Here is a 115,343-nt window from a genome sequence, read left to right as displayed (position 1 = left end):
CGCAAGCTGCCTATGGAAGGGATTGCGACGGCAGAAGGGATTCAAGCGCTTGCCAATAGTATGACGGATATGAAGAAAGCGGTCGCGGCAGTCAAACTTGATGAACGCAAGTGGAAGGAAGGCGCGGCGCGTCTTCGCCTCGCAGCGGACGCGCTTGCTCATCCGGACCGTCCGCTGTGGGTGTCATACCGGAAAGTACTCATTAATGACTTGAAGCAGCTTGAAGCTGCGTTGCCGAATAAATCGCCTTCGTCGGGCGTTTCGGCGGCAAGCGACGCGGCGAAAGCGGCCTTCGGACAACTGTCGGTCCATTATTCGGTCATCCGTACGGCGGCAGCCTTGCGGGCGGAACCTTCGACGATCGAGCGGGCCGATTCCGCGTTCCGTTATGCAGCAAGGCTGCTCGGCTCGCCATCGACGCAGACGATGTTGCTGCTAAGCGTCGCTCCCCAATTGAGGGATGCTTTGGACGCAATGTTCCCGCAGGAAGCGCCAGCGGCATTTGTCCCTCCGCTCGGCCCTGTTCCCCCGTCATGGGGATGGTCGGCGACGATCGGTTCATTTATCGTGACAGTTCTGTCGTGGGTCGGATGGAGGCGCTACAAAGACGACCGATTCGTCGACCGCCCGGTTTCCCGTTACCAGGATAAGTTCAGGGAAGACGCAGCAGAGAAATGGATCGAACGTTGGAGAAAGAAAAAGTAAACGGAGATGGCTTATTCTTCGCGGAAGCCCTCTCCCAGCACGTCATGCACTTCGCTGATGACGATAAAAGCCCGCCGGTCATGCCCCCGGACGAGGCTTTTTAATTTGCCGATTTCGAATCTGCTAACGACGCAATAGACGGCCATTTTTTGCTCACCGGAGTAAGCGCCAACGGCGGGCATCAGCGTTACGCCGCGATCGAGCTCTTTCGTGATGTTTTTGGCGAGTATTTCCGGCTGTTGACACAATATCGTGAATGCCTTGGCTGCATAAGCGCCTTCTTGAATGTAGTCGATAATCTTGGAAGCGATAAACACGCTGACGAGCGTGTACAGCACTTTCTCTTTCGGGATAAAAAGCAGCGAGATGCCGAGAATGAGCACGTCCAGCGACAAAATGATTTGGCCCATACTCCAGCCGCGTAGTCGATGTAAAATCCGTGCTATAATGTCGACGCCGCCTGTTGTCCCGCCAGCCCGGAAGACGAGTCCGAGCCCAATGCCGAGCGTTACACCTGCATAAAGTACGACAAGAATGAAATCTTGATCGGTACGAAACGGCGTCAATACACCGCTTACGACGAGTCGCTCCGCGATCCAGAGGAACAGCGAAAGCATAAGTGTTCCGCCGAGCGTATAGACCATCGCACTTTTGCCGAGCTGACGCCAGCCAAGGGCGAACAATGGTAAGTTGATGAGCAGGGAAGACAGCCATACGGGCAGTTCTAACGCGTAGTTGAGCAATACGGCTACGCCGGTTACGCCGCCTTCCATCAGCATGTTCGGAATAATGAAGTATTGTAGTCCGAACGCGTAGAGCGCGGTGCCGGCGGCGAGCAGGCTCCACGTTCTGACTTCGTTCCATATGCGCGAATGGTTCATGCGAGAAGAGTCCTCCCAAAAATGCATTTGTTTTCGATTACGTCTTACGCTAACATAGGATAGAAACCTTCATGAAAGGATACGGAAGATGGGACAATCGCGTATTGCCGACAAAGTATTAACGGAGCGGACGCTCGCTGACATTCAGCGCGACGTCGACGCCTACATCTCGCAATTTAAGGAAGGCTATTTCTCCCCGCTCGCGATGCTTGCCCGTATGTCCGAGGAAGTCGGCGAGTTGGCGCGTGAAGTGAACCATGCGTACGGGGAAAAGCCGAAAAAGAAAGATGAAGCCGACAATTCCATCGAGCTGGAGCTTGGCGATATTTTATTTATTGTGACCTGTTTCGCCAACTCTCTAGGCATCGATTTGACGGAAGCGCACCGCAAGGTGATGGATAAATTCAATACCCGTGACGCAAATCGGTGGACGAGGAAGAACACCGATAACGCCTGACCGTCATATGCTGAACCATCCCCGAATGAAGGGAGGAGGTCGGCATGGACGGGGAAACGTGCCTCCGGGAAGCATACGACGCGATCTTCCGGGGGGATTTCGAAACAGCGATGCGCTCGTTCGACCAGGCGATCTTACTGGAACCGAACAATGCCGTCTATTTACACAGCGGTTCGATCACTTGTGCAAGAAACGGAAGATTGCCGCAGGCGTTAGCCTATGCAAGGCGATCGGCAGAGCTGCAACCGGACAATCCGTCGTATTTACTGCACTTGCATATGCTATTATCCAGGCAACGCGTGAACGAAGCCCGAGTATTGCTGGAACTGCCGGTGCCGAATTTGGAAGAAGCCGCGAAGCTGCTGAAGGAGGCGGCACAATTCGACCCGTTGTCCTCAGAAGCGAGGCTGATGCTCGGTATTCTATACCGGATGCAGCGTAATTACAAGCTTTCCCTCGATAGCTTGCGCGATGCGCTTCAGCTCGATCCGCTAAATGAAGAAACGAAACGTCATCTGCGCGAAGTGCGCGCCGAAAGACGAAGAGCGATCAAACAGCAATATTCACACTACAATTCGCAAAGGAACTGGTGAACATGTCGCAAATCATTAAAGTCGCCGTCGCGGGCGCAACGGGGAGAATGGGGCGCGAAGTCGTCAAAATGGTGCTGGAGGATCCCGAGCTTCGCCTCGTCGCGGCCGTCGCGTCGACGTCGGAGCCCGTTGACGCCGGGACGCTTGTCGGTAAGCCCGACACCGGCGTCATCGTCTCTCGCATATTGGCGGATGCGCTCGAAGCGACCCGACCGGACGTACTCGTCGACTTCACGAATCCGAAATCCGCGATGCCGAATACGGAAACTGCGCTTGCCTATGGCGTCAGGCCGATTATGGGCACAACAGGGTTCACGCCGGAACAGATCGCATCGTTGGACAAGCAGTGTCGCGACCTGGGCATTGGCGGCTTGATCGCACCGAATTTCTCGATCGGGGCAATTCTGATGATGAAATTTTCGGCTATGGCCGCCAAATATTTTCCTCATGTCGAAATTATCGAGTACCATGGCGATCAGAAGCTGGATGCGCCTTCCGGCACCTCGATCAAAACCGCGGAATGGATCTCGCAGGCGCGGCAGGAGTTGCGGCAAGGCAACCCGAACGAGGAAGAAGTGCTCGAAGGCGCACGCGGCGGCTATTACGACGGTTTTCGCATACATAGCGTAAGGTTGCCGGGCGTATTCGCTCAGCAAGAGGTCGTGTTCGGCGCATTCGGGCAAACGCTGAAAATCCGTCATGATTCCTACGATCGGGCCGGCTACATGCCGGGCGTGAATACGGCAATCAAGAAGGTTATGAGCGCGACCGGCATGGTATACGGTTTCGAACATTTCCTAGACTAACGGAGGAGTTGCACTCATGATCGATATTGCGCTTATCGCACACGACCGCAAGAAAGACGAGATGGTCAATTTCGCCATCGCATACGAACACGTCTTGAAACACCATCGGTTATACGCCACGGGCACGACAGGCTCGCGGATTATGGAAAGTACGTCGTTGACTATCCATCGGTTCATGTCAGGGCCGCTTGGAGGAGACCAGCAGATCGGTGCTCGCGTCGCGGAAAATACGATGGACTTAATTATTTTCCTCCGCGATCCTCTCATGGCTCAGCCGCACGAACCAGATATCATTGCACTGCTTCGCTTGTGCGATGTACAAGGTATCCCGGTTGCGACGAATGTCGCTACGGGAGAACTGCTTATCAAAGCGGTCGAACGCGGCGATTTCGCTTGGCGTGAGCTTGTCCATAAGTATAAGCCGGGGCTTGACACGAATGAGTGACGCCTTGGATTTGCTCGTTTTTGCTGCGCACCCGGACGATGCGGAGATCGGCATGGGCGGCACGATTGCCAAACATACGAAAGCCGGGGCGAAGGTCGGCATCGTCGACTTGACGTATGCGGAGATGTCGTCCAACGGCAATGTCGAGACACGTCAGAGAGAAGCGACCGAGGCATCGAAAATTCTTGGTCTTGCCGTTCGCGACAATCTCGGATTGCCGGATCGCCGTTTGTCCGTCACCGCTCAGCACACCGATTTGATGGTCGCCGCTATTCGTAAATACCGTCCGCGGTTCGTTTTCGCGCCGTATATGATCGACCGGCACCCGGATCACGTCACGTGCAGCCGCATGGCGGAGGAAGCGACTTTTAACGCCAAGCTGAGAAAATATATGCCCGATATTCCTTCATGGACGGTCGAGCAATTGTATTTTTACTTTATTAACGATACGCAAGCGCCTCAATTACTTATAGATGTCAGCGATGCTCATGAAGTCAAGATGGACGCGCTGAAAGCTTATCGTTCGCAATTTATGCCGTCCGGCAGCGAAGCGGATTGGGTCGACACGCCTTTGACCGGCGCTTATTTGGACAATATAGAGGCGCGCGACAGGCTGCTTGCGCAGCAGCGGAAGTGGAAGTACGCGGAAGGATTTATCGCCAAGGGACCGGTCGCGATTGAAAGCTTCTAATGTCGAACGATCAGGGAATATACATGAAAGTCACTATAGATTCGAACCAGGGAAGGAGGCCTGACGATGTCATTAAACCGTCCGTTAAAAATCGGGATTACCTGTTATCCTTCGCTAGGCGGATCCGGCGTCGTCGCGACGGAACTGGGCAAGCTGCTCGCGGAAAAAGGGCACGAGATCCATTTTATTACGCACAGCATGCCGTTTCGGTTAGGGAAATTTCACCGTAATATCTACTACCATGAAGTCGAAGTGTCGGATTATTATGTGTTTCGGTATCCGCCGTATGATTTGTCTCTCGCGAGTAAAATGAATCAAGTTGCCCGGCTGCAGAAGCTGGACCTGCTCCACGTCCACTACGCGGTTCCTCATGCGATATGCGCCATTCTGGCGAAGCAGATGGCCGGCGACGATCTGAAAGTCGTCACGACGCTGCACGGGACCGATATTACGGTCCTTGCGCAAGACGAGACGTTAAAGGACATTATCCGTCTAGGCATCCGACAGAGCGATGCGGTCACGGCTGTGAGCCGCGACTTGATCCGTGAAACTCGGGAATTGCTTGACATTCATGAAGAGCAAATCGACTTGACCTATAACTTCGTCGACAAGCGGATTTATTATCCGCGCGAGTGTACCGACTTGAGAAATGACTATGCGGAACCGCATGAGAAGATATTGATGCATATTTCGAATTTCCGCCCGGTCAAACGTACGCAAGACGTCGTTGATGTGTTCGCCAAGGTAAATGCGCAGATGCCGACAAAACTCGTTCTCGTAGGGGAAGGTCCCGATCTGCCGAAAATTCAAACGAAAATTCAAGCGATGGGTTTGTCTCACCGCGTTCATTTTCTCGGCAAGCAGGACGATGTCGCACAGGTCATATCGATAGCGGATTTGCTTCTGCTCCCTTCCGAGAAAGAAAGCTTCGGACTTGTGGCGCTCGAAGCGATGGCGTGCGGCGTTCCGACGATTGGATCGATGGCCGGAGGTATTCCCGAGTTGGTTCAGCACGGGCAATCCGGATTTCTGTCGCCGATCGGGAATACCGATGACATGGCGGCTAACGCGATTCGGCTATTAAGCGACGAGAAGCTATATGCGGATTTCCGGGAAGCTTGCTTGCACAGAGCCCGTCACGATTTCTGCAACGAAGCGATTACCGCGCAGTACGAGGATATTTATTACCGCGTGCTTGGCATGCCTGCAAACGTGCGCGCTGCGGTTCATTGCGGCGAATGAGCGAGGAGATCGGCATGAATTTCGAATTCGATTTTGGAGGAGCGGCGGTAGATCCGTTGTGGGAAGCAGGATTGGATGTCGTTCGCACACTGGAAGCTCGCGGATATCAAGCGTACTTGGTCGGCGGTTGCGTCAGAGATCGCCTTATGGGGCGTAAGCTGAACGATATCGACATCGCTACGTCAGCGAAGCCGGACGAAGTCATGCGGACGTTCCCGCGTACGATCCCGACCGGTATTAAACACGGGACAATTACGGTGATGGAGAACGGTATTCCGTTCGAAGTGACGACGTTCCGCCGCGAAAGCGACTACTCTGACGGCCGGCGGCCGGACGAAGTCGCTTTCGTCGATGACTTGCAGGAGGATTTAGCAAGGCGAGATTTCACGTTTAACGCGATGGCATTCGGCTCGGACGGCGAGATCGTCGACCCTTTCGGCGGACAGGACGCTTTGCGTGCGGGCGTTGTGCAATGCGTCGGCGACGCGGAGGAGCGATTCGGCGAAGATGCGCTGCGCATGCTGAGGGCGGTACGTTTCGCTGCGGAATTTGGCTTCGAGCCCCTTCCAGACGTATGGGAGGCGATCTTACGCCATCGTGCCAAGCTGAGTCAAGTAGCCGTCGAGAGAGTATGCGCGGAGTGGGACAAGCTGATGGCGGGCTCCGGGCCGGAGCAAGGTTGCCACTACTTGTTCAAGAGCGGACTGCTCGGTTACGTGAAAGAATCTCTGCCTGCAGGCGTTTTGCACGCCGCTGAAAGATATCGGTTGAACGGAACCGGGTGGGAGTGGGATGCCTGGGGGAGCGGGGAGGCGGTTGGAGGTCAAGGCGCTTCGTTGCCGCCGCTGCCGCTCTACGCGGACGTCGACGTTCGCTGGACAGCATTGCTGTGCGGAATCGGCGTCTCGTCCGCAGACGCCGCCGAACTGTTCCGGACATTGCGAATGAGTGGCAAAAGAACGGATCGCGTATGTTCTGCCGTCGGCTTGCATGAAAGAATGGCGGGCTGTCCGGAAGATGAACGTTATGAGCAATGGGTGCTCGGCGTGCTCGATTTCGGTACTGCCGCGGCCGAAGATTGGTTGACGGCAACAGAGTCGGTCGACATCGAACTGACGGACCTATGCCGAGGCTGGTTACAGAACATCCCCATAACGGAAGTGTCCGCATTGGATGTTAGAGGAGACGAGCTGGTGAAGGAGCTTGGTCGCTCGCCCGGTCCATGGATTGCGGAAATGCTTCGGGGGCTGCTTGAAGCTGTTGCGTTCGGTGTGATCGCGAATATAAAGGCAGAACTGCTTGATGCGGCGAAACAATGGCTGGCAGACGCGGACGGTCGCAAGGCATAGGAGGGGAAAAAATGAGTGGAGTTAGCTTGCTAGGTTTGTTGGAAGCGGAAGCTGGACGATACGTTTCCGGCGAAGAGATCAGCCGGAAGCTGAACGTGAGTCGGACGGCCATCTGGAAGCAAGTCCGCAAGCTGGAAGCGGACGGCTACGAGATCGAAGCTGTGCCCCGGCTCGGCTATAGGTTGCTCGGCAAGCCGTCCCGGCTGACGGTACAGGATTTGCTTCCGAAGCTGCATACGAAGCGATTCGGCAAGCAGCTGAGGCTGCTGGACGTCGTACCGTCGACGCAGGATGAGCTCCGCAAGCTGGCGGAAAACGGAGCGGAGGAAGGCACGCTCGTTATCGCCGAGCAGCAGACGAAAGGACGCGGACGCATGGGACGATACTGGGTATCGCCTTCCGGCAAAGGCGTCTGGATGAGTTTGTTGCTTCGTCCGCCCGTGCCGCTGCCGCACACGCCGCAGCTTACGCTGCTTGCAGCGGTCGCGTTGAGTCGAGCCATTTCCCGTTTGGTAAAAATCGAGATCGGCATTAAATGGCCGAACGACTTGCTAGTCGGCGGAAAAAAAATTAGCGGAATCTTGCTCGAATCCGCCGCTGAAGATGAAAGGCTTCGTTACATTGTCGTCGGACTCGGCATTAGCGCCAATCTCGACCCCGAAGACTATCCGGAAGAGCTGCTGGCCAAAGCAATCTCGCTCAAGATGGCGTCGGGATCCGCCGTCGATCGGGGCGAACTGATCGCATCGATTTTATCCGAATTCGAAAATTTATACGATTTATATTTGGAACAAGGCTTTGAGCCAATCCGCTCCTTATGGGAAGCGCACGCCGTCACGCTTGGTAGAATGACATCTCTATATACGCCGCAAGGCGTAATAGAAGGTATTCCCCGTGAGTTGGATGCCATGGGCGGGTTAAAGGTAGAACTCGCCGACGGCACGTATCGCACTGTATATTCGGCAGAAATCGGCAACAGCAATTCGGAGGGTGTCGGTTCGTAGACGACACCTTCGATTTCTGTTATACTCTTCCTGCAAGGTGGTATCGCCGTTGAGCGAACTGCACTTGCGGCGCGATCTTCCAGTATGAAAGGCGACGTTAATCGCAACAGTAACCGAATACCGTCTGATTCGCGGCGGATTCTGCTCTGAGCCGAAAGGACCGAGACAGAAGGACGTGATATCGTTCTATGTTGAATGGGAACCTTTTTGCTTATCGGCGAAATGGTTTTTTTGTTGTCTGCGGACGCGGCTGCCCTGGAACGCGCCAAAACATTCCTAGGAGGCAATCCCATGAAACAAGCATTGACTGTCCCGAAGTTGAAAGCGATGAAAAGCCAGAAGAAGCCGATCACGATGTTGACGGCATACGATTATCCTTCTGCCATGCTGTCAGAAGAAGCTGGCGTCGACGTCATACTCGTCGGCGATTCGCTCGGCAATGTCGTGCTTGGTTACGATACGACCGTACCGGTCAAACTCGAAGATATGATTTATCACACAAGGGCCGTCGTTCGGGGCGCACCCAGCACGATGGTCGTAACAGATATGCCGTTCGCGACCTACCGGCTCGGCCCGGAAGCGACATTCCGTAATGCGGCCAGAATTATGCAGGAGGGCGGCGCCCACGCCGTGAAGCTCGAAGGCGGAGCGGAACTGGCGGATGAAATTCGGTTGCTCACGTCCGCAGGCATTCCCGTGCTTGGCCATATCGGATTGACGCCGCAGTCGGTGCTTCAGATCGGCGGCTATAAGGTGCAAGGCAAAAACAGCGATGAAGCCGAGAAAATGCTAAAAGATGCAAAAGCATTGGAAGAAGCGGGTGCATTCGGCATCGTGCTCGAGCTGGTTACCGAGGAACTGGCAGCGGCAGTATCGCACTCCATCGGCATTCCGACGATCGGCATTGGCGCGGGACGCGGCTGCGATGGCCAAGTACTCGTCTATCACGACGTACTGCGCTACGGTTCCAATATTCGCGATAAGAAAATGGTCAAAAGCTACGCGAATATAGGGGATACGATCCGAACCGCGTTGACCGAATATGTAGAAGAAGTCAGAGGAAAGCAATTTCCGGAGGAGAAACACGCCTTCCTGCTCGACCCATCGGCAACGTCAGCACCGAGCTTGGGAGGAAAGTTATACGGAGGCGATCCCAAATGACGAATTCCGATCCTTCGCATAAAGAACCGCAAATTATTCGTACGATCGGGGAATTGCGAGCAGCTGTTTCCACTTATAGGAAGAGTGATTTAACCGGCAAAATCGGCTTTGTGCCGACGATGGGGTATTTGCACGAAGGCCATGCGAGTTTGATCCGCCGGTCAGCCGCCGAGAATGGATTGACCGTGCTAAGCATATTCGTAAATCCAATCCAATTCGGTCCCAACGAAGATTTGGACAAATATCCTCGCGATGAAGCCAGGGATCTGAAAGTGGCAGCGGCTTCGGGCGCTTCGATCATCTTCCTGCCGACTGTAGCCGAGATGTATCCGACGAAAAGAGTGACGACAGTGTCGGTAAACGAAGTAAGCGATTTTCTATGCGGCGCTAGTCGTCCGGGGCATTTCGACGGAGTTGCGACGGTTGTCGCGAAGCTGTTCAATATCGTGCAGCCCGACAGAGCGTATTTCGGTATGAAAGACGCGCAACAAGTGGCAGTTATTACACGGATGGTTCAGGATCTCAACATGCCGGTTGAAGTCGTTCCGTGCCCGATTGTTCGGGAAGCCGATGGCCTCGCCTTAAGTTCGCGCAATGTGTACTTAGATACGAAATCGCGCTCGGAAGCGACCATTTTGTCGAAGGCGTTGGCCAAATCCGAGTCGTGGATATCGGAAGGTACGACAGCAGCCGATTTGATTTCCCGGATTAGCAGCGCGATCAAAGGACAGTCGGCAATCGCCGATATCGATTACGTTGACGTGCTCGCATACCCGGGTTTAACGCATCTTGAACAAGGCAAACCGCTTGCGAGCATCGACGCCGACGTACTCATCGCCGTCGCCGTTCGTTTCGGCCAAACCCGGCTCATCGACAATAAATTGCTGAATCCAGCGAAAGCAGGTGCGATTCCATGTTCCGCCAAATGATGAAAGCCAAAATACACCGCGCCACCGTTACGGAAGCGAATTTGAACTATGTCGGCAGCGTGACGATCGATCAAGATTTGCTTGAACTGGTCGACATCCTGCCTGACGAGAAAGTTCAGATCGTCAACAATAACAACGGCGCACGCTTCGAGACTTACGCGATACCGGGGCCAAGAGGCTCAGGCGTCGTATGCCTTAACGGAGCTGCCGCACGTCTTGTTCAGCCGGGTGACACCGTCATTATCATCAGCTACGGGTTCATGACAGACGAGGAAGCACGGCGTCATCATCCGCGGGTAGCTATTATGGGCGAAGGCAACAAAGTCGTCAAATTACTGGCGGAGGAGCCGCATTCGACCGTCATGTAACGCGTATGAAACACCTTCCCGCAACACAGAATGACAGTACGGTTTCGCTCCGAAGCTGATGCTGTCAAGGCGATTGCCCGTCAATCGCGCACAGGAGGGTACGCTCATGATTCGGCAATGGTTCGCGACAATGAACGAGGTGCTCGACGATCTCATTATCCGTTATCCTCAAGCTGCGGGAGAAGAAAAAAACGAACTGCAGCAGCAATGGGACATGCTGAAATCGTTAAGTGATGATATTATTGAATCATGGTTGCAGTTCGAGGACAAAATGGGCGTTTTTCGCGATTTGAGGCAGCAGCAACCACAGCCTTCACCAGAGCTGGAGAAGCAGCTCGGCCCCTTTGTCAAAGGGCAGGGGTACTTTAAGCTCCATATGTTCGAGCATGCCTCGGATCAACTGGAGCAAGCGGTGGCACTGTATCCCGATCTCGTCTGCGCTCGCCTTTACCTGGCAATGTCAAAGATGCATCTGAAACATTGGAACGAAGCGCAGCGGCATTTTCAGCTTGTCGCGGCCATCGCGGAAGAGAGCAGGCTGAGAGCTATCGCCTACAATGCGCTCGGCTGCATTCAAGCGATTAACGCGCATCTGGAGCAAGCCCAGCAATATTTCCGCATCGCACTCGAAACCGATCCTGCCTTCTCCGATCCGAGGACGAACCTCGAATCGATGTTGAAGGGAAACGGACATATTCAACTGCAGTTCGGAAGCGCCGAGCTTCAAACGTTAGTTCAAGCCTGAAGGCTCGAAAGGAAGACTGGAATGAAATTTGCCGTGCTCGATTTCGAAACGACGGGCATGTCGTCCGATAAAGACGAAATTATACAAACGGGACTCGCTGTCATCGATGAAGCGGGTACCGTTTGTTCCACGTATGCGAGCTTCGTCCGGCCTTCGAGGCCGATTCCGCAGGACATCTCCCGGCTGACGGGCATTACCGATGCGGATGTGGCCGAGTCGCCCGACACCGAAGATATGATCGCCGAGCTAGTGCCCTTGTTGCAGGATGCTGTTTTGGTTGCGCACAACGCCAGTTTCGACGTGCAGTTCCTGCAAGCCGCTTTGGAGAAAAGCGGTTATTTGCCATTCGGCGGCAGAGTACTCGATACAGTGGAACTCGCCAGACTCGTTTTTCCGACGCAATCTTCGTTCTCGCTGTCTTCGCTCACTCATGCGTTTGGCATCGCGCACGACCGACCGCATCAAGCGGACAGCGACGCGCTTGCGACGTCGGAACTCTTTATGCTTTGCTTGAACAAGCTGCAGCACCTTCCGTTACTTACCCTCCAAAGGCTTGGCATGCTGTTCAGCCCGGACAATAGCGATCTTGGGTGGCTGATCGCCCACGTCGCCGCATGGCGGGAAACTCAGCCGTTTATTCCAGAGGAAGGGCTGCACTACTTCCGACAATTCGCGATGAACGTTGGCGATTGGAGCGAAGACAATGCGAATCGCGAGTCCGACGGCATTCCCGAAGCGTTGCGGGAGATGGACTTCGAACAATATATGGCCGCCGTGCAAAATAACCTGAAGACGCTTTTCCCTTCGTACGAGGCGAGGGAAGGTCAGGATATTATGTTTAAGGAAGTTTTCGACGCGTTGGAAGCTGATTCTCATCTGCTGGTCGAAGCAGGGACAGGCACGGGTAAGTCGCTCGGTTATTTGTTGCCCTCTCTCTATTATGGACTGAAGGAAGAGAAAAAAGTCGTCGTCAGCACCCATACGATCCAATTGCAGGAACAACTGCGAGAAAGAGATTTGCCGCTGCTGCAGCAAGCGCTGCCGATGCCGTTCCGCGCAACCGTGTTCAAAGGCCGCAGCAATTATTTGTGCCTTCGCAAGTTCGAGAACCGGCAGCAGCTTCCCGAGCATGCATTCGGTAGGGAAGAAGCGATTATTCGCGGAGGCATGACTGTCTGGCTAAGCGAAACGGCCAGAGGCGAATCAGAGGAACTTAATGTAGGCGGGCGGCATAGAGAAGAATGGGATGCAGTGGCCAGCGATACTGCTTCATGCCTCAACCGGGCATGCCCTTGGTTTAAGCGCTGTTTCTATCACCGCGCGAGGCAGGAAGCTAGCAAAGCCGATTTGATTATTACGAACCATGCGCTGTTATTTACGGATTTGCGCGCCGAGCACCGTTTGCTCCCGGCTTATGATAAACTGGTTATCGACGAGGCTCATCATCTGGAAGAAGTGGCGAGCCAGCATCTCGGGCAGAAAACGAGTCATGGCACGCTCCTGTTGCCGTTGCTGCGCGTATGGAAGGACGCTAAGACCGGTTTGCTTCCGCAATTGATTACCGAAGCTACATCCATGGGATCGTCGCAAGCGAACGTCTGGGCCGAAAAGCTTGAAGAGCTAGCGCCAAAGCTAACCGAGATACGGGAAGCGTGGGAACGATGGATGGACGCCTGCTTCGGCATGCTTGCTTCTCACGCCGCCGCCGACGAGACGGGCAACATGACCTATAGGTTGAAAGCGGATCAACTGCCTCCGCAATGGGAAGCGTTAACGGTGGACGGCAATAATGTAATCCAACTGCTGTCCGACTTCATTCGCCCGATGGAGAAAATCGTTGCCGACATGCGAGACGAAGCGGACGAGCTTGGTTTGCAAGGGCTGCTGACAGACATGGGCGGCGTGCTGAAAGATTTGGCGAATACGAGAGCGGACACGCAGTCGTTCGTAACGCTCGGTCGACCGGAATACGTTTACTGGATTGAAGGGCATTCCCAATACCGGAGCAGGTCTGTATCGATATATGGGGTTCCGGCCGATGTGAGCGGATTGTTGAAGGAAGGCGTGTTTGACAAAAAAGCGAGTGTCGTTATGACATCGGCTACGCTGACGATCGGCAAGTCGTTTGGTTTTGTGACCGAGCAACTCGGCTTAAACGAAGCGGACAAAGTCGGCAGACTCAAGACAGCGATGCTGCCTTCTCCATTCAAATATCGAGAACAGGCGCTCGTGCTCATTCCTCGCGATTTCCCGGGCATCAAAGGCAGGGAAGGAGAAGCCGCGTTTGTTGCGGCGCTGACAGCCTCGTTAGAGGAGATGGCGCGAACGGCGGGCGGGAGAATGCTCGTACTGTTCACGTCGCATCGAATGTTAAAAACGGTATACGGTCCTCTGAAAGATAAGCTGGAGCCTGCCGGTATTCAAGTGCTCGGCCAAGGGCTCGACGGAGGAAGTCGTAGTAGGTTGACGCAGCAATTCATCAAACAGCCGGCAACGGTGTTGCTTGGTACGAGCAGCTTCTGGGAAGGCATCGACTTGCCGGGGGATGCGCTTACGTGCCTCGCGATCGTCAGATTGCCTTTCCAGCCGCCTAACCATCCCGTCGCGGAAGCGAAAGCCGAGAAACTGCAGGCGGAAAACCAAAATCCATTCATGAAGCTGTCGCTTCCCCAAGCGGTTATCCGCTTTAAGCAAGGGTTTGGACGGCTCGTGCGAACGGCGACAGATCGCGGGATCGTGTTGCTTTACGATACGAGGGTTATCGAAACGTATTATGGGAAACATTTTCTGTACTCGCTGCCTGGGCCTAAAATGGAGCATTTACCGACGGCTTCACTCGCCGGTAGAGCGCGCGAGTGGCTGTTTCCCGAACAAGGAATAGAAAGAAGGGAACCAGAATGAAACCGATCAAAATTTCCGAGGCGGTCGTTCGGCGGCTGCCGATATACTTGCGTTTCCTTAATGAACTGAGCGTGAGCAATATTCACACGGTTTCCTCGCAGGAACTCGGAGAGAAGCTGGACTTGAATCCGGCGCAGATTCGTAAAGACCTCGCTTATTTCGGGGAGTTCGGCCGCAAGGGCGTCGGCTATAACGTCGATTACTTGATCGAGAAAATCCGCCAAATTTTGAAGCTGGACAAGACGCTGAACGTCGCCCTTGTCGGTACGGGCAACTTGGGACGGGCGTTGTGCAATTATAATACGTATATTAAAGACAATATGAAAATTGTCGCTGTATTCGACGCGGATGAGAGCAAAAAAGGGTCGATGATTAATCGGTTGACCGTTCAGCCGATGAACGAATTAAAAGAAACGGTGCAGCAACTGGACATCTCGGTAGGCATTATTACAGTGCCGGCAGCCGAAGCGCAAAATGTCGCAGACCAGTTCATCGCTTCCGGCGTCCGGGGCATTCTGAATTTCGCGCCGGTCGTCCTGAAAGCCGCGCCTGGCGTTCGCATTCATCATGCAGACTTTACAGCAGAGCTGCTTAGCCTTGCTTATTATATGGACTCGATCAACGGATCGAATGAAGGAGACGAATTTTGATGACGCGATTATTGATCGAGAACGGGTATTTCGTCACAATGAATGAGACGCTTCCGCAGTTTCAAGGCTGGATGGCAGTAGAAGGCGAGCGGATCGCCGCCATGGGAGAAGGAGAAGCGCCAGAGGAAGAGAAACGTCTTGCATCCGAGAAGCTGAATGGCAAAGGCTATTTGTTTATGCCGGGACTCGTGAACACCCATGGTCACGCGGCGATGTCTCTGCTTCGTGGGCTGGCAGACGATCTGGCATTGCAGGAGTGGCTGCAAAATCATATGTGGCCGACGGAAGCGAAGTTTACCGGGGATGACGTATATTGGGGGTCTGCGCTAGCCGCGGCCGAAATGATTAAGTCCGGAACGACGACGTTCGTCGATATGTATGATCATATGCACCGGGTTGCCGAAGTCGTCGAGCGTTCCGGCATGAGAGCGAGCTTGACGCGCGGCGCTATTGGACTGTGTCCGGAGGACGTCCAGAAGGCGAAGCTTGCGGATGCCATTCAATTCGCCAAAGACTGGCACGGCAAGGCAAACGGGCGTATTAACGTTATGATTTCGCCTCATGCGCCTTATACTTGCCCGCCAGATTTCATTTTGAAATTCGTAGAGGCGGCACACGATCTCGACTTGCCGATGCATACCCATATGTCGGAGACGATCGCCGAAGTCGAGCAGAATGTGCGCGATTATGGTTGCCGTCCGGTCGAACATCTCGATCGACTAGGCATGTTCGGGAGGCCGACGCTTGTCGCGCATGCCGTACATCTGAACGACGACGAAATTGCTTTGCTCGCTGAACGCGGCGTCGCCGTCTCTCATAATCCGGTCAGCAATTTGAAGCTGGCAAGCGGTGTCGCGCGCGTACCGGACTTGCTTAAAGCGGGTGTTAAGGTTTCGCTCGGAACAGACAGCGCTGCGAGCAATAATAATTTGGATTTGTTCCAGGAAATCTCGATGGCGGCGCTGCTTCATAAAGGCGTGTCCGGCGATCCGACCGTCATTCCAGCAGTGGAAGCGATCCGTATGGGCACGTTGTATGGCGCGAATTCGATCGGTCTGGAAGGCGTAACAGGCCAATTAAAAGTCGGACTGAAAGCGGACTTCATCGCTCTGAACATTGATCGGCCTCATTTTGTTCCGCATACCGATTATGTTTCGCACCTGGCGTACTCGGCCCGTGGTTCCGACGTCGCGCACGTCTGGGTCGACGGCAAGCAATTGCTGAGAAATGGCCAGCTGCTTACGCTTGACGAAGAGAGAATCAAAGCCGAGGCGGAATTGTGCTTCCGGAGACTGCGCGGATGAGCTTAAGCCGCACGGAAGAACATCGCAAATCGCCTACGTTGTCTGTGGCCAAGTGGTGCTTTCTCGTCGCAGGATTTATCGTGTTCGTGCTTGTCTGCTTCTATTTGTATGTGCGCTCTTCGGATAAAGATTACCGCGACTTGGAAAATCGCGCCGTGCGAATTGCCAAGCAGCAAGCGGGTCTGAAGGAAGTGACGGACGCAGCTTCCCATACTTGGGACGAGACAGTATGGATCGTCTCCGGCAAAGACGCAGACGGAGAGTCATGGGTCGTATTCGAGAAGTCCGACGGTATCGTAAAGGAGAAAGCGGCGAACAACTTGACGAAGAAGCAAATGCTTGAGAAGTTCGAAGTCGAGCACGTAGGCGTCTCGGCGCCGATCCGGATGATCCCGGGATGGTTCAAGGGACAGCCGGCATGGGAAATTCGCTACTGGAACGATGCCGAGCATCAGCATCAGTCGCTCGGGTTTTACTCTTTCAAAGACGGTTCGATGTTGAAAACTTACGTACTGTCGAGCTAACATAGTTTGACGCGATGAGAACGCCCATTTCTGGGCGTTTTCTGCGTTGACATCGTATTGTCTGGATCACTATTCCGCAGCTCATTGGCACGGCTTCCAACGTTTTAATAACGAAAATACTGACCAAAACTGATATACTCATGGATGTACGAAACGTACGGATAATTGTTCATTATGAGGAGTCGACATACGTCCCTGTTCCGATTACACATCTTAGGCCAAGCTTACTTTTAGGAGGGGAATAGCTATATGAATAAAATTAGACTGTTACCGATCGTCATCACGGCGGCACTCACTGCAACTGTACTGTTCGGTGGCTGGTTCGGCTACCGGCACTACGGCGTTGAACGACCGCTCGACAAGGTCGCGAATGCGATCTCCGGCGTCGAGAACGCCAAAGTCGAAATGGGCGCCGGAACGGTGAAAATAGATGTGAAGCTCTCGCCTGATGCGAATATCGCGCAAGTATATCGCAAGATCAAGCAAGATGGAGCTGGCGAAATCGGCGGCAAACAATTGGAGCTGACTGCCGACGCCTCCAGCAGCGAACGGCTGGATAAAGCGTGGAGTTACACGTTGTTCGACGTCGCCGAAGCGATGGAGACGCACAAATATACAGGCATTCGCGAAGCGATGGACAACTTGTCCGCGCATTTTCCCGGCGTGACGGCAACAACGGATATGGACGAAGACAACGTCTATATTTCGATGCGCGACGGCAATGCGGCGAAATTCGTCGTGCTGCCCCGCGAACCCGCAACGTTAGGAGCGTGGTCCAATGCGTAAGTTAAACGATTACGGCAAAGAAATAGGCATCGGCGCGGCGATCGTCGCACTTGTCTTTCTAGTATACGTCGGATTGCCGCCGGCTATTATCGTCATGGGGCTGCTTATGTTCGGAGCGATTTTCCTGTTTACGAAAGGACGCGGCGGGCTGGCGATGGGAACGGCCGGAAAACGTACGGTCTCGCGGAAGCCGGAATTTCTAACGTTCGAAGATATCGGCGGACAAGAGCAGCCGAAGCGGGAATTGACGGAAGCGCTCGATTTCCTCGTCTATCGGGACAAAATCGAGAAGCTCGGCATTCGTCCGCTGAAAGGTATTTTGCTAACGGGCCCTCCGGGAACCGGTAAAACGCTGCTTGCCAAAGCAGCGGCCCAATACACGAATTCGGCATTCGTCGCCGCATCGGGCAGCGAATTCGTTGAGATGTACGTCGGCGTTGGGGCTGGCCGCATTCGCGACTTGTTTAAGGAAGCGCGTCTACAAGCGGTAAAGCTGAAACGGGATAATGCAATTATCTTCATCGACGAAATTGACGGCATCGGCGGCAAAAGAGACGGAGGACAGCATCGCGAATACGATCAAACACTAAATCAACTGCTGACCGAGATGGACGGTGTGCAAGGCGATGAGAGCATCCGCATTCTGCTCATTGCTGCGACGAACCGCAAGGAATTGCTTGATCCGGCTCTTCTTCGTCCGGGGCGCTTCGACCGTCACATCCAAGTCGATCTGCCTGACAAGTCGGCCCGCGAACATATTCTGCAATTGCATGCGCGCAACAAGCCGTTGTCGCAAGACGCTTCTCTTGGGAAAGTAGCGGAAGAGACGTTCGGTTTCTCGGGCGCTCAGCTTGAAAGTGTCATGAACGAAGCGGCTATTTACGCGATGAGAGAAAATTCGGAGACGTTAAACAACGCGCATCTATCGCAGGCGATCGATAAAGTCATGATGGGCGAACGGATGGACCGCGAGACGACGCGCGAAGAACGCGAACGTGTCGCGATTCACGAGCTCGGTCACGCGATCGTCGCCGAAAGCGTCCGCCCCGAGAGCGTGGCGCAAGTGTCGTTGACGCCTCGCGGGCAAGCGCTAGGTTACGTTCGGCATCATCCGCGGCAGGATAGCTATTTGTATTCGCTCGATGTACTCGAGCAGCAAATTATGATCGCTCTCGGCGGCGCAGTCGCTGAAGAAATCTTCTATGGCGGCCGCAGCACCGGTTCGCGCGGGGACTTTGATCAAGCTACAAGCATCGTTCGCACGATGATTGAATCGGGCATGTCGGACCTTGGCATCGTCCATCCGGAAGCGATCACGCAAGAGCAATGGTCAGGCGAGAATGCGAAAATTCTCGACGGCTTGACTGGAAAGACACGCGAATTGCTCGGCAAGCATAAACCGACGTTCGAACGGCTGCTGTCCATTCTCATTCGCGAGGAGACGCTGTCAGGTGAGCAACTGCGGGAACAAATCCAACAAGCCGCATAAATACCGCCTATCGCTCCGTCGGAAGTTCCGGCGGAGCTTATTTTTGCCTAAAGACGAAGAAAAACACGAAAAAATATGCTAGCATTGAACCTGATGCTTATTGGAATCGTTCTATAGAATAGAGGTGGCAAGGTTGGACTCGCAACGGAATTTCGATTTTCTCAAATATATGGTCGAGAGCGATGACGACCGCGGGCTACTTAACGAATTAATGAATGCGTACGGCAAAGACGTGTGGAATTACGCGTACAGCATTACGCGCAAATGGGACATGGCGGACGACATTTCGCAAGAGGTGTTCATTAAGGTGTTCCGCAATATGCACGCTTTTCGCAGAGATGCGTCTGTCAAAACATGGCTTCTAACTATTACCCGCAATACCGCGATCGATTTTCAGCGCTCGGCGTTTTTCCGTAAAGTAACGTTGTCGGACACGATGGAAGAGCGCGGAGAAAGCGAATCCGTTGAACACGACGTGCTGGCAAAGGCGACGGTGAACGACATGTGGCGAATGGTGTTGGAATTGCCGAAGAAGTATCGTGAAGTTATCATCTTATACGCTCATCATCAGTTATCGTTAAAGGAAATCGCACAAGTACTTGAGGTTACGGAGGGGACGGTCAAATCCCGAATGTTCCACGCAAGGCAGAAACTTTCGAAAATGAAGGAGGCGAGCCGCAATGGACGATAAGGAATTGTTTGAACAGCTTGCGCGCGGCCCGCTGAATCGCAACGGCTTCGATGAATCGATGAAGCGTCGAATTAACGACAGCCTCGATCGGCCCGCAGGGGCACGCAGAGGCGCTCGTTTTTGGCCGCTGCGCTGGCCGGCTCTTGGCTTCTCGTTGCTTCTTGCTCTCGTCATCGGCGCGGGTGTATGGGGCTTAAACGCGGGAATCGGACAGCGGGACAATCTGTCGGAGTCAACGCCTGAGCCCGTCGAGACATCGGCAGCCAGTTCGGCTCAACCGGTGGATCCTACCCCGCACTCTGCGGTTGCTATTGGGCTTAGACAGGACGGGAATGCTCCTGATTCGCCCAGCACATATCGCACGATCGTTGTCGCGCCGGAGAACGGCAAGCTGACTTATGTTAGAAGCGGTGAAGGCATCTGGATGCCTTACAAAACGACTTTCTGGAAAATCGAATCCCGCACCGTCTCCGCTCCGAGTAGCCAGTTGCTGGTGGCGCTGAAGTCGGGCATCTCGGACGCCAAGGCGGCGAACACCTCTGTCGCCGGCCGCTCGGAGAAGCTGTTGTACGCGGGCAGCCGATTCGTCTCGATCATGCAAACCTCTGCAGACGGTACGAGCCGGGCATTCGTGAATCAAGTGACCGATCTTGATCCGAAAGTCAGAGAGACCGATCCGGAGACGCTGGCGAACACGGAATATTCTTTCGCTGCGGCGCTTGGCGATGCTGCTAACGGGCAAGACGCCGAGGAATGGGCGATCGCTCGGGAAGAGAAGAAATGGGTCGCCAAGAAGCCAGCTGGCGATAGGGCTGCTGCGGTGTCCGATTGGACAACGATCAGCGTAGAGTTAAACAGCGACTTCGCGAAAGATCTTCCGCTCGCGGTGAGCGGGCTTCAATTGGATCGGAATGCAGCGGATGCCTACATTTCGAAGGATGGAGACACTGCGGTCATCGTATCCAACAATCGTATCCAAGTCGTTCCGTATCGTCTGTCCTTGGCAGAACAACAGCCGGCCGAGCTGACATTGCGGCCGAACGAGTCGGTTGTCATGGTACAATGGGCTACGCAAGCGAAATATGTGGACAATTGGAAACAAATGTTCGACAAATGGTTCGCGGCTTCGGCAAGATAGAACTGTTTATGATAAGATGAAAGTACCCAAGCGATTCGCGCGCGGGCACTCTCATCTTATTGTTTTATGGAGGCTTGTCTATGTTCAGAGTCGTCGGCGTCGTCGGCGCGGGCACGATGGGGCGAAGCATTGCCGAAATGCTCGCGGTTAAAGGTTTGGACGTGTTTCTCGTGGAGAAGACACCCGAGAAGCTTCAGGAAGCGATTGATTTAATTGAGGCCAGTCTCGATCGTCAAATGGAAAGGTGGGCGATTACTGCCGCCGAGAAGAAACTGACATTAAATCGAATACATGCGGCAACGTCCTTGCAACATCTTGCGGACTGCGAGCTCATTATCGAGACGATTAGCGAAGAGATTGACGAGAAGAAGGAAATTTTCCGCCAGTTGGACGCGATCGTCGCAACGGATGCCGTCCTGGCCAGCAATACGTCAACGCTCAGTTTGACGGAACTTGCAGGCGCAAGCAGCCGCCCCGAGCGGGTAATCGGCATGCATTTCGTCTATCCGGCGTTTAGAATCGACGTTGTAGAAATCATTCGAGGCTTACATACTTCGGATGATACATTCTCCCGAACAAAGACATTCATCGAGGACGCGCTTTCGAAGAAAGGCGTCATGGTATACGAATCCCCGGGTTTCGTAACGACCCGACTGATCTGTCTTCTCATTAACGAAGCGCTTCATCTGCTGGAAGAAGGCGTAGCATCGCCGGAGGATATTGACTCCGCGATGAGCATCGGTTTTCAATTCGAATACGGTCCGCTGGAGATGGCAGATCGGTTCGGGCTCGATTCGGTGCTGGCGGCGCTCGAGCGGATGTTCCGCGAATTCGGCGAGTTGAAATATAGGCCGTCTTTCTTGCTCAAGAAAAAAGTACGGGCCGGTCAGCTCGGGGTGAAAACCGGCATCGGATTTTTCAAATACGGCAAGGACGGTGAGCGCCTGTGAACATTCTCGTCATCAATGCGGGAAGCTCCTCGGTCAAATACCAGTTATACGATATGAAGACGGAATTCGTGCTGGCGAAAGGCCGAGTCGAGCGGATCGGCATGGATTCGTCGATCTTGACGCACGAAGTGGACCATCAGCCGGAAGTGCGCGAAGTGAGCGAAATTCTCGACCATACGACCGCAATCAAAAAAGTGCTCGACATGCTGACGCACCGGAAGTTCGGCGTTCTTCGCAACATTGCGGACATTCAGGCGGTCGGCCACCGCGTCGTGCACGGAGGCGAGACATTCAGCCGCTCCGTGCTCGTCGATGCGCAAGTGAAACTGGAAATCCGTAAGTTGTTTGATCTTGCGCCGTTGCATAATCCCGCTCATATGATGGGCATCGCAGCTGTGGAGGCGAATTTGCCGGAAGTGCCGCAAGCGGTCGTGTTCGATACGGCGTTCCACCAATCGATGCCTGCAAGCTCGTTTTTGTACGCGATTCCGACTGTTCTGTACCGTAAACATCAAATTCGCCGTTACGGCTTTCACGGTACTTCCCACGACTACGTCAGCAAGAAGTCGGCGGAATTTCTCGGTCGACCGATCGAAACGCTGAAACTCATCACTTGCCATATCGGCAACGGCGCGAGCTGTGCTGCGATTCTTCACGGCAAATCGTTCGATACCAGCATGGGGATGACGCCGCTTGAAGGGCTGATGATGGGGACGCGCAGCGGGGACCTTGATCCGGCTATCGTACCGTTTACGATCAACAAAGAAGATTTGACGTTAAACGAAGTCAACTCGATGCTGAACAAGCATAGCGGATTGCTGGCCATCTCCGGTGTCAGCAGCGATATGCGGGAAGTCGTCGACGCAATGAACGAAGGCAACGCGAATGCGAAACTTGCTTTTGAAATGTACGCGTACCGGATACGCAAATATATCGGCGCATACGCTGCCGCAATGGACGGCGTCGACGCGATTGTGTTCACCGCAGGTGTCGGCGAGAACTCGGCGGCGCTGCGCACGGAAGTGTGCAAAAGCTTATCTTTTCTTGGAGTCCATTTGGACGAAACGCGCAATGCAGGCCGTTCTCCCGAGCCACGACGGATCACGACCGAACAATCTCGGGTCGATGTGCTTGTCGTACCGACGAACGAAGAGCTGTTGATCGCGAGGGACACGTATGAGCTAGTCAAAGGCTTGGAGGCGAATACCCGATGAACGACCGTAACGCGCTTGCTAGAGGGATGGCGGAAGCGTACATGGACGGAGCCGTAAGTGTCCCGTACGCGTTGCTGCGTACGTATCGCGCACTGAGGCTAAGCGACACGGATGTTATGCTAGTGTTGCAACTGATTGCTTTCCGTCAGCTCGAGCAGAACGATTTTCCGACGATCGAGCAATTGCAAGAGAGGCTGGGCTGTTCGCCGTCGACCGTCGGACAAGCGGTACAGAAACTGCTAAAGCTAGGTTTCGTCACCATCGACGAGCAATTCGATCCGACTACCGGCATTCAGTCAGAGAAATATAATTTGACCGGCTTGTTTCGGACGATCGGCGAATTGCTCGCGGAGGGTGAGCTTCCGATACGGGCAGGGCGGACGGACACGGGATACGCGACGGTTTCTGCAGAGGACAGTGCCGTCACTAACCTACCGCGCAGCTTATTTGCCCAGTTCGAGCAAGAGTTCGGCCGCCCGCTGACGCCGATGGAGTACGAGACGATCACAAGCTGGCTCGACCAAGATCAGTATGCAGACGAATTGATCAAGTTCGCGTTGAAGGAAGCGGTATTTGCAGGCAAGCTGCATTTCCGCTACATCGACCGTATTTTGCTGGATTGGAGCCGCAACCGCGTAACGAACGTGGACGAAGCTCGTTTGCACGCCCAGAAGTTTCGAACCGGACGATAACCCCACAGATGAACGCCCCGCGTACAAACGAACATTTATGATGTGAATAGGCATCGTCATTAGAACCGGATCGACCCCCTGCACATAAACATGCAGTATAGACAACCTCTCGTGATACGTGCTCCTGTGAGTTGCGAGTTCGATTACGAGCGTTGTCGTTAACAGAAATGCATCTAGAGCCGTTGGAGCTAAAAGTTGAGTTTTGGTCGATGTAATTGCAAAAACCACTCGTCGAACCGCTGTGGGGGCGGAGGAGCGAGTGGTTTTTTGTGTGTAGCGGTAACGCGCAATCGGTTTATTTGCCTTGCTTCAACAATTGCCAACGAAAGACGTATTCGAACAGAAATTCGAACGCTTCGAGATGTTTTTTGGCTTCTGAGGCGTCTTTGCCCCATGCGCATACGCCGTGTTTGCGGATGAGCAGGCCAGGAACTCGCGGATTCAGGACGGGCTCGATCTCGGGAACGATTTGCGGAACATTGGCGTAATTCGGCACGATCGGCACGTTGATGACCGCGTCTTCGTCCCAGATGTTAAACGCCTTAATCAGCTCGACGCCTTCGATCGGCACCGAACGCTGTTCCCAGAATAGCTCGGAGACAAGGTTGTTAAATACGGAATGAATATGGAAAATAGCTCCGGCGCCTGTCAGGCGGTAAATTTCCCGGTGGAGAGACGTTTCGGCGGACGGCCTCAGCGAGGTTGTCTCGCAGGCGTTGCCGTCCTGATCGACGAAGAGGAAATCTTCCGGCGTCGATTTTGTTTTGTCTTTGCCGCTTGCCGTGACAGCGAAGTAGAAGGCGCTCGGCTCGTAGGGGCCGATGCGCATGCTCAAGTTGCCGCTCGTTCCCGGAAACCAGTGACGGGAGGCGAAGTCCGCTTTGACGGCGGAAAATTCGCTGAGTACACGTTGCTTCTCTTCGAGGGTGATGTCGGCGAAACTCATGACTGACGGCCTCCTTGGTCCAAGTAACTGACGATGTCGTGAAATGTTTCGAACGGAACATGAGGCAAACCAAGCTGCACGCAGCGGTCTGTCAAGTGCGAGCGGGAGAAGACGAGATCAACGATTTTCGCGCCCGGGAAGTCCGTTATACTGTCGCCGATCAAGATACGATAATAGTCGTCTCGCGCAAATCTCCGGATGACGGCCGTCTTGCACATGCCGCAGGCGCCGTGATCGCATTCGGCGTCGCAGTCGTGCGGCCACGTAATGCGGATCGTATCACCGGTGAAATCGCTGCCGTTACAGTAAACATGGTCTTGCGGAATACCGAATGGTTCGAGCAGCGGGTATACGAAAAAATCGATGCCGCCGCTCGTTACGTAGAACGGCACTTCGTGCGCTTTGCACCAATCGAGCAACTGTTGGAAGCCAGGACGGATGCCGGCTGTCGTCAATATATAGTCGCGAACTTCGTTCTGCATCGACGAAGGGATAAGAGCGAACATTTCGCCGACGCCTTCCTTGACGGATTTGCGCTCAGCGATAATGTCCTTGACGATCTCATCCCAGCCGGGAGGATTGAAATGCTTCATGACCGCCACGATGTTGTCGTTTAACGTGATGGTGCCGTCGAAGTCGCAGAACAGAACCGGTTTGCGCGGGAACAACGATGTCGGCGTACTCATGATGTGCGCACCCCCCAAAGTTCAATCGCCTGCCTTAATGGTTCGTGTGATTGTGCGTAATGTTCCAGCGACTGACCGGAGATGACGGCGTCGACCGCTTGACGAAATGCTTGTCCGCCGGCAGCTGGACCGCCGGGATGGCCGTGGACGCCTCCGCCGGCATTCACGACGACTTCAGGTCCGAAGTCGTTCATGATGAGCGGGACAAGTCCCGGGTGGATGCCTGCCGACGGAACCGGCATAGCTGCTTTCTGCGGCAACGGAGCATCGAGCAACGCTTCCTTAACGGCGAGATTTTCCGCTTTCGGCATGACGACCGAGCCGTAAGGGGACGGGAAGAGCGACAAGTCCGCGCCTGCGATTCGCATCAGCTTCCCGAGCAGCACTGGCGCGGAGATGCCATAATGCGGCGATGGGTAGAAAGCGCCGGCCATTGCCGGATGCGCCGCGATCGGCACGGAGATGTCCGGATCGGCGGCAAGTTCGGCCAAAGCGTCAAAACCATAGGCGAGCACGTTAAAGAGTAGGCCGTTAGCACCGGCTTGGATCGCTCGCTTGGCGTTATCTTTGAGCGAGAAAGTCGGGCCGGTCAAGTTAGTGAAATAGATCAGTTTTTGGCCAGTTGCCTGTTCTGCTTCCTTCATGGCGCCGACGCAAGCTTCGACCCGCTTGACGAGCGGGGACAATGGATTCTCGAACAAAATTTCGTCGTCCTTGATCAAGTCGACGCCCCCGAGCGCCTGTTGCAGAAATTGCTCCCGCAAGTTGGCGAGGTCTTGACCGATGACGGATTTGAAAATACTCATGACAAGCGGACGATCGTGCACACCGAGTAAGTCGCGCAACCCTTGCGCGCCGAATTTCGGACCGGGGAATGCGGAGAGGAAATCGGCGGACGGTTCGATATCGATCAGCTTGATTCGACCGTCCATCGAGAGTTTGCCGAATGCGGTCACGAGGAATGCCGGGATATCGCGGCTGAAGTTGACGTCAGGGTATGCGATCGTAATGTCCGCGTACCGTTCGCCGGGTATATCGCTTTCGTGCGCAGAGACGGAGACGACTTGGCCGAGGTGCTGTTGCATTTGCGCTTTGGCCGCTTCCGGCAAATCGGTCCAACTGCCGACGGTCAAGCCGACGGCGATGCCGGTCGCTTTTTTATGAAAATCAGCTTTATCGTCGTACAGTCGGTAAGTCGCTTTGCTGTAACTGTTGTTGTTCATCGGATTTGAAACCTTCTTTCTATGGTTAGGCGAGAGTTGAACGCTGATGCGTGTGGCGCCCTTATAGTGCTTCTGCGCGAATCGCGTCGCCCATCTCGCGGGCACGTTCGGCGCAGCGATGAATCGCTTTGTTGATCGCCTCCTGGAAAGCGAAGCGGTCGAGCGTCTCGAGGGCGGCTTGCGTTGTGCCGTTCGGAGACGTCACTTTGCGGCGAAGCTCCCCGGGATTCTCGCCGGTGGAAATGACCATCTCGGCCGCCCCTTTCACCGTCTGTGCCGTGAGCTGCGTCGCGACTTCGGGCGTCAGGCCGAGTTCAACACCCGCCTGAATCATCGCTTCCATCACGTAATAAATATAAGCGGGACCGCTGCCGGATACGCCATTTACAGCTTCAATCATCGGTTCTTCAACGACGGAGGTCAGTCCGACGGCTTCGAACATGGCGATGGCGAAAGCACGCTGATTTTCGTTGACCGCTTCCGAGAAGCTGATGCCGGTCGCGCCGAGGCCAATTGTACTCGATGTGTTGGGCATCGTGCGGACGACCGGCTGTGCGTTGCCTAGCAATTGATGAATCGTATCGATTGACAAACCCGCAATGACCGAGACAAGGAGCTGGTCCGGGTGAAGAAGCGGTTTTAGCGACCGGATCGCTACCGCTGCATCTTTCGGTTTCATGCTCAGAAGGATGATGTCCGCGGAACGAAGAGCATTGCTTTTGTCAGTGTCGGTCGAAGCGGGCATGATTTTATATTTTTGTTGAAGTTCTTGCAGTCGTTCCGCATTTTGGCGGTTCATCACGACGATGTTGGAAGGAGGAAGAAGCTCGGCTGCGGTAATGCCGCGAAGCAGCGCTTCCGCCATCGAACCGGCTCCGAAAAAAGTCAGCTTCGGATGTTGTAATTTATCGTTCATCGATTCGTTGCTCCTATCCTCTAATTTGACCGTTACCGACGACTTTGAACTTCGTCGAGGTGAGTGCAGGCAAACCCATCGGTCCGCGAGCATGCAGCTTCTGCGTGCTGATGCCGATTTCCGCGCCGAAACCGAACTCGAACCCATCTGTAAAGCGGGTGGAGGCATTATGGTAGACGGCAGCCGCGTCGACTTCCTGCAGGAAGCGTTCGGCAATCGCATCGTTGGCGGTGACGATACATTCCGAATGTTTCGTGCCAAAGCGGGCGATGTGGGCGAGCGCATCGTCTACATCTTTTACCACTTTCACGTTCAAAATGTAGTCATTGTATTCCGTCGCGAAATCTTGCTCCGTCGCCAGCGTCGCCCACGGCACAAAGGCAATCGTCGTTTCGCAGCCTCTCAGTTCGACGTTCGCATTGCGGAAAGCTTCCGCCAGTTCGGCAAGATAACGTCCAGCGAACCGGTCGTGCACGAGTAATGTCTCCATCGAATTGCACACCGACGGACGTTGAACTTTAGCATTCAGGGCGATCGCTTCTGCCATCCCGTAGTCAGCCGACTCATCAATGAACGTATGGCAGACGCCAGCCCCTGTCTCGATGACGGGAACAGTCGCATTCTGAACGACGTTCTGAATAAGGGACGCGCCGCCGCGCGGAATGATGACGTCGAGCAAGCCGTTTAGCTTCAGCATTTCGTCGACGGAAGCGCGGCTTGAATCTTCGATCAGTTGCACGGCATCGGAAGGAACTGCCGAACGTGAAAGCGCGTCGCGAATGACGGCGATGATTTGTTTATTGGAAGACAGTGCGGCGGAACCGCCGCGCAGAACGACCGCGTTGCCGGATTTCAGGCACAATGTGGCAGCATCTACGGTAACGTTCGGACGCGCCTCATAGACGATGCCGATAACGCCAAGCGGTACTCGGCGCTTCTCGATGCGAAGACCATTCGGGCGTTCGAACGAATCGAGCAGGTCACCGACTGGATCTGGCAACTCGACGATTTGCCGCACAGCATCGGAGATGTCTTTCAAGCGGGCGGGCGTCAGCTTGAGACGGTCGAGCAGGGCAGGCGACGTGCCGTTGTCGCGACCGCGAGCGAGATCTTCCTCGTTTGCGGCGATAATTGGTGCTTGTTCTGCAACGAGGGCGTCGGCAATGAGAACGAGCGCTTCGTTTTTCTGCGATGTCGTTAACCGATTCATAACAGTTGCCGCGCGCTGGGCGGCGGTTGACTTGGAGATGACTTCACTCATGGGAGGATGCCTCCTTGGCTAATGATGTCGCGACCCATTCGTCGCGGTGAATGACTTCCGGTTTCTGAACGTCGAGCCGTTTTAACGTTTCTTCGCTGGAAAGGCCGGCGACAGCCGTCACTTGCCATGCGGAGAAGCGGGTGACGCCGCGTCCAAGTACGTGGCCGCCGGTATTGACCACTTCGACGACATCCCCCGGGTGGAAGTCGCCATCCGCCTGCCGAACGCCGGCTGGAAGTAAGCTCCGCCCGCGGCTCAGCAGTGCTTCTTCCGCGCCTTTGTCGACGATAAGCCGACCTTGCGGCACCGAAAGGAAACCGACCCAATGTTTCTTCGCTGATAATGCGGATGGGGAGGAGGAAAAGTAAGTGCCTTTTCCTGTTCCCGCGACAGCTGCTGACAGATCACCCGGCTCGGCGACGCGCCCCACGAACAGTGGGACGCCGCCACGCATCGCGATTCGGGCGGCTTCGATTTTGGATCTCATGCCGCCGGTGCCAACGGCCGACCCAGCGCCGCCCGCCATTTGGTACAATTCGTCGGATAATATTTCGACACGTTCGATACGGACGGCGTCCGGCATCTTGCGCGGATCACCGGTGTAGACACCATCCATGTCCGTCAAAATGTATAGACCGTCCGCCTTCACGAGCGTTGCGACGAGCGCGGACAAACCGTCATTCTCGCCAAACTTGATTTCGTCTACGGCAACGGTATCATTCTCGTTAATGATTGGAACGGCACGCTGTTTCAGCAATTCCTCGATCGTGCGCGTCGCGTTCTGAGACCGCCCGCGATTGCTGAAATCCGGCCTGGTCAGCAAAATTTGCGCGGCGATAATGCCGCTCGCATTAAAAGCTTCCTGGTATGCTTGCATAAGCAACGCCTGACCGACGGCCGCAGCCGCTTGCTTCTCATGGACAAGCTTCGGCCTTGCAGCATAGCCGAGCTGGCGGAAACCGGCCGCGATCGCCCCGGATGTGACGAGCAGCACCTGATGGCCGGCCGCATGCAGAGCCGCGATCTCATCAGCGAAAAAGCGGACTTGCGTTCGATTTAAGCCGCCTTCTTCGGCCGTTAGAGAGCTGCTGCCGATTTTAATGACGATACGTTTCCCCATAACGCTCCATCCTTTCTGAATCCATAAAAAAAACTCCCGTCCTCTTGTAAAGGACGAAAGTCTGATCTTCCGCGGTGCCACCTTCATTGACGGTGCAGCATCAAATAATGCCGGCATCCGTCCGCTCATGGTCCTGATAACAGCAGGAACTGTCCGGCTCTTCGCCGTCCGCTCGGGGATGGGGGAGGCAGGGGACAAGACGAATTCTCGCAGCCAAGGAATTCGTTCTCTGTGTTCGTCCGGGTCCGCATCGTTTCCCGTCATAGCATTGCCATATGTGTGGTTCTTGTTCCATAAAGAATACCACGCAGCACAAGGGTTGTAAAGAAATTAACGCCCTTGTCAGCGCGAGTTACTTAAACAAATTGAGCCGTCCGATTCTGGCCGCAACTTCGCGGAGCCGTTCCTCGGTCGTGAGCAAACCAAGACGAACGTATCCTTCGCCATTTGCTCCGAATCCTGTCCCAGGGGCGACGACGACATCCGCTTCTTCCAGTAAAAGATTCGCGAACGACATCGAGGTGAATCCTTCGGGTACCGGAAGCCAGCAGAAGAACGAACCGGCAGGTTTATCGGCTTTCCAGCCAATTTCCTCGAGGGCGGCGTAAAGCGCGTTTCTGCGGCTTTCGTACGTGGCGACGAGGTCGCGCACCGATTGCTGGGAGCCGGAAAGCGCCTCTGCGGCCGCTTCTTGAATGCCCCCGAACAAGCTGCAATACATATGGTCTTGAATGAGGTTGATCAGCTCAATGATTTGTGCGTTGCCGATCGCGAATCCGACGCGCCAACCGGCCATGTTGTACGTCTTTGACAGCGTGTAAAATTCGACCCCAACTTCCTTTGCTCCAGGCGTCTCCAGGAAACTGACAGGGCGTTGCCCGTCAAAACCAATCGCGCCGTAGGCAAAATCGCTAGCGACAACGATGTTGTGTTGACGCGCGAAAGCAACCGTTTCTTCATAGAATGCCGGCGTCGCGACGGCCGACGTCGGGTTGTTCGGATAGTTGAGGAACATTAGCTTCGCTTTGTCCACCACTTCCGGAGATAAAGAACCGTAGTTGGGCAGGAATGCGTTGTCCGCCTTAAGCGGCATAAACGCCATTTCCGCTCCTGCGAGCGCGACACCGGACCAGTAGTCAGGATAGCCAGGGTCCGGTACGAGGCACAAGTCGCCCGGATTCAGCAAAATTTGGCTGATCTCGATCAAGCCGGCTTTGCCGCCGAACAGAACGGCCACTTCAGTCGCTGGATCGAGGTCGACGTCGTAATCTTCCTTGTATCGCTTGGCGACAGCTTCTTTCAAGAAGGTAAACCCTCTAAACGGCGGGTATTTGTGGTATTGCGGTTTGTCAGCCGCGGTCTTCAGGCTTTCGACGATGTTAACTGGCGTTGGCAAATCGGGATTGCCTTGGCCGAGGTTGATGACGTCGCGGCCGGTTGCTGCGCGCGCGTTCGCCTTGGCGACGAGCGCCGCGAAAAATTGTTCGGGCAAATCTTGCAACCGCTGGGCGGGAGTAATAGGGATGGACATGCGAATCGGTCACGCTCCGTATAGCTTGATTTAGGATAGGATGAATGTAGCATAATGAGCTTGTTACGGCAACGGCTTCAGACGTTAAATATAGTATTCGGGGAAAATGACTCGGATATATCAACTGGCTGTTGCCGACGACGGGACGATGCAGTACGATGGAGAGCAAAGAGCATCGACTTCTTAGGAGTGATTCGACATGACAACACCGCTGCGTCTCGCATTGGTGCAAATGAATATTATTGCCGGAGATCCGGAGGCCAATTTCGCCGCCGTACAGTCGCGTTTGGAGGAAGCGGCAGCCCTTCAGCCGAAGCCTGATATCATCGTTCTGCCGGAAATGTGGAATACCGGCTACGCGATGAACCAGATTCGAGATCTTGCCGACGAGAACGGCGAGCGGACGAAAGCCGTCATATCCGCTTTTGCTCGCAAGCATGGCATATACGTATTGGCCGGATCAGTTGCGCAGGCTCGTGGCGACGGCGTGACAAACACGATTCATGTGTTCGGCCGCGATGGCGAGACGGCTGGCGAATACAGCAAAATCCATCTGTTCCAGCTCATGAACGAGCATTTGCATCTGGAAGCGGGGCAAGTCGCCGGGCGGTTCGAACTTGACGGTGTGCCGGCAGGCATGATGATTTGCTACGATATCCGTTTTCCGGAGCTGGCCCGTAGGCTTGCGCTCGGAGGCTCACGCATCGTATTTGTGCCCGCGGAATGGCCACACCCGCGCCTTCACCACTGGCGAACGTTGCTTCAGGCCCGCGCCATCGAAAATCAAATGTACGTCGTATCGTGCAACACGGTCGGTGAAAGCGGAGGCACGACATTCTTCGGCCATTCGATGGTCATTGATCCATGGGGCGAAGTGATCGCGGAAGCTCCGGAAGAAGAGATGATTCTCGTAGCGGATATTGACCTTGGGCTGGTGGACGAAGTAAGGAGTCGCATTCCCGTCTTCGCGGACCGTCGTCCGGAATTATATTCTTAAACATTGCTGCCAATGCAGCCCGACTTCGGGGGCATTGGCTTTATTTATTTGGCGAGACGCTGCAGCGTCTGGCGGAAAGTCTCAATGAAAGCTTCCGCCGCATTGGACAAGTAGCGGCCTTTGCGGTAGGCGATGACAAGCGTACGGGTCGGTCGGCCCTCGAGCGTCAAGTAAGTCGGGGCGGGGCCTTGCCAGTCGCTTCGGGTCATCATTTTCGGCAGGAAGGCGATGCCCATGCCAGCGGCGACAAGCGATTGCACCGTCTCGATATTGCCGCTTTCGAAGACGACGCGCGGATCGAAACCGGCGGCTTGGCAAATATCATGGGCGATTGCTCGGAAGCCTTGTCCTTTTTTCAATAAAATGAACGGTTCATCGCGCAGACCGGCTACCGGAATATCGCCGCTGCCCCGTTTGTTCGAAAGAGGATGTTCAGACGGCACAGCGAGAACGACTTCTTCCTCCATTAACGGAATGTGCGCCAGCGTCGGTTCGATCAGCGGCAGCGTAAGAAGACTGACGTCCGTGCCGCCGCTTGCCGTCAACTGTTCGAGTTGCCGCGTCGTTTCCTCGACGAGCACGATCTCGATGTCCGGGTAAGCGTGACGGAAGGCGGGAAGCACATGCGGCAATATGTGGGCTCCGGTCATCGGCAAACTGCCGACGACGAGCCGTCCTTTGCGCATGTCGGCGATGTCCTCCATCTCGCGACGCAACTGGTCGGCCATGTCGACGATCTGCTGCGCTTTCTCTACGAACACCGAGCCGGCGTACGTCAATTCGACGGAGTTCGTACTGCGCTTGAACAAAAGCACGCCGAGCTCTTTCTCGAGCTTGGATAACTGCTGGCTGAGCGACGGCTGGGCGATATGGAGTTTCTCCGCGGCGCGGGAAAAGTTTCTTTCGGTGGCGATCTGGATCGCATATAACAACTGGCGAATTTCCATGTCGATGCACGTCCTTGTCATAGTCTAAAGCTATCAACCTTATAGATATTATATCTTGGAACAATGAAAGATGAAATGTTATGATAGGGTAAAGTTAGAGAAGACCTTACAGAGGTGAACTGAAACATGAGTAAATTGACAATGTTCGAGAAAATTTGGAACAACCACGAAATCGTATCCGAGCAAGGCAAACCTAGCATTTTGTACATCGACCTGCACCTCGTTCACGAGGTCACGTCCCCGCAAGCGTTCGAAGGTTTGCGTCTGTCCGGCCGCAAAGTTCGCCGTCCGGAGCTGACTTTCGCGACGATGGACCACAACGTTCCGACGAAAGACCGTTTTAACATCGCCGATCCGATCTCCAAGCAGCAAGTGGATACGTTGACGGACAACTGCAAAGAATTCGGCGTTAAATTGTACGACCTCAACACGATCGACCAAGGTGTCGTTCACGTCATGGGTCCGGAGCTTGGCCTTACTCATCCGGGTAAAACGATCGTTTGCGGCGATAGCCACACGTCCACGCACGGTGCATTCGGCGCTCTTGCGTTCGGGATCGGCACAAGCGAAGTCGAGCATGTGCTCGCAACGCAATGTTTGCAGCAAGCGAAAGCGAAGACGATGGTTATTCGCTTTAACGGCAAACGCAAGCCAGGCATTACGGCGAAGGATATGATCCTCGGCTTGATCGCCAAGTACGGCACCGATTTCGGCACCGGCTACGTTATGGAATATACGGGCGAAGCGATCCGTGACTTGTCGATGGAAGAGCGCATGACCGTCTGCAACATGTCGATCGAAGCGGGCGCGCGCGCCGGTCTCATTGCACCGGACGAAACGACGTTCGAATACCTTCGCGGACGCGAATACGCGCCGCAGGGCGAAGCGTTCGACAAAGCGGTTGAGCAATGGAAGGCGCTGTGCACGGATGAAGGCGCGACTTATGATACGGAAGTCGACTTTGACGTGGATAGCCTCATTCCGCAAGTCACGTGGGGCACGAGCCCAGGCATGGGCACTGGCATTACTTCCACCGTTCCGGTTCCGGAAGAACTGCCAACGGAGAACGAACGCAAAGCGGCGACAAGCGCGCTTGAGTATATGGCTCTGAAGCCGGGCACGCCGATGACCGATATCGAGATCGATTACGTCTTTATCGGCTCTTGCACGAACGGTCGGATCGAAGATTTGCGCGCAGCGGCGAAAGTCGCCCAAGGCCACCAAGTAAGCCCTAAAGTAACGGCGATCGTCGTGCCGGGCTCCGGCCGCGTCAAACTTCAAGCAGAGAAGGAAGGCTTGGACAAAATCTTCACCGCAGCGGGATTCGAATGGCGCGAAGCTGGATGCAGCATGTGCCTCGCGATGAATCCGGACGTTCTGAAACCTGGCCAACGCTGTGCCTCGACGTCCAACCGTAACTTCGAAGGTCGTCAAGGACGCGGCGGACGCACGCACCTGGTGTCGCCGGAGATGGCGGCGGCAGCGGCGGTACAAGGCCGTTTCGTCGACGTACGTTCGTGGGATTTCAAAGCCGAAGTAACGGCGTAACAGGGAGGATCAACCAATATGCAAGCATTCACGACGCTGAACGGATTAACCGTCCCGGTCGACCGGGTTAACGTAGATACCGATGCTATTATTCCTAAGCAATTTCTGAAAAGAATCGAAAGAAGCGGCTTCGGCCAGTTCCTGTTTTTCGAATGGAGATGGGATGAGCAAGGAAACGTCATTCCAGAGTTTAACTTGAACAAGCCGCGTTACCAAGGCGCTTCCATCTTGCTTTCCCGCGCCAACTTCGGCTGCGGCTCGTCCCGCGAGCACGCGCCTTGGGCGATAATGGACTACGGTTTCCGCTGTGTTATCGCGCCGTCGTTCGCCGATATTTTCTACAATAACTGCTTCAAGAACGGTATCCTGCCAATCAAGCTAAGCGAAGAGCAAGTCGACGACCTGTTCAAACGCACAGAAGCGCAAGAAGGCTACAAGCTGAATATCGATCTGGAAAATAAAGTGATCACTAGCGAAGACGGTCTGAACATTCCGTTTGATCTGGACGAGCACCGTCGGCAATTCCTGCTTCAAGGGCTTGACGATATCGGCCTGACGCTGAAACATGAAGCAGCGATCAGCGAATACGAAGCGAAGCGCGCGGCAGCGGCGATCGCCTAATTACTCCGAAAACGACTGTTTTTAACGACTCTTTGCCCCCGATTCGGCAATTTTCGGGGCAAAGGGTCTTTTTTTCCTCTGTTACGCAACTTTTCATGCTCTTTTACGTCTAATGATTCGTGGACAAGCCGACGTCAATCTACATAACCCGGCAACGTTTGCAAATCTAATAACATCGAGGTGAAGCATGAGAAAGTGGATTGTCTTGTTGTTCGTTGCCACAGGCATGCTGCTCCTGAGCGCGGGAATAGCGAGTGCCGCGAAAGCGGATACAAAAGTGGTTCCTCAGCTTGTTCTGGACGGCATTGCTTTGCAGCCGCCGATGCCACCGATTTTGATCGATAACAGGACGCTGATTCCGGCACGCGTTGCGATCGAAAGTCTCGGCTACAAAGTGGATTACAACAATGAGAAAAGACAAGTCACGGTATCGGGCGGCTCGCAGAAGTTGATCATGACGATCGACAACAAAACGGCCTATTTCAATGACAAACCGATCGTGATGGACGTTGCGCCGATGCTGATGAAGCAAAATACCAATACGTACACGTTTATCCCGCTTAATTTATTGAAGATAAGCTTCGGATTGGAAGTTACTTGGGATAACGATATCAAAGCGGCATTCATATATACGGATGGCGGCACGGGCGGGAAGCCGGGTAACGGAAATTCCGGCAATGGCAACACAGGCAACAACGGCAATGGCAACAACGGCAATGGTAACACAGGCAATAACGGGAATTCGGGCACCGATGATCCCGGCACCACTCCTGACCCTAAGCCTACTGACCCTGCAGAAGGGACGGAAGGCGGGGAAGTGGTCAAGCCGCCAGTTATTATCGGAAATCTGCATTCTATCGCGTACGAGCCTGACATCATCACAGTGAGCTACGACGGATTTGTAGCCCCTACGGTCTCTACACTCGACAACCCGAAACGACTTGTATTTGACCTTCCGAGCGTGCAATACGCGTCAGATTTTACGCCAACGGTCGATTTCATCGGCGGATTTCCGGGCAAGATCGACGTTCCGGATCACCTAGCGTTGACGAGCGTTCGCTTCTCCCTGTTCGGGGACAAGGTCAAGGCACCGCGTATCGTGCTGGACTTGAAGCAAACATGGGGTTACGAGATTGTAAACGATCCGTCTGCCGGTCTAATGCGCATTCTCTTAAAGCAGCCGACGCCTGACAAATCCAAGTTCACCGTCGTTCTCGACGCAGGTCATGGCGGCAGCGATCCGGGCGCTTCAAGTTTAAGCAAGCGGCCGGAGAAAGAATTTAATTTGTCCGTCATCTTGAAAGTGCAAGCGATTCTTGTTGCGGATCAGCGACTTAATATCGTCATGACCCGTTCTGGCGATACATACCCGTCGCTGGCAGATCGCTATAATCTGGCGAACTCGATCAAAGCGGACTTGTTCGTGTCCGTACACGGGAACAGCTACACGGCCGCGACGAACGGAACCGAAACGTATTACACCCGTGAAGAGAGTCGCGCTTTCGCTGATCTGATGCATTCCGTATTTGCACCGGCAACTGGCCTGAAAAACAACGGCGTGCGTCAGAAGAGCCTTGCTGTAACGCGGGAGACGAAGATGCCGGCCATTCTGCTCGAAGTCGGTTATCTGTCTAGCAAGATCGACGAGCCGCAAATGTGGAACGATGAGTTCCAGAATCGGGTTGCGGCGGCGATTGCTCAAGGCATCAAAATGCAATTGAAACTGATTTGATGATGAACTAGCGATCCGGCCCCTTTAGGGGCCGGTATGCTTGTATAAGGGAGAGGGGATCAGTCGCAATGAATAATAAACGCGCTTCGAAATGGGCGGCGGGAGCATTAGCCGCCACGATCGTCACTTCTGGACTCGGGTTAGCGGCGCCATACGCGAACGCGGCTTCGCCGTTTAAAGATGTCGTCGTCGGTCACTGGGCAGAGAAACATATTACGAAGTTGGCCATGCAAAATATTTTGAAAGGCGTGGCGCCGGGACAGTTCAACCCGAATAACTCCGTCAGCCGTCAAGAGGCGGTCATTATCGCGCTCAGGTTCATGGGCATCGAGGATGAGGTTAATAAGTCAGGCGCCATCATATTGCCGAGTGCGCTTATCGTGAAAGATGATTATAAAGCTTACATACAACTGGCTATGCAGAAAGGGATTTTGAACAGAGACGAGGAAATCGCGCTCGCGACGAAGGAGAAGGGCAAGGAATGGGGGAAAAGCGCGGCTACTCGCGAATGGTTCACACGTCTGCTCGTCCGTTCGATCGGCAAAGACGCAGATGCGAGAGCGGCTGCCAACCGGGCGACATCTTTCCCCGACGATTCCTCTATCGATCCGTTGATGAGAGGATATGTCAACGTCGGAGTCGGCTCCGAATTGATCAATGGCGTGCCTGCCGTTAATAGTTCGGGTGCGAAGATAACGAAATTCGATCCGACCGCCGCCCTCACTCGCGCAACAGCTTCCACGCTGTTCAGCCGCGCGGAAGCGAAACTTGCCGTCGCGTACTCCGGTCAAGTCACGGGCACGCTCATGTTCGCTTCTGCCGATAAGCTGACGCTGCTGTTCCAGGACGGCACTTCCAAAGATTACGCAATCAACTCTTCGACACCGATATATCGTTTCGACGATAATCCATCGTCATTCTCGGCACTGAAGCTTTACGGTGAGGTGACCGTAATCACTTCGGCGGATAATAGAGTCGGTTACGTCGAGCAGACGAGCGATACGGCCAAGGTGGAGACACACGAAGGCACGTTTAAACTGCTTTCGTCGAAGCAGAAACGGATCACACTGCTGGAAGGGACGGAAACCGTCGATTATTTCTACGATGATACGAACAAGCCAAAAGTGACGGATGCGAACGGACAAGCTATGGCGCTTGAAGCGATTCCGACTGACGTACCGGTCAAGTTGATCGTAGATGCGTTCAGAGCGCCTGCAGATCGGAAAATTTTGTCGATCACAGTGAAGCAATCGGTTTCGAACAAAAGCGGAAACGGCACTGTCGTCTCCTGGGATGCGACCGCTCGTACCCTTCAACTGAAAGATAGCGCGACTTCCGCGACCGACAGTTACACGCTCAGCACTAACGCAACGATCAAGAAGGATGGCATTAACGTTTCGCTAGAAGATTTGAAGACAGGCGATACCATTTCGTTCGAAGTGAAAAATGGTGCGATCTCAAGCATCGTTATCGTGAAGTCGCAGTTCGCGACGAAGTCGGGTGTGTTCTCGTCGCTCGACAAGACGACTAAGACGATCCAGTACACGATTGCGGGTAAGCTGAACGCGGAATATTTGGCCGACAACGTTGTCGCCAAAATCGAAGGTTATGCCGACGCAACGCTGGACGATCTGCTTAAAGACGATGCGATTACGCTGACGTTTAACGATGCGGGCAAAGTGTCCGTCATCGCCGTCACCGGACGTTCCGTTCAACCGCTTAACGGCGCTACGATCCTCGATTATTCGGTCAACGCCAAAACGTTGATCGTCAACGACGCACTCGGCAACAAATATAACTTGGACGTCACCGCGACGACGCGAATCGATCTGAACGGCACAAAGCTGACGATTGATCAGGCTTTGCCGTATTTGACGGCCAAAGGCAAGAAAATCAATATCGGCAAAAGCGGCACGAACGCGGTGTATGTCTCGATCGTCGCGAAATACGCTGGCACGGTGACGGAGAACAACACGGCGGCGAAGACGTTGAAGCTGACCCTCGACAACAACAGCTCGATTACGATTTCTTACAACTCGCCGATTGTTGATATTTACGGCGTGAACGGTAAGACGATGGCAGACGTCAAAGTTGGCGATATTGTCACCGTATTGCTGAACGGCACGCAGGACCAAGTATCGTCGGTGCTTGTGCAGAAAAATGTCCAGTTTGAATTTGTGTCTGTGGATACGACGACAAACAAACTTCGGGCCAAAAGAACGGATGGTACCGTTGAAGATTGGACGATCGGTACGGGCATCGTACTGCAGGACGAGAACGGCGCGGCAACGACGCTTGCCGGATTGAATTCTGCGAATTTGCTGAACGTGACGATGTCCGGAAGTACGCCTATTAAAGTGAAAGCCGTGACGGTCGCTTATGGTCGCGTCGCTTCGGTCAACACTGCTGGCGCAACGATCGATCTCGTTCTTCCATCCGGAACAACGGTTACGAAATCGGTCGGCGCAACGCCGCTAGTCTTGAAAAATAATGTCCCCCAAGGCTCGCTCGTGGCCATAGCGCCGGACGATCGGGTCGAAATCCGCAAAGACGAGAGCGATCGCGTAGTCATCGAGATCATCACTCCGTTGCGCAAATCGTTCTGGTATTACGAGAGCGCGTCCCGGACGCTGAACGTGCTTAAAAAAGATCTGTCGGATACGGACTATTCCTACACGCTCCATCCGCAAGTGTACATTCATCAAGGCACGACGGTGCTGACGATGGCAGATTTCAAAAATCCAGACGCAATCTCGCTGTACTTGCTTCGCGGTAAGGTCGTCGAAGTAGTAAAATAAGAAAGCTGTTTAGAGGCAGCCGGGCGGATCTCCGCCCCGGCTGCCTTTTGCGCGTTCGCGCGCTTATTGCCGCCATACGGAACTTCCGGTAAACTTGTAAGAAGAGTATCGGTTAACGAAGGAGACCACCATGAACGCCGCAACGTTAAGGTTAGTGCTCGACCAAATCGCCGAAATGTTTCCTGACGCGAGATGCGAGCTGAATCACCGCAATCCGTTCGAGTTGACGATAGCGGTGTTGCTGTCCGCGCAGTGCACGGACGAGACCGTCAACAAAGTGACGGCCACGCTGTTCGACAAGTATCGGGAACCCCAAGATTATTTGAACGTTCCATTGGAAGAACTCGAGAACGATATTCGCAGAATCGGCCTGTTCCGCAATAAAGCGGCGAACATTCAGAAGCTGTGCCGGCTTGTCATCGATAAGTATGGCGGAGAAATTCCTCGCAAGCACGAGCAATTGACCGAATTGCCCGGTGTCGGCCGGAAGACGGCCAATGTCGTCGTCTCCAACGCGTTCGACGTGCCTGCAATTGCCGTCGATACGCATGTTGAGCGCGTATCCAAGCGGCTCGGCGTCTGCAAGCCCGACGATTCTGTGCTTGAGGTCGAGAAGAAGCTGATGAAGAAAGTGCCAAGAGACGAATGGACGATCACCCATCATCGGCTGATCTTCTTCGGGCGGTATCATTGCAAAGCGCAAAATCCGCGCTGTGAAGTGTGTCCGATCATCGAGCATTGCAAGGAAGGCAAATCCCGCATGAAGGCGGCATTGAAGAAAAGGAGCAACACGAAGTGAGCCATACCGAGTCTCTCGCACCAGAAGCGAAATTGCCATTATCCAATGAACTTGTTTCTTGCATGAACGCGTTAACCACCATGTCCGCCCGAACGCTAGAGCACGGGGACCCCATACAGGCGGACAAATTTGCCGAGCTGTCCGCGAAGCTTGCAGGAGGGAAGCTGACCGTCGCGTTCTGCGGACACTTCTCTGCCGGTAAGTCAACGCTCGTCAACGCGATATGCGGCGCACAACTGCTGCCGTCGTCGCCTATCCCGACCAGTGCGAACGTTGTGACCGTATCGAACGGAGAACCATCGGCCAGCACCGTATTTAAAGACGCCGCAGGCCATATAGGCGATCCGCGCGACATCGCCGTCGAAGATTTGCACCGGTACGCAGCTGACGGGGAAGGCGTTACATCGATCCGAGTAACGTATCCGATTCCGCTGCTGGGAGACCGGATGGCGATCGTCGATACGCCGGGAGTCGACTCGACGGACGGCGCGCATCGCGCCGCGACGGAATCGGCGCTTCACCTGGCGGATGTTGTTTTTTTCGTTACGGACTACAACCACGTGCAATCCGAAGTGAACTTCCGCTTCATGCGCAGCCTGGCACGGTGGGGCAAACCGACGTATTTGATCGTGAACATGATCGATAAGCACCAGGAAGAGCAATTGTCTTTCGCGGCGTTCCGCGACAGCTTAAGCCAGGCGCTAGCCAATTGGGACATCGCGCCTGCAGGTACGTTATTCCTCTCGCTCAGGGAGCCGAGCCATCCGCTATCCCAGTGGGATGAGCTGCTGCGTCTGATGAAGGATCTGCAGCCGCTCGCGACTCCGCTTATGCTTGCAAGCGCGACTCGATCGGCGAGACATCTGGCCGAGCAATTCCGGGAGACGCTCCATGAGCAGCATTCGGGCGAGCGAGACCGCTGGTTGGAGCTGCTCGGGGACGACGGAGAGCTTGAAGCGCGAGCTGCGCTTCGTGTGAAGCTGGAGGGCGAGCTGTCGGAGACGGTCGAAGCGGAAGATATGCGCCGTAACCGGCTGCGTACAGAGCTTGATAAGCTGCTAGGCAGCGCGAATTTGACACCGGCGGAGACGCGCGAGAAAGCTCGGGAAACACTCGCCGCGATGCAGCCGGGCTTTAAGGTCGGCTGGCTGGGAGGCGCTGCGAAGACGGAAGCGGAGCGGACGGCCAGACTGGAGCGACTCGCCGACGATTTCAACCGTCAGGTAGAAGCGAACGTGACGGGTCATGTGAAGGAACTGCTCCGGAAAGCGGCTGTCGACGGAGGAAGCGTCTTGGCGGGCGAAGAACTGGAAGCTTCGCTGGACGCTTTATTCCGGCCTGTCACGGCGGAATGGCTGAAGGCGCTCGTGAAACCGGGCGCGAGCGCCGACGGGCAAGTGACGTTGAACTATTCGGCGGAAATCAGCGCCGAGTTGAAGGCGATCTATCGCAAAGCAGCCGTCTCATGGGCGGAAGAAGCGGCGAAGGGCGATGAGGCCGAACGGACAGCAAATGCTGAGAGACTGAAAGGCGAGCTTGCTAAGCTTACCGAGCGGGATCGTGCGGCGGATGAGCTGGAGAAGCTTGAAGCGGAGGAGCGCGGCGAAGAAAGCCGGCTTCTCGCGTTGCTGCCAGGCGCAGCCGAAGCAGGTGGCCTCTTGGCGCTGCCGAAGGTAGGCGCGGTAACGTCGGAGGCGCTTGCGGCAGCTGAAGCGACGGCCTCTGCCTTGGCCGGGCATGAGAGCGGTGACACGGCACGCACGACGAAGGCCGTAGATACTGCGCCAAGCGAAGACCATGAAATGTCTGCAGGTGAGAATTCGGAGTCTCCGGCGAAAGCGGCTGGCGCTCCGGCAGGAGCGGCAGAGAAGCTGGCGCAAGCAGCGGAACTGTTGACTGGCGTTCCTGCACTGCGCACGATCGCGGACGGTTTGCGGGCGAAAGCGGAGCGCTTTCGCAATCGGAGCTTTACGATCGCGCTTTTTGGCGCCTTTAGCGCAGGGAAGTCGTCGTTCGCCAATGCGCTCGTCGGAGCGCCGGCGCTGCCTGTGTCGCCGAATCCAACGACGGCGACGATCAATCGGATCGTTGCGCCGACGACCGATTATCCAGACGGAACTGCAATCGTGACGATGAAGACGCCGGAGGCGTTCGCGGACGACGTCCGCCACTCTCTGAAGCGGATCGGCATCGGCAAGGAAAAGCTCGAAGCGGCTGGCGACGATGTGAAGCGGCTGCTCGCGCTGAAGAACGCCGTCTCCGCAGGCGATCTGCACCCTAGGGGCAGACCGCATCTGGCGTTCCTGCACGCGGCGGAAGAAGGCTGGGCCGCCTACGGCTCGAAGCTCGGCGAGAAGCTTGTCGTCGGACGCGATGATTACCGTCGCTTCGCGGCGGAAGAACAAGCCTCTTGTTTCGTCGCAGACATTGACCTGCACGTCGATTCACCGTTGACGCGAAGCGGAGCCGTTCTCGTAGATACGCCGGGGGCGGATTCGATCAACGCCCGTCATACCGGCGTTGCATTCCAGTACATTAAGAACGCGGACGCCGTTCTGTTCGTGACGTATTACAACCATGCGTTCACTGAGGCGGACAGGGAGTTTCTGAACCAGCTCGGCAGCGTCAAAGACGTGTTCGAGCTTGATAAAATGTTTTTCGTCATTAATGCAGCGGACTTGGCGACTTCGGAAGCTGAGTTAAACGATGTGAAAGATCATGTGTCCGGCCAGTTGCTCAAGCACGGTATCCGCAAGCCGAGATTGTTCGCCGTATCGAGCCGCGACGGCTTGACTGCTAAGCTGGCGCGCAGCTCTGAGCAACTCGAATCTTCTGGCATTGCGGCGTTCGAGGCGGCATTTAAGTCGTTCTCCCATTTGGAGCTTGGCGGGTTGGCGCTTGCTTCGGCAAATAAAGAGCTGGAACGCGTCGACAAGCTGCTCGAAGGCTGGCTGCAGTCTGCGAACGAGGATGCGGCGACGCGGGAAGCGAAAGCCCGCAAGTTGGCGCAACAGGCGGAGAAGTGGCGCGTAGAAGGGGTCAAAGCAGTGCCTCCTGCCGCCGCTCAGCCGCTTGAACAAGAGATCGGCGAGCAGCTTTATCATTTGCGCCAGCGGTTGAAGTTCCGGTTTAAGGAGCATTTCCAGCTCGCGTTCCATCCGTCCGTGCTGCAAGACGATGGCAGGGACCTGAAAAAGCTGCTACAAGCGTGCGGAGACGATCTGAAGCGCTCGCTTGGAGAAGATTTACTGCAGGAGCTGAGAGCGGCAGGATTGCGTCTGGAAGGCACGACACATAAGCTTGCGGTGCAAGCACTCGACGCGTTACCGGGGTTAGCCGACATGGCCGGAGAGGGCTTCCAGCCGGAGACGCCGGAGAAAGCGTCGCTCGAGCTTCCGTTGCCGGAGCCGTTCTCGCGCGGTCCATCGCTGGATGCGAAGATGCTGTGGGCGTCGTTCCGCTCTCCGAAACATTTCTTCGAGAAAGAGGGAGCGACGGCGCTTCGCGAACAACTGAACGGCATGCTGTTCGACGCGCTGGACGAACAACTTGACACCCTCCGCGAAAGCTGGAACGCGGAAGCGGGCCAAGCGCTTCGTCAAGCGGTCGAATCGACGGCGGCTGCCTGGTCTGACCAGTTATCGGCGTTTGCGCTCAGCGTGAGTGAGTCGCTGCTTCGACCAGGCGAAGAAACAATATTGTCGAATTTGCGAGACCGTTGGCGGAACATTATCCAATAAGCAACGAAATCGGCTTTCTCCCTTCGTTCCGGCGATAGGAGGAGGCCTTTTCTTGCGTTGGCTTTCTTTTCCTTGGTTTTCCGGCTCAATAGCGGCATATTTGGTATGATTTGCGACGATTTACGAGAATACGGGTGCATGACGCCGCTGAATGGCAACGTTCCCGTACGAAGCGCAAATACCAACGTATACCGTTGTTGAAGGTCCCATGGGATTAAGCTACACTGCCCGAAGATAGATGAGAGGAGAGAGCCATACTTGCACATCTTCAAAGAGTTAAAAGGCTATTATTGGCAAGACAAAGGATTTCTTTGGGGCTCAGTCGGAGGGCTGGCGATCGCGACGGCATTAGGACTCGTGTATCCGCTTCTGCTCAAGACGCTCATCGACGACGTCATCGTTCCGGGCGAATATTCGGGCGTGCTCCGATTGTCGCTCATGGCTGTCGGCATCATTATTCTGAAAGCAGGTTTCCAGTACGTGCATGGCTTTAGCGGAGGAAGGCTCGGCAACCGGATGGCGTATAGACTGAGAAACGGATGTTACGAGAAGCTCCAGCAATTATCTTTCTCGTACTACGACAAAGCGCGGACGGGCGATCTCATGTCCCGTTTGACGGCGGACATCGAAGGTATCCGGATGTTTATCGGCTTCGGCGTCGCGCAGTTGTTGAACACAGGGTTGCTGCTTGTTTTCGGTTTCTCTATGATGTTCGCGATCGATTGGAAGCTGACGCTGCTGGCGTTCGCGATGCTGCCGGTTCTCGGATTCGTAGCGATCCGCTTCGAACAAAGCATTCATCCGGTATTCCGATCGATCCGCTCTGCTGTCGGCCGGCTGACCGTACGGGTGCAAGAGAACGTGACGGGCGTGCGCACGGTCAAGTCGTTCGCAAGAGAACCGTTCGAGATCGACCGCTTTGTTAAAGAGAACGTTGACTACCGCGACAACCACGTGGAATTGGCCGGTGTCTGGGCGAAATACTTCCCGATGATGGAATTTATCGCGAACCTAAGCGTGGCGGCATTGCTGCTCGTCGGAGGCTGGCGAGTCATTAACGGCACTTTATCGCTCGGCGATTTGATTGCGCTTTCGGGCATGCTCGGCATGATCGTCGCGCCGCTCTGGACGCTCGGATTCCAGATCAACGGTTACACGCAGTCCAAAGCATCGGGAGAAAGGCTGCTCGAGCTTTTGAATCAACCCATTGCGGTAAAAAATGCAGGCCACTCACTCGTCCTGGATGACGAAGTCGTGAAAGGCCATGTGAGATACGAAGACGTCAGCTTCCGTTATGCGAACCGCGACGATCTGCCTTCCGCGCTGCTCGGCTTTGAGCTTGATGCTCCGGCTGGATCCGTTATCGGTCTTCTCGGCGGAACGGGGTCCGGCAAAACGTCGACGGTCGGCTTGCTGCTGCGGGCTTACGATGTCGGCGAAGGGGCGATTAGGCTTGATGGCGTCGATATTCGGCACATCGAGCTGGAAAGTTTGCGCCGCCAGATCGGCGTCGTTTTCCAGGAATCGTTCCTATTCTCGACGACGATCCGGGAAAACATTTGTTATGGATTTCCGGATGCGACAGAAGAACAAATCTACGAGGCAGCTCGGCTTGCCCAAGCGGACGGTTTCATTCGCGAGTTTCCGCTCGGTTACGAGACGATCGTCGGGGAACGGGGCATGGGCCTGTCGGGCGGTCAGAAGCAACGGATCGCCATCGCCCGTGCGCTGCTCGCAAAACCGAAAATTCTTATTCTCGACGACGCGACAAGCGCGCTCGACATGGAGACGGAACAGGAAATTCAGTCTGCGATTCGCAAAGTGATGGAAGGGCGAACCGTATTCATTATCGCGCATCGGATCTCGACGCTGCGTCATGCGGATGAAATCATCGTGCTCGACAAAGGACGCACGATCCAACGAGGCACACATGACAAACTCGTTCGTCAGCCTGGCCTGTATCGGGAAACGTATCGCATTCAGTTCGCGGATCGTCCGGAGGAGCTGGATCAGGAAACCGCGGCGGGCGATGAAAGGCGGGTGACGGGATGAGCCGCAAATTCGTTTATCAGGACGACGAACTGATCGAGAAGCCGTTTAACTGGAAACAAGTCGGCAGATTGTTTTCTTTCGTCGCCCCTTATAAGGCTTCCGTCGTACGAGTCGTCTCCATTATGCTCGTATTCGGCATGCTGTCGCGTCTGGCAATCCCTTACCTGATGAGCGTCGCGATCGATAAGGCGATTTTCCCGAAAGATGGCAACGGAAACTTCAGCATGCTAGCGTGGCTCGTCGTCGCGATGCTTGTACTGTATGGCACAAGATGGTGGGCGCAAAGATATACGATTGCAGAGACGAACGTTATCGGGCAGAAAGTCATTTTCGATCTAAGGGCAGCGCTGTTTAAGCACATTCAATCGCTATCGTTCCGCTTCTTCGACAAGCGTCCAGCCGGTTCGGTGCTTGTCCGGGTTACGAACGACGTCAACTCCTTGCAAGATTTGTTCACGAACGGCGTCGTCAACTCCGCCATCGATATCGTGCAACTGATTGGGATAACCATTATTCTGATCGTGCTCCAACCGAGTCTGGGGCTTGCCATAATAATTACTGTGCCGCTTATGTTTATCGTGTCAACGTCGCTTCGCAAAAAAATCCGGATGGCCTGGCAAGTCGTACGGATCAAGCAGTCGCGCATTAACGCACACTTGAATGAAAGCATTCAAGGGATTCGCGTGACGCAGGCGTTCGCCCAGGAAAAAGAAAATATCGGTTTCTTCGATCGGATGAACGCAAGTAACATCCGCTCGTGGAACACCGCATCGGCACTAAACCAACTGTTCGGTCCGGTCATCGAAGTAACGTCGGCCATCGGCACGATGATTCTGCTTCTATACGGCACCCATTTGATCCAGAGCGGAGCGATGACGGTCGGCGTCTTGTTCGCCTTTATCACTTATGTCGGCAGTTTCTGGGAGCCGATTACGCGTCTAGGCAACATGTATTCGCAACTGCTCATCTCCATGTCTTCTGCGGAGCGTATTTTCGAGTTTATCGACGAGAAGCCTGCTGTGCCGGAGAAAGAAAACCCGGTCGCATTAACGCAGCTCAGAGGGGATGTTCGACTCGATAGCGTGTCGTTCGGTTATGAGAAAGATCGCCTTGCGCTGAAAGGCATCGATCTCGACATCAAGGCAGGGACGTCGGTTGCGCTTGTCGGCCATACCGGCTCGGGCAAGAGTACGATCGTTAACTTGATCTGCCGATTCTACGATACGACGGAAGGGCGCGTATTACTGGACGGTATAGACGTCAAGGACGTTTCGATCGCAGCCTTGCGTTCGCAGATCGGCATTGTGCTGCAAGATACGTTTATTTTCTCCGGAACGATCCGCGATAACATTCGTTACGGCCGTCCGGATGCAAGCAACGCGGAAGTGGAAGCGGCAGCGCGCTCCGTCCGGGCGCACGATTTCATCGTCGACTTGCCGAACGGTTACGATACGGAAGTCGAGGAGCGAGGCAACGCGCTTTCCGTCGGGCAGCGACAACTGATCAGCTTCGCGCGTGCACTGCTTGCCGATCCGCGGATCCTCGTGCTTGACGAAGCGACAGCGAGCATTGATACGGAGACAGAGCTTCGCATCCAAGACGCATTGGCGACGTTGCTTCACGGACGAACATCGTTTATCGTAGCCCACCGATTGTCGACCATTCGCCATGCCGATATGATCGTCGTGCTCGATCACGGCGAGATCGTCGAGATCGGCAACCATGAGCAATTGATGAAACGTCCCGGCCACTATCGGAATTTGGTCGATGCGCAATATCGCTTTTTATCCGCCTAAATCCGACTTTACTGCAACCGCCCTTATCGGCCATTCGCCGGGGGGCGGTTTTTGCTTGAGGACGGATTTGTAAAATGTCGCCGGAACCGTTATCGTGGATAGAAATAGCAAAATGCGGCGAACGAATGTTTTCGTCGCGGCAACGCATAGGGGAGGCTGAAGATGAGACGATCCAAATGGCTTTGGCCGGCGCTTGGCTGGTCGACGCTCGCGTGTTTGTTGCTTATGTTGACCGGTTTCGGCTGGGCTCTTAAAGACTCATGGATGCCGAACGGCGGAATTGCTCTTCCGGAGGCGTCGGAGCCTGAGAAGGCGACCGGGGGCGATTGGGGCGGCAAAAAGGAATTGTTCGTGACCGCGCTCGGCGACTCTCTGACGAAAGGAACGGGAGACGCAACGGGAGCGGGTTATGTCGATCGTGTCATCGAACGGCTGGCTAAAGCGATGGACAAGCCCGTTTATCTCGTCAACAACTTGGCGATCAACGGCTTGCGTGCAGACCAGATGACGGATAGATTGGCGGAAAAAGGTTTTGCGACTGCTGTCGGAAAGGCGGACATCGTGCTGCTGACCATCGGCGGCAACGACTTATTCCAGGTAGCGCAAGCCGGCGGTTCGCTCGTAGAAGGCGGCGATCTGTCCCCGCAATTGCTGCTGGATCGGCTGCCGGGCTTAGAGCCCCGTCTAAAAGCGGTCATCCGTAAAATTCGCGAGTTGAACCCGAATGCGCGAATCGTCTATGTCGGGCTTTATAATGCGTTTTACGACTTGCCGCAAATGCGCGGAGCGAACGGCGTCGTGGCTGAGTGGAACGACTATGCGTTCGAATTGGCGAAGACGGACGGAAACGCGACGGTGGTGCCTACATACGATATGTTCGAGTTCGACGTCAAGAAGTATTTGTCTTCCGATCATTTTCACCCGAACGAACTCGGTTATTCGCGCATTGCGGACCGTGTCGTTCAGGCGTTGCAATAACTGCGGGAGGGGCGACGTATATGACAACGACAAAACAAGATGAAGTCGTGCTCTCGGTGCGCGGGCTGAAGAAAACGATCGGACGCAAGCCGATTATTCATGGGGTTTCTTTCGACGTGAAAGCGGGAGAAATTTTCGGTTTCCTTGGGCCGAACGGATCGGGAAAAACGACGACAATCCGTATGCTTGCGGGCCTCATCAAGCCGACGGAAGGCGAAGTGCTCGTCTGCGGCGATAACGTCGGCAAGCACCCGGAGAAGGCGCTTGCCCATGTCGGTTGTATCGTTGAAAATCCGGAAATGTATGGATTTATGACCGGATGGGAGAATCTCGAACATTTTGCGCGTATGCAGAGCGGCATCACGGCCGACCGGATCACCGAAGTCGTCGACATCGTCGGCATGGACAAGCGCATTCACGACAAAGTGAAGACCTACTCTCTTGGCATGCGGCAACGGCTCGGCATCGCGCAAGCGCTGCTCGGCAAGCCGAAGCTGCTTATTCTCGACGAACCGACGAACGGGCTCGATCCGCTCGGTATTAAGGAGCTTCGCGAATTTATACGTAATCTTGCCGACGGCGGAATGAGCCTGTTTATCTCGAGCCATTTGCTAAGCGAAATTCAGCTGATGTGCGATCGGGTGGCGATCATTGCCAGAGGCTCTGTCATCGCGGTCGGCGACGTGGACGAGCTCGTCTCGCAGGCGGGAACGTATACGGTGTGGCAAGTCGACCGTCCGGATGAAGCGAGAGCGATGTTGGCAACGGCTGACGCTAACGCATCGCCGGTCACTGTCGTCCCGGATGAGGGGCATCGCATCGACGAATCGATTTTGTCCACGTTGCATCGTCCGATTGTGACCATCATGGATGATGATAGGGTGCCCGGTTGGGTGAACCGTTTCGTGTCGGCAGGTATCGCCGTCCGGTCCGTTCAGCGTGTTGCACCGTCTCTGGAAGAACTATTTTTGAAGCTGACGGAGGGGGAGCGCATTGGCTAATCTGCTTGCGTTAATCGAGAACGAAACGATTAAAGTGTGGAAGAAGAAAAGGTTCGCTGTTGTGGTACTGATCCTGCTCATTCTTATCCCCGTATTCGTCTACGCGCAGATGAAGATCGCGCAGAATACGGCCAAGAAGTATAATACAGACTGGCGGGCCGAACTGCAAAGCCGAATTACGGACAACACGAACGCGCTCAGCAGCGAACGCATTCCTGAAGAGTGGAAAAAATGGCGCAAGGCGCTCGTCCAGCAACTGCAATATTATCTCGATCACGATATTAATCCACAAACACCGAACGCAGTCACTTTCACCCGATCGTTCATGGATAACGCGGTTTCGTTGTTTATTCCGCTGATGGTGCTTGCCGTTGCGTCGGACCTTGTATCGTCGGAGCGCTCGACGGGGACGATCAAAATGTTGCTCACGCGCCCTGTTCGGCGATGGCGCATTTTATTTTCCAAGCTGGCTACCCTGATGTTATATGTGTCATTGATCGTTATTGCGACGGTCGCCCTTAGTTACTTGATCTCGGGGATGGCGTTTGGTTACCGTGGCTGGGGAGAACCGGTGTTTGTCGGATTCCGGGTCAACGGCGCGGATGTCGATACGGCGAACGTTCATGCGGTCAGTCAAGGCGTCTACTTGCTCATGCAGGCGGGACTAGTCTGGTTCTCGGCCATCGTCGTCGCGATCATTGCTCTTATGGTAAGCGTATTAGTGCGCAGCACGGCGGCTAGCTTCGTGACAATGATGGCCACCATTATAGCGGGCACGATTCTTGCAAACATGGCTTCATCGTGGAAGACAGCCAAATATTTATTTAACGTCAACCTCGAAATTTCATCTTATTTGCGAGGCACGCCGCCCCCGGTGGAAGGAATGACACTCGGATTTTCTCTTGCTGTTCTAGGGATTTGGGGCATTGCTTCGCTAGTTGTGTCGTTCGCTGTCTTTACGAAGCAAGACATCTTGAATTAGAATAACGGAAGTGCGTTCGATTCGACGGGCGCGAGAGAAGAGCAAGGAGGTCCACAGGTGACCGATCAAATCGATCTGTTTACGGAAAGCGCGGCAACGGTCGGCAGCGAATATAGCGCTGACGATATTCAAATACTCGAAGGCTTGACCGCCGTGCGCAAAAGACCGGGCATGTACATCGGCAGTACGACGACGGCGGGTTTACACCATTTGCTGTGGGAAATCGTCGATAACGCGGTCGATGAGCATCTGGCGAAATATTGCTCCCGCATCGATGTAACCATCAACAAGGATAATTCGGTGACGGTTACCGACAACGGACGGGGCATTCCGACCGGCATGCACAAGAGCGGAATCCCGACGCCTCAGGTCGTGTATACGATCTTGCATGCGGGCGGCAAATTCGGCGGCGGCGGATACAAGAAATCCGGCGGCTTGCACGGCGTAGGCGCATCGGTTACGAATGCGCTGTCCGAGTGGCTGGAAGTTGAAATCTACCGCGACGGCAAAATACATAAGATGAGATTCGAGACCTGGGTTGACGGCGCGGGTGTCGAACGTGTCGGCGAACCGGTTACCGGCCTTGAAGTGACGGGTACGACTAACCGAACAGGAACGAAGGTGACGTTTAAGCCGGATCCGAAAGTATTTCACGGCAACGTCAGCATGAACTACGATACTGTCTCCGAGCGTCTACAGGAAATTGCGTTCCTGAACTCCGGCCTCAAAGTAAACGTCAAGGACGAGCGCAGCGGTAAAGCCGAAACTTTTCATTACGAAGGCGGCGCGAGCCAGTTCGTGCAGTTTTTGAACGAGGAGAAATCCGTGTTACACGACGTCATTCATTTTGCGGCGGAGAAAGACGAGATTGAAGTTGAAGTGGCGCTGCAATATAACGACGGTTATACGGAAACGCTTGCGTCGTTCGTCAACTCCATTCCGACGCGGGGCGGCGGTACGCACGAGACGGGCTTTAAGACGGCATATACGCGGGTCATGAACGAATACGCTCGCAAGACGGGCCAGCTCAAGGAAAAAGAAAAGAACCTCGAAGGCAACGACCTGCGCGAGGGAATGATGGCCGTCATCAACATCAAGATGGCGGAAGTGGAATTCGTCGGGCAGACGAAAGACCAACTCGGCAGCGCTTCGGCACGCAGTGCGGTAGATGCGGTTGTGACGGACAAAATGACCGTTTTCCTCGAAGAAAACCCGCAAGTCGGCCAGTTGCTCATTAAGAAGTCGATCCAGGCGTCCAAAGCCCGCGAAGCGGCGCGCAAGGCTCGTGAAGAAATTCGCAGCGGCAAGAAACGGAGCGAAAGTCCGAGTCTTGGCGGCAAACTGACGCCAGCGCAGTCGAAGGACAGTTCGCGTAACGAATTGTTTATCGTGGAAGGCGATTCCGCGGGCGGTTCGGCTAAGCAAGGGCGCGATTCCAAGTATCAGGCGATCTTGCCTTTGAAGGGCAAGCCGATGAATCCGGAGAAGGCGAAACTTGCCGATATTCTGAAGAATGAGGAGTACAAGGCGATTGTAAGCGCGATCGGAGCCGGTATCGGCTCGGAATTCGAAGTCGAGGAATGCAATTATTCCAAAATCGTCATCATGACCGATGCAGATACGGACGGTGCGCACATACAAGTGCTTCTGCTGACGTTTTTCTATCGGTATATGAAGCCGCTCATCGACGCGGGCAAAGTGTTCATCGCCCAGCCTCCGCTTTACAAGTTAACGCGAAAGTCCGGCAAGCTCGAGACGGTGCGTTACGCGTGGACGGACGATCAGCTCGCCGCTTACATGAAGGAGTTCGGCAAAAACGCCGAGCTGCAGCGTTACAAAGGGCTTGGAGAGATGAATCCTGAGCAATTGTGGGAGACGACGATGAATTACGAGACGCGCACGTTCCTGCAAGTGCAGATTGAAGACGCCGCGAAGGCGGAGCGCCGCGTGTCGACGCTGATGGGCGACAAAATCGACCCGCGCAAGCGCTGGATTATCGAGAACGTCGATTTTACGGAGATCGAAGAGTAAGCGCGGCGCCGTCCGGGTCAGTTGACCGGATGGTTAGGCGCATGTTGATAGGAGGCTAGGCGCTTGAGCCTACTGGAACAGTTTCTACCCGCATTCCTCGAAGAGGTCGTTGGCGACCGTTTCGGGCGTTATTCCAAATACATCATTCAAGACCGTGCCATCCCCGACGTTCGCGACGGCTTAAAGCCGGTGCAGCGGCGTATTCTGTATGCAATGTACGATTCCAGCAACACGCCGGACAAGCCGTACCGCAAGTCGGCGAAGACGGTCGGCGACGTTATGGGCAACTACCATCCGCACGGCGATTCGTCGATCTACGAAGGTATGGTCCGTATGGCACAGCCATGGAAAATGGCGCATCCGCTCGTTGATGGCCACGGCAACTGGGGTTCGATGGATGACGATCCGCCGGCGGCCATGCGTTACACGGAAGCTCGTTTATCGACGATCGCCATGGAACTGCTGCGCGATATCGAGAAACGGACTGTACAGTTTAAAGATAATTTCGACAATACCGCGAAGGAGCCAGTCGTGCTTCCGGCGCGGTATCCGAATCTGCTTGTGAACGGTGTATCGGGCATTTCGGCCGGTTTTGCGACGGAAATTCCGACGCATAACTTGCGCGAGATCATCGATGCTTGTATCGCGTTGATGAGCAAACCGGAGCTTACCGTCCCCGAATTGATGGAAATCGTTCGCGGACCCGATTTTCCGACCGGCGGCACCATTATGGGCGGAGACGGCATCCGGGAAGCTTACGAGACCGGTAAAGGCAAAATCTATGTCCGTTCCAAAACGGCGATCGAGGATTTGAAGGGCGGCAAGCAGCAAATCGTCATTACCGAAATCCCGTACCAGGTCGTAAAGGCCAAACTCGTGAATGCAATCGACAATCTTCGGATGGAGAAAAAAGTCGAGGGTATCGCCGAGGTAAGAGACGAGAGCGGACGTAACGGCTTGCGCATCGTCGTAGAGCTCAAGAAGGAAGCGGACGCTGAAGGTATTTTGGCCTTTTTGCTGAAAAAAACCGACCTGCAAACCGCATACAACTTCAACATGGTCGCGATCGTCAACAAGGCGCCGCGCCAGCTTGGCATCAAATCGATTCTCGAAGCGTACGTCGACCATCAGAAGGAAGTTGTCACGAATCGTACGCAGTACGATCTCGAGAAGGCGGAAGATCGCGCTCATGTGCTAGAAGGACTTGTCAAAGCGCTTAATCTGCTTGACCAAGTCATAGAGACGATCAAGGCATCCAAAAACCGCCAAGACGCACAAAACAATCTCGTGGCGAAGTTTGGGTTTTCCGAAAGACAGGCCGACGCGATTTTGACATTGCAATTGTACAGGCTGACGAACCTTGAGATTACGTCGCTCGAGAAGGAGCACGCAGACGCGCTGAAGAAAATCGCGCTATATCGTTCGATTCTCGATAATCCGAAGAAACTGCTCGGTGTAATCAAGGACGAATTGACGGAGATTCGCGACAAATACGGCATCGACCGCCGCTCAGTTATTCAAGGCGAAGTCGAAGAAATTAAAGTGAATCTTGAAGTAACCGTTCCGGCCGAAGACGTGCTTGTGACGTTAAGCCGCGAAGGTTACGTGAAGCGGACGAGTTTGCTGTCGTTCACGCGCTCCGGCGGGGAGTTGGGAAGTGCTGGCGTGAAAGAGGGCGATGTCATTCGGTGGAGCATGGGGCTGAATACGCTTGAGTCATTGCTACTGTTCACGCAGAAAGGCTATTATTACATGCTGCCGGTACACCAGATTCCGGAGTTTAAGTGGAAGGATACCGGAACGGCTATCGTAAATGTGTTGCCTCTCGCCAAGGAAGATCGTCTTGTCGGCATTGTACCAGTTAAAGGCGCAGATTTTACGGCGCCGGAAGGCGGTAGTTCGGTCGAGGGAGATGGCGGGACGACACTCGTATTCGTTACCCGGCGTGGTCAAGTGAAGCGTACGTCTCTTGTCGATTATGCGACGAACCGAAGCACGGCGATCGCCGCTTGCAAAGTTGCAGACGGAGACGAGATCGTCTCTGTGTTCCGCAGCGAGACGCCGGAGGATTTATTGCTTGTTACGGAGCAAGGGATGAGCATTCGCTTTAATCTTGGCGAAGTGAGCCTGCAAGGGCGTGTCGCCGGCGGCGTTCGGGGTATCACATTAAAAGACGGCGATTTGGTTGCCGGGGCGATGCCGGTCGCGGGAGACGAAGGGGAAGTGCTCGTCTTGTCCGATTACGGTTACGCCAAACGCTCCTTGTTGCTCGATTATCCGCAGCAAGGACGCGGAGGTAAAGGTATCCAGACGTTCGAATTCAAAGAAGGCAAATGGGTGCGTCCGAATGGTACACGCCTAATCGCCGCTTTCCACGTGAAAGAGGCTGCGACATTGCTGACTCTTACGACGAGCGGCGCCGTGTCGGAGTTCGTCTCCGAACAAGCGCCCGTAGACGATCGTAGATCGCCGGGCAAACTGATGACGGTCGTCGATCGCAGCGATTTGCTGTCGGAAGCTTTCCGCAAGCCGTTGCTGCAACAATAGCGTTAAGTACAGTTGTCCTAAATGCGCGAGAAGCGCCCTCGGTTGCCGCAAGTTCGGCTCTCGGGGGGCGCTTCTTTTTTGCCAATATCCCGTTCGTTCAGGAGGGGGGGGGCGTCATCGGCATCTCGTTCGTTTTGAAGGGGAAGTGACCCTCTTTTGTCGATATCCCATTTACTCAGGAGACATACTTCCCTTTAATCGTAAGGCCCGCTACTCGGGTCCGTTCGATCGATCCATCTAAGCAAAATATCCAACACGACCCACAGAGGCACCGGTTCGGTAAGTCGGTCCAGCAACTGAGGATCTTCTATTAATCCGGCGTCTTGCGCCATTTGGCCGATCACTTTAATTTTTTGATCTGCTTGGGACATGAGCAATTCCCTCCCGGCTGCGCGCGATTCTCCGCGATCGCCCATCTTTCGTGACCATTATATGTCGGGCGTTGTCGGCACGTTCATCATCGTGCAGATTCATGTCGCAAATCTTTAATTGCATTAAACTATCTTTCGACATAGGGCCTGAGTATAATAAAAGAGAAGGCAATGTTCGGGAGGAAAGGGGCGTTCCTAGTGGATAACGCTGCGGAATTTGTGAAAAGCTGGACGAAGCTCACGAAAGAGTTGAACGAGCGGATGGAGGCGGAATTGGCCCCCCAGTTAACGGTAGGCCAACTGGAAGTACTCGAGTTGCTGCAAATTCACGAGCCGATGAAACCTTCCGATTTGCTCCCGCATCTAGAGACGTCTCCTGCGGCGATTACGACTCTGCTTGACCGTATGGAGCGGGCGGGGCTCGTGGAGAGAAATCGCGACGAAGCCGATCGCCGCATCGTCTGGGTAACGATGACACCGCTCGGGCGCTCGGAAGTCGAACGCGGCGTTGCGGTAAGAAGCGCCATTGTGAACAGATCGCTGGAGCAAATCTCAAGTCACAATAGACAATTGCTTGTCTATCTGCTCAGCAAAGTAGCAGGGACGAGGGAGCAGCCTGCTGTGTTGGCAGGAGACAAAAAAGCTGCAGCATCCGGCGCCGAACAAGATGGCGCAGACATTGCGGAACAAAACGCCCAATCTACCGCAAGCTAAATATACATAAAGAACGCCCCGTCAGGTCAAATCTGATGGGGCGTTGCTAATTCTGGCGGGGTTCTCCGCCCAATCACCCTGCTTTTGGTCGAAGCTTGAGCAGGTGAGCGTTAATGCCGCTGAGCATTTTCTTCATGTTGATATAGTCGGCGTTCGTCAGCGTCGGGTCGCTCCGGCTTGCAAGGGCGCGGGCCAGAGGGACGATGGTGTAATAGCGCTTTTTGTTTTTCGAAATGATGTGCACCCATGTCGGTTCGGTCGTGACGTTTTTCCATGATGTCTCATATGTGCCGTCCGGATGAAGAGTTTTGACGAACGTGACGCCGAAAATTAAGCCGACGTCTTTCCAACTGCCTGTCTGATTCGAAATGAAGTTGCCCATGGAGTAGATCACGAGTCCGTGATGAGGCATGCCGTCAATGCTTTTCTCGACGGGAATGTCGATGATATCGTAAGGCTGGACAACGTGCGGGTGCGAGCCAAGAATAAGATCGGCTCCCGCCGCAACCAGTTCGCGGACGAGCGTCGTTTGTGCTTCGTTTGGAAGCCGTTGATATTCTATGCCGAAATGCAGGCTGACGGCGACGACGTCGGCTCCGGCTTCCTTCAGTTCGGCGATATCAGCTTTGATGTGGCTTAGCTCGATCAAATTGACGGCGAACTTTTTGTCCTGAGGGACAGGGATACCGTTCGTACCGTACGTGTAAGCGGCAAAACCTAGCCGAATACCGTTGCGTTCCTCAATGACGAGGCGTTGCTGATCTTCCGCAGTAGCGGAAGTACCAAACGGCACAAGGCCAGTTTTGCGGACGTTGGCGAGCGTACGCGTCACGCCGGGAAAGCCGCGGTCCATCGCATGATTGTTGGCGGTGGACACGAGTTGTACGCCGGCGCCCTTCAGCGCGGCTGCAAGTTCGTAAGGCGCGTTAAACCGGGGATAGCCGGTGTATTTGAGATCTTTGCCCGCAATCGGCGTCTCGAGATTGGCGACGACCCAGTCGCCCCCCGCGAAAATCGGTTTCACTTGCGTGAACCAAGCGGAGAAATCGTATTTACCGGTTTTCGCATGATAATAACCCGGCAATTGCGGGGAATGCGCCATGACGTCGCCGATCGCGATAAGCCTGGCTTCCATAACGGATGGTCCATCATGAGATGGCGGCGGAGTCATCGACGCCGTCTCTGCATTGTCTGCAGGCGTAGTGGACGTGCCTCCAGCGGAACTTGTTGCGGACGGGTGGGAGGCAGCGGGCGAACGAACGCCTTCGCCGGAACAGGCCGTCAGCGCGCACGCCGACAGCCCGATTGCAATAGCCAATACCGAACTTCTGATCAATACATTCCTCTCCTCGGAACGAACGGGTTTAATTGCCGCTTTCCCAACGACCGTAGATGCCGCAAGGAAGCGTCATGCCGCTTCTCGTTATCGGCAGCCCGATTTCGCCGCAATCGAGGGTGCCGCCGAATTTTCTGCGGAACGACAGGTTAAGCAAGTTGCTCAACACGGTAGGCGATAAACCGGTCGTATAAGAGTTGACGAGAACGAAAAGCGGTTTATCCGACAATATCGCCATACACGATTCGAGGAACGGGAACAAATTTTCTTCGAGTTTCCACATTTCTCCGTTAGGGCCGCGGCCGTAAGACGGAGGATCCATAATGATCGCTTCGTATTGGCGCCCTCTGCGTTCTTCGCGCTGAACGAACTTGAATACGTCGTCGGTAATGTAACGAATCGGGGCGGAACTAAGGCCGGACAGCTCCGCGTTCTCTTTCGCCCATTGTACCATCCCTTTCGCGGCGTCGACGTGGCACACTTCCGCTCCGGCCGATGCTGAGGCGACGGTCGCGCCGCCTGTATATGCGAACAGATTCAGGACACGGATCGGACGGTTCGCTTCACGGATTTTGTTCATCATCCAGCTCCAGTTTACCGCTTGCTCCGGGAATAGCCCAGTATGTTTGAAATTAGTCGGTTTAATATGGAATTTAAGCGGACCGTAAGAGATATTCCACCGCTCGGGCAGCGCGCGTTTGTACGTCCATTGGCCGCCGCCGCTGCTGCTTCTGTAATAATGTCCGTCGGCTTGCTTCCACTCTGCATTCTCATTGCGAAGAGGCCATATGATTTGCGGATCGGGCCTGCGCAAAATAACGTCGCCCCAGCGTTCCAGTTTCTCGCCGTTACCGGTGTCAATCAATTCGTAGTCTTGCCAGTCTTTTGCCATCTGCATTGTCGTCTATACTTCCTTTGTCTGTAGTCTGTCAGCTGCTGTTTGTTCAGCCCGAAACTGGCGTCGCAGCTTCCTCGCAGCCGTTGTTCGGGCAAAACCGGTATCCGAACCCTCGAACCGTCTGCACCCATTGGGGCCGAGCAGGGTCGGCCTCCAGTTTTTTGCGTAAATTACTGATATGAACCATAAGCGTGCGAGTATCGCCCATACTGTCGGATTGCCATACTCGGCGGTATAGTTCCTCCAGCGGAAACACGCGGAAAGGCTGGCGCGCTAACACGCACAGCAGTTCGAATTCTTTGGCGGACAACGGTACGACGCCGCTGTCGAGCCTCACTTCGAGCCTACGGAGATCGATCTCGAGCCCCGGAAACTGCAAGGAGCCCGCAGCGTCTTCGGCCGAACGCTCACGCGTTCTCCGCCGGCGTAAATGCGCCTGAATTCTCGCCACGAGCTGGCTCGGGCTGAAAGGCTTCGTAATGTAATCGTCGCCGCCTTCGGACAAGCCGCGAATAATGTCGCGGTCTTCCGACTTGCAGCTAAGGAAGACGATCGGAACGTCGGCGCAAGCGCCTTGCCTGAGTGTGCGGCACAACTCGATGCCGTCCATTTTGCCGATCGATACGTCAAGGACGATCAGGTCGGGGATGAGGGTGTCGGCGATTCGCAACGCCTCGACCCCATTATCGGAAGTGTAGACGGCGAAACCTTCTTTTTCTAAGTAAAGGGAAATGAGCTCTGTAATCTCTCGTTCATCGTCGACGACGAGAATAGAAGCTTCGGGACTCTTCATTGTAATCCTCCCGCTCGGAAGTTGTCGATGCCTTATTATAACGAAAGCGTTGACGTGTAAGCAATGCGCCGTTACAATGACGTTCGAATACTATCGCCCGGCAGAGGTCGCGCGATGGAGCATATGTACGGGGAGGGGCGCTTGTGGGCCCTGTTGGCGAGGCTTTTCACAGTGATCGGAAATCTTACTTTCGCAATCGAATACGAGCATTGATCGGACTGGCGGCTGTCGCGATGTTGTTGCTATTCTTATCCGGCTGCGCGGTCTCGCAAGAGTCCGACAAGGCGATCCCTGAAGCGTCGAACGGCGTCATCGACTTGACGGGATGGTCATGGGAGAAAGACGGCATCGTGCCGCTTGACGGAGTTTGGCGCTTCCAATGGACGCCGGGGCGGTCTGGGTCGAGCGGAACCGGCGTCAAGAATGCCATGGTCGAGACGACGATTCGCGTACCGGGAACATGGGGGACATCTGAGACCGGAAACGGTGTAAGAATTGAAGACCAAGGCTACGGCATTTATCAATTAACGATCAAACACGCGCCGCATATCGGCCTGCTAGCGCTTCGCGTACCGAACGTCTCAACCGCTTACGAACTTCGTGTTGATGGCAAGGTCGTCGCGACGCGAGGAGTGACGGGGATGTCGGCGGCGGACAGTGTTCCGTACCAGCAGCCTGCGATCGTTTTCTTCGATGGCGACGATGACACGACGGAGTTGACGTTAAGCGTCGCCAACTACGATCATAGGCGCGGCGGTATTCGGACGGCGATTGTGGTTGGCGACTACGCGCACATTGAGAAGCAGAGAACAATGCAGGCGGCTCAGGAACTGATCGTGCTTGGGTGCTTACTGATGATCGGTTTTTATCATTTCGGTCTGTTCGTCATGCGGCGCAAAGAAAAAGCGAATCTCATGTTTGCGCTGTTGTGCTTATTCGTTAGCTTGAGGATGGGAGTCATTGGGGAAGGCTATCTTGTGCAATGGATCGATCCGCTTGATTGGGCGGGCGCTATTCGTGTTGAATACGTAGCGTTCGTTATGGCGGGGTGGTCGGGTTTCGGTTTCTTCAGGACGGTGTACCCGTACGAGATCAAAAGATACGGGCATACATTGTCGACAGGCATAGCGACTGTACTTATCGCGGTGTTGTTCGTCGTCAAACCGTTAACTTTCACCTCTTGGATACTCGTCTACCAATTGTACATTTTGTTTTTCAGCAGTATCGTACTGGTCGCGCTCGTATTCTCGGCAAGGAAATGCAGGGAAGGTGCCTGGCTGTCGCTTGTCGGCGTCGCGGGTCTTGTGCTGACGATCGTCAACGATATGCTGTTCTACAGCGGCTGGTGGCGTTCCGTCGACCTGCTGCCGTTCGGTTTGCTGTTTCTGATCATTCTGAATTCGTTTATCATGTCCAAACGGTCTTCATCGACTTTCGAGGAGGCGGAACGGATGTCCAGGCAGTTGAAGGAATGGAACAATTCGCTGGAGGAGAAAATCGAAGGAAGAACAGCGGAGCTGCAACGTTCTTACGCGACGCTGGAGGAAGCGAAACGGGAACTGGAGCGGGTGGAACAATCACGTACGCAGCTTGTCAGCAACATTTCACATGATTTACGCACTCCGATAACGCTGCTCAGAGGTTATCTCGAGGCGCTCAAAGACAATGTTATATCCGACCCGGTCAAAAGAGACCATACGATCCGTTCGATGCTGGCAAAAGTGGAAGGGCTGAACGCGCTCATTCAGGACTTATTCGACTTGTCAGTGCTAGAAGCCCGTAAAGTGGAGCTGACACTCGAATATATCCCGTTGTCAGAGTGGATGCAGCGATTAACGGAGCAGTACAGCTTGGAGATGCAGGAAAAAGGGATCGGCTTCGCAAGTGTGATTGACGTCCAGGGTTGCCCCGGAGCAAAAGTGCTTGTCGACATCCGACGGATGGATCGCGTGTTCGCCAATATCGTGTACAATGCCATTCGCCATACACCGCAAGGGGGCCTTATCCGCGTTGCCATGCAGACGTTTGCGGACCGTTCTGAGATGGAAGTGTCCGTATCCGACAGCGGCGGCGGTATTGATCCTGACGATTTGCCTTTTATTTTCGACCGATTCTACAAGAAAGACAAGTCGCGCCATTCTTCTTCCGGTGGCAGCGGACTAGGCTTGTCCATCGCGAAAGAAATCGTGGAATTGCACGGCGGAAGCATTTCTGCTTGCAATTTGCCGGGAGGAGGCAGCGAGTTCCGGATCGTCATGCCGCTATCCGCTTGATCGATAGACAGCGGCGACGAACGGGAGACACTAGGGCGTGTCTGTATACGCCGAGGGGAGCAAATTTACCCAAAACGAGTATTCAGACACGCCCTAACCGCGGGAGCCGGCGCGGTGCTGTTCCTGGCGAATGAGATCGCTGATGAGATGCAGTGATTTCTTTCTTTGGTCCTGGCTCATGTGTTGAATGAGCGAGAGAATTTCGTTCGACTCCGCAGAGGCGTCGTTGTCCGGTTTCGGCTTCGACGCGGCGCCCCCGATCATGTAATCGAGCGAAACGTCAAAGAACGATGCGAGTTTGATCAACGTCTCGTACACGGGTTGTCGATTGTTGATTTCGTAATGGCTGTACGCAGAACGCGTAATGCCGATATGCTTGGCGACTTCTTCTTGCGATATTTTGCGTCTTAGTCGAAGTTCGCGCAACCGTTCACCCATGCTCATAGAGATTAACTCCTTGACACTAGATAGAGGTTCCATACTTAATTTATGATACAATATGTATCGTGTCAAGTGGTTAAGGAAACGTTTTCTCAAGATTTCTTGAATTTGGAAACAAGTATTGCAAATGTTTGATACATAATGTATCTTTTTCTGGGGAGGTGATCGAATGAATGTCAATATTATGCGCGCGCAAATGACCCAGGACGAAGAGTCGGGTTATGTCGGCATCATCCTGTTCGAGGTGGAGGGCCATAAACAGCCTTATGAGGTCACGATCCAAAGCGACAATGGCCGCAACAATTGGAGTTATGCGCTGAACTTCGGGGCACAATCCGGCAGCGAGGAAGAAATTCAAGCGGTGGACGAGCAGTTGGAAGAAGACGATTCGTTTTTCGAGCAATTTGTCGTCGCTGCGAAAGCGGCAATGGCGTAAGCGTCAACGATCTTCGACAAGCTGAACGATATATAAGCAAAAGCCGTGCGGGCTGATGACTAAGAATCGACCGGCACGGCTTTTTTGGCATGTTACGAACGAGCACGATTGGTAACATTTTACTTACCCGTTTCGTCTTAGGGGGAAAGTGAAAAAAATGGGGGGAAATCGATGAAGGTTAAAGTGTTAATATCGGTTGCTTGCGCGGTGATTGCTCTGGTCGGGTCAGCCGGGTGCGGCCGGGGAGGGGGAGAAGTTTTGGAGGAGAAAGAAGTGCGCCATCATGCGGCAAGCGAGCTTGATCCAGCCATCGTCGAGGCGGCGAATCGATTCGGCCTTGCGCTTTACGGCCGGATGGCGGGGGCGAGTCCATCGGAAAACAACTTGCTCCTGTCGCCTTTGAGCGTGTCCGCGGCACTGGCGCTCGTCGCAAGCGGCGCGAAGAACGAGACAGAAGATGAGATGAAGAGGATGCTCGGGCTTGAACATTACTCGTCCGAATCGATTGGAAGCGGGTATCGGGTATTTCTCGATTTGTTGAACCACCCTCAAGACGACGGCATTGGCCTGACCTTTGCAAGTTCGCTTTGGTTGTCGGAGAAAAGGAAGTTTAACTCAAAATTTATAGATGACAGCATGTCAAACTTCGCTGCGGAAACGTTCCCATACGATGCGTTATCTAGTTCCGCGGCGAAGAGAATGAATGACTGGGCGGCTAAAAAGACGAATGGCGCTATCAAGAAAGTGATCGATCAAGTCGATCAGAACTCGGTGATGTACGTGCTGAACGCGATTGACTTTGACGGAGCATGGACAACTCCGTTTCGACCCGAGGCGACAAGCAGAGCGAAATTTTACCCGACTGGATTTCCGTCGGAAGGGGATTATTTCGTTCGAATGATGTCGCAGGGCGGTATGTACGAATATGGAAGCATGGACGGGTACGAGATCATTCGTTTGCCGATCGGCCGGCACGGCAGCGCCTACATGGCCGTCATCTTGCCGGCCAAAGTGGAAGGCGCACTCGCTAAGTTGCAGGCGAACATCGTGTCCGATTTGTCCCTATTGACCGGGAAGCTGGACATTCGGCAAGGAACGATCGAACTGCCGAAGACGAAATTCGACTATGCAACAAACATAAACGACTCTTTAAAAGCGTTAGGAATGAACGCGGCTTTTGACTCGTTAAAAGCAAGCTTCCCAGGGATCGCCGAACCTCTTCCGGATATGAATGTATTCATCGGGAGAGTTAATCATAGTACTTCATTTGACATGAATGAAGATGGAGTCAGCGCTAGTGCTGTGACGATGATCGAGGCAATGGCGGGTGCGGCTCCCCCTTCGCCGGAGGGACCGTTCCGAATGACCGTGGATCGGCCGTTCATCGTCAGCATCATAGATCGAGAAACAGGCTCGATTTTGTTTGTCGGAACGGTCGCACATCCGAACGCAGATTAGACAAACCGGCTTTGCTTATCGCTTGCCGAGTCTACTTGATAATAGAGGACGTTTCAATCGAGGAGAATCGGAGCGTTTGCATGAGTCATTTGCCGAACCGGAGATCAGATAAACGCAACTAAAAAAAGCACCTTACCAACGGAAACGAGAGCATGTCCCGATTGCATGGTAAAGGTGCTTTTTGTCGTATATGGCGGAAAATTAAGCTTCTACAGGTACGAGATTGAATTGCCACAGGATGCCGAACTTGTCCGCAATCTGGCCGTAACTCTTGCTCCAATCGGTTGCTTGCAGTTCCATGACGACGTTTCCGCCTTCTTTTAACTTGTGGAATACCGTTTTGAGCTTCTCTTCGTCATCAGTTCCGTAAGAGAGGGAAATGTTATTGCCCGGATTGTAGGGCATGCCCGGGAATACGTCGGAGAACATCAAAGGACTGCCCTCGATGTCTAGACGCGCGTGCATGATCCAATTCTCCGCTCCAGGCGGTAGCGGGTAATCCGGATGCGCAGGCATCGATCCGAACGTAATCATTTGCGGTTCTTCGAGACCAAATGCTTGGGCATAGAACTGCACGACCTCGCGCGTATTGCCTTCAAAATTCAAATAAGCGTTAATCGGCATAAAATTCGCTCCTCGGATACGATTTTGCAATCGGAATGAGTGTAGCATAACACCAACGGGAAAGCAAACGTACGTTCCTGTTATTTATTGAGGAATTTAATCTGCGGCTGGAAAAAATTAATCAGCGGCCAATATCCTTGTTTTTCCATAACAAGGAACTTTTCTAATAGTTTTTTCCGAATCTCGCTCCTATTATAAGTTGTAGATTGTGCATTTTACTACCACAGCGCGTCAGGGGGATTAACATGAATTCGGTAAAAAACAAATTGCTAGGCTCTTTTCTTATCGTCCTCGTTTTCGTCTTCGCGCTCGGGTATAACGGGTTGGTCCAAATCAAGAAAACGAGCGACTTCTCGGAGGAAATCGCGGGTTATTGGATGTCCGGCCTCGAGAATATCGACGACGTGAACCTTAACGTCGAGAAGTTCCTTGGCAACTACTATCAGCAGATGGTCACCAAAGATGCCGGGCAGTTAAAGGCGCTGAAGGAGGCGAGCGCGACTTATGTCGCAGCCATCGACGCGGATATAAAGAAATATGAGCAAACGATCAGTGCGGAAGATGATCGCAAGCTCTACGATGATTTGGTTTCCCAATGGGACAAGTTCAGCAAGGTGCTCGCGGTGACGAGCTCCGGAAGCGCTTCCAAGGAAGAAGTCGAGAAAGCGACTAAGGATGCGGGAGCCATCTTCCCCGAATTTACGAAAGCTGCCGTGGCGCTCAAAGCTTATAATCATGAAGGAGCCGTGAAGAGCACGACGCAAGTCGACGAAATTTATAAAAACGCGTCATCTTGGCTATTTTTCTTCGGCATCGCGATTTTGATCGTTGTCGTCGCGCTCGCATGGTTGTTGACCGTAAATTTGACTCGTCCGCTGCGCGCGACGACAGAAGTCATGAACCGGGTGGCTGCGGGGGACTTGACCGTTTCCCTGCTTCAAGCCGATCGCAAGGACGAGTTCGGCGTCATGATGAATGCGGTGAATCGCACGCTCGAATCGCTCCGCAGAGCGGTCAAGCATATGCACGAGTCGTCCGCCGCCGTCTTCACGGCCTCGACCCAGTTGTACGCGAGCTCGGACCAAAATTCCGAAGCCGCGCGCCACGTGTCGGAATCGATCAGCCAGGTAGCGGCAGGCTCAGAAGAGCAGGCGGTAACCGCCACGGAGTGCGGGCGTGTCATTGATGAGATGGCGGATGGCGTTCAACGTATCGCGGAGACGACAGGCGCCGTATCCGAGTTAAGCCAAAGGACGGCAAGCAAGGCAAACGAAGGATCGGGCAAAATCGTCGACGTATCCGGCCAAATGCAGTCGCTGTACGCTTCCGTCGATAATACGAGCAAAGCGATTCATCGGCTGCGAGAGCTTTCTGCCCAAATCGGCGAAATTACAACTTTCATCGGGGATATCGCTGCGCGGACAAACTTGCTTGCACTGAACGCGGGCATCGAAGCGGCCAGAGCTGGCGAACATGGCAAAGGCTTTGCGGTCGTAGCCGGCGAAGTCCGCAAGTTGGCGACGCAAAGCACGGAATCCTCTCAAGGAATTACGGAATTGATCGAGAGCATCCGTAAGGAAACGGAATATGCGGTAACGACAATGGACTCAAGTCTAAAAGCCGTTACCGAAGGCGTAGCAGCGGTCGGTTTCGCGGAAGAAGCGTTTAAGGAAATCGTCATTTCAACGCAAGAGGTGTCCGGCCGCGTGCAAGAAACGGCTGCTGCCGCTGAACAGCTTGCAGCGAGCTCAGAGGAAGTGGCTGCGTCGATATCGAACATGGGTCACATCGCCCGCCAGACGGCAGGCATGACGCAGCAAGTGGCGGCAACAACGGAAGAACAGCTCGCCTCCAGCGAAGAGATGACTCGCTCGTCTCAGACGTTGTCAGGCATCGCCAAAGATTTGCAAGAGATCGTCCGAACGTTTAAAATTTAAATGGAGTTCGATTAGTCCGCTCTACTTGAGCGGACTTTTATTAATGACCTTATATAGGGAGCGTGGACTCTTTGAAATTTACTTCTTTAGGCAAGTCGGGCATGCAAGTCAGTAAGCTATGTTTGGGTACGATGAATTTCGGCGTCGATACGGACGAGAAAGAGTCGTTCAGGATCATGGACGCCGCGCTGGACGCGGGCATCAATTTCTTCGACACGGCCAATATTTACGGTTGGGGAGCCAACGCGGGCAAAACAGAGGAGATCATCGGCAAGTGGTTCGCGCAAGGCGGCGGACGCAGGGAGAAGGTCGTTCTTGCGACGAAGTTCTACGGCGACATGAGCGATCCCCTCGACGGGCCGAATTCGCCGGCTGGGCTGTCCGCGTATAAGCTTCGCCGGCACTTGGAAGGGTCGCTTCGACGCCTTCGCACTGAACACATCGAGCTGTACCAGATGCACCACGTCGATCGCGGCGTCTCGTGGGACGAGCTTTGGGAAGCGTTTCGCGTGGCGCTGCATCAAGGCAAAATCGGTTACGTCGGATCCAGCAACTTCGCCGGACACGACTTGGTCATGGCCCAGTACGAGGCGAAAGCTAGAGGCATGCTCGGTCTCGTCAGCGAGCAGCACAAAGTCAGCCTGCTTACCCGTCAACCAGAGCTCGAGGTATTGCCGGCCTCCGAGAAGCACGGCATTGGCGTCATCGCCTGGAGTCCGTTGGAAGGCGGCTTGCTGAGCGGCAACGCGCTACGTCCCGTCGCCGGCTCGAAGCGCGCGAGCAACCAGGAGCGTGTCCAGAAGCATCGCGCGCAGCTGGTCGCGTTCGAAGCGCTCTGCAAGGAGCTCGGGGAAACCGAAGCGAATGTCGCGCTCGCTTGGACGCTGACGCGGCCAGCGATGACAGCACCGATCATCGGGCCGAGAACGCTCGAGCAACTTGAGGGAGCGCTCCGCGTCGTCGACATCGAGCTTTACGGAGAGATACTCTCGAGGCTGGACGAAATCTTCCCAGGTCCGGGCGGCGCCGCTCCGAACGCCTACGCTTGGTAACCGAAATTTTAAACAATTGGCATCTATAAATAGCGACGCAGGATGAAGCATCCTGCGTCGCTATTTTTTTTCCTTCCTCATTTTCGAATCTATCGGTCGGCGGAGTGAACGTTTCTAAGCATTCGTTAAGGTTGATCCGTTAGAATGGGACTGCGCCAACCTGAAGATTGGCTGAATATGAACCGCTACTGTCGGATGAAAGGGAAGAAGCCGATGCGAATATTGGTGGTCGAAGACGATCGACCGTTGCTCGACGCGATTGTCGCCGTGTTGAAGGAAGAGGCGTATCAGGTCGACGAAGCAGACAACGGACCGGATGGACTATACATAGCTGAGCAAGACGTTCACGATATGATCGTGTTGGACGTTAATCTTCCGGGCATGAACGGCTTGTCCGTTCTTTCGGAATTGAGATCGGGCGGCAGCATGAAACCTGTGTTGTTACTAACGGCTCGAGACAGCGTGGAGGATCGGGTGAGAGGACTGGATTTGGGAGCCGACGATTACTTGGTCAAGCCCTTTGCGACGCCGGAACTGCTCGCCCGCATTCGCGTGTTGCTGAGGAGACTTTCGCAGGGAGCTCCGGACGGCGAACTCAATTATGGCAGGCTGGCCGTCAAATGCCAGTTGATGGAAGGATACGCAAATGGCAAGTCGCTGAAGTTGACGCTGAAAGAATTCGAGTTGATGGAGTGCCTGATCCTGAACCGGGAGCAAATTTTGACGAAAGAGCAATTGCTGGACCGCGTATGGGGCATCGATTCGGAGGCTGGCCTCGGCGTTGTCGACGTTTATGTCCATTATCTGCGAAAGAAGCTTGCACCGCATGACTGCGACCGGTATATCCATACTGTTCGCGGAGTCGGGTATATGTTGAAGGAGAAGAGCCGATGTTCAATCGAAGCCGTACGCAGCTGACGATTCGCAACGCTGCTGTCTTATCCGTCATTCTCGTGGCCTTGAACGTGTTCGTGTACGTCGTCATGAGGCAAATGTTGTACGCGCAGGTCGACAAATCTATTCTGAATCTGACGGACAAGACGTCCTCGTTGACTGTTCCGAAGTTATCTGCCGTGGAAGGAGTGGCTGGAACGATGGCTCTTCCAGCGAAATCCGCCGTCGTCTTTAATGTTGGACAAATGGATCGCCCGATTATTCAAATTTATTGGACAAAAGAAAACTTGCCGGTTCCGATGATGGGAAGCACGGAGTTTAGCGAAGATCATTTGAAACAGCTGCTTCCGACTCATTTCGGGAAAAAGCCGGAAACGGTCAAAGTAGGTGAGCAATATTATCGCGTGTTGAACCGGGCAATGACGACGAACGCATTCACGTTGTCCAGCTCGGACGGTTCGAGTTACGAGATCGCGACCGAGCAGTTACTGACGAATGTCTCCCCGGAGATCGAGATGCTGCAACGATTATTTAATATTTTGCTGTTCGGTGGCTTGATCGGACTCGTCGTCGCTGTGGCGGCCGGCTATTATTTGGCGAACCGGGCGCTCGTTCCGATTCGGTTGTCCTTGGAAAAGCAGCAACAGTTCGTATCCGATGCATCTCATGAGCTTAGAACGCCGTTGTCGGTCATTCAGGTTCATTCGGAGCTGCTGCTCCGTCACCCCGACCATACGATCGAGCAAGACAGTAAGCTGATCTCCAACGTTCTTCAAGAAGCCAAGCGAATGAGCAAACTCGTTAGCGGATTGCTGACGCTGGCAAGGTCCGACTCCAACCAACTCGAACTGGAGCGCAAGCCGGTCCAATTTGATCGAATCGTCCAGGAGTGCGTCGGCAAAATGCAAATGCTGGCCGAGATCAAAGGAATACTCATGCATGCCGAAGTAGAGTCTCCCATTCCGATGGTCGCGGACGAGGAACGTCTGCAGCAGCTCCTCGTCACCGTGCTCGACAACGCGATCAAATACACGCCTGATGATGGCGTCGTACGCGTCGTCTGCCGCAAATTCGCCCACTCCGCCCAGCTCGAAATCGAAGATACCGGCATAGGCATCTCGCCTGAGGATCTGCCGCGCGTATTCGACCGGTTTTACCGAGGAGACAAATCGCGTACGAGGCAAGAAGGCGGCACCGGGCTGGGACTTGCGATCGCCAAGTGGGTCGTCGAACGCCACGGCGGCAAAATCCGGCTCGAAAGCAAGCGGTCGAACGGTACTCGCGTCTACATCACTCTGCCGCTCTAGTACTTAACATAGAAGCTGAATCCCCGTCCTCGTCTGCGTCTGCGAGGCGGGGATTTTTTTGTTCGACTCGCTTTCTTATTCCGTTTTCATCCGATTTTAAGCAAACGTTAAGCTCTTCTAACGGTTTTCTAAAAATCCGTCGCCATACTGGGCAATGAACCAAAACGAATCCAACCAAATCTCGAAAAAAAGGGTGATCGGAAAAATGGTAACGAAATCGAAGATCAAAAAATCAAGCGGATGGTTAGGAGCCTTGACGCTTGCGTTAGCGATTTCGGCATGCTCGTCATCGGGCGGGAATGGAAAGGCGGTCGAAAGTCTGGACCGGGAAGCCAAGGGGACGCTCAAAATCGCTTATTTCAACGAACAGGCATTTTACATGCAGTACGGCAACGCTTTTCAAGCGATGTTCCCGAATCTCGAATTGGAAGTCGTCTCAACGGAGTCGGTATTCTCGGCGGAAGACCCGGTGGCGGAGATGGAGAAGATCATGGCGGAGCGGCAGCCTGACGCGTTGTATTTGACCGAAGAGCAATATGCGGCGTTGTCGGGTAAAGGGCTGCTGTACGATTTGGATGCGGTCGTCAAGCAAGATAAGTTTGATCTCGCGGCATTCCATCCGTCGGTCATCGAGATGCTGAAGGCGCGCGGTTCGGGCAAGCTGTTCGGGCTAAGTCCGAGTTTCTCCACGCAGGCTCTGTTTTACAACAAAGGGTTATTCGACAAATACGGCATTCCTTACCCGACGAACGGGATGAGCTGGGAGGAAGTGTTGCAGCTTGCGTCCCGCTTCCCTTCGAAGAAAGAAGGAGAGGACGCATTGTACGGGCTATCCCAGTCTTCCCAGACGACGAATCCGTTCGAACTCGTTCGGGCGATCGGTGAAGCGAAGGGGCTGAATTATGCAGACGTGGACGCAGGCACGGTGTCAATCGATTCGCCGGAGTGGAAAGCGATCTTCCAAGAGATCATCGACGGTTACAAAACGGGAAGTCTTACGATGCCGTCGTCCGGCGGAGGCGGGATGGGAGGCACGATGATCAGCGCGGCGGGAGGCGGCAAGGCGTTCTCGTTCGGGCCGGATTCGATGAGATTCATGTCCGGACAAGCGGCGATGACGATCGACGGACCGATGCTCATGAACATGATGGGAGTCAATTCGAAAATGGGCGGTGCGGTCAGAAGCACTGTCGCGGTAAAGGAGGGCGGTAAAGGCGCGACCAAGCCGATGCTCAGTCCGATCAAAGACATCGATTGGGATGTCGTCACTGTTCCCGTAGACCCGTCACAGCCGGACGTCGCCGGAGGCATGAGCTTGGACGGCGTGTTCTCGATCAACGCGGCTTCGGAGAACTTGTCGGCGGCATGGGAGTTCCTGAAGTACGCGAACGGAGAGCAATTGGCCAAGACGAGCGCGAAATCGTCTCCTTCCCTGTCGGCCAGAACGGCATTCAAGAACGAAGCGGAAGGCAAGAATATCGATGCGTTCTATGCCTTGAAAGCCAACTCTCAAGCGATGCTGCAGACACTCCCTACGGGCTTCGCCGAAGATTTCGCGCAAGTCGCCGGCGAGCAAATCAAGAAGGTCACGGAAGGCGCGGCGACGCTTGACGATGCGCTGAAGCTGATACAGACGAAAGGTCAGTCGCTCCTGACAGAGGCGAAGACGAAGACGGTACAGCCGTAATGGCCGAAGAAATGGCTTTAGTGACCGAAACCCCGCTTCTCGAGGTAAGCAATGTAATGAAAAGTTTCCGAAGTGGAGGTCGGCAAATCGAAGTGTTGAACGGTATCGAGATGCGTCTGTTTGCCGGCCGGCTAACGATGCTTCGCGGTCGTTCGGGCTCGGGGAAGACGACGCTGCTTAACTTGCTCGGCGGGCTTGATCGTCCGACGGCGGGAGAAGTTCTGTTCGCTGGACGTCCGCTACATCGTTTGAGCGATAAACGGCTGACGGTCGTCAGACGCAGGGAGATCGGCTTTATTTTTCAATCGTTCGCGCTGCTTCCTCTGCTCACCGCGAGAGAGAACGTAGAATTAAGCCTGCGAATGGCGGGCGTACCGCGCTCGCAGTGGAAAGACAGGGTCGATCGCTGCATCGATCTTGTCGGATTAACGAAACGGGCGTCCCATCTTCCGTCCGAGCTTTCCGGCGGAGAACAGCAGCGGGTGGCGATCGCAAAGGCGATCGCCCACCGTCCGCGCCTGCTTCTCGCCGACGAGCCGACGGCCGAACTGGACTCGCTCATGGCGTCACGCATGATCGCGGCATTCCGGGAAATCGCGGAAGAAGAAAGGATCGCGATCTGTTTGACAACGCACGATTCAAGCTTATGGGGGGCGGCGGATATTGTGTATCGAATGGCCGATGGCCGAATCGTTCCGGAGAACTAACAAGAAGCTGGCGCTGCTTCTGCTTGCGGCGGCATGCCTGAACGTCGCAACGGGATGTTCGCTTCTGCCGCGGGAAGAAGCGGCGGAGGAGCCGCCAGCGATCCGAGCGCCGAAAATCTCGCAGAAGCCGGAATATCCGGTGAAACGAAGCACGCTGGAGCTTAAAGCGAGCGGTTCAGGCAAATTGATGTCCGAGAAAGAACGAAATCTGTTCGTGACGAAAGACGGTCGCCGGTATGTGGACGTTCGCGCCAAAGCCGGCGATAAGGTGAAGAAAGGTCAAGTGCTGGCGCTCCTCGATACCGGAGATACGGAGAAACAAATTTTACGCAAGGAAATCGAACTCGAGAAAGCCGAGCTCGACCTTAAGAGCGCGATGAGGGCGGATAACGAAGAAGGCGAGATTCTGCTGCGTAAGCAGCAGCTCGATTACAGACTGCTGAAGGAAGAACTGGCCGAATTGCGGACTGAGCTGCAAGAAGGCAAGCTAGTCGCTCCGTTCGACGGAACAATCGTCAGCTTCTCACCGGAAGTCGGCGATGTCTCGAAGGCTTTCGAGAAGATAGGACGGATCGCCGATATGGGCGCGCTCGTCGTCGCAGTACAATTCGGCAATTCGGACTTGGAAGCGATCGCTCCGGGAATGAAAGCGATCGTCGGCGTTAACGCGGCAGGCGACCATGAAGGCACGGTGAGGAGGCTTCCTGTAACGTCCGAGGGATTGGCAGAGGACTCTCTTGATTCGTACGCGTTGATTGACTTGAAGGACATGCCCGCCGGTTCGCAGCACGGGACGCCGCTGTCCGCGTCCGTCATCGTCGAAAGGCGGGAAAACGTACTCTCGATTCCGGTCGCCGCGCTGCGCAAGATGAATAGCCGATATTACGTTGTCGTCAAAAACGCGGACGGCAGCATGGGCGAGGTGGACGTGGAGATCGGCGTTCGAACGACGACAGACGTCGAAATCATTAAGGGGCTAGCGGAAGGCCAGAAGGTCGTGGGGAAATAATGCGGGTTGTTGTCTACCTCTTTCTGAAAATGTGGCAAAACCGCTGGTTCACCCTCAGCACTTTAGCCGGTCTGACCGTTGCCGCCGCATTCTCGATGAGCATTCCGATGTATGCGGACGGGACGCTCAAGCGACTCGTTGCCGAGTCTTTGCGTGAAGAGACGAAAGGGCTGCCTGCTGCTTCCTTGTATATGAAATATCAAGCCGCCGGCGGAGGGGAGACGGATTCGGAAGGACTGGCGGAGGTTAATCGTTGGATTGAGGAAGAGCTACCCGGCCGAATCGCCTTCCCTGTCGAAGCGAGCTCGCGCCGGTTTGCATTGCCCCCTTCTACGGTGAGGAAAATGCACTCTGACGAAGCGAGCTCCGTCGGCAGGTTGGCGCGAATGGAGCTTGCTTCCCAAAGCTTGCCGAAAGAAGACATGCGAATCGTCGAGGGAAAGATGCCTCGGGACGGCATGCGGGAAAGCGCCGTCGAAGCGCTCGTTCTTAGCGAGACGATGAACCGTAACGGTTGGAAGATCGGCGATACATTCTATTACGACGCTAAGAAAGCCGAAGGCGGCACAAAGCGTTTGATTGTTCGGATTGTCGGTTCGTACCGGTTGAACGACGAAACGGCGGCCGACCTGGCGATCGACGGCAAAGAAAAGCTAGCGGAGACGTTGCTCGTCGGGCAAGAGACGATGGAAACGTTATTGAAGGATAACGGGCTATCGTTGGATTCGGCGGGCTGGTTTTACGCGTTCGACTTGAGCGAAATTCGTATCGGCGATCTATCTCCGCTTATCCGCGAACTTGGACGGCTAGAGATTAATATCAATCAGAAGTTGGAAAATACGAAAGTGAACGTCAGTTTCCTCGATATGCTTTACGACTTCAAGCGGCAGAGCTTGCGTCTGCAGGCGATGTTATTCGCGCTCGCCGCACCCGTCCTGGCGATGGCGACGTATTTCGTGACGCTGAACGCCCGGCAATCGTTGGAACGACAGAAAGGCGACATCGCCGTCCTGCATAGCCGAGGCGCCAGCCCGAAACAGATCGTGTTATTGTACGCGATCGAAGCGGTGATTCTCGGAGCGGTGGCGTTATTGATCGGACTTGCCTTGGCGTGGTTCATGGCCAAGACGATCGGTTCGGCCGGCGGATTTCTCTCTTTCGTGAACCGTCGATCGATACCGGTAGGATGGAACGCCCAGACTTGGTTGTTCGGCATCGTCGCGACCTCGATCGCGGCATTGGCGACGACGATTCCCGTACGGAAATACGCCGAAGCTTCTATCGTGGAGCATACGCGGCGACGCGGCGGCAAGAACGGGCGGCCAGCATGGCATCGATACGGATTGGACGTTGCGCTGCTCGCGGTGTCGGGGGCAGGATGGTACATGCTTGATTCGGGGCGAGTCGCTTCTGTGGACCCTACGGACGGGAGGATCGAACCGGTGATTTTCGTTTTTCCCGCCTTGTTCGTATTCGCAGCGGGCTTGACGTGCTTGCGCCTGTTTCCGTTATTACTGCGCTTTTGGAAGGTCGTCGCAGGCAACCGGATGCCGGTGACTTTGCATTTGACGATGACGCAGCTCTTGCGCTCGGCGTCAACCTTCTATCCGCTCATGATCTTGCTAGTGCTCACGATCGGATTAGGCGTATACGATTCATCCGCGGCGAGAACGATGGACGCCAACGCGTCCGACCGCATCGCTTATCGCTATGGCAGCGATGTCGTCCTGCAAACTGCCTGGGAAGGCGTCCAGGATGAGGAAGACCAGAACAAAACGTACTATAACGAACCGCCGTTCGGGGCGTATTCGCGGCTTGAAGGCGTGGAGGCAGCCGCACGTGTGATGAGATCGACCGCGAAAATCGAGATCGGCGGCAAGCCGGCGGGCTCGGGTCAACTGATCGGGATCGACAACGTCGATTTCTCGAAGGTGGCGGAATTCCGTAAAGACTTGTTCTCGCGGCACCCGTCCGACTACCTCGATGCGCTCGGGACGACCGAGCAGGCAGCGCTCGTCTCCGAAGCTTTCGCCGCAAAATACGGTTTGAAAGCCGGAGATGCCCTGCGCCTGACGATCGGTTACGGCAACGAGCCGGTCGTCTTGGTCGTCGTCGGCACCGTGCCGTACTGGCCGAGCTTATATCCGGAAGAGTATCCATTCATCGTTGCGAACTTGGATTATTTGTACAGGCAGATCGAGAAAATCCCTTACGAAGTGTGGCTGAACATGAAGCCGGGTGCGAAGCTGTCTCCCGTCTTGAACGCATTGGCCGAACGCGGCATCGCAGTCACGCGGGCAGATGACGCGCGCGGACAGGTCGTTGCGCTCAGAAATCATCCGGCACAAGGTGGCGTATTCGGCATATTAAGCCTCGGTTTTCTCGTGTCGTTGCTCGTGTCGTTGCTCGGATATTTGATTTTCTGGTTTTTCGCTCTTTCCCGGAGATCGGCGCAATTAGGCATCTTGAGGGCGATGGGGCTTTCTCGTGCGCAGCTGACCGGCATGCTGTTGCTCGAACAATTGTTCACGACAGGATTGTCGGTAGCGGCGGGGCTTGGTATCGGCAAAGCCGCTAGTCGGTTGTATCTCCCTTTTCTCCAGGGAAGTTCCGCGGACGGCTCACCTCAAGTGCCGCCATTCCGGATCGTCTTCGAAGCGGCGGATACGATGAAGCTGTGGGCGGCGACCGGGATCATGTTATTCGCGGGAGCATGTGCTCTTGCATGGCAGTTGAGACGCTTGCGGATCTCCCAGGCGGTGAAGCTGGGCGAGGAGCGGTAGGCATACTCGGAAACCGGGGAGGTTCGGTCATGATTCATTGCGAAGGATTGGTGAAAATTTTCAAAACCGACGACGTCGAAGTCGTCGCCTTGCAAGGGCTGAACTTGACGGTCGAGCAAGGCGAGATGATGGCGATCATCGGAAACAGCGGGAGTGGCAAATCTTCGCTGCTCAACATCTTGGGCGGCCTCGACAAGCCGTCCGCTGGCCAGGCGGTCGTCGGGAAGTGGGATTTGCTTAAGATGTCCAAAGATCAACTCGTTACTTACAAGCGGAGCGAGGTCGGGTTCATCTGGCAAAATAACGCGAGAAACTTGGTTCCGTACTTGACCGCGCTCCAGAACGTCGAATTGCCGATGCTGATCGGCGGCAAAGCGGACAGAACGTACGCAAAGGAATTGCTTCGAGCGGTCGGTCTCGAGCACCGGATGGGCAACCGGTTGACGCAACTGAGCGGCGGCGAGCAACAACGGGTCGCCATTGCGATCGCTCTTGCCAACCGGCCGCGGCTGCTGCTGGCCGACGAACCGACGGGCTCGGTAGACAGCGCGACGGGAGAACGGATTCTCGATATTTTCCGGGAGCTCAACCGGAAAACCGGCGTCACGATCGTCATCGTCACCCATGATCTTTCGGTCGCGGACAAAGTCGACCGCGTCGTTGCCATCCGGGATGGATTGACGAGCACGGAGTGGATCATGCGGCAATCTGCACGGGATAACGAAGCGATTACGGGAATCGACAAGGATTCCGGCATCGTTCATGACCTGACGGAACGTCCGATATTCGGCGCACGCCACGAGGAATTCGTCGTCGTCGATCGGGTCGGACGGCTGCAAATTCCGCAGGCTTATTTGGAGGCGATGAACGTGGAAGGCAAAGTTGTTCTCTCGTTCGACGGCACGATCGTGACGATCGGACCGCCGGGCGTGCCGACCGAGAGCCGAGAGGGCTTCGGTCGAGAGGAACGCTCGCACACCGAAGACGGGGGAGTGAGTGGAAGTGGAGAAAGCAGGCGGTCTGGATGAGGTCTACGCCGCTTACGCGATTTCGTTAAGCCGGTTCATGTATAAGTTGACGCGCGATCGTGAGGAAGCGAATGACTTGGTGCAGGACGCCTTCCTCAAGCTGTGCGAGCAAGGGCGCGTGCCTGATCATCCGAGGGAATGGTTGAATTTGACCGGGTACCGGTTGTTCGTCGATCGTTGGCGCCGCAGACAAAGAGTCGTATGGACGCAGCTGGACGATCGTGCTCCCGAAGGCCGTCCGGGTCCCGAGCAAGAGGTGCTTGACCGGGAGCTCGATCGGCATTTCCGTTCATTGCTGCTGCGCTTCAAGCCGTCGATGCGAACAGCGATTCAGATGCGGGTATACGACGGGCGCGGTTACGGTGAAATCGCCCGCGCGCTCGGATGTTCCGAGAATACGGTGAAGTCGTTCATCCGGCGAGGATGGACGCAATTGGCGAGATGGCTGTAGAGCGATCGCTTGGAAGGGAAAGAGGCTATCCCTGGTCGAATGACTTCGACTGGGATAGCCTCTCGTTCGTTCACCTGGCGATGTCCGCCCACATTTCTTCTTCGACGTCGAGCGTGATTTGCGAAGGGAATACTCTTTCGCCGAATTCTCTCAAAACGTAACGCGCGATCGCTTCTTTTAAATTCGCTTCGATAAGGAGGCGGCTGAGCCCTTGCACCCACGCCTCCGCGCCGAAGCCTTGCTCCTCGTCGTAGAGGAGCTCGACCTCTACGGATTCGACCGGCACTTCGTGCCTTTCAGCCATATGCAGACAAACCGCGTTGACAATGTGATCCATGCCGAGTCTCATCGCAGGTTACCAGCGGCGCGGGCCGTCATTCATGCGCGGCTGCTGTCGACGTCTCTTAAAGGCGTTATACACGGCGAGCGCTACAGAGATCAGGACTACCAACGCAAGTGCGTTGACCAGGAAACCGAGCATGCTGGCGAAAAATCCTGTTCCGAACATTCCGCCGAACAAGAGGCCGGCCAAACCGCCGATCATCATGCCTTTCATGAAGCTGCCGCCGGAGAAGAAGCCTTTTTTCGTCGTGTTGCCGGTAGCCGATGCGGAAGATTTATTCGTTGTGGAGCTTTTGCTTATGCTATCGTGCGATTGAGCCGGCGTTTTGTTGAACGATTTTTTGCCGGAGCTGAATGAACGTGGTTTCGCATCGACGCTGTTTACCGGGGTGCTAACAACGACCGTAAAGGCGAAGAGACTCATAATGAGCAATACTTTTTTCCACATGACGCTTAACTCCTTCTGTAAATGGGGTTTGGTGCTTTGTAATGATAAGTAATACGGGGGCCAGTTCAGCCGGTTTCATTTACTTTGGAAGGTGCCGTGCAGATCATAATGCGGTATGCTTAGAACAGTGATGAGGCGGGGAGAGTGGAAGCGTTGACGGTATTGTCTTATCCGCGGGCTTACGTCGAATATCTTGCGGAATATTACGGCTCGCGCGATTATTTTGAATGCCACGAAATTATGGAAGAATATTGGAAGGAAAACCCAAGCTCGCCGCAGCGTATCAGTTGGCTTGTGCTAATAAGAATTGCGGTTTGTTTGTACCACGCACGACGCGGGAATTGGAAGGGCGCCGCGAAGCTGATGGGAAAGGCGGCGCATGAAGCAGATGCAGAACTGTTCGACAAATTAGGCATGGACGGGGCAAAGCTGAAGGAGGTGCTGCGTTCCACAGCCAGAGCTTGGGCAGAGCCGAACGCAGCATACGCCGATATCGAGCTTCCGATCGTCGATGCTGCGCTGAAGCAAGCGGCTATCGACCGCAGCGCGGAGCTCGGTTACACGTGGGGAATACGCGGCGAGGTCGCGGGAGAAGAAGTCATACATCGCCATTTGACTCGTGACCGGACGGAAGTCGTTCGAGCCCGCGAGGAAGCGGTCGAACGCAAAATAAGCGACCGCTCATAATTCCGGGTTGGAACACGAACGAGGCGCCCAAGGGCGCCTCGTTGTCGCGTTGTTTTGAAGCTAAATTGTGATTTTACGCTTGCCGCCGGCCTTCCGAGACCATTTCGAGCTCGCCGGTTTCGGGATGGATAATAAGGCCGTGAACAGGCGTGCCCGGCGGGAGAAGCGGATGGTTGCGGACGATCTCGACACTGTTCTCGACGCTCTCCCTGACGCTATCGAAACCGGTCAGCCAGCGGTTGAGGCTGATGCCGGAGTGGCGAAGCGTGTGAATGACATCGTCCGGAATGCCGCGTGCCGTCATATGCGAGACGACTTCGTCCGGGTCGATGCCCGTCATGCCGCATTCGTGATGGCCAATGATAAGTACTTCATGGGCGTTAAGCTCATAGAGCGCGACCAGAATACTCCGCATAATGTTGCCGAACGGGGCTGTTATGATCGCTCCGGCGTTTTTAATAATTTTAGCGTCGCCGTTTTTCAAATTCAGCGCTTTCGGTAGAAGCTCGGTCAGACGGGTATCCATACAAGTGACGATGACGAGCTTTTTCTGCGGAAATTTGGACGTCTTATACTGCTCGTACTCTTTGTTTTGAACGAATTCACGGTTATGAATCAAGATTTCTTCAAGATTAGGCATAAGCTCTTTCATTAACCTCCTTGCGAATTAGACGTCGGCGGTCGCCGTTCTGCGGTCTTCCAGCCGAAGCCGATTGCTGTAAATTTGCGAGTCGCTGACAAGGGCGAACGCCCGAATATCCGACCGATAAGTCAACCGGAGACGTTCCTCGAAAAAAACTTCGTGGCGTTGCTCATACCAGACGTCGAACGCATTGCTATCAGCAAGAAGATCGCCCGGCACCGGCTCCTTGATCGCCCACAGCGCAGGTACGCCGTTCATGGCGCAGCCGCAGCCTTCCGTGTCGGAGACGAGCTTCCAGACCGTAGCGTGCTCGCCATATTTGGCCCGAATCTCTTTAACTGCTTCGTCGCTCCATTCGATGCTGATCATAGCACCACGCACCTCCCCGATTCGTGCTTTTTGCCGATCGGAAAATAAACCAATCAAGTTGATTATAAATTTTGCGGAAGTTATGATCAAGTTGAGAATATACAGCGAGTCAAGGAAAGGTCGTGTTCTTATGAGCCAACTGCAACAATCGTCCTCAACGCCATTGGAGCGTTTCCGGGAGCTGACCGGGAAAATCAAACAATTCGAAGAGATTCTGGGCCTTGTCTATTGGGATATGAGAACGGGAGCGCCGCGCAAGGGAATCGAGCTTCGCTCGCAAGCGGTGGGCGCGCTCTCCTCGGAGACGTTTAAGCTGTCGACTTCCGAGGAGATGGGAGAGCTTCTCGCGGTTTTGAGCGCACCGGACAAAGCATCCACGCTTAGCGACATCGACCGTAAGCTCGTCGAAGAGACGGCGAAGGAGTATGACCGCAACCGTCGTATTCCGCCGGACATGTACCGGGATTACGTCGTTCTTACTTCCCAGTCGGAAGCGGCATGGGAAGAGGCGAAAGAAAACAATGATTTCGAAGGTTTCGTGCCCTATTTGGAGAAAATCATCGATTATAATCGGAAGTTCATCGAATTATGGGGCGTTAAAGCGACTCCGTATGACACGCTGCTCGACATGTACGAGCCGGGGTTAACGACGGTTGAACTGGACCGGCTATTCGGCGAGCTTCGCGAACGTCTTGTGCCGCTTGCGGAACGGATCGCCAATTCGCCGAACAAACCCGATACGTCGTTTTTGACCGGTACGTTCGAGAAGGAAGCGCAGAAGGCGTTCAGCAAGCTGATTTTGAAGCAGATGGGTTACGATTTCGAAGCCGGACGCCTCGACGAAAGCGTTCATCCTTTCGCAACGGGGCTGAGCACGGGCGACGTTCGCATTACAACCCGGTACTTGTCCGATGATTTGACAAGCGCGCTGTTCGGCACGATTCACGAAGGCGGTCATGCACTGTATGAGCAGAATATTAGCCGGGAGCTTGACGGCACTTCGCTCAGTACCGGCACGTCGATGGGCATTCACGAGTCGCAGTCCCGTCTTTGGGAAAATATGATCGGACGCAGCCTCGGGTTCTGGCAGCGGTATTTGCCGGATTTGAAGGCGCTGTTCCCGGGATTGCTCGACGAGTTGACGCCTGAAGCTTTTTACCGCGGCATCAACGTTGTGGAACCTTCGCTCATCCGAATCGAGGCGGACGAGTTGACGTATAACCTTCATATTATGATCCGTTACGAAATCGAGAAGATGCTGTTCAACGAAAATTTAGATCCGCGCGATTTGCCTGAAGTATGGAATCGGAAATATACGGAAGCGCTCGGCGTTACGCCTCCCGACAACGCGCACGGCGTGCTCCAAGACGTGCATTGGTCCGGCGGCGCGTTCGGCTATTTCCCTTCGTATTCTCTTGGCAATATGTACGGCGCGCAGATGATGGACGTCGCCCGGCGCAAGCTGCCTGATCTTGAAGCGCAAATCGCGAAAGGCGAATTGCTGCCGCTGAAAGAATGGTTGACCGAACAAGTGTATCGACACGGCAAAATGCTGAATCCGTCGGAACTGATCGAGCGGATTAGCGGCCAACCGCTTCAGTCCTCGTACCTGTGCGATTACTTGGAGAACAAGTACAAGGAGATTTACCGTTTAGGGCGTGTCTGAAAACCCGCTCGGCAAAATCTGCTCCCCTCGGAGTATTCAGACACACCCTGGAATAGGAGCTTAGCCGTCGATGGGAATCCGAGTGATCAAAACCGCGGTCGCGGCGCTTGTTGCGATCTACGCCGCCCATATGCTGGGTGTCGCCAATCCGCTCTCTGCGGGCATATTGGCGATCATGGGCGTCGATACGACGCGTTGGCGCGGTATACGGGCCGTGTTGGCGCGCTTCGGTGCGTCCATGTTCGGTCTGCTGTTTGCTTCGGCGTTATTTGAATTTATCGGCTTTCATATCTGGGTGCTGGCGATTTACATCTTGCTTGCGTATCCGATTTTGGCGCGAACGGGGTTAAAGGACGGCATCATTACCGGTTCCGTCATCGTCTTTCACCTGTTCGCTGCTGGAGAAGTGACGAAGTACGCACTCCTGACCGAGCTTGAATTGCTGGTACTCGGTCTCGGTTCTGCGACGTTGTTTAACTTGGCGTACATGCCGCGTGAACAAGAGACGCTGACCACGCTTCGTGTCCGGACGGAAGAAAGCTTCTCGGCGATTTTTCGCAGACTTTCCGAGCATTTACGCGACCCCGGCGTGGTGTGGAGCGGTGAAGAGATGCTGTATGCGGAGAAAGCGATCGAACAAGGCATCGAAGTCGCCAGGCGTGCACGGGAAAATCGACTCATTCCACAGGATGAACCTTGGCAGCTTTATTTCGAAATGAGGCGGCAACAATTTGAATCCATCGGGTTAATGATGGAGTCGATTGCTTTCGTCTCGAGCCGTGTGCCCCAAGCTGAGCAACTATCCGTGTTGTTCGATCGGTTGACGGATGACGTTAAGTCGGATTATTACGAGGGCGAGACGGAACGGATGCTCGATCGTCTTGAATCCAGCTTCAAAGGCATGCCGCTTCCGGCAACACGAGACGAGTTCGAAATCCGCGCGGCACTCTTTCAGCTTTCGCGAGAGCTTCGAAGATTTCTGAATATTGCGGGCCGCTCTAAAAAACGGAAGTCAACTTCTGCCCAAGCGATCATACAATGAAACGTAAAGTCTATCCCGGCGACCGTTTTTGACGGTGACCGGTAACGGTTGCGGGCTGCGCGAATACATTTTTGTCACTCTAGACGAATGTCCTGCATAGACTTTAAGTGACTTGATCGTATGGAGGAGGTCTACCGAAATGGCTATTGCGGATAAACGGCTGCAGCGCAGGGAAATCATCACGAAGGCAGTTTGCGGCAAAGGCCGTAAGTTCTCGACGATTACCCACACCGTAACGCCGCCGCACCACCCGACCAGCATTCTGGGCGCGTGGATCATCAATCATCAGTATGAAGCGGTGAAATCGGGAGACGGAATCGAAGTAATCGGGTCTTACGATATTAACATCTGGTATTCGTACAGCAAAAACTCGCAAACCGACGTCGCCAAAGAGACGATCTCCTATGTGGAGCGCGTGAATTTGTCGTATGTAGATCCAAAACATCGCGCGAGTACGGAAGAGGTGTCTGCGGATGCGACGCAGGAACCCAACTGCGTGGAAGCGACGATCGGATCGGGCGGAACTTCCGTGCACATTCGCGTCGAACGGGAATTCGCCGTCGAAATGGTTGCGGAAACGAAAGTATGCGTTATCGTCGACCCTAACGGCAGCGACGACGATGGCAAATCGGCCGATTTCAGCCTCGGCGACGACGGAGATTTCGAGGATCTGGATTCCGATTTACTGGAAGACGATTTGTGATCGGTTCGGTCATCGACCGGTACTTAAGTCTATGCAGAAGCGGAACGATTGTCGAGGGCGGGTGCCCTGCCGGAACAACGGGATAAGCCTGAATGCAGCAGAGGCGGACATAGGGAAGGGTTATTCGGCTTCGGCGTTCGCGCGCCGCACGCGGGACGGCCCTTCCCGTGTTTGCGTTAGCGGGAAGAGGCGGGGGCGGCGTTCATGACGGGTAAAGTATGGGCGTATGCTCGGACGTCTTCCGGAACTGGAGCGGGTGCCGCAGACGCAGGTAGAATGGATGGCGGCGGGGCGTTTCAGGTACTTGCGGGATTGCCGCTTCTTGACGGGTCGAGCGGTTCTGGAGTGGCGGGACCAAACGATTGCATCGTTCCGGTAGGAAGGCTGTCGACATCGACTTTGTTTGAGTCGTCGCCGGACTCTTCTTTGTCGATATCCCCGTGGCTCATGAACGCGAAAGCAAGGGAGACATCGGCTCTCTCGGATGAAGAACTGCAAAGGCGGCTCCGTAGGGAAGGCATTCCTGCACTTGTCGAAGGAAAACATCCGGCCGATGTCAGAGTGACTCGGCTTCGCGTCACGGTATGGGGGTTCGATGCAGTCGAGATCGCTAGATTGCTATCGGATTCCCCGTCGATTAATGATGTTAATAAAATGAGGCGAATCGGAGAGTTAGATTGTTTGCCACCTGGGCATGCGTTATGGAAGCCGGCGGAGAAGCTGGCAACAAGGACGCTGTATGCGCTTGGCCTTGATTTCGGACAAGTCGAAGTTCGTGTCTCCGACAGCGGCTGGATACATGTTGCTGCAGTAAAGCCAGCGATTCCGAAGTTGTCCGAAGAAGGCAGATTGCGTTGGAAAGAACGGCTGGACGAATTCATTGCGGCGTGGGAGGCGGAAACCGGCGAGCGACCGGTGGCGAAACTCGGCGCGGACCCCGAATTTGTGCTGCTGTCGGAAGAAGGCAAAGTCGTTCCTGCATCGCGTTATTTTAGGCCGGAGGCGGACGCGGGCTGCGACTCGGTGCGCGTGCGCGGAGAGAAACGTTGGCCGCTCGTCGAATTGCGTCCGAGGCCGACGACGGAGCCGGGACAGCTGGCGGCGGACGTGCGCCGGTTGCTCGTCGTAGCTGCGGAGAAAACAGCAGGCGCAGCGCTGAACTGGCGGGCGGGAGCGTTGCCCGTTCCGGGATTGCCGATCGGCGGTCATATCCACTTGAGCGGCGTCGCGCTTACCGGTGAGCGGTTGCGAGCGTTGGACAACGCTGTCGCTTTGCCGCTGCGCCTGTTGGAGCCTGCGTCCGCCGCTCGGCGCCGCCCGCGTTATGGAGCGCTAGGCGACGTTCGCCGCCAGCCCCACGGCGGCTTCGAGTTCAGGACGCCGCCGAGCTGGCTCGTTTCGCCGAGGCTGACGCTAGGCGCGTTTGCGCTGGCGAAGATCGCTGCGGAGCATTCGCGGGAACTCGCGGCCGGCCGGCCTCTTGACGAGGAGCGGTACAGAGATGCCTTCTACTCTGGCGATCGCAACGCATTGCTCGAGGCGACGGAACGGATATATGCACGCATTCGGCAGACGTTCGGCTACACCGCGTACAAGGAGTCGGTCGATTATTTATTCGCCGCCATCGCGGCCGGCCGGCGGTGGGACGAATCGACGGATTTCCGCCGTAAATGGCGTATTGCGTTTTCGTGACCGGCATTTCGCATTTTCAGGTGTTGTGAGTTTTTGCAGAATAGTCTTCCTGCGGCGTACCGCGGCGAGGACTTTTTTGTATTCGTGGGCTGGGTGCCTCGAGAGCGGGAGCGTACAGGGTGGTCAATTTGCGCGGTATTCGTTTGTGGAGAATGTATATGATTTTTCGAATACATTTCCAGAATCAAGACTCAAATCTCGAATGGAGTATGAAATTTCGTATAGAATCGACTGATCTGATAAGTCCTCGGCACATTGTATATGATATTTCGAAGAGCTATAGGACGTTGTTTGCAACTGCCCGTTTTTAGTTTTTTCCTCCTGGTGCCGCGAGTCTCCCAGATTTGCTATAATAAATTATTGATCATTTAACGCTTTCCGCGTGACCAGGAGGAAGAACATGGCTGGCTATACCCCCATGATGGAGCAATACTTATCCGTCAAGGCGACGGCGCCCGACGCGCTGCTGTTTTTTCGCCTAGGCGATTTCTATGAAATGTTTTTCGAAGATGCGATTACCGCTTCCCGGGAATTGGAAATTACGTTGACTGGAAGGGGAGCGGGCGGTGACGAACGGGTGCCGATGTGCGGCGTGCCCCACCACTCGGCTGAAGGGTATATTGCGCGACTAATCGATAAAGGCTACAAGGTCGCTGTATGTGAGCAGATGGAAGATCCGGCGGCGACGAAAGGGATGGTGCGACGGGAAATCGTGCGCATCGTAACGCCCGGAACGGTAATGGACGCGAAAATGCTCGGAGAGGCGTCGAATAACTTCATTCTTGGCGCGGCGCTGCATGGAGGCAGGTTCGGCGTGTCGGCGTGCGACTTGACAACGGGTGAGCTGTACGTCACATCGTTCATTGCGTCCGAGGAAGCGATCGGTAACGTGCTGAACGTGTACAAGCCTGCGGAAGCGATCGGCGACGAAGCGGCGATTGCGGCCATACATAACGAATCGAATAAGACGGGAAGAACGATCGTAACGACGGTACGAGTGGAAGTCGACTCGTCGCGTCTGACGTCGCAGTTCCCTGATGAACGTTGGTCCGAGCACGACGCTTCGCGTCAAGCGGCCGTCGCCAAACTTCTCGCCTATCTGGAAGAGACGCAGAAGCGTTCGCTCGCACACGTGCGTGCGGTTAAAGCGTATGATTCCGAATCGTACATGTCGCTTGACGCTTTTACTAGACGTAATCTTGAATTGACTGAGACGGTTCGTGACCGTTCGCGCAAAGGTTCGCTGCTGTCGCTGCTCGACCGCACCAGAACCGCGATGGGCGCGCGACTGCTCAAGCGTTGGATTGATCAGCCGCTGCTCGACCGCAATGAAGCCGACCGCCGGCTTGACGCCGTCGAAGCGCTTCATGGCGACTGGATTAAGCGCAGCGAACTGCGCGACGAACTTGGAGACGTCTACGACTTGGAGCGGCTCGCCGGAAGAATCGCCTACGGCACTGCCAATGCGAGGGATCTGCTGAGCTTGCGCAATTCACTTAGACGTATCCCGTCCGTTCAGGCGATTTGCGCTAGCTTCGGCGAGACGCCGCTAGCAGCGCTGGCCGGGCGAATGGATGCTTGCGAAGACATTGCGGACGCGATAGAACGGGCGATCGCCGACGAGCCTCCCGTCTCGCTCCGGGAAGGCGGCATCATACGCCCAGGCTTCGACGCGAAACTGGATGAGCTCCGCGAAGCAAGCCAGAACGGCAAGCAATGGATTGCCGAGCTCGAACGCCAGGAACGCGAAGCGACGGGCATCAAGTCGCTGAAAATCGGTTTCAACAAAGTGTTCGGCTACTATTTGGAAGTGACGCGCTCCAACTTGACGAGTTTACCGGAGGGACGATACGAGAGGAAACAGACGCTGGCGAACGCCGAACGTTTCGTTACGCCGGAACTGAAAGAGAAAGAAGCGCTCATTCTAGAAGCGGAAGATCGCATGTTCGACCTCGAATACGAGCGGTTCATTGAACTGCGCGACGGTATCGCTGCCCAGATGGACAGATTGCAGAGACTTGCCGCCGGCGTGTCTGAGCTGGACGTGCTGCAGTCGTTCGCGGAAGCGAGCGCGGATCGTCGATATTCGCGTCCAAAATGGACGGAAGGCGACGGCTACGATTTGACGATCGAAGAAGGCCGACATCCTGTCGTCGAATCGGTTAACGAGAACGGCGTGTTCATCGCCAACGAAACGTCGCTTACGGCGGAAGACGGTTCTATCTTACTGATCACCGGGCCGAACATGGCGGGCAAGAGCACTTACATGCGCCAAGTCGCCGTCATTTGCTTGATGGCTCAGATCGGCTGTTTCGTCCCTGCCAAGAAGGCGGTGCTGCCCTTCGTGGACCGCATTTTCACCCGAATTGGCGCAGCTGACGATCTTGTCGGCGGCCAGAGTACGTTTATGGTCGAGATGAAAGACATCCAAGTGATGACCGAGCAGGCGACGAAACGCAGTTTGATCATTATCGACGAGTTGGGACGGGGCACATCGACGGACGAGGGGATGGCCATTGCGCAAGCGGTCATCGAGTACGTTCACAATCACATTGGCTGTAAAGCGCTCGTCTCGACGCATTTTCATGAATTGGCACACTTAGAGCAATCTTTAACGGGGTTAAAGAACGGCTGCATGGCTGTAAAAGAAAGCGCCGACGGGGTTACATTCCTGCGCAAACTCGTGCCGGGCGCGGCCGATTCAAGTTACGGCATCTATTGCGCGCAACTCGCAGGGTTGCCGGATGCCATTGTCTCCCGCGCTTACTCGCTGCTTAGCGAGCCTGCGCATGTCGGAGGCAAACCCGCGATAGCAGGGGACATGCGCCAAGAAGCGGCGGCCGCCTTGGCGTCGGCGTTGCCTGCGGCACCGGGTGTGGCGATTGCGGCAACGCCGGTTTCATCGCAAGGTGAGCCGCAAACCGCCCAACCTGCCGCTGGTATCGTGCAAATGTCGCTATTCGGGGAAGCACCATCGCCGATGAAGTCCGCCAGACAACCAGCTTCGGACAAATTGCTGGACAAGCTGCGCAAGCTGGACGTCATGCGGATGACGCCAATGCAGGCATTGGAATGGCTCAATGACGCCCGTAATATGCTGAACGAAAGCGGGGATTAAGATGATACGGTTGCGGAAATTTTCCATTACGCGCAAGTTCGCCGTGACTCTTGCGCTGACGTTGTCGATTTCGCTGACGGCCGCATCGACGCAAGCCTTCGCGGCAAGCGCCGAGCAAGTGCAAGAAGTGAGAGAATTGCTTGAGCAGTATCACCTCAGCAAACCTGACGATACTTTGCTCTCTGCCGGCGAGATGGACCAAATGATCGATGCGCTGCACGATCCTTACACGCAATATTTCGATGCTGATAAATGGAAGGCGTTCGAGTCGGCGCTCGACCCCAAATTCGTCGGCATCGGAATAATCATAAAACAAGGGAAAGACGGCGTACTTGTGGATAGCATTGTTCCGAGCAGTCCTGCGGAAGCTGCAGGCGTATTGCCAGACGATATGATCACGGTAGCGGACGGAGAATCGTTGAAAGGCAAAACGGTCGATCAGGTGCGGCAGTTACTTCTTGGAAAAGAGGGCACGAATGTTCAACTGGAATTGATCCGAGCAGGCAATTCCGTCACCCTAACTATTGAGCGTAAAGAAGTGCCACAGCCCGTCGTAATGGCGAAGCTGCTGACCCCGGGCGTTGGTTACTTGGCTCTCTCCGGATTTACGTTGAATGCGGGCAGCGAAGTCAAGCGGAAACTCGAGCAACTGGAGGCGCAAGGGTTATCTTCACTAGTTCTCGATTTGCGTGATAATGGCGGGGGATACGTGGACGCCGCACAAGCGATCGCATCGCTGTTTGTCGATAAGGGAGTGCTCGCCCATATGATCGACGGAGATGGCCAAGACAGTCCGATCGAATTAACCGGCACCAAACGCAATTATCCTGTCGTCATACTCGTGAACGGCAATTCCGCCAGCGCGTCGGAACTGCTGTCCGGCGCTTTGCAAGACTACGGCGTCGCGAAACTCGTCGGGACGAAGACTTACGGCAAAGGCGTCGTTCAGTCTCTCATTCAGGTGAAAAGCGGCGGCGTATTGAAAGTGACCGTTCAAGAATACCTCACGCCGACAGGTCGGAAAGTGGACAAAAACGGACTCGTGCCCGATATGTTCGCGAAAGGCGCAACCGAGCAACTCGTCGATGCTTATCGGCTCGCGGGCGGCAATGACGTCGAATTGACGCTCGAACGAGGCGTTGCAACGATGAACGGCTTGTCGATGGCCGAGCCGAATGCGGCGATTTTGTCGCAGAAGAAATGGTACATTGATACCAGGCTTGCAGCAGCACTCGTCGGAGCGAACGTTACCTACGATGCCAAAGCGCACGTTATCAAGCTAATGAATGGCGCGACGCAACTTTCGCTCAAGACAAACGACGCGAGAATGATCGTGAAGGACGGCAGGTCGAACGTAGACGCCGATTTGGTCGCCAAAACATTTGCCGGGTTCGCTTATACGGGATCTGGCGAGAAGCTTAAGCTTACCGCGAAAATGAACTAAACTGTAATGACGTCAACGGGAAAAGGAGTGATCAGCGATGGGAATCATTCGTCCGCTCGATGAACATCTGGCAAACCAGATCGCCGCCGGCGAAGTCGTCGAGCGTCCGGCCTCGGTATTGAAAGAGTTGATCGAGAATGCCGTCGACGCCGGTGCTTCCCGCATCGACGTAACCGCAGAGGAAGGCGGTCTTGGGCTGCTTCGTATCGCCGATGACGGCGCGGGCATTCAGCCGGACGACATGCTCGTCGCTTTCCAGCGTCATGCGACGAGCAAAATCGCCTCGGATAAAGATTTGTTCCAGATCAAGACGCTCGGCTTTCGAGGGGAAGCTTTGCCAAGTATCGCGGCTGTCTCCAAAGTGAAGTGCGTAAGCGCAACGGACGCCGGCGGCCTCGGTCGACTGCTGGAAATCGAAGGAGGCACCATCACGGCCGACCGGGAAACGAACGCACCCAAAGGGACGGAAATGGTCGTCAAAGATTTGTTTTACAACACGCCCGCACGTTTGAAATATATGAAAACCATTCAGACGGAGCTTGGTCATCTGTCCGACGTCGTCTACCGCCAGGCACTGGCCCGGCCGGATATCGCGTTCTCGTTCACGCATAACGGCAATCCATTGCTTCGAACGCCGGGTAACGGAGATTTGAAGCAGGTCGTCGCGGCCATCTACGGCACATCCTCTGCAAAAGCGATGGTTGAAGTCAAAGCGGAAAATCCCGACTACTCCTTGACGGGATTGACTGCGCTCCCAGTAGAGACGCGGGCCAATCGCAACGCCGTCACGGTGCTTGTCAATGGGCGTTACGTGAGAAGTCAGGCGGTCGTGCAGCCGCTGCTGCAGGCATACCATACGCTGCTGCCGCTGCATCGTTACCCGCTTGCCGTGCTAAACTTGAACATGCATCCTACGCTAGTGGATGTGAACGTTCATCCGGCGAAGCTTGAAGTGCGATTTAGCAAAGAAGCGGAGCTTCGCGCATTCATCGAACAGACAGCTAAACAGGCGCTCGGGTCGGAAGCTTACATTCCTTCAGGGGCATCCGTGCGCACGTCGAAGGCGGCTCCCGCTTGGGTTCAAGAGCAAATCCGCTTCCAAATGCCGCCGGAAGAGAAGGCGACCGAAATGGGTACCGCGCGCGAAGAGCTTGCCGCAGCCGTGCTGTCGGCATTCGACGAGGCACTCGAGACAGGCGGGACGAAAGCAGCGTCTAAGATCGAGTATACGCCACCTTCGGTTGAGCCTCGCGTTTCGTCAGCGCCTTCCGCTCCACGCGACGGGAACGCAGCCGTATTCGAAGAACGGCGGCCTTACGGGGCGAATCCAATCGTAAACGGTTCCGCGCGTCAAGCGACGTCGGAATATTCGGCGAAACCGCCGGTTTCCTATGAACGGTCTGCGGATCGATCGACAGCACAACGCTACCCAGGCGCGGACAGGTCGAATGTGCCAAGCGTCGAACGTGTCCCTGAATCGGTATGGAAATCCGCGTTCTCCGCACCGGAGAAGAAATCGCAATCGCCTGCGTTTCCCGAGCTTTCATGGATCGGCCAGTTGCACGGCACCTACATTGTCGCTCAGAACGATAGCGGACTTTATTTGATTGACCAGCACGCCGCCCACGAACGCATCCATTACGAATATTATTACGACAAGTTCGGCCGGCCTGAGGAAGCGAGTCAGGAACTGTTGCTGCCGGTTACGCTCGAGTTCGCGCCGGACGAATGCGCAGCGTTGAAAGGCAAGATGTCCCATTTCGAGGCGGCTGGCGTATATTTGGAGGATTTCGGAGGCAATACCTTTATCATCCGGGCGGTGCCGCATTGGTTTCCTTCAGGCGACGAAGCGGCGATCGTACGGGAAATGGCGGAATGGATTATTCAGGAACGCAACGTTGATTTGAGTGCTCTGCGCGAGAAAGCCGCCATAATGTGTTCGTGCAAAGCCTCGATCAAAGCGAACCAGGCGCAGACGCGCGAAGCCGGGGAAAAGCTGTTGGAGCGTCTCGGCGCATGCCGCCAGCCTTACACTTGTCCGCATGGACGTCCGATTGTCATCAGCTTCACGACATATGAACTTGAAAAAATGTTTAAGCGGGTGACGTCTTGATTGTGACGACGGCGGATAAACCGGCGGAACATACAATACGCAAAGCGGTGGAGTTGGCCGCTGAGTTGGGCGCCCGCTACGTCGCCCGCTCGGGCAGGACGATCAGCGCGATCGTCGCTAATGAACGCGGCGATGAGATTGTCGTCGTCGGTCCACGCGACATCCGTCTGTTTCAGGAAGGGGCGTCGCCGTTTTTCTATCATCCGAGCATGGCGCTTGTGCGCTTGAAAAGGCTTCTGACGGGCGGTAACGATACGCTTGTAGAAGTATCGGGCGTCGCGGCAGGGGACAAAGTCATTGACTGCACTGCAGGATTGTGCGCTGACTCACTGGTGTTCAGCTACGCGGCCGGATTGGGCGGCCAAGTTGTTGCGCTGGAAGCTTCCCCCGTCATTCATGCGATCGTGAGGGAAGGGCTGCGGACTTACGAGTCGGGTATTGCTGAGGTCGACGCCGCGATGAGAAGAATCGACGCCTGCCGAGGGACATGCCAGGAGTTGCTGCCCGCGATTGCGGACAAAAGCGCGGACATCGTCTATTTCGATCCGATGTTCGAACGGGCGGTTATCTCGTCCAGCGGACTGGAACCTTTACGGGCCAGGGCGATTCACGATGCCCTCGACCCCGTGACGATTCGCCATGCAATCAGAATTGCCCGCAAAAAAGTCGTACTTAAAGATCACCGGGCGAGCGGACAGTTCGAACGGCTGGGTTTCCGCCCGGTTCGGTTGTCCGCTTCCTCGGTCGCTTACGGAGTGATTGACGTTGATTAATTGGCATCAAGATGGGGCGGAAGACGATAGGCCGCCGCTGCTTGTCCTCGTCGGGCCAACCGCCGTCGGGAAGACGGCGCTCAGCTTGCAGCTCGCGAAGGCATTAAACGCGGAAGTGATTAGCGGCGACTCGATGCAAGTGTACAAAAGAATGGACATCGGAACGGCCAAGTTGCTCGAGGCCGATCGCGAGGGTATTCCTCACCATCTGATTGATATCCGGGAGCCGGATTATCCGTTTTCCGTATCCGAATTTCAGGTGTTGTGCGAAGAAACGATCGCCGATATAAATGCGCGCGGGAAGCTTCCGTTTATTGTCGGGGGGACAGGTTTGTACGTGGAATCGGTCTGTTACGGTTTCCGGTTCCAGGATATTGGATCGGACGAGCCGTTTCGCGAAGAGATGAGGGCGCTCGCCCGGGCCGAAGGCGCCCAGGCGCTGCACGACCGATTGCGTGCCATCGATCCGATAACCGCCGAGAAGCTGCACCCTAATGACGAAGGGCGAATCATTCGGGCTCTCGAGGTTTTCCGTCTAACGGGCAAGCCGCTATCAGCCTCACAGGACCAAAGCCGAGGCGATGACAAAACGTCCCCTTACCGGCTGTGTATCATCGGTTTGACGATGGATCGCGAGGAGCTTTATCGGAGAATCGATGCCCGCGTCGATAGTATGCTCGACGAAGGGCTTGTCGACGAGGTGGCTTCTTTGCTTAAGGAAGGGGTTCCGCGCGCCTCCGTCGCGATGAGGGGGCTTGGTTACAAAGAGATCGTGGCCTACCTGGAAGGGGAGATCGATTACGAGGAAGCGGTACGGCTGCTGAAGCGGGACACGAGACATTTTGCGAAGCGCCAACTCAGTTGGTTCCGGCATATGAAGGGGCTCGAATGGGTTGATATCGGCGACGGTGCAAAAAAATCCGATCTTTTCGAACGGGTTTGTGATATAATAGCAGGAAAGTTTCATATCGACATTGAATATATTTGGACATAAATATTGTGGCGATGGGGGTTTACGGCTAATGAACAAGTCCATTAACATCCAGGATACCTTCTTGAATCAACTTCGCAAAGACAGCATTCCGGTTACCGTTTATTTAACGAACGGGTTCCAAATTCGCGGCATCGTTCGCGCGTTTGACAATTTCACGATCGTGATCGACAGCGAAGGCCGCCAGCAAATGGTGTACAAACACGCGATCAGCACGTTCATGCCTCAGCGGAACGTGTCTCTGATGCAGCAGGATAACGGAACGGATAGTTGATTCACCGCCCCATATGGGAGTGGAATGCAACAATCGTGAAACTTTTCCCAAGCCACCAGCGTCTAACACAATAGGCCGGCACTTGAGCAACCCCTCACCGGGTTGTTCTTTCTTTATGCGAGGTCGGGCGGCAGTCGTCGCATTCGTGGAAGTCGGCGAGATTGGGAAAAGTACGGTGTAAGTTCAAAAACCGCTACACAGAGAGATAAACAGGGGTATGGAGCGCAAGCAAAGGGGAGATCGACATGAGTCAGTCCGAATATCGTTCGCAGGCTTCACCGGAGCCGAGAAGCAGATCAGGCAACGGCGGAGGCGGAAACGGCAAAGGCAGTGGCAAAGGGAAAAACAAAGGTCCGCGTAAAGGCAGGAAAAAGCGGGCGCTAATATGGATTTTCTTCGTCGGGTTGTTTGCGGTCGTGTGTGCCGTCGTGGGCTACTTGCTTATTATTCTGAACGGCGAACGAATACTGAGCGCGAATATGAACAAATTGAACTTGGACGAAGCGTCTATCATCGTCGACAAAGACGGCAACCAAGTATCCAAATTATACGTGGCGGAAGGCAACCGGGAGTTCGCGCCTTTCGCGGAAATTCCGAAGCAACTGCAGGATGCGTTCGTCGCGACCGAGGACAAGCGTTTCTACGAGCATAGCGGTGTCGACTTGGTCGGTATCGGACGTGCGCTCGTGAAGGACGTCATTGCGAGAAGCGCGGTAGAAGGTGCAAGTACGATCACGCAACAGCTCGCGAAAAACATTTTCCTCAACGCGGACAAAACGATTTTCCGCAAAGGGACCGAAGCGTCGATTGCGCTTGCACTGGAGCAGAAGATGAGCAAACAAGAAATTCTTGAGCTGTACTTGAACCGGATCTATTTCGGTAAAGGGCAATATGGCGTGAAAACGGCAGCGAAATATTATTTCGGCGTCACGAGGCTGGAAGATCTCAAACTGTGGCAGATCGCGACTCTTGCCGGCATTCCGAAGGCTCCGGGCGTATACAACCCGGTATCCAATCCGGAGAAGTCGATGGCACGCCGCGACGTTGTGCTCAAGCTGATGGTTGACCAAGGGCTCATTACGCAAGCGGAGCGGGAGAAAGCGGCGAATGTGCCCTATGAGCCGACTGCGAATGCAAGCAAAGGCGTCAAATATTTGACTTTCGTCGACTACGTGCTGGACGAGGCGATCGAGAAAACGGGATTAACGGAAGAGGAAATCCGCAGTGCCGGCTACACGATTAAGACAACGATCAACACGAAAGCCCAGACGGCGATGGAAACGGAGTTCGCGAACGCGGAGCGTTTCGAGAAGAGCCCCGACGATCGCCTCGTGCAAGGCGCGATGGTAATTATGGATCAGCATGACGGCTCGCTCGTCGCTATGGTTGGCGGCCGAAACTACGAAACGTCGGGAACGAACCGCGTCGTCGAGAAAAGGCAGCCCGGCTCTTCCTTTAAGCCGATCATCGATTATGGCGCGGCGATCGAGACGGGCGACTTCTACCCTTGGTCGATCGTGCAAGACGTCAAGCAATGTTTCGGAAACGGTACGTATTGCCCAAGTAATTCCAACAAAGTTCAATATCTAGGTCCGATTCCGATGCGTCAGGCGATTAAGGAGTCGCGCAACGTGTCGGCGGTATGGCTGCTTAACGAAATCGGCATTACGAAAGGGCTTGGCTTCGCGCAGAAACTCGGCATCAAGCTCGATAAAGCCGATCGGAATTTGTCCGTCGCACTCGGCGGTCTGACTTATGGCGTGACTCCGCTCGAGATGGTGCGTGCATACGGCGCTTTCGCGAATGGCGGCGAACTGCAAGATCCGCACAGCATTTTGAGCATTACGGACAGCTCGGGCAAGTCGGTATACGAATACAACGCACCGAAGAAAAATCAGGTCATGGACGAAAAAACCGCGTATTATGTGACGGATTTGCTGAAAGGCGTCGTTCAGAAAGGCGGAACGGGCGTACGTGCCGCGATCAACGGTCGGACTGTCGTAGGCAAGACAGGAACGACGCAAGCCGGTATCCCGGGCTATAAGACGAGTAAAAACCGCGACGTTTGGTTCGTCGGCTACACGCCGGAATGGACGGCGGCTGTCTGGTTCGGCTACGACAAGACGGATAAGGAGCATTTGCTCAAAAATAGCAGCGGCCAAGCGGCGGCAATGTTCTCTGCGGTTATGTCCAAAGCGCTCGTCGGCGTGAAAAAGCAAAGTTTTCCTGTGCCGAAAGATATCCAGGACGAATCGAAGCTTCCGGTCGTAACGGGTGTTACGGCGAACTATTCGGCGCAAACGATGGGTGTTCAACTGTCGTGGACTGCTATTGCGGGCGAAGGCATCACATACAAAATTTACCGCAAAGGGCCGAAGGATGCGGCTTTCGTCCAATTGGAGGAAATTCAAGAGACGTCGATCAACGATATGAGCGTCGAAACGAACCAAAATTACGTGTATTACGTCACGGCGTATCAGGCTTCGACGAAGCTGGAGAGCGCGCCGTCGGAGCAGGTTACGGTATCGACTTCCTCAGATCTCAATTCGCAATCGCCGGATGAGAACGGGGAAATCGTGCCGCCGGACGAAGGCGGCAATCCGGAGGAATCGCCGCCGATCGAGATCGTCGTTCCGGGCGAATCGCCGAGCCCGACGCCGAGTCCGTCGCCATCTCCAACGCCGACGACGCCGGCCAGCCCGAGTCAGGGCGCGAACGTTCCGGCTTCGGGAGAGGTAGTTCCCGCGGCCTGACCGCTTGCGGTGCGCAATATGATTTTATCAACATCATAGCGATTCAATCGAACGTTAAGCCGGGCTCGCGCGAGCCCGGCTTGCTTGCATTTTGGCGACATTCCGCGCTATACGGGCTTTCCGGTTGGCGTTCCCGGCCGAACTGGTTCGCGAAGGGAACTTGTGGTAAGCTTTACATATGTGGAGCCGCCGTGCGGCGGCTTGTTGTCTACGCTTCATTTAAATGACGGAAAGGATAATCGGGATGAAACGTAAATTTTCCGATCGGGCCAATTGGCGAAGGATTCTCAAGAAGAGCTATGCCTGCATTCCGATGGATGAGCCCGCTTTCCGCGGCTTCGTAACGCTGTATCGGATTCACGAGCTTCGCGATCCGCTATGGAAGGAATATAACGGGCGCAAAATGTGTCTCGCGGATCGCGGCTATTTGTGGATGCAGCATTTCCCTCGCGGAGAGCATTTCGTCGTCACAACGATGTTCGACGATAAGGGCCAAGTTGTGCAGTGGTACATCGATATTTGCAAAGTTCAAGGTTTGACCGATCAGCAAGTGCCTTGGTTTGATGATTTGTTCCTTGATATCGTCGTGCTCCCAACGGGAGAGAAACTGCTTCTCGACGAGGACGAGCTCGAGGAAGCGCTAGACGAGGGGCAGATTACAGTGCGGGATTCAGCGATGGCGCAGAAGACGGCGGCCAGGCTGATGGATTTGATCAATCAAAACAAATTCCATTACTTCGACTTGAGTTTGACTCATCGACGGCAGTTGCTTGACAAGCTCGGGTGGGAGAAAGGAAACGGCTGATGCGAGGTGTGCCGATTCAGCGGGTTGGCGCGAGGAGAAGCGGGAAGTTAAGGGCGCTATTATGGATTGTGGCGATCGGTTTTGTTGCGGGATGCGCGTGGTGCGGAAGTCTTTATTATGTGATTACGCATTACGACGGTAATGCGGACGTGAAGGGCGCCGAACGTGCGGATACAGGCATCGTACTCGGAGCGACGTTATGGGACGACCGACCGAGCCCTGGCCTTGCCGAACGGCTGGATCTAGCGCTCGAGCTATACCATGCTGGTGCGTTCTCAAACATGATCGTGACGGGCGGGCTCGACGATAACGGCGCGACGGTCACGGAAGCCGAAGGGATGAAGACTTATCTCGTCGGTAAAGGGATGCCCGAATCGGCGATTGTAACGGAACCGCTGGCGCGCAGCACTTACGAGAACCTTCTTTACTCGCGCAAGTTGATGCAAGAACGAGGCTGGAAGACGGCTGTCATCGTCACCCACAGCTATCACGGCTCACGATCGAGCAATATCGCCAAAGCGCTTGGCTACGAACCCGTCCGCGTGGCTGTGACTGATTCGAGCGTATTGAAGCTATCCTACCACCGGACGAGGGAAGTGCTTGCTTACACGAAGTGGCTCCTCGAGAAGCCGTTCGTATGACTAGCCGTCGGATTGCCGGAATACATTGTTATTGCGGCAATTTCGTCGACATCAGCCATACGGGGGCGAAAACGTCATGAACGCAAAGGCGGGTACGTCCGAAGCGAAGGAATCAGCAGCCGCGCACAAGCGGCCGTCCAGGCAAATTAACGTAGTCCTGCGGAACGCGGCGGACAGCGATGTTTCTGCGGGGAGTTCGACCGCTTCCTCTTCTTCGGCTTTAGCTGCGGGAAATCCGAATGGGCTTCCCTCGTCCGGCCCATGGGCGGAGTGGCAGAAGGAACTTGACCGAATGATCGGCCTCGACAACGTAAAATCGCTCGTCTATGAAATTTACGCGTTGCTTCAGATTATGCAATACCGCAGCGAGGCCAGCTTACAGGCTCAAGCGCATGTGTACCACATGATATTTAAAGGCAATCCCGGTACGGGCAAAACGACGGTGGCTCGGCTGCTCGCAAAGCTTTTTCAAAGCATGGGACTGCTTGCCAAAGGACATCTGGTCGAAGTCGAGCGCGCCGATCTCGTCGGCGAGTATATCGGGCACACGGCGCAGAAGACGAGGGAGCTCGTACGCAAGGCGCTCGGCGGCGTGTTGTTCGTCGACGAAGCGTATAGTCTCGCCCGCGGAGGCGAGAAGGATTTTGGCAAAGAAGCAATCGATACGCTAGTGAAAGCAATGGAAGACAATAAAAACCAGTTCGTTCTTATCCTGGCCGGGTATACGTCCGAGATCGAGACGTTCCTGTTAACGAACCCTGGGCTGCCGTCTCGTTTTCCGATTCAGATGGAGTTTCCCGACTATACGGTCGACCAACTCGTCAACATCGCGGAAGGCATGGCGAAAGAGCGGGAGTATACGCTGCTGCCGCAAACGGTGTTTAAGCTGAGGCAATTGATCGCCGAGGAGAAAATCGATGCGGTGTATGATTTCAGCAATGCCAGATTCGTACGCAACGTGCTCGAGCGGGCAATTCGTTATCAGGCGGTCAGGCTGCTCCGGCAATATCCGAGCGTCTCTCCCGGCAAACTGGAATTGATGGCGATTCGACCGGAAGACGTTCGCGCGATAACGCAGAATGGACAATGACATACAAATGATCGAGAGAGGGTTGACGTTTGAGACCTAGCACATACGAGACCGGGGCGGGCGAGCAAGAGAAAGCCGTGCTCGTCAGTTTGGTGACCGACGCGGTCAAAAAATCGGGAGCCGATCCGCGCCATTCGATGGAAGAGCTCGCTGCGCTCGCCGATACAGCGGGCGTGGCAGTCATCGGTTCGTTGATGCAGAACCTGGAAGTCCCGGATTCGCGCACATTTGTTGGCAAAGGCAAGGCGCAGGAAATACGCGCGCTTGCGGAGGAGCACGGCGCATCCACCGCGATATTCGATCAAGAGCTGTCGGGTGCGCAAGTGCGCAATCTTGAAGAAATATTGGACTTGAAAATCATCGATAGAACACAGCTCATTTTGGATATTTTCGCTGGTCGCGCCAAGACGAGGGAGGGCATTCTTCAGGTCGAGCTCGCTCAACTTTCGTATTTGCTGCCGCGGCTGTCCGGGCACGGCAAAAACTTGTCGCGCCAGGGTGGCGGCATCGGCACGAGAGGGCCCGGCGAGACGAAGCTCGAGACGGATAGGCGGCACATTCGTAATCGGATTACGGAACTGAAGCGTCAGCTTGAGGCGGTAACCGCGCATCGGACGCTGCACCGGGAGCGGCGCAAGAAAGTCGGTGCCGTTCAGGTTGCGCTCGTCGGTTACACGAACGCGGGCAAATCGACGTTGCTTCGCCAATTGACGAATGCTGATGTACTCGCGGAGGATAAGCTGTTCGCTACGTTGGACCCGACTTCTCGCAATTTGGAGCTGCCGAGCGGCAAGGAAATCATTTTGACCGACACGGTCGGCTTTATTCAAAATTTGCCGCACGATCTCGTCGCTGCATTCCGGGCTACACTGGAGGAAGTTGTCGAAGCCGACCTGCTGTTGCATGTCGTGGACGCCTCCTCGCCGATGAGGGAGCGTCAGATGAAAGTCGTCGAAGAAGTGTTGCAGGAGCTCGGTGCTGGCGGGAAACCGATGCTGCTCCTATACAACAAGATTGATCTAAGCTCGGCGGCTGCGCTTTCGATGCTGACCGGTGGACCGGATGCAATACGCGTGCGGGCTTTCGATACTCGCGATATGGAACGTCTAAGAACAATGATCGAAGATCGGCTGCTCGAAGATGAGGCGTTGTTTCGTATACCTGCAGTTCGCGGTGATCTTGCCGCGCTCGCTTATCGCGTCGGGGAAGTGACGGCAGCGGAGACAGACGAAGAATGGCTCGTGTATAAAGTGCGGCTCAACCGGGCTGATATGGAGAAGTTCGGACGGACTCTCGAGCCTTATAAGTATGTTGGGCAGTAGCACCCGGTCACGAGAAAGCTTTTGATTCGCTTGGGGAAAAGGGGATTCTACACACATCATGATATCGAAGGACACGGAGTTCGAGGCGCAATGGGAGAAGTGGTCGGAGGAGGCGGAGGAGCGAGCGGCGAAACCGTTTCGCAATATCGACCGTATCGTGGAGCGCAATCAAGCGAAAGTCATTCGTGCTTTCCAGAAACATCGGGTTAGCGATTTTCATTTCTCGGGGTCGACCGGATATGGATATAACGACAGCGGCAGGGAAACGCTGGACCAGGTGTACGCCGACGTATTCGGTGCGGAAGCGGCCATCGTTAGACCGCATCTCGTGTCGGGGACTCATACGATTTCGGCAGCGCTGTTCGGCGTTCTGCGCCCGGGAGACGAACTGCTGTTCGTCACCGGCCGGCCGTATGACACGCTCAACAAAGTCATCGGCAAGCCGGGAGATGGAATAGGCTCGTTGTCGGATTGGGGCGTCGTCTGCAAAATCGTCCCTCTTCGCGGAGATGGAAGCATTGATTGGCCTGCCGTGGAAGCGGCGATAACAGAGCGGACGAAAGTGTTCGCCATTCAACGTTCTCGCGGCTACGATTGGCGGCCGTCTTTCACGATCGGGCAGATCGGCATTATGGCTGGGAGGCTAAAGTCACTTAAGCCGGATAGCATCGTGTTCGCCGACAACTGCTACGGCGAGTTCACGGAAGAACTTGAACCGACGGAAGTCGGCGTTGATCTGATCGCAGGCTCGCTGATCAAAAATCCGGGAGGAGGACTCGCAGCTAGCGGCGGGTACATCGCAGGCAAGGCGGCGCTTGTCGAGCTTGCTGCATATCGCATGACTGCGCCCGGCATCGGCGGGGAAGTCGGAGCGATGCTCGGTACGACGCGTTCGATTTTCCAAGGGCTGTTTCTAGCGCCGCTGCTGGTTGGACAAGCAGTGAAAGGGAGCGTTTTCGCCTCGGCGGTGTTCGGTCAGCTTGGCTTCGAGACGCATCCGCAGCCGGAAGACCGGCGGACGGATCTAATTCAGGCGGTGCGTTTCCCTAGTGCGGAACAGCTTGTTTGTTTCGTGCAGGCGATACAGAAAGCGGCGGCGGTTGATGCGCATGTCGTGCCCGAACCGTGGGACATGCCGGGGTATGAACACCCGGTTATTATGGCCGCCGGGACGTTTATTCAGGGCGGCAGCCTGGAACTGTCGGCCGATGCTCCGGTGCGTGAACCATACATCGCTTACATGCAAGGAGGGCTTACTTACGGACATGTGAAGTTTGCCGTCAAACAAGCGTTATCGGATTTTCGAATGCGCGGATTTTTGTAAGTTTCGTCGCCCAAAACCTTACATGCCTTGACATGTTTTGCGCAGCGAGGTTACAATGTAAGTGTTTTCGAAATCACCATGTCAAGCTGGAAGGTTGGTAGGAAATGGGCGACGAAATTCGCAGGAACATGGCGTTATTTCCGATCGGCATCGTGATGAAGCTGACCGACTTGACCGCCCGCCAGATCAGGTATTACGAACAACACGAGCTGATTCAGCCGGCGCGGACGGATGGCAACCAACGTTTGTTTTCCTTTAATGACGTCGAACGGCTCATGGAGATCAAATCGTTGATCGAGAAGGGCGTCAATATCGCGGGCATCAAACAAGTGATGAACCCGGTCGGCGAGGGAGGAAGCGAAGGGACGATCATTAACGAAGTGTCGGAGGTCAAGCGGCGCGAGATGAGCGACTCCCAGCTTCACAGAATGTTGAAGCAAGAGCTGATGCAAGGCAAACGTCCAGGTCAAGTGTCATTGATCCAGGGCGAGCTGTCTCGTTTTTTCAAAAACAAATAATAAGCGATAAGGGCGTGTCTGAATACTCCGAGGGCAGCAGATATTGCCGAATTTTCGTTCCGTGCAAGGAACTTTTGTGAAGGTGTACCGGGGGTACGTCAAACAATAGTGACGAAGCAGGGGGCAAAAAGGCGGTGAAAGATGCCTCTGAGCGAGTTTTCAAACACGCCCAACGTACTCAGGAGGCTGTCATGAACTTTACTCGCGAAGATATTTTGCGGATCGCAAAAGAGCAGAACGTTCGGTTTATCCGGCTGCAGTTCACGGACTTGCTCGGCTCGATTAAGAACGTGGAAATTCCGGTCAGCCAACTGGAGAAAGCTCTCGACAACAAGATGATGTTCGACGGCTCTTCGATCGAAGGGTACGTTCGAATCGAAGAATCCGATATGTATTTGTTCCCGGATTTGAGCACTTGGGTCGTATTTCCTTGGGTGACGGAAAACAAGGTCGCTCGCCTGATCTGCGATGTGTATATGCCTGACGGCACACCGTTCGCAGGCGATCCTCGCGGCATTCTGAAGCGCGTGTTGAAGGAAGCGGAGGAAATGGGCTTCACGACGATGAACGTCGGGCCGGAACCTGAATTTTTCCTATTCCAGACGGACGACAAAGGCAATCCGACGATGGAGCTTAACGACCAAGGCGGCTACTTCGACCTTGCGCCAACGGACCTTGGCGAGAATTGCCGCCGCGATATCGTGCTCACGCTGGAAGAGATGGGCTTCGAGATCGAAGCTTCTCACCATGAAGTTGCTCCGGGGCAGCACGAGATCGATTTCAAATACGCAGATGCGGTGAAGTCGGCTGACCAGATTCAGACGTTTAAGCTGGTCGTCAAGACGATTGCACGCCAGCACGGCTTACATGCGACGTTTATGCCTAAACCGTTGTTCGGCATGAACGGTTCCGGCATGCATGCGCATCAATCGTTGTTCCGCGGTAATGAGAACGCGTTCTACGATGAGAGCGACAAGCTGGGGCTCAGCACCATTGCGCGCCAGTACATGGCAGGCGTTCTGCGCCATGCTCGCGGATTCGCGGCCATTACGAATCCGACCGTCAACTCGTACAAACGTCTCGTGCCTGGTTATGAGGCGCCGTGTTATGTCGCGTGGTCGGCGAGCAACCGGAGCCCAATGATCCGTATTCCGGCTTCCCGCGGATTAAGCACGCGCATCGAAGTGCGTAACCCGGATCCGGCCGCCAACCCGTATTTGGCGCTTGCGGTCATGCTGAAAGCGGGCCTTGATGGGATTGCGAACAAGATGTCGATTCCGGCTCCTGTAGACCGCAATATTTATGTGATGAGCGAAGAAGAGCGGATGGACGCCGGCATTCCGAGCTTGCCGATCGACCTCAAAGAAGCGCTCGCGGAACTGCTGCGCGACGACATCATCTGCGAAGCGCTTGGGGACCATGCCCTCAGCCACTTCTACGAGCTGAAGGAAATCGAGTGGGATATGTATCGCACCCAGATTCACCAATGGGAAAGAGATCAGTATTTGACAATGTATTAAGATTAGTGGCGCCTGCCCCGTGTTCGCATTGATGCGAACACGGGGTTTGTAATTGTAATGGGTGGCTGGGGAGTATAGTGAAGAGGGGCTCGCACAGGCGATTTAACGGTGCGAGGTACCGCTATTGGAGCAAAGGTTGGGATTATGCTGAAATAACGGTGTGAGGCTCCGCTATTGGAGCAAAAGTTGGGATTTTTCCGGAATAAGGGTGTGAGGCACCGCTATTGGAGCAAAAGTTGGAAATTTGTCAGAATAATGGCGCGTGGCACCTCTATAGGGCCGGAAGTCAGCATTTTTTGTGAGCATAACGGTACTTGGCAGCGAAATAGGGAATGGTCAGCTTAACTGCAATTTCGGGGCAAGAAGGACCATTCGTATATAAACGATAAAGAAAAGCAAAACGCCCCTTCGTCCAAACGAAGGGGCGTTTTATATTACATAATCGAACGGATCAGGCCGATGACTTTGCCGAGGATGCTGACGTTTGCAAGCCGAATCGGCTCCATGCTGGCGTTCTCCGGCTGGAGGCGAATGTGGTCGCGCTCCTTGTAGAACGTCTTGACGGTTGCTTCGTTCTCTTCGGTCATAGCGACGACGATGTCGCCGTTCGTAGCGGTTGGCTGCTGACGGACAATGACATAGTCTCCGTCGTGAATGCCTGCTTCGATCATGCTTTCACCGACAACCGATAACATAAATACGGATTGATCTCCAACCATACTAATAGGGAGAGGATAATATTCCTCGATGTTCTCTTGAGCGGTGATCGGGACGCCTGCGGTAACTTTACCGACGAGCGGGATCGGGCGGATGGATGAGGAGATCTTGTAAATGGCGCCATCCTCGTCGTCAAGAATTTCAATTGCACGCGGTTTCGTAGGGTCGCGACGGATGAGGCCTTTCTTCTCCAACCGATCGAGATGGCCGTGGACGGTGGAACTGGAAGCCAATCCTACCGCTTCTCCGATTTCCCGGACGGAAGGGGGATATCCTTTTTCTCTAACTTCATTCTTAATAAATTCGAGTATGGCATTCTGGCGATTCGACATCTTGGACACGCCCAGCCCTCCTATGTATGAGCTCATGATGACAAATTATAGCACAGAACCGGAGTTCGCACAAACATTCGTTCTACAGAACAAACGTTCCGAAATTTGTTGACAGGCACATTTGTTCGTGTTACGATCTTATTAAGTCAGACGAGAACAAATGTTTGGGGGACAAAATAATGGTACATACTTGGGTATCTTCAGCTCCTGCAACTTCTGCATATCATAAATCTTCGGTTCGCACTTCATCATCGTCCAGACGGCAAGCGTCTGCTTTGAATTGGAAATTCGCTAGAGGAATGTTTTTCTTGCTGGCATTCTTGCTGCTGTTCAGCGGCTTCACGCTTGTTCGCGTATTTGCATCCTCTGGAGAATCTGTGCCGGCCCAAGCGCAAGAGATCGTCGTGTCCGTCGACAGCGGCGATTCGATTTGGAGCATCGCGAATAATAATAAGAAAGAAGGCATGGACACGCGTAAAGCGGTTCACGCCATCGAGAAGCGGAATGGACTGACCGATTCTCGACTTGAAGTCGGCCAGCAATTGATTTTGCCTTCCAGCATTTTGCCCGATAACGCCTTGGAGTGATGCGTTTAAGTACGCAGTTGATTCTAAACGGTTGCCGCGTCATATGTATAATCAGATTGAACACAAGATCGGTTCTGCCGGTCTTGTGTCTTTTTATATTTTAATTGTTGTTGCACTCCATTATTGCCCACATAAGCGATTGTTCTATATCAAGATCTGCTTTTCTTGACAATCGCTCCGGCAAAGTGGCAAAGTAGAGTAGATAAACAGAAGGGAGCGAGTAAACGATGGATATGGATCGTCTAATATCGCGAATCAATGAGCTGTCCCGTAAAAATAAAAAGGAAGGCTTGAATGAAAGCGAGTTGGCCGAACGAGACAGTCTCCGTCGCCAGTACATTGCGATCTTCAAGCAAAATTTTCGCCAGGAGTTAGATCGCATTGAAGTCGTAGACAGTGACGACTCAACGATCACGCATTGAGAGATCTTGAAGGAGGAAGCTTATGTCCCGCTCGTGGGAACGGATGGTATCGAAAAATTCGAAACAAATCTACAAACGCCGGGTGAAAGATGGCAAGAAGGGCATTGCAACGGGCGGGCCTCAGGTCGACCGGTTTAAAGGGCGCAATTACGTCGTTCCTGTGCTGCTGTTATTGCTGATCGTGCTATACGTGACGCTTGCACAGCCTTGGTCGAAAGATTTTATGCAAGATCCGACGATGTTCTGGCTAACAGTGGGGTGTTACGTCGTTCTTGCCATATTTTATTTCTTGCGGCGACCGTATTTGTCTGTGACTCGCGACACGCTCGAAACGCGCAAGTTCACGGGTTATAAGACGCTTCGTCCGGGCGATATTCGTAAAATCATCATTCAACCGGGTTACGTGATCGTCGAGTCGGTGAAAGGCGCCAACTGGGTGTTCTCGAAGCTAATGAATCGTTTTCCGATCCAGGACATGGAAACAAGGCTCAAGACGTTCGCTGAGCTTCATCATATCGACTGGGAAGTTAAGGCAAAGTGAGGAGAAGGCAGCATGTCGGTTAAGGCTGTGTTATTTGATTTGGACGATACGTTATTGTGGGATGATCGCAGCGTAAGCGAAGCGTTCAAACAAACGTGCACGATTGCGGCGGAAGCTGCAGGTGTGAGTGAAGAGGAATTGGAAGCGGCCGTTCGTCGTGAAGCGAGAGCTCTATACGAGACGTATGAGACGTTCCCGTTCACACAGATGATCGGCATTAATCCTTTCGAAGCGTTATGGGGGAAGTTCGAGCGAGGAGATCATCCGATGTTTCGCAAACTGCAACAGCTCGCTCCAGAATACCGAGTCCAAGCGTGGACGAAAGGGCTAGCCGCACTTGGTGTGGATCATCCTGAACTGGGTGAGAAACTGGCGGAAGCGTTCCCTGCACTTCGCAGGCAGCTTAAATACGTGTACGACGAGACGTTCTCCGTATTGGACGAGCTTAAGAAAAAGTATAAGCTGTTATTGCTAACGAACGGTTCTCCCGATCTGCAGCAGGAGAAGCTGGACGGTATGCCGGATCTTATTCCTTATTTTGATTCGATCGTAATCTCAGGCAACTTCGGCGAAGGCAAGCCGTCTTCGAACTTGTTCGCCCACGCGATGGAGCAAATCGGTATATCTCCTGAAGAAGGTATTATGGTCGGCGATAAGCTGACGACGGACATACTTGGCGCGAATCGGATCGGCATGGTCTCCGTTTGGATCAACCGTCATGATGCGAAAAGAAGCGACGAGATCGTCCCCGCATACGAGATCGCCAGCTTGACCGAGCTTTATGACTTGCTGAATCAACTGAACGAATCGGTATCTTAATCACGATCCATACTTAACAGAAAAAGCGCCCGCAAAGGCGCTTTTTGTATGTCATCATTCCATTATTTCACGAAAGAAGGGTCTTCGTAAGGATCGGCGATCCAACCGGCCGGTTCGATGAACAAACGTACGGCGACGATAGCTTTGTTGTCCATCAGCGTGAAGAAGTGGGGCTGACCTTCCGGTACGGAGATCACATCGCCGACGCCGAGCTCGACGTCGAAGTAGCCGGTTTCTTCGTCCCCTTTAATGATAAAGATACCGCGTCCGGCCGTAATGGCGCGAACTTCGTCTTCAGTATGCGTGTGCACTTGCTCGAACTTCTTCAGAAGCTCCGGCAAGTTCGGCGTCGCTTCGGATAAGGCGACGATGTCCCATGTTTTGTAACCGCGGCGCTCGGCGAGGTCGCGGATCTCCGCGTCATAAGTAGAGAGAATGCCGTTTTTGTCTTCATCAGTCAAAGCGAATTTCTCGACGAGAGGGGCAGGGAGTTTACTTCCATCCCAATGTTCGTACAGGACGTTCTGCTTTGTCAGAAACGCCAAAACTTCTTGTTCACCGGAGATCCGTTCGTTCGTATTGCGAATGCGTATTTCAGCCATTCGGTAATCCCTCTTTTCCCAATAGGTTTTTATGACATTATTATAGTCCAATTCCTGCAAGCTGTCGACGTGCATCTTTTCGTGTCGGTGCGATTCTGTTACTATAGAATTTAATGATTTGACAGACAGGGGAAGAGACTCCACTATGACTTTAACGCAAATGAAACCGTCTCTGCAAGAGGCGATGAAATCGCGCATTCTCATTCTTGACGGCGCTATGGGGACGATGATTCAACAAGCGGATTTGGTTGCGGAAGATTTCGGCGGAGACGACCTCGAAGGCTGCAACGAAATGCTGGTGCTGACGCGTCCGGACGTCATTAGCAGCATTCATGAAGCTTATCTCGCAGCGGGATCGGATATCATCGAAACGAACACTTTCGGCGCAACGGCTCTCGTCCTTGCGGAATACGATATTCCCGAAAAGTCTCGCGAGATCAACCTCGAGGCTGCTCGGCTGGCGAAAGAGGCTTGCGATAAGTACACGACACCCGACAAGCCGCGTTACGTGGCAGGGGCGATCGGGCCGACGACGAAGACGTTATCCGTTACCGGCGGCGTTACGTTCGACCAACTCGTACACGATTACGAAGAGCAGGCGATCGCGCTAATCGAAGGCGAAGTCGACTGCATCCTTATTGAGACTTGCCAAGATACGCTGAACGTTAAGGCGGCCGGAATCGGTGTTCGCAACGCGTTCGCTAAGCTCGGTCGCGAGCTGCCGATCATGATCAGCGGTACGATCGAACCGATGGGCACGACGCTTGCGGGACAGAACATCGAGTCATTCTCGATTTCGCTTGAGCATTTGAAACCGATCTCGATCGGTTTGAACTGCGCGACTGGTCCCGAGTTTATGCGTGACCATATTCGTACGTTGTCGGGCATTACGGACGCGGCGGTCAGTTGTTACCCGAACGCGGGATTGCCGGACGAGAACGGTCATTACCACGAATCGCCGGAATCGCTCGCGACGAAGCTGAAAGGTTTCGCCGAGCAAGGCTGGCTGAACGTTGTCGGCGGTTGCTGCGGTACGACGCCAGCTCATATCGCTGCGATGGCTGAAGCGATGAAGACAGTTGCTCCCCGCAAGCCGGAAGGGACGCACCCGCCGGCGGTGTCCGGCATCGAGACGGTATTCATCGAGGATGACAACCGCCCGATCATGATCGGCGAACGGACGAACATTTCCGGTTCGCGGAAGTTCAAACGTCTCATTAAAGAAGGAAAGTTCGACGAAGCTTCGGACATCGCCCGGGCGCAAGTAAAGGGCGGCGCCCACATTATCGATATCAACTTGCAGGACACGGACATCGACGAAGCGTATGCGGTTAATCAATTTTTGCCGATGGTCACGAAGAAGATTAAAGCGCCGCTAATGCTCGATTCGACTTACGATCATATTATCGAACTCGGTTTGAAATATTCGCAAGGCAAAGCGATCATTAACTCCATTAACTTGGAGGACGGAGAATCGAAGTTCGAGCAAATTTTGCCGCTTATCCACCAGTATGGCGCTGCAGTCGTCTGCATCCTGATCGATGAAAGAGGTCAGGCGGTGTCCCGAGAAGCGAAAATGGAAGTGGCGACTCGCTCGTATGAGCTGCTGACCGGAAAATACGGCATGAATCCGGACGATATTATTTTCGACCCGAATATGTTCCCGATCGGTTCCGGCGACCCGCAATATATCGGTTCAGCGGTCGAGACGATCGAAGGCATTCGGATGATTAAAGAGAAATATCCGCGCGCCAAAACTATTCTCGGCCTTAGCAACATCTCGTTCGGCTTGCCTGATGCTGGCCGGGAAGTGCTGAACTCCGTTTATTTGTACCATTGCACAAAAGCGGGACTCGACTACGCGATCGTGAACACGGAGAAACTGGAACGTTACGCATCTATTCCGGAGCACGAGCGGGCGCTCGCCGAAGCGCTGATCTATGATACGAACGACGATACGCTTGCCGCATTCGTCGCTGCGTTCCGCGATAAGAAGACGGAACAAAAAGTAAAAGTCAACAACCAGACGCTTGAAGAACGTCTCGCCGGTTACGTCGTCGAAGGCAGCAAAGATGGTCTCGCAGTCGATCTCGACGAGGCGCTTGCCAAATATGCTCCGCTAGATATCATTAATGGGCCGCTCATGAGCGGGATGGAAGAAGTCGGCCGGCTGTTCAACAACAATGAGCTGATCGTCGCGGAAGTGCTGCAGAGCGCCGAAGTAATGAAAGCGTCAGTCGCCCACCTGGAACCGCATATGGAGAAAAACGAATCGGCAGTCAAAGGGAAAATCCTTCTCGCGACCGTCAAAGGCGATGTGCACGATATCGGCAAAAACCTCGTCGAGATCATCCTCTCGAACAACGGCTATCATATTGTGAACCTCGGCATCAAGGTGCCGCCGGATCAAATCATCGAAGCGGTGAGGACGGAGAAGCCGGATGCGGTCGGCCTGTCGGGTCTACTCGTCAAGTCGGCGCAACAGATGGTCATTACTGCACAGGATATGCGCAACGCCGGCATCGACGCGCCGATTCTGGTCGGCGGCGCGGCGCTGACCCGCAAGTTTACGAAAACACGCATCGCGCCGGAATACGAGGGTGTTGTGCTGTATGCGAAGGACGCGATGGACGGCCTCGATATCGCAAACAAGCTGAGCGATCCCGGCCATCGGGCGCGGATTATCGAAGAGCATTGGGCAGGTCAAGCGAAGCTGGCCGAAGAGGCTGCCCTGCCGAAGCCGGAACTGCCGCAGGCTTCCCGTTCGCGTTCTTCGAACATTTCGAAGGATGCGCCTGTGTTCACGGCTCCGGACTTCGATCGTCATGTGCTGAGAGACTATCCGATGTCTCATGTGCTGCCATACGTAAATATGCAAATGCTGCTCGGGCATCATCTAGGCCTGAAAGGAAACGTCGACGAATTGCTCGCGGCCGGAGACGAGCGTACGACGAACCTGAAAGCGACGGTCGACGAGATTATCGGTCAATCGCAAGCGAAAGGCTGGTTGAACCCGAAAGCAATGTATCGCTTTTTCCCGGCTCAATCGGATGGCGACAGCATTCTCATCTACGACCCAGCAGACACGAGCCGCGTGCTGCACAAGTTTACGTTCCCCCGTCAGCAAGTGGAGCCGTACCTCTGTCTGGCAGACTTCCTGAAGTCCGTAGAGAGCGGCGTGATGGACACGGTAGGATTCCTTGTCGTGACCGCGGGTCAGGGAGCAAGAGAGCAGGCCGAAGAGTGGAAGATGAACGGCGACTATTTGCGCTCGCATGCGCTGCTCGCAACAGCGCTTGAGGTGGCCGAAGGGATGGCGGAACGCGTCCACCACATCATGCGCGACATTTGGGGTTTCCCGGATGCGCCGGATATGACGATGAAGAAACGTTTTGGTGCGCGTTATCAAGGCATTCGGGTTTCATTCGGATATCCGGCGTGCCCGGACTTGGAAGACCAGGGGCCGTTGTTCTCGCTCATGAAACCGGAAGACATCGGCGTCGAACTGACCGAAGGTTTCATGATGGAGCCGGAGGCATCGGTGTCGGCAATGGTTTTCGCTCATCCGGAAGCGCAGTATTTCAACGTCGAGAAAGCATAATATAGAAAAAATCCCCGAGCGATTTGCCGAACACCGGCGCTTCGAACGGGGATTTTTTTGGGGAATCGCAACAATCGCTACTCGTTGTAAGCCGACTCGTCCTTGATTTCGCTTCTCATGCTGGAGATCGCCGCGCGACGTCCCTCGTTTTTCTCTGTTAACGCATTTTGCTCTTGCGCACCGATCTCTTCGGAATGCTCGTCCAAATAATGCTCCGATTGCTCGAGGTTATCGATGGTGTTCTGAACGGCTTCCTGCAACTTCTCGACGTTGTCGGATCGATCGTCTGGTTTGGCCATGTTCTCGTCTCCTTCTAATGGGATTCTGGTTGGCGTAACCTAGTATGCAAGATTGTGCCTCCTCCTATACGGAATAACTTTTCCCGGGAAAGCGCAGGAGACGACACGAATTGTCGCAATGGGGGCGTTGGACGGGGATCGAGGGGGTTCGAGGCGCGGTGTGGAGCTGGAAATGTCGAATGGGAGAGCGCGCAAGCCGTTGCCACGCGAACATGTATTCTGTACAATGAAAGTATTAACGATTTAGGGGAAATGAACATGAATCCGTATACGCTGCGAACGGAGTCGGTAGACGAATGGCTCGACTTGCTGAGAAGCAAGCCGGAGCTGATGGATAACGTTACTTATTGGCATACGGAGCCTGCACGCCCGTCCCGGACGTCTGAGCTCCCTTTTTCCATACACCCGAAGTTGGCAGAAGCATTGCGCGTCAAAGGCATAGAACGGCTGTACACGCACCAGGCGGCTTCCTTCGAAGCGGTGAGTGCGGGGCGGCACGTCGTCACCGTTACGCCAACCGCGTCGGGGAAAACGCTTTGTTATAATCTGCCCGTTCTCCAGACTCTGCTGAATAACGACAGCGCGAGGGCGCTTTATTTGTTTCCGACGAAAGCGCTGGCGCAAGACCAGGTCGCCGAACTGCAGGAATTGGCGAACTTGATGGAGGCGGACATCAAGACGCATACCTATGACGGCGATACGCCGCCGACCGTGCGCCAGGCGATCCGCAACGCGGGCCACATCGTCGTGACGAACCCGGATATGCTCCATTCGGCGATTCTTCCTCATCATACGAAGTGGGTTAAGTTGTTTGAAAATATCCAATACGTCATCATCGATGAATTGCACTCTTATCGCGGCGTGTTTGGCAGTCATGTATCCAACGTCATACGTCGGCTTAAGCGGATATGCAAGTTTTACGGCAGCGAACCGCAGTTTCTGTGCGCGTCGGCGACGATTCGCAACCCGCGCGAGCACGCGGAAAGGCTGCTCGGGGAAGAGGTCGCACTAGTTGATGACAACGGTGCGCCGGCGGGGGAGAAACATATGGTATTCTATAACCCGCCCGTCGTGAACAAGCAGCTCGGCATTCGCAGAAGCAGCGTGCTGGAATCGCAGAAGCTGGCGTCGATGCTGCTCAAGAGCGGCATTCAGACGATCGTGTTCGCCCGCAGTCGCGTGAGAGTCGAAATTCTTCTTACTTATTTGCAAGACGCGATCAAGGGCGAGCTAGGAACGAAGTCTATCCGCGGTTATCGCGGAGGCTATTTGCCGAAGCTTCGGAGGGAAATTGAGAAAGGACTGCGTAACGGCGAAATCCGGGGCGTCGTCAGCACGAATGCGCTTGAGCTCGGTATCGACATCGGGCAGCTTCAAGCTTGCGTGCTGAACGGTTATCCGGGCACGATCGCCAGCACATGGCAGCAGTCCGGACGAGCCGGACGGCGGCAAGGCAGCTCGGTTACGTTTATCGTCGCCAGCAGCAATCCACTCGATCAATATCTGATCCAGAACCCGGATTATTTTCTCGGGCGCCCGCCAGAAGAGGCTCGCATTCATCCTGACAACCTGCTCATTCTGCTCGACCATCTGAAGTGCGCGGCGTATGAGTTGCCGTTCGAGGAGGGCGACACGTTCGGAGGAGAAAAACTGGTCGACTTGCTCGAATTCCTCGCCGAAGAGAAGGTGCTGCACCGGGTCGGCAATCGCTGGTACTGGATGGAGCAGGCATTTCCTGCCCATAACATTTCGCTGCGATCGGCCGCGCAGGAGAACATCGTCATCATCGATATGACCGAAGGCCATCGCGTCATCGGCGAGGTTGACCGGTTCAGCGCGCCGACGCTTGTCCATGAAGAAGCGATCTACTTGCATGAAGGCGTGCAGTATCAAGTCGAGAAGCTGGATTATCCGGAGAAGAAAGCATACGTTCGCCAAGTCAACGTCGATTACTTCACGGACGCGAGTCTGGCCGTCGAACTCAAAGTGTTACACGTTGACAGGGAATCGGCGTCTGGTCCGCTGACACGTCAATATGGAGAAGTAACAGTTATGGCTAAACCGACTATTTTCAAAAAAATCAGATTGCGCACGCACGAGAACATCGGCAGCGGCCCGATCCATCTGCCAGAGGAAATTCTTCACACGAGCGGATACTGGTTCACGTTCTCGGAGGAAGAATCGGCCAAACGAAGCGCCAACGACATGCAGATGGCGCTTCTTGGGCTCGCCAACGTGCTTATTCACCTTGCGCCGCTGCATCTGATGTGCGATCCCCTCGACATCCGAGTCGTTCCGCAAGTGAAGGCGACGCATACGAAACGGCCTACGATTTATTTTTACGACCGTTATCCCGGAGGCATTGGTCTGAGCGAGCGACTTTATGAGAAGCACGACATGTTGCTCGAGGAAGCGCAGCGGCTTATCGTCGGATGCGGTTGCCTGAGCGGTTGTCCGGCTTGCGTCGGCCCGATCGAGGAAGTCGGTCTGCTTGGCAAAGATTTGGCGTTGTCCATGCTTGACAGTGTGAGGGAGCGCCGATGAACGGAGGATTGCGGGAGAGGCTTGGCAGGCTGCGTGGTCAGGTGCCGTCGGAAGAGACGGGAGAGAACGTAATAACGAAAGAGGATGGCTCGGAGGTTAGAGTGGGAGCAACTGCGGAACAGCACGAAGTTTCCAATCGCGAACAAGTGATAGCTAACTCTGGACAGGAGAAGATACCGGAAGGCTTTCGCCGTCTCGGTATCGATGTTGTACGTACGGAGCTCGGGTCGTTCCTGCTGCGCACCGTCCGCTATCCGTTTCCGTATCATCACGGCGTGTACGACTTGGCGGAGCTAGCTTCGATCGCTGGCTATTTGTCTCCGGTCGCTCACCGTCAGAATAAAGAAGCTGATCCGCAGCCGCTTAACGTATCGCGCCTGTTGTTCCTTGATACCGAGACAACGGGTCTTGGAGTCGGCGCGGGTAATGTGCCGT

At 54.6% G+C, this 115,343-nt stretch carries 100 protein-coding genes (2 of these 100 only partly in view); 78 read left to right on the top strand and 22 right to left on the bottom strand.

The annotated features are described in order from the left end of the window. Positions 1 to 705, top strand: partial view of a sporulation protein YpjB gene (locus tag ACFPOF_RS13655; RefSeq protein ID WP_378133481.1) — the 3' portion only. Its footprint begins 240 nt before the window's first position; only the last 705 of its 945 coding nucleotides appear in the window; its start codon lies off the left edge, out of view; its stop codon occupies positions 703 to 705. A gap of 11 nt (positions 706 to 716) precedes the next feature. Here ACFPOF_RS13655 and ACFPOF_RS13650 read toward each other — a convergent pair whose 3' ends face one another. Beyond that, positions 717 to 1,586 carry a YitT family protein gene (locus tag ACFPOF_RS13650; RefSeq protein WP_378133479.1) on the bottom strand — a complete coding sequence of 290 codons (870 nt, stop codon included), beginning with the start codon at positions 1,584 to 1,586 and terminating at the stop codon, positions 717 to 719. Between the two features lie 88 nt (positions 1,587 to 1,674). On the opposite strand from ACFPOF_RS13650, the gene ACFPOF_RS13645 reads away from it, so the two are divergent. The 23 genes from ACFPOF_RS13645 to ACFPOF_RS13535 all read left to right on the top strand — a co-directional run bounded on the left by ACFPOF_RS13645 (position 1,675) and on the right by ACFPOF_RS13535 (position 23,715). Continuing rightward, the gene (locus tag ACFPOF_RS13645) at positions 1,675 to 2,043 is read left to right on the top strand and encodes a nucleotide pyrophosphohydrolase (protein WP_378133477.1); all 369 of its coding nucleotides are present in this window, start codon (positions 1,675 to 1,677) and stop codon (positions 2,041 to 2,043) included. 44 nt (positions 2,044 to 2,087) lie between these two features. Then, positions 2,088 to 2,636, top strand: coding sequence for a tetratricopeptide repeat protein (locus ACFPOF_RS13640; RefSeq protein WP_378133475.1), 549 nt, complete (start codon positions 2,088 to 2,090; stop codon positions 2,634 to 2,636). 2 nt (positions 2,637 to 2,638) lie between these two features. Beyond that, a complete protein-coding gene (dapB, locus tag ACFPOF_RS13635; RefSeq protein WP_378133473.1) occupies positions 2,639 to 3,442 on the top strand; it encodes a 4-hydroxy-tetrahydrodipicolinate reductase in 804 nt (267 codons plus the stop codon). Positions 3,443 to 3,458: 16 nt separating this feature from the next. Then, on the top strand, positions 3,459 to 3,887 hold the full coding sequence (gene mgsA, locus ACFPOF_RS13630; protein ID WP_378133471.1) for a methylglyoxal synthase: 429 nt from the start codon (positions 3,459 to 3,461) through the stop codon (positions 3,885 to 3,887). Continuing rightward, complete coding sequence (gene bshB1 / locus ACFPOF_RS13625) at positions 3,880 to 4,578, top strand: bacillithiol biosynthesis deacetylase BshB1 (RefSeq protein ID WP_378133469.1); 699 nt, start codon at positions 3,880 to 3,882, stop codon at positions 4,576 to 4,578. The genes mgsA and bshB1 overlap by 8 nt, the downstream gene beginning before the upstream one ends. Before the next feature lie 66 nt (positions 4,579 to 4,644). Further along, positions 4,645 to 5,820: an N-acetyl-alpha-D-glucosaminyl L-malate synthase BshA gene (gene bshA, locus ACFPOF_RS13620; protein WP_378133467.1), complete on the top strand. Its 1,176-nt coding sequence runs from the start codon at positions 4,645 to 4,647 to the stop codon at positions 5,818 to 5,820. A gap of 14 nt (positions 5,821 to 5,834) precedes the next feature. Next, positions 5,835 to 7,169 (top strand): CCA tRNA nucleotidyltransferase, encoded by a 1,335-nt coding sequence (locus ACFPOF_RS13615; RefSeq protein WP_378133465.1) that lies wholly within the window; start codon positions 5,835 to 5,837, stop codon positions 7,167 to 7,169. A gap of 11 nt (positions 7,170 to 7,180) precedes the next feature. After that, entirely contained in the window at positions 7,181 to 8,173 is a 993-nt protein-coding gene (locus ACFPOF_RS13610) for a biotin--[acetyl-CoA-carboxylase] ligase (RefSeq protein WP_378133463.1), read from the top strand. 291 nt (positions 8,174 to 8,464) lie between these two features. After that, positions 8,465 to 9,334, top strand: a complete 870-nt coding sequence (gene panB, locus ACFPOF_RS13605; protein WP_378133461.1) for a 3-methyl-2-oxobutanoate hydroxymethyltransferase — start codon at positions 8,465 to 8,467, stop codon at positions 9,332 to 9,334. Beyond that, on the top strand, positions 9,331 to 10,263 hold the full coding sequence (panC, locus tag ACFPOF_RS13600; protein WP_378133459.1) for a pantoate--beta-alanine ligase: 933 nt from the start codon (positions 9,331 to 9,333) through the stop codon (positions 10,261 to 10,263). Before panB ends, panC begins: the two co-directional genes overlap by 4 nt. After that, on the top strand, positions 10,248 to 10,631 hold the full coding sequence (gene panD, locus ACFPOF_RS13595) for an aspartate 1-decarboxylase (protein ID WP_378133456.1): 384 nt from the start codon (positions 10,248 to 10,250) through the stop codon (positions 10,629 to 10,631). The genes panC and panD overlap by 16 nt, the downstream gene beginning before the upstream one ends. A gap of 106 nt (positions 10,632 to 10,737) precedes the next feature. Beyond that, positions 10,738 to 11,376 (top strand): tetratricopeptide repeat protein, encoded by a 639-nt coding sequence (locus ACFPOF_RS13590; RefSeq protein ID WP_378133454.1) that lies wholly within the window; start codon positions 10,738 to 10,740, stop codon positions 11,374 to 11,376. A 21-nt stretch (positions 11,377 to 11,397) separates the two neighbouring features. Beyond that, entirely contained in the window at positions 11,398 to 14,277 is a 2,880-nt protein-coding gene (dinG, locus tag ACFPOF_RS13585) for an ATP-dependent DNA helicase DinG (RefSeq protein ID WP_378133452.1), read from the top strand. After that, positions 14,274 to 14,927, top strand: coding sequence for a redox-sensing transcriptional repressor Rex (locus ACFPOF_RS13580; RefSeq protein ID WP_378133450.1), 654 nt, complete (start codon positions 14,274 to 14,276; stop codon positions 14,925 to 14,927). Before dinG ends, ACFPOF_RS13580 begins: the two co-directional genes overlap by 4 nt. Beyond that, positions 14,921 to 16,231 carry an amidohydrolase gene (locus ACFPOF_RS13575; protein WP_378134393.1) on the top strand — a complete coding sequence of 437 codons (1,311 nt, stop codon included), beginning with the start codon at positions 14,921 to 14,923 and terminating at the stop codon, positions 16,229 to 16,231. The genes ACFPOF_RS13580 and ACFPOF_RS13575 overlap by 7 nt, the downstream gene beginning before the upstream one ends. Beyond that, entirely contained in the window at positions 16,228 to 16,755 is a 528-nt protein-coding gene (locus ACFPOF_RS13570) for a cell wall elongation regulator TseB-like domain-containing protein (protein WP_378133448.1), read from the top strand. Before ACFPOF_RS13575 ends, ACFPOF_RS13570 begins: the two co-directional genes overlap by 4 nt. 249 nt (positions 16,756 to 17,004) lie before the next feature. Beyond that, positions 17,005 to 17,541, top strand: coding sequence for a hypothetical protein (locus ACFPOF_RS13565; RefSeq protein ID WP_378133446.1), 537 nt, complete (start codon positions 17,005 to 17,007; stop codon positions 17,539 to 17,541). After that, complete coding sequence (locus ACFPOF_RS13560) at positions 17,534 to 19,030, top strand: AAA family ATPase (RefSeq protein ID WP_378133444.1); 1,497 nt, start codon at positions 17,534 to 17,536, stop codon at positions 19,028 to 19,030. The genes ACFPOF_RS13565 and ACFPOF_RS13560 overlap by 8 nt, the downstream gene beginning before the upstream one ends. Before the next feature lie 133 nt (positions 19,031 to 19,163). After that, positions 19,164 to 19,721 carry an RNA polymerase sigma factor gene (locus ACFPOF_RS13555; protein ID WP_378133442.1) on the top strand — a complete coding sequence of 186 codons (558 nt, stop codon included), beginning with the start codon at positions 19,164 to 19,166 and terminating at the stop codon, positions 19,719 to 19,721. Beyond that, entirely contained in the window at positions 19,711 to 20,859 is a 1,149-nt protein-coding gene (locus ACFPOF_RS13550; protein ID WP_378133440.1) for a hypothetical protein, read from the top strand. Before ACFPOF_RS13555 ends, ACFPOF_RS13550 begins: the two co-directional genes overlap by 11 nt. Positions 20,860 to 20,939: 80 nt before the next feature. Continuing rightward, positions 20,940 to 21,809: a 3-hydroxyacyl-CoA dehydrogenase family protein gene (locus tag ACFPOF_RS13545; RefSeq protein ID WP_378133438.1), complete on the top strand. Its 870-nt coding sequence runs from the start codon at positions 20,940 to 20,942 to the stop codon at positions 21,807 to 21,809. Next, on the top strand, positions 21,806 to 23,023 hold the full coding sequence (locus ACFPOF_RS13540; RefSeq protein ID WP_378133436.1) for an acetate kinase: 1,218 nt from the start codon (positions 21,806 to 21,808) through the stop codon (positions 23,021 to 23,023). Before ACFPOF_RS13545 ends, ACFPOF_RS13540 begins: the two co-directional genes overlap by 4 nt. Next, positions 23,020 to 23,715, top strand: a complete 696-nt coding sequence (locus tag ACFPOF_RS13535) for a DnaD domain protein (RefSeq protein ID WP_378133434.1) — start codon at positions 23,020 to 23,022, stop codon at positions 23,713 to 23,715. Before ACFPOF_RS13540 ends, ACFPOF_RS13535 begins: the two co-directional genes overlap by 4 nt. 295 nt (positions 23,716 to 24,010) lie before the next feature. Here the strand turns inward: ACFPOF_RS13535 and mtnB are convergent, their stop codons facing one another. From mtnB to ACFPOF_RS13500, 7 genes are all read right to left on the bottom strand, one after another. Further along, the gene (gene mtnB / locus ACFPOF_RS13530; RefSeq protein WP_378133432.1) at positions 24,011 to 24,661 is read right to left on the bottom strand and encodes a methylthioribulose 1-phosphate dehydratase; all 651 of its coding nucleotides are present in this window, start codon (positions 24,659 to 24,661) and stop codon (positions 24,011 to 24,013) included. Next, positions 24,658 to 25,347 carry a 2-hydroxy-3-keto-5-methylthiopentenyl-1-phosphate phosphatase gene (locus ACFPOF_RS13525; protein ID WP_378133430.1) on the bottom strand — a complete coding sequence of 230 codons (690 nt, stop codon included), beginning with the start codon at positions 25,345 to 25,347 and terminating at the stop codon, positions 24,658 to 24,660. The genes mtnB and ACFPOF_RS13525 overlap by 4 nt, the downstream gene beginning before the upstream one ends. Next, a complete protein-coding gene (locus ACFPOF_RS13520; RefSeq protein WP_378133428.1) occupies positions 25,344 to 26,570 on the bottom strand; it encodes a 2,3-diketo-5-methylthiopentyl-1-phosphate enolase in 1,227 nt (408 codons plus the stop codon). The genes ACFPOF_RS13525 and ACFPOF_RS13520 overlap by 4 nt, the downstream gene beginning before the upstream one ends. A gap of 61 nt (positions 26,571 to 26,631) precedes the next feature. Continuing rightward, positions 26,632 to 27,486: a pyrroline-5-carboxylate reductase gene (proC, locus tag ACFPOF_RS13515; RefSeq protein ID WP_378133426.1), complete on the bottom strand. Its 855-nt coding sequence runs from the start codon at positions 27,484 to 27,486 to the stop codon at positions 26,632 to 26,634. Positions 27,487 to 27,499: 13 nt separating this feature from the next. Further along, complete coding sequence (locus ACFPOF_RS13510; RefSeq protein WP_378133424.1) at positions 27,500 to 28,747, bottom strand: glutamate-5-semialdehyde dehydrogenase; 1,248 nt, start codon at positions 28,745 to 28,747, stop codon at positions 27,500 to 27,502. Then, entirely contained in the window at positions 28,740 to 29,867 is a 1,128-nt protein-coding gene (proB, locus tag ACFPOF_RS13505) for a glutamate 5-kinase (RefSeq protein ID WP_378133422.1), read from the bottom strand. Before proB ends, ACFPOF_RS13510 begins: the two co-directional genes overlap by 8 nt. Before the next feature lie 352 nt (positions 29,868 to 30,219). Next, positions 30,220 to 31,398 carry a pyridoxal phosphate-dependent aminotransferase gene (locus ACFPOF_RS13500; RefSeq protein WP_378133420.1) on the bottom strand — a complete coding sequence of 393 codons (1,179 nt, stop codon included), beginning with the start codon at positions 31,396 to 31,398 and terminating at the stop codon, positions 30,220 to 30,222. A gap of 199 nt (positions 31,399 to 31,597) precedes the next feature. Between ACFPOF_RS13500 and ACFPOF_RS13495 the strand changes: the two genes are divergently transcribed. Next, positions 31,598 to 32,395 carry a carbon-nitrogen family hydrolase gene (locus ACFPOF_RS13495; RefSeq protein ID WP_378133418.1) on the top strand — a complete coding sequence of 266 codons (798 nt, stop codon included), beginning with the start codon at positions 31,598 to 31,600 and terminating at the stop codon, positions 32,393 to 32,395. 44 nt (positions 32,396 to 32,439) lie between these two features. Here ACFPOF_RS13495 and ACFPOF_RS13490 read toward each other — a convergent pair whose 3' ends face one another. After that, positions 32,440 to 33,342 carry a LysR family transcriptional regulator gene (locus tag ACFPOF_RS13490; protein ID WP_378133416.1) on the bottom strand — a complete coding sequence of 301 codons (903 nt, stop codon included), beginning with the start codon at positions 33,340 to 33,342 and terminating at the stop codon, positions 32,440 to 32,442. 126 nt (positions 33,343 to 33,468) lie between these two features. On the opposite strand from ACFPOF_RS13490, the gene leuC reads away from it, so the two are divergent. The 13 genes from leuC (at position 33,469) to gyrA (ending at position 55,967) form a co-directional block, all read left to right on the top strand. Then, positions 33,469 to 34,890 carry a 3-isopropylmalate dehydratase large subunit gene (gene leuC / locus ACFPOF_RS13485; protein ID WP_378133414.1) on the top strand — a complete coding sequence of 474 codons (1,422 nt, stop codon included), beginning with the start codon at positions 33,469 to 33,471 and terminating at the stop codon, positions 34,888 to 34,890. A gap of 18 nt (positions 34,891 to 34,908) precedes the next feature. Further along, complete coding sequence (gene leuD / locus ACFPOF_RS13480) at positions 34,909 to 35,511, top strand: 3-isopropylmalate dehydratase small subunit (protein WP_378133412.1); 603 nt, start codon at positions 34,909 to 34,911, stop codon at positions 35,509 to 35,511. A gap of 187 nt (positions 35,512 to 35,698) precedes the next feature. Beyond that, a complete protein-coding gene (locus ACFPOF_RS13475; protein WP_378133410.1) occupies positions 35,699 to 37,243 on the top strand; it encodes an N-acetylmuramoyl-L-alanine amidase in 1,545 nt (514 codons plus the stop codon). A 68-nt stretch (positions 37,244 to 37,311) separates the two neighbouring features. Then, on the top strand, positions 37,312 to 40,041 hold the full coding sequence (locus ACFPOF_RS13470) for an S-layer homology domain-containing protein (RefSeq protein ID WP_378133408.1): 2,730 nt from the start codon (positions 37,312 to 37,314) through the stop codon (positions 40,039 to 40,041). A 130-nt stretch (positions 40,042 to 40,171) separates the two neighbouring features. Then, a complete protein-coding gene (gene nth / locus ACFPOF_RS13465) occupies positions 40,172 to 40,840 on the top strand; it encodes an endonuclease III (RefSeq protein ID WP_378133406.1) in 669 nt (222 codons plus the stop codon). Further along, positions 40,837 to 44,580, top strand: coding sequence for a dynamin family protein (locus ACFPOF_RS13460; RefSeq protein WP_378133404.1), 3,744 nt, complete (start codon positions 40,837 to 40,839; stop codon positions 44,578 to 44,580). The genes nth and ACFPOF_RS13460 overlap by 4 nt, the downstream gene beginning before the upstream one ends. A 258-nt stretch (positions 44,581 to 44,838) precedes the next feature. Further along, complete coding sequence (locus tag ACFPOF_RS13455) at positions 44,839 to 46,632, top strand: ABC transporter ATP-binding protein (RefSeq protein WP_378133402.1); 1,794 nt, start codon at positions 44,839 to 44,841, stop codon at positions 46,630 to 46,632. Next, positions 46,629 to 48,428 carry an ABC transporter ATP-binding protein gene (locus tag ACFPOF_RS13450; protein WP_378133401.1) on the top strand — a complete coding sequence of 600 codons (1,800 nt, stop codon included), beginning with the start codon at positions 46,629 to 46,631 and terminating at the stop codon, positions 48,426 to 48,428. The genes ACFPOF_RS13455 and ACFPOF_RS13450 overlap by 4 nt, the downstream gene beginning before the upstream one ends. Before the next feature lie 162 nt (positions 48,429 to 48,590). Continuing rightward, the gene (locus tag ACFPOF_RS13445; RefSeq protein WP_378133399.1) at positions 48,591 to 49,406 is read left to right on the top strand and encodes a GDSL-type esterase/lipase family protein; all 816 of its coding nucleotides are present in this window, start codon (positions 48,591 to 48,593) and stop codon (positions 49,404 to 49,406) included. A gap of 20 nt (positions 49,407 to 49,426) precedes the next feature. Further along, the gene (locus ACFPOF_RS13440; RefSeq protein ID WP_378133397.1) at positions 49,427 to 50,407 is read left to right on the top strand and encodes an ABC transporter ATP-binding protein; all 981 of its coding nucleotides are present in this window, start codon (positions 49,427 to 49,429) and stop codon (positions 50,405 to 50,407) included. Continuing rightward, complete coding sequence (locus ACFPOF_RS13435; RefSeq protein ID WP_378133395.1) at positions 50,400 to 51,389, top strand: ABC transporter permease; 990 nt, start codon at positions 50,400 to 50,402, stop codon at positions 51,387 to 51,389. The genes ACFPOF_RS13440 and ACFPOF_RS13435 overlap by 8 nt, the downstream gene beginning before the upstream one ends. Before the next feature lie 57 nt (positions 51,390 to 51,446). Beyond that, entirely contained in the window at positions 51,447 to 53,420 is a 1,974-nt protein-coding gene (gene parE, locus ACFPOF_RS13430; RefSeq protein ID WP_378133393.1) for a DNA topoisomerase IV subunit B, read from the top strand. A 63-nt stretch (positions 53,421 to 53,483) separates the two neighbouring features. After that, the gene (gyrA, locus tag ACFPOF_RS13425) at positions 53,484 to 55,967 is read left to right on the top strand and encodes a DNA gyrase subunit A (protein WP_378133391.1); all 2,484 of its coding nucleotides are present in this window, start codon (positions 53,484 to 53,486) and stop codon (positions 55,965 to 55,967) included. A 194-nt stretch (positions 55,968 to 56,161) separates the two neighbouring features. Here the strand turns inward: gyrA and ACFPOF_RS13420 are convergent, their stop codons facing one another. Continuing rightward, entirely contained in the window at positions 56,162 to 56,338 is a 177-nt protein-coding gene (locus ACFPOF_RS13420) for a hypothetical protein (RefSeq protein ID WP_378133389.1), read from the bottom strand. A gap of 198 nt (positions 56,339 to 56,536) precedes the next feature. On the opposite strand from ACFPOF_RS13420, the gene ACFPOF_RS13415 reads away from it, so the two are divergent. Next, positions 56,537 to 57,052 carry a MarR family winged helix-turn-helix transcriptional regulator gene (locus tag ACFPOF_RS13415; RefSeq protein ID WP_378133387.1) on the top strand — a complete coding sequence of 172 codons (516 nt, stop codon included), beginning with the start codon at positions 56,537 to 56,539 and terminating at the stop codon, positions 57,050 to 57,052. Between the two features lie 73 nt (positions 57,053 to 57,125). On the opposite strand, the gene ACFPOF_RS13410 is transcribed toward ACFPOF_RS13415, so the two are convergent. From ACFPOF_RS13410 to ACFPOF_RS13400, 3 genes are read right to left on the bottom strand one after another with little or no spacing between them, the layout of a single operon-like run. Continuing rightward, positions 57,126 to 58,388, bottom strand: coding sequence for a CapA family protein (locus tag ACFPOF_RS13410; RefSeq protein WP_378133385.1), 1,263 nt, complete (start codon positions 58,386 to 58,388; stop codon positions 57,126 to 57,128). 28 nt (positions 58,389 to 58,416) lie between these two features. After that, a complete protein-coding gene (locus ACFPOF_RS13405) occupies positions 58,417 to 59,286 on the bottom strand; it encodes a class I SAM-dependent methyltransferase (RefSeq protein ID WP_378133383.1) in 870 nt (289 codons plus the stop codon). 46 nt (positions 59,287 to 59,332) lie between these two features. Then, positions 59,333 to 60,079 carry a response regulator transcription factor gene (locus tag ACFPOF_RS13400; protein ID WP_378133381.1) on the bottom strand — a complete coding sequence of 249 codons (747 nt, stop codon included), beginning with the start codon at positions 60,077 to 60,079 and terminating at the stop codon, positions 59,333 to 59,335. A gap of 143 nt (positions 60,080 to 60,222) precedes the next feature. On the opposite strand from ACFPOF_RS13400, the gene ACFPOF_RS13395 reads away from it, so the two are divergent. Next, positions 60,223 to 62,352, top strand: coding sequence for a sensor histidine kinase (locus ACFPOF_RS13395; protein WP_378133379.1), 2,130 nt, complete (start codon positions 60,223 to 60,225; stop codon positions 62,350 to 62,352). A gap of 93 nt (positions 62,353 to 62,445) precedes the next feature. On the opposite strand, the gene ACFPOF_RS13390 is transcribed toward ACFPOF_RS13395, so the two are convergent. Continuing rightward, positions 62,446 to 62,796 carry a helix-turn-helix domain-containing protein gene (locus ACFPOF_RS13390; RefSeq protein ID WP_378133377.1) on the bottom strand — a complete coding sequence of 117 codons (351 nt, stop codon included), beginning with the start codon at positions 62,794 to 62,796 and terminating at the stop codon, positions 62,446 to 62,448. 166 nt (positions 62,797 to 62,962) lie between these two features. Between ACFPOF_RS13390 and ACFPOF_RS13385 the strand changes: the two genes are divergently transcribed. Continuing rightward, positions 62,963 to 63,229 carry a hypothetical protein gene (locus ACFPOF_RS13385; RefSeq protein WP_378133375.1) on the top strand — a complete coding sequence of 89 codons (267 nt, stop codon included), beginning with the start codon at positions 62,963 to 62,965 and terminating at the stop codon, positions 63,227 to 63,229. A 171-nt stretch (positions 63,230 to 63,400) separates the two neighbouring features. Continuing rightward, positions 63,401 to 64,687, top strand: coding sequence for a serpin family protein (locus ACFPOF_RS13380; protein WP_378133373.1), 1,287 nt, complete (start codon positions 63,401 to 63,403; stop codon positions 64,685 to 64,687). Positions 64,688 to 64,888: 201 nt separating this feature from the next. Here the strand turns inward: ACFPOF_RS13380 and ACFPOF_RS13375 are convergent, their stop codons facing one another. Beyond that, a complete protein-coding gene (locus ACFPOF_RS13375; protein ID WP_378133371.1) occupies positions 64,889 to 65,311 on the bottom strand; it encodes a VOC family protein in 423 nt (140 codons plus the stop codon). Between the two features lie 245 nt (positions 65,312 to 65,556). On the opposite strand from ACFPOF_RS13375, the gene ACFPOF_RS13370 reads away from it, so the two are divergent. From ACFPOF_RS13370 to ACFPOF_RS13325, 10 genes are all read left to right on the top strand, one after another. Continuing rightward, complete coding sequence (locus ACFPOF_RS13370) at positions 65,557 to 67,248, top strand: methyl-accepting chemotaxis protein (RefSeq protein WP_378133369.1); 1,692 nt, start codon at positions 65,557 to 65,559, stop codon at positions 67,246 to 67,248. A gap of 71 nt (positions 67,249 to 67,319) precedes the next feature. Then, positions 67,320 to 68,300: an aldo/keto reductase gene (locus ACFPOF_RS13365; RefSeq protein ID WP_378133367.1), complete on the top strand. Its 981-nt coding sequence runs from the start codon at positions 67,320 to 67,322 to the stop codon at positions 68,298 to 68,300. Positions 68,301 to 68,513: 213 nt separating this feature from the next. Further along, positions 68,514 to 69,218, top strand: coding sequence for a response regulator transcription factor (locus tag ACFPOF_RS13360; protein WP_378134391.1), 705 nt, complete (start codon positions 68,514 to 68,516; stop codon positions 69,216 to 69,218). Then, entirely contained in the window at positions 69,191 to 70,501 is a 1,311-nt protein-coding gene (locus ACFPOF_RS13355) for a sensor histidine kinase (RefSeq protein WP_378133365.1), read from the top strand. The genes ACFPOF_RS13360 and ACFPOF_RS13355 overlap by 28 nt, the downstream gene beginning before the upstream one ends. 205 nt (positions 70,502 to 70,706) lie before the next feature. Continuing rightward, positions 70,707 to 72,188: an ABC transporter substrate-binding protein gene (locus tag ACFPOF_RS13350; protein WP_378133363.1), complete on the top strand. Its 1,482-nt coding sequence runs from the start codon at positions 70,707 to 70,709 to the stop codon at positions 72,186 to 72,188. A 56-nt stretch (positions 72,189 to 72,244) separates the two neighbouring features. Continuing rightward, complete coding sequence (locus ACFPOF_RS13345) at positions 72,245 to 72,895, top strand: ABC transporter ATP-binding protein (protein ID WP_378133361.1); 651 nt, start codon at positions 72,245 to 72,247, stop codon at positions 72,893 to 72,895. Next, positions 72,852 to 73,904, top strand: coding sequence for an efflux RND transporter periplasmic adaptor subunit (locus tag ACFPOF_RS13340; RefSeq protein ID WP_378133359.1), 1,053 nt, complete (start codon positions 72,852 to 72,854; stop codon positions 73,902 to 73,904). The genes ACFPOF_RS13345 and ACFPOF_RS13340 overlap by 44 nt, the downstream gene beginning before the upstream one ends. After that, positions 73,904 to 76,687, top strand: a complete 2,784-nt coding sequence (locus tag ACFPOF_RS13335; protein ID WP_378133357.1) for an ABC transporter permease — start codon at positions 73,904 to 73,906, stop codon at positions 76,685 to 76,687. The genes ACFPOF_RS13340 and ACFPOF_RS13335 overlap by 1 nt, the downstream gene beginning before the upstream one ends. A gap of 29 nt (positions 76,688 to 76,716) precedes the next feature. Next, the gene (locus tag ACFPOF_RS13330; RefSeq protein ID WP_378133355.1) at positions 76,717 to 77,715 is read left to right on the top strand and encodes an ABC transporter ATP-binding protein; all 999 of its coding nucleotides are present in this window, start codon (positions 76,717 to 76,719) and stop codon (positions 77,713 to 77,715) included. After that, complete coding sequence (locus tag ACFPOF_RS13325) at positions 77,690 to 78,166, top strand: RNA polymerase sigma factor (protein ID WP_378133353.1); 477 nt, start codon at positions 77,690 to 77,692, stop codon at positions 78,164 to 78,166. Before ACFPOF_RS13330 ends, ACFPOF_RS13325 begins: the two co-directional genes overlap by 26 nt. A 70-nt stretch (positions 78,167 to 78,236) precedes the next feature. Here the strand turns inward: ACFPOF_RS13325 and ACFPOF_RS13320 are convergent, their stop codons facing one another. Further along, positions 78,237 to 78,503, bottom strand: a complete 267-nt coding sequence (locus ACFPOF_RS13320; RefSeq protein WP_378133351.1) for a DUF2653 family protein — start codon at positions 78,501 to 78,503, stop codon at positions 78,237 to 78,239. A gap of 18 nt (positions 78,504 to 78,521) precedes the next feature. Beyond that, positions 78,522 to 78,956 (bottom strand): hypothetical protein, encoded by a 435-nt coding sequence (locus ACFPOF_RS13315; RefSeq protein WP_378133349.1) that lies wholly within the window; start codon positions 78,954 to 78,956, stop codon positions 78,522 to 78,524. Between the two features lie 144 nt (positions 78,957 to 79,100). On the opposite strand from ACFPOF_RS13315, the gene ACFPOF_RS13310 reads away from it, so the two are divergent. Then, positions 79,101 to 79,643 (top strand): DUF309 domain-containing protein, encoded by a 543-nt coding sequence (locus ACFPOF_RS13310; protein WP_378133347.1) that lies wholly within the window; start codon positions 79,101 to 79,103, stop codon positions 79,641 to 79,643. 73 nt (positions 79,644 to 79,716) lie between these two features. On the opposite strand, the gene ACFPOF_RS13305 is transcribed toward ACFPOF_RS13310, so the two are convergent. Together ACFPOF_RS13305 and ACFPOF_RS13300 are read right to left on the bottom strand one after the other, a co-directional pair. Next, a complete protein-coding gene (locus ACFPOF_RS13305; protein WP_378134389.1) occupies positions 79,717 to 80,283 on the bottom strand; it encodes a beta-class carbonic anhydrase in 567 nt (188 codons plus the stop codon). 27 nt (positions 80,284 to 80,310) lie between these two features. Next, a complete protein-coding gene (locus ACFPOF_RS13300) occupies positions 80,311 to 80,655 on the bottom strand; it encodes an iron-sulfur cluster biosynthesis family protein (RefSeq protein WP_378133345.1) in 345 nt (114 codons plus the stop codon). Positions 80,656 to 80,785: 130 nt separating this feature from the next. On the opposite strand from ACFPOF_RS13300, the gene ACFPOF_RS13295 reads away from it, so the two are divergent. The 18 genes from ACFPOF_RS13295 (at position 80,786) to glnA (ending at position 104,444) form a co-directional block, all read left to right on the top strand. Continuing rightward, positions 80,786 to 82,321: a carboxypeptidase M32 gene (locus tag ACFPOF_RS13295; protein ID WP_378133343.1), complete on the top strand. Its 1,536-nt coding sequence runs from the start codon at positions 80,786 to 80,788 to the stop codon at positions 82,319 to 82,321. A gap of 70 nt (positions 82,322 to 82,391) precedes the next feature. Further along, positions 82,392 to 83,363 carry an aromatic acid exporter family protein gene (locus ACFPOF_RS13290; protein WP_378133341.1) on the top strand — a complete coding sequence of 324 codons (972 nt, stop codon included), beginning with the start codon at positions 82,392 to 82,394 and terminating at the stop codon, positions 83,361 to 83,363. A gap of 139 nt (positions 83,364 to 83,502) precedes the next feature. Beyond that, complete coding sequence (locus ACFPOF_RS13285) at positions 83,503 to 84,066, top strand: outer spore coat protein CotE (protein ID WP_378133339.1); 564 nt, start codon at positions 83,503 to 83,505, stop codon at positions 84,064 to 84,066. A gap of 204 nt (positions 84,067 to 84,270) precedes the next feature. Continuing rightward, positions 84,271 to 85,758: a putative amidoligase domain-containing protein gene (locus ACFPOF_RS13280; RefSeq protein ID WP_378133337.1), complete on the top strand. Its 1,488-nt coding sequence runs from the start codon at positions 84,271 to 84,273 to the stop codon at positions 85,756 to 85,758. Positions 85,759 to 86,158: 400 nt separating this feature from the next. Continuing rightward, the gene (gene mutS / locus ACFPOF_RS13275) at positions 86,159 to 88,876 is read left to right on the top strand and encodes a DNA mismatch repair protein MutS (RefSeq protein WP_378133335.1); all 2,718 of its coding nucleotides are present in this window, start codon (positions 86,159 to 86,161) and stop codon (positions 88,874 to 88,876) included. A gap of 1 nt (position 88,877) precedes the next feature. Next, the gene (locus ACFPOF_RS13270) at positions 88,878 to 90,320 is read left to right on the top strand and encodes a S41 family peptidase (protein ID WP_378133333.1); all 1,443 of its coding nucleotides are present in this window, start codon (positions 88,878 to 88,880) and stop codon (positions 90,318 to 90,320) included. A gap of 37 nt (positions 90,321 to 90,357) precedes the next feature. Continuing rightward, positions 90,358 to 92,433 carry a DNA mismatch repair endonuclease MutL gene (mutL, locus tag ACFPOF_RS13265; protein ID WP_378133331.1) on the top strand — a complete coding sequence of 692 codons (2,076 nt, stop codon included), beginning with the start codon at positions 90,358 to 90,360 and terminating at the stop codon, positions 92,431 to 92,433. Positions 92,434 to 92,435: 2 nt separating this feature from the next. After that, positions 92,436 to 93,206, top strand: a complete 771-nt coding sequence (locus ACFPOF_RS13260) for a class I SAM-dependent methyltransferase (RefSeq protein WP_378134387.1) — start codon at positions 92,436 to 92,438, stop codon at positions 93,204 to 93,206. Continuing rightward, positions 93,199 to 94,200, top strand: coding sequence for a tRNA (adenosine(37)-N6)-dimethylallyltransferase MiaA (gene miaA / locus ACFPOF_RS13255; protein ID WP_378133329.1), 1,002 nt, complete (start codon positions 93,199 to 93,201; stop codon positions 94,198 to 94,200). The genes ACFPOF_RS13260 and miaA overlap by 8 nt, the downstream gene beginning before the upstream one ends. Positions 94,201 to 94,228: 28 nt before the next feature. Then, positions 94,229 to 94,471, top strand: coding sequence for an RNA chaperone Hfq (gene hfq, locus ACFPOF_RS13250; protein WP_378133327.1), 243 nt, complete (start codon positions 94,229 to 94,231; stop codon positions 94,469 to 94,471). Between the two features lie 245 nt (positions 94,472 to 94,716). Further along, positions 94,717 to 97,224: a transglycosylase domain-containing protein gene (locus ACFPOF_RS13245; RefSeq protein ID WP_378133325.1), complete on the top strand. Its 2,508-nt coding sequence runs from the start codon at positions 94,717 to 94,719 to the stop codon at positions 97,222 to 97,224. 244 nt (positions 97,225 to 97,468) lie between these two features. Beyond that, the gene (locus tag ACFPOF_RS13240; protein WP_378133324.1) at positions 97,469 to 98,029 is read left to right on the top strand and encodes a ribonuclease FAU-1 family protein; all 561 of its coding nucleotides are present in this window, start codon (positions 97,469 to 97,471) and stop codon (positions 98,027 to 98,029) included. After that, a complete protein-coding gene (locus tag ACFPOF_RS13235; RefSeq protein ID WP_378133322.1) occupies positions 98,029 to 98,670 on the top strand; it encodes a YdcF family protein in 642 nt (213 codons plus the stop codon). The genes ACFPOF_RS13240 and ACFPOF_RS13235 overlap by 1 nt, the downstream gene beginning before the upstream one ends. Before the next feature lie 76 nt (positions 98,671 to 98,746). After that, complete coding sequence (locus ACFPOF_RS13230) at positions 98,747 to 99,760, top strand: AAA family ATPase (RefSeq protein ID WP_378133320.1); 1,014 nt, start codon at positions 98,747 to 98,749, stop codon at positions 99,758 to 99,760. 29 nt (positions 99,761 to 99,789) lie between these two features. Beyond that, a complete protein-coding gene (hflX, locus tag ACFPOF_RS13225) occupies positions 99,790 to 101,082 on the top strand; it encodes a GTPase HflX (protein ID WP_378133318.1) in 1,293 nt (430 codons plus the stop codon). 58 nt (positions 101,083 to 101,140) lie between these two features. Then, positions 101,141 to 102,406 carry a methionine gamma-lyase family protein gene (locus ACFPOF_RS13220; RefSeq protein WP_378133316.1) on the top strand — a complete coding sequence of 422 codons (1,266 nt, stop codon included), beginning with the start codon at positions 101,141 to 101,143 and terminating at the stop codon, positions 102,404 to 102,406. A gap of 104 nt (positions 102,407 to 102,510) precedes the next feature. Next, on the top strand, positions 102,511 to 102,924 hold the full coding sequence (locus ACFPOF_RS13215) for a MerR family transcriptional regulator (protein WP_378133314.1): 414 nt from the start codon (positions 102,511 to 102,513) through the stop codon (positions 102,922 to 102,924). A 191-nt stretch (positions 102,925 to 103,115) separates the two neighbouring features. After that, the gene (glnA, locus tag ACFPOF_RS13210; RefSeq protein WP_378133312.1) at positions 103,116 to 104,444 is read left to right on the top strand and encodes a type I glutamate--ammonia ligase; all 1,329 of its coding nucleotides are present in this window, start codon (positions 103,116 to 103,118) and stop codon (positions 104,442 to 104,444) included. 434 nt (positions 104,445 to 104,878) lie between these two features. Here glnA and lexA read toward each other — a convergent pair whose 3' ends face one another. Then, positions 104,879 to 105,502 (bottom strand): transcriptional repressor LexA, encoded by a 624-nt coding sequence (gene lexA / locus ACFPOF_RS13205; protein WP_378133310.1) that lies wholly within the window; start codon positions 105,500 to 105,502, stop codon positions 104,879 to 104,881. A 170-nt stretch (positions 105,503 to 105,672) separates the two neighbouring features. On the opposite strand from lexA, the gene ACFPOF_RS13200 reads away from it, so the two are divergent. The 4 genes from ACFPOF_RS13200 (at position 105,673) to ACFPOF_RS13185 (ending at position 107,862) form a co-directional block, all read left to right on the top strand. Next, positions 105,673 to 106,080 (top strand): LysM peptidoglycan-binding domain-containing protein, encoded by a 408-nt coding sequence (locus ACFPOF_RS13200; protein WP_378133308.1) that lies wholly within the window; start codon positions 105,673 to 105,675, stop codon positions 106,078 to 106,080. A gap of 227 nt (positions 106,081 to 106,307) precedes the next feature. Further along, complete coding sequence (locus tag ACFPOF_RS13195; RefSeq protein WP_378133306.1) at positions 106,308 to 106,502, top strand: DUF896 domain-containing protein; 195 nt, start codon at positions 106,308 to 106,310, stop codon at positions 106,500 to 106,502. A 22-nt stretch (positions 106,503 to 106,524) separates the two neighbouring features. Next, on the top strand, positions 106,525 to 107,043 hold the full coding sequence (locus ACFPOF_RS13190; protein ID WP_378133304.1) for a hypothetical protein: 519 nt from the start codon (positions 106,525 to 106,527) through the stop codon (positions 107,041 to 107,043). Between the two features lie 12 nt (positions 107,044 to 107,055). Beyond that, complete coding sequence (locus ACFPOF_RS13185) at positions 107,056 to 107,862, top strand: HAD family hydrolase (RefSeq protein ID WP_378133303.1); 807 nt, start codon at positions 107,056 to 107,058, stop codon at positions 107,860 to 107,862. Between the two features lie 62 nt (positions 107,863 to 107,924). On the opposite strand, the gene ACFPOF_RS13180 is transcribed toward ACFPOF_RS13185, so the two are convergent. Continuing rightward, positions 107,925 to 108,464 (bottom strand): cupin domain-containing protein, encoded by a 540-nt coding sequence (locus tag ACFPOF_RS13180; protein ID WP_378133301.1) that lies wholly within the window; start codon positions 108,462 to 108,464, stop codon positions 107,925 to 107,927. 145 nt (positions 108,465 to 108,609) lie between these two features. Here ACFPOF_RS13180 and metH point away from each other — a divergent pair, with 145 nt between their 5' ends. Next, positions 108,610 to 112,065: a methionine synthase gene (gene metH / locus ACFPOF_RS13175; protein WP_378133299.1), complete on the top strand. Its 3,456-nt coding sequence runs from the start codon at positions 108,610 to 108,612 to the stop codon at positions 112,063 to 112,065. A gap of 77 nt (positions 112,066 to 112,142) precedes the next feature. Here the strand turns inward: metH and tlp are convergent, their stop codons facing one another. Then, positions 112,143 to 112,364: a small acid-soluble spore protein Tlp gene (tlp, locus tag ACFPOF_RS13170; protein WP_378133297.1), complete on the bottom strand. Its 222-nt coding sequence runs from the start codon at positions 112,362 to 112,364 to the stop codon at positions 112,143 to 112,145. Positions 112,365 to 112,622: 258 nt separating this feature from the next. Between tlp and ACFPOF_RS13165 the strand changes: the two genes are divergently transcribed. Both ACFPOF_RS13165 and ACFPOF_RS13160 read left to right on the top strand, forming a co-directional pair. Beyond that, positions 112,623 to 114,908, top strand: coding sequence for a DEAD/DEAH box helicase (locus ACFPOF_RS13165; RefSeq protein WP_378133295.1), 2,286 nt, complete (start codon positions 112,623 to 112,625; stop codon positions 114,906 to 114,908). Continuing rightward, on the top strand, positions 114,905 to 115,343 hold the 5' portion of the coding sequence (locus ACFPOF_RS13160) for a ribonuclease H-like domain-containing protein (RefSeq protein ID WP_378133293.1). The gene runs 947 nt beyond the window's last position; the window shows 439 of its 1,386 coding nt (coding positions 1–439); its start codon is at positions 114,905 to 114,907; its stop codon lies off the right edge, out of view. The genes ACFPOF_RS13165 and ACFPOF_RS13160 overlap by 4 nt, the downstream gene beginning before the upstream one ends.

The organism is Cohnella soli (assembly GCF_042655525.1).
GTDB lineage: Bacteria > Bacillota > Bacilli > Paenibacillales > Paenibacillaceae > Cohnella > Cohnella soli.
The sequence above is the reverse complement of the archived record's forward strand: the minus strand, read 5'-3'. Positions and strand labels throughout refer to the sequence as shown.

Bases quoted from the DNA above. Each gene is read 5' to 3' on its own strand.
- ACFPOF_RS13650 (WP_378133479.1), bottom strand. From the start codon at position 1,586: ATGAACCATTCGCGCATATGGAACGAAGTCAGAACGTGGAGCCTGCTC.
- ACFPOF_RS13645 (WP_378133477.1), top strand. From the start codon at position 1,675: ATGGGACAATCGCGTATTGCCGACAAAGTATTAACGGAGCGGACGCTC.
- ACFPOF_RS13640 (WP_378133475.1), top strand. From the start codon at position 2,088: ATGGACGGGGAAACGTGCCTCCGGGAAGCATACGACGCGATCTTCCGG.
- dapB (WP_378133473.1), top strand. From the start codon at position 2,639: ATGTCGCAAATCATTAAAGTCGCCGTCGCGGGCGCAACGGGGAGAATG.
- mgsA (WP_378133471.1), top strand. From the start codon at position 3,459: ATGATCGATATTGCGCTTATCGCACACGACCGCAAGAAAGACGAGATG.
- bshB1 (WP_378133469.1), top strand. From the start codon at position 3,880: ATGAGTGACGCCTTGGATTTGCTCGTTTTTGCTGCGCACCCGGACGAT.
- bshA (WP_378133467.1), top strand. From the start codon at position 4,645: ATGTCATTAAACCGTCCGTTAAAAATCGGGATTACCTGTTATCCTTCG.
- ACFPOF_RS13615 (WP_378133465.1), top strand. From the start codon at position 5,835: ATGAATTTCGAATTCGATTTTGGAGGAGCGGCGGTAGATCCGTTGTGG.
- ACFPOF_RS13610 (WP_378133463.1), top strand. From the start codon at position 7,181: ATGAGTGGAGTTAGCTTGCTAGGTTTGTTGGAAGCGGAAGCTGGACGA.
- panB (WP_378133461.1), top strand. From the start codon at position 8,465: ATGAAACAAGCATTGACTGTCCCGAAGTTGAAAGCGATGAAAAGCCAG.
- panC (WP_378133459.1), top strand. From the start codon at position 9,331: ATGACGAATTCCGATCCTTCGCATAAAGAACCGCAAATTATTCGTACG.
- panD (WP_378133456.1), top strand. From the start codon at position 10,248: ATGTTCCGCCAAATGATGAAAGCCAAAATACACCGCGCCACCGTTACG.
- ACFPOF_RS13590 (WP_378133454.1), top strand. From the start codon at position 10,738: ATGATTCGGCAATGGTTCGCGACAATGAACGAGGTGCTCGACGATCTC.
- dinG (WP_378133452.1), top strand. From the start codon at position 11,398: ATGAAATTTGCCGTGCTCGATTTCGAAACGACGGGCATGTCGTCCGAT.
- ACFPOF_RS13580 (WP_378133450.1), top strand. From the start codon at position 14,274: ATGAAACCGATCAAAATTTCCGAGGCGGTCGTTCGGCGGCTGCCGATA.
- ACFPOF_RS13570 (WP_378133448.1), top strand. From the start codon at position 16,228: ATGAGCTTAAGCCGCACGGAAGAACATCGCAAATCGCCTACGTTGTCT.
- ACFPOF_RS13565 (WP_378133446.1), top strand. From the start codon at position 17,005: ATGAATAAAATTAGACTGTTACCGATCGTCATCACGGCGGCACTCACT.
- ACFPOF_RS13560 (WP_378133444.1), top strand. From the start codon at position 17,534: ATGCGTAAGTTAAACGATTACGGCAAAGAAATAGGCATCGGCGCGGCG.
- ACFPOF_RS13550 (WP_378133440.1), top strand. From the start codon at position 19,711: ATGGACGATAAGGAATTGTTTGAACAGCTTGCGCGCGGCCCGCTGAAT.
- ACFPOF_RS13545 (WP_378133438.1), top strand. From the start codon at position 20,940: ATGTTCAGAGTCGTCGGCGTCGTCGGCGCGGGCACGATGGGGCGAAGC.
- ACFPOF_RS13535 (WP_378133434.1), top strand. From the start codon at position 23,020: ATGAACGACCGTAACGCGCTTGCTAGAGGGATGGCGGAAGCGTACATG.
- mtnB (WP_378133432.1), bottom strand. From the start codon at position 24,661: ATGAGTTTCGCCGACATCACCCTCGAAGAGAAGCAACGTGTACTCAGC.
- ACFPOF_RS13525 (WP_378133430.1), bottom strand. From the start codon at position 25,347: ATGAGTACGCCGACATCGTTGTTCCCGCGCAAACCGGTTCTGTTCTGC.
- ACFPOF_RS13520 (WP_378133428.1), bottom strand. From the start codon at position 26,570: ATGAACAACAACAGTTACAGCAAAGCGACTTACCGACTGTACGACGAT.
- proC (WP_378133426.1), bottom strand. From the start codon at position 27,486: ATGAACGATAAATTACAACATCCGAAGCTGACTTTTTTCGGAGCCGGT.
- ACFPOF_RS13510 (WP_378133424.1), bottom strand. From the start codon at position 28,747: ATGAGTGAAGTCATCTCCAAGTCAACCGCCGCCCAGCGCGCGGCAACT.
- proB (WP_378133422.1), bottom strand. From the start codon at position 29,867: ATGGGGAAACGTATCGTCATTAAAATCGGCAGCAGCTCTCTAACGGCC.
- ACFPOF_RS13500 (WP_378133420.1), bottom strand. From the start codon at position 31,398: ATGTCCATCCCTATTACTCCCGCCCAGCGGTTGCAAGATTTGCCCGAA.
- ACFPOF_RS13495 (WP_378133418.1), top strand. From the start codon at position 31,598: ATGACAACACCGCTGCGTCTCGCATTGGTGCAAATGAATATTATTGCC.
- ACFPOF_RS13490 (WP_378133416.1), bottom strand. From the start codon at position 33,342: ATGGAAATTCGCCAGTTGTTATATGCGATCCAGATCGCCACCGAAAGA.
- leuC (WP_378133414.1), top strand. From the start codon at position 33,469: ATGAGTAAATTGACAATGTTCGAGAAAATTTGGAACAACCACGAAATC.
- leuD (WP_378133412.1), top strand. From the start codon at position 34,909: ATGCAAGCATTCACGACGCTGAACGGATTAACCGTCCCGGTCGACCGG.
- ACFPOF_RS13475 (WP_378133410.1), top strand. From the start codon at position 35,699: ATGAGAAAGTGGATTGTCTTGTTGTTCGTTGCCACAGGCATGCTGCTC.
- ACFPOF_RS13470 (WP_378133408.1), top strand. From the start codon at position 37,312: ATGAATAATAAACGCGCTTCGAAATGGGCGGCGGGAGCATTAGCCGCC.
- nth (WP_378133406.1), top strand. From the start codon at position 40,172: ATGAACGCCGCAACGTTAAGGTTAGTGCTCGACCAAATCGCCGAAATG.
- ACFPOF_RS13450 (WP_378133401.1), top strand. From the start codon at position 46,629: ATGAGCCGCAAATTCGTTTATCAGGACGACGAACTGATCGAGAAGCCG.
- ACFPOF_RS13445 (WP_378133399.1), top strand. From the start codon at position 48,591: ATGAGACGATCCAAATGGCTTTGGCCGGCGCTTGGCTGGTCGACGCTC.
- ACFPOF_RS13440 (WP_378133397.1), top strand. From the start codon at position 49,427: ATGACAACGACAAAACAAGATGAAGTCGTGCTCTCGGTGCGCGGGCTG.
- ACFPOF_RS13420 (WP_378133389.1), bottom strand. From the start codon at position 56,338: ATGTCCCAAGCAGATCAAAAAATTAAAGTGATCGGCCAAATGGCGCAA.
- ACFPOF_RS13405 (WP_378133383.1), bottom strand. From the start codon at position 59,286: ATGCAGATGGCAAAAGACTGGCAAGACTACGAATTGATTGACACCGGT.
- ACFPOF_RS13400 (WP_378133381.1), bottom strand. From the start codon at position 60,079: ATGAAGAGTCCCGAAGCTTCTATTCTCGTCGTCGACGATGAACGAGAG.
- ACFPOF_RS13390 (WP_378133377.1), bottom strand. From the start codon at position 62,796: ATGAGCATGGGTGAACGGTTGCGCGAACTTCGACTAAGACGCAAAATA.
- ACFPOF_RS13385 (WP_378133375.1), top strand. From the start codon at position 62,963: ATGAATGTCAATATTATGCGCGCGCAAATGACCCAGGACGAAGAGTCG.
- ACFPOF_RS13380 (WP_378133373.1), top strand. From the start codon at position 63,401: ATGAAGGTTAAAGTGTTAATATCGGTTGCTTGCGCGGTGATTGCTCTG.
- ACFPOF_RS13375 (WP_378133371.1), bottom strand. From the start codon at position 65,311: ATGCCGATTAACGCTTATTTGAATTTTGAAGGCAATACGCGCGAGGTC.
- ACFPOF_RS13370 (WP_378133369.1), top strand. From the start codon at position 65,557: ATGAATTCGGTAAAAAACAAATTGCTAGGCTCTTTTCTTATCGTCCTC.
- ACFPOF_RS13360 (WP_378134391.1), top strand. From the start codon at position 68,514: ATGCGAATATTGGTGGTCGAAGACGATCGACCGTTGCTCGACGCGATT.
- ACFPOF_RS13355 (WP_378133365.1), top strand. From the start codon at position 69,191: ATGTTCAATCGAAGCCGTACGCAGCTGACGATTCGCAACGCTGCTGTC.
- ACFPOF_RS13350 (WP_378133363.1), top strand. From the start codon at position 70,707: ATGGTAACGAAATCGAAGATCAAAAAATCAAGCGGATGGTTAGGAGCC.
- ACFPOF_RS13345 (WP_378133361.1), top strand. From the start codon at position 72,245: ATGAAAAGTTTCCGAAGTGGAGGTCGGCAAATCGAAGTGTTGAACGGT.
- ACFPOF_RS13335 (WP_378133357.1), top strand. From the start codon at position 73,904: ATGCGGGTTGTTGTCTACCTCTTTCTGAAAATGTGGCAAAACCGCTGG.
- ACFPOF_RS13330 (WP_378133355.1), top strand. From the start codon at position 76,717: ATGATTCATTGCGAAGGATTGGTGAAAATTTTCAAAACCGACGACGTC.
- ACFPOF_RS13320 (WP_378133351.1), bottom strand. From the start codon at position 78,503: ATGGATCACATTGTCAACGCGGTTTGTCTGCATATGGCTGAAAGGCAC.
- ACFPOF_RS13315 (WP_378133349.1), bottom strand. From the start codon at position 78,956: ATGTGGAAAAAAGTATTGCTCATTATGAGTCTCTTCGCCTTTACGGTC.
- ACFPOF_RS13305 (WP_378134389.1), bottom strand. From the start codon at position 80,283: ATGCCTAATCTTGAAGAAATCTTGATTCATAACCGTGAATTCGTTCAA.
- ACFPOF_RS13300 (WP_378133345.1), bottom strand. From the start codon at position 80,655: ATGATCAGCATCGAATGGAGCGACGAAGCAGTTAAAGAGATTCGGGCC.
- ACFPOF_RS13295 (WP_378133343.1), top strand. From the start codon at position 80,786: ATGAGCCAACTGCAACAATCGTCCTCAACGCCATTGGAGCGTTTCCGG.
- ACFPOF_RS13290 (WP_378133341.1), top strand. From the start codon at position 82,392: ATGGGAATCCGAGTGATCAAAACCGCGGTCGCGGCGCTTGTTGCGATC.
- ACFPOF_RS13285 (WP_378133339.1), top strand. From the start codon at position 83,503: ATGGCTATTGCGGATAAACGGCTGCAGCGCAGGGAAATCATCACGAAG.
- ACFPOF_RS13280 (WP_378133337.1), top strand. From the start codon at position 84,271: ATGACGGGTAAAGTATGGGCGTATGCTCGGACGTCTTCCGGAACTGGA.
- mutS (WP_378133335.1), top strand. From the start codon at position 86,159: ATGGCTGGCTATACCCCCATGATGGAGCAATACTTATCCGTCAAGGCG.
- ACFPOF_RS13270 (WP_378133333.1), top strand. From the start codon at position 88,878: ATGATACGGTTGCGGAAATTTTCCATTACGCGCAAGTTCGCCGTGACT.
- mutL (WP_378133331.1), top strand. From the start codon at position 90,358: ATGGGAATCATTCGTCCGCTCGATGAACATCTGGCAAACCAGATCGCC.
- hfq (WP_378133327.1), top strand. From the start codon at position 94,229: ATGAACAAGTCCATTAACATCCAGGATACCTTCTTGAATCAACTTCGC.
- ACFPOF_RS13245 (WP_378133325.1), top strand. From the start codon at position 94,717: ATGAGTCAGTCCGAATATCGTTCGCAGGCTTCACCGGAGCCGAGAAGC.
- ACFPOF_RS13240 (WP_378133324.1), top strand. From the start codon at position 97,469: ATGAAACGTAAATTTTCCGATCGGGCCAATTGGCGAAGGATTCTCAAG.
- ACFPOF_RS13235 (WP_378133322.1), top strand. From the start codon at position 98,029: ATGCGAGGTGTGCCGATTCAGCGGGTTGGCGCGAGGAGAAGCGGGAAG.
- ACFPOF_RS13230 (WP_378133320.1), top strand. From the start codon at position 98,747: ATGAACGCAAAGGCGGGTACGTCCGAAGCGAAGGAATCAGCAGCCGCG.
- ACFPOF_RS13220 (WP_378133316.1), top strand. From the start codon at position 101,141: ATGATATCGAAGGACACGGAGTTCGAGGCGCAATGGGAGAAGTGGTCG.
- ACFPOF_RS13215 (WP_378133314.1), top strand. From the start codon at position 102,511: ATGGGCGACGAAATTCGCAGGAACATGGCGTTATTTCCGATCGGCATC.
- glnA (WP_378133312.1), top strand. From the start codon at position 103,116: ATGAACTTTACTCGCGAAGATATTTTGCGGATCGCAAAAGAGCAGAAC.
- ACFPOF_RS13200 (WP_378133308.1), top strand. From the start codon at position 105,673: ATGGTACATACTTGGGTATCTTCAGCTCCTGCAACTTCTGCATATCAT.
- ACFPOF_RS13195 (WP_378133306.1), top strand. From the start codon at position 106,308: ATGGATATGGATCGTCTAATATCGCGAATCAATGAGCTGTCCCGTAAA.
- ACFPOF_RS13190 (WP_378133304.1), top strand. From the start codon at position 106,525: ATGTCCCGCTCGTGGGAACGGATGGTATCGAAAAATTCGAAACAAATC.
- ACFPOF_RS13185 (WP_378133303.1), top strand. From the start codon at position 107,056: ATGTCGGTTAAGGCTGTGTTATTTGATTTGGACGATACGTTATTGTGG.
- ACFPOF_RS13180 (WP_378133301.1), bottom strand. From the start codon at position 108,464: ATGGCTGAAATACGCATTCGCAATACGAACGAACGGATCTCCGGTGAA.
- metH (WP_378133299.1), top strand. From the start codon at position 108,610: ATGACTTTAACGCAAATGAAACCGTCTCTGCAAGAGGCGATGAAATCG.
- tlp (WP_378133297.1), bottom strand. From the start codon at position 112,364: ATGGCCAAACCAGACGATCGATCCGACAACGTCGAGAAGTTGCAGGAA.
- ACFPOF_RS13165 (WP_378133295.1), top strand. From the start codon at position 112,623: ATGAATCCGTATACGCTGCGAACGGAGTCGGTAGACGAATGGCTCGAC.